This is a genomic window from Sporosarcina soli (assembly GCF_042655805.1).
In the GTDB taxonomy this organism is placed as follows: domain Bacteria; phylum Bacillota; class Bacilli; order Bacillales_A; family Planococcaceae; genus Sporosarcina; species Sporosarcina soli.
Genome location: NZ_JBHSNO010000022.1, coordinates 57,672 through 173,014 on the forward strand (window position 1 = coordinate 57,672; position 115,343 = coordinate 173,014).

Here is a 115,343-nt window from a genome sequence, read left to right on the forward strand (position 1 = left end):
TATTTGAGTGGCGTTCAGACCGGCAATTAGACCAACAACGATTCCCATAAAGATAAACAGACCTGCCATCTCTACCATGAACCAGCCAAGTCGAAGTACACCGTACACCAGTATCCCAAGGAAAAGAAGTGCCGCAATTGAAGCATATTTTTGTCTAGTATTCATGCTTTTCGCTTCAATTTTTTCTTTCTTCTTGTAAAGTGCTCTTTTTTCTTGGTCATCCTCATACACAAAACTATGTAATGGATTCTGCTGCACCTTTTTTGCATAGCGCATGATGAAATAGACGCCGATCGATACACAGACTACAAATAGAACTAGACGCAATCCCAATCCAGAAAAAACGGGGATCCCTACAATTTTTTGTGATAAACCGACGTTAATAGGGTTTAAAACTCCGGTCGTAAACCCGACAACCGTACCGATAAGAGCAATGGCTGCAGCAACGATGGAATCATACCCTAAGGCAATGATCAATGGCATAATTACAGGAATATAGACGAGCGAAAGTTCAGGAGTTCCGATTAAAGTTGCTCCAACTGCAAATACAGTAGTTAAAATTGGGATCAGCAAAATACTATTTTTCGCAAAACGATTGGCCAGCCTATCCACAACAACTTCAATGATTCCAGTTGTCTTCAGCACCATAAACATTCCACCGATAATAAACGTGAAAAATACTATTTCCCCAGCATCAATCAATCCCCGCGGAATAACAGTAAGGAAATCAGCTATACCGATGGGTGCGGATTCCACTTGTGTAAATGAATTCGGATCGATCGCTGTTCTTCCGTCAGGACCTGGTACACGTTCAAACTGACCTGCTGGAATAAAGTAAGTCGAAATGGCAGCGAGAGCACTGAATATAAATAAGATGACATAGATATGCGGAAGTTGAAACTTCTTCCTTTTAATATTTCTTTCTTTTTCCATTTGTTACCTCCAATCGCCAATTTTAAAACATTAGCCTGAATTGTTAACGCTTCCACTTCTTACAATGCTAATTATACAAACTTATTCCCCTTGAGTCGTTAGATCCTATAGCCAAAAAAAAATAGCTTGATTGTTAACGTTAGACAAGAGGTCTTCACAAATTGTTAACAACGAACAATCAACTATACACTGTTGCCATTAAATTATTTCAATTCAACATCTTCTAATAGATTGAATACTAAAAAATCAACAGTACAAGCGCTAAATTATCCATAAATCAGGGCTATCTATGTTTTTTTATAACAAAAAAGCCGACTCCTCCAGATCTTGTTATTGATCCAAGGGAGTCAGCCTTTTACATTATCTATTCATTACTTATTGGAAAGTGCAGCCTCTTTCTCTGCGTATACATCCAGTGCCGCTTGAAGTGCTTCACCTGCATGGACCTTTCCGCCGTGGCGACGGACAGATGCTTCCAATGCCGCCAATACATGTAAAATATTTTCTTTGCGGCAACTGAAGCCCATAGAACCGATACGCCAGATTTTTCCAGCGAGCGAGCCGAATGTGCTCGCGATTTCCACACCAAACTCTTTTGCCATTGTAAAACGGACTTCATCACCGTTGACACCTTCTGGGATATTGATACAAGTGACAACCGGCATTTTATAACGGGCATCACCGAATAATGTAAGCCCCATTGCTTCAAGACCGGCTACAAGTGCCTTCTCATGGTATTGATGTCTTTCAAATCGTTCTTGCAAACCTTCTTCTTGAATAATGCGTAACCCTTCCCTCAATGCATACAGCATTGAAGTCGCTTCTGTATGGTGGTTCAGGCGTTTCGGGCTCCAATACTCTTGAATCTGGCTTAAGTCAAAATAGTTGGTTTGAATTCTTCTCGGGTTTTCAGATGTACGATCCAAACCTTGTTCGATCTTTCTCCGCTCCAGGATAATCTTTTCAACTCGATCGTTATACGTGATTGGAGCCATGCCCGTCGGTACTCCTAGGCACTTTTGCGTACCGCTAATGACAGCGTCCACAAACCACTCATCCGTTTTAAATTCTGTTCCACCTAATGTGGCAACAGCATCTACTACAAATAAAACGTCATTTTCTCGACAGAACTTCCCGATTTTTTCAAACGGTTGCATAATGCCCGTTGACGTTTCACCATGGACAAGCGCAACAACTTTCGGATTCACTCGTTTAATCTCAGCGATAATCTCCTCTTGCTCAAAAGCTGTTCCCCATTCGCATTCCATCGTCGTTACATTTGCACCCGAACGATAAGCAATCTCCGCTAACAAGTGTCCAAACCGTCCGAATATAGGGACGAGAACGTTGTCACCAGGCTCAATAATCGCATTGAGCACCGCCTCCAACCCCGAGCGTGACGTACCATCAATCGGATATGCCCAATGGTTTTTCGTTTGAAATGTCTTTCTCAACAACTCCATCGTTTCGTCCATAATCGCTAAAAACTCCGGGTCGAATTGTCCGATGATCGGAATGCTCATCGCACGAAGTATCCGAGGTTCTGCCTCGACTGGTCCTGGTGTCATTAACGTTCGTATAGAAGGATTTAGTTCTCTTAGCATAATAAAACTCCCTTTCTTCATAGACTACAGAGAATTTCAAAAACGTACCCCATTGATCTCAATCTTCTCGTGATTGATTTTAATGAATATTCTATGTACTGTTGATTATAAGAAATTCAGCCCTAAAAGTCACTGTGCAAAATGTACAAATTAATCATATTTTTTTATTCAAATGGCACAGTAGATAGCAATTGTTCATACAATGAGATCTTCACTGATGTTATACCCTTTCTGCCCCATACTATTCCCGTCACTACAATTTTCCTTTGTTATAGCAAGAAATAAGTTTGACAATTTTGTGAACAAGGTGAATAATATAAGTAAAGGGGTGTTGACAAATGGAAACTAAGTTAAAAATGTTGAACGCGGTTAAAGTTGTCGGCCTGACGGTACTTGCCATCGGAATCTCCATTTTCTTATACGGATTCTTTGTAAGCGATTACAGTTCCGTTACAGGCATCGGGATCGGGACGGTTATGGGGGCTATCTTTATTTTCCTGATGGGGGTCTTCTTTGTGGCGACGGAAGAAATGCATGAAAAAGTGGATAAAGGAATGCGGATTGTTCAATAAAAAATACAGCTAACTGCTCAATTTCAAAAAAAGAAAGTAGGCAAAGTATAAAACTCGCCTACATGCTAAGGTACTCAAACAATTTAGTATCGTTTGGGTACCTCATATCTTGGAATTAATTTAGAAGTCTCTTTTGTCGTTAACTGTTCTCTCTTTATCAGAACTTGCTAAATGCCAAAAACGATCTAGAAGTTGAAAAAGCCAAGCTTTACTTAACTCTATGGATTGTTCATCTACCATTACAACAGGATCTTGAGCATAATGGTTAGCTGCATTCGTTTCACTTGTATTATTTAACGCATCCTGAATACTCTTCGCAGTAAATTCAGGATGGAATTGTACGCCTAATACACGGGAACCGACAGCAAACATTTGCCTTGCACATGTACGGCTGCTTGCCAATAACTGTGCTCCTGGCGGGATTTCAAACGTATCAAAATGAAATTCGTAAAATTGTGTCGGAGGTTGCAGCCCAGTCAGAAGTGGGTGATCATTAGCTTCCTCTTTAAAGTTTATTGGAAACCACCCAACTTCGGGATGGTCGTGGGGCCGTACGCTCCCACCTAAAGTATCTGAAATAATTTGAGCACCCAAGCAAATACCTAAGATATATTTATCTGCTTCAATCATAGCTTTGGTCCATTCTTTGACGTCTATAAGCCATGGATATTTATCTTCTTCGTAAGCCCCCATCCTCCCGCCTAATATGATTGCAAGATCAAATTCTTTCTGATCTGGCAATGCCTCCCCGTTATAAGTTCGGGTAATTTTAACATTGTGATTACGTGCGCGCGCCCACTCTTCGGCATTTGCAGGTAGAACGATTGGATCGTTTTGGATAAAGTAAATATTCATGTGAATTCCTCCAATACTTTAAATACTTATGTTCAGCTCCTCACCCAATCCCTTACAGCCCAAATGAAGAAAAAATCACCAATTCATTAGCTGTGCAATAACTAAGAATATCGCACCGACTGAATACCAAATAATCATGAGTGGCAAAATAAATTTGAGCCATTTATTATATGAAATTTTCGCGAGTGCCAATGTCGCCATAAAATACCCCGAAGTCGGATAAAAAATATGACTAAATCCATCTCCAATTTGGTAAGCCAATACAGCTGTTTGTCGTGTAATACCCGCAATATCTGCAAGTCCTCCCATAATCGGCATTGAAATAATCGCTTGTCCACTAGAAGAGGGAATAACAAAGTTCAATACAGCTTGCACGACCATCATAATAATTGGAGTGACTGAATGCGGGAGCATTGTCACGACTTGACCGAGACCATAGACAATCGTATCAAGTATTTGCCCTTCATTCAGAATAACCGAAATAGCCCGCGCAAGACCAACGACAGAAGCACCTAAGATGATGTTTTTAAATCCATCAATAAATGCATTAGCAATTGTATCCGTTTTCAATCCGACTATTAAGCCGACAAAAATTCCAAGAACCACGTACAAACCTGCCAACTCTTTAAAATACCAGCCCCAATTAATTAACCCGTAAATCATAATGATGATACCGATTAATAGGACAATAGACGCGAATCGTTGTCTTGTTGTAGCTTTAGCAACCTCAGTGAAATTCATTTTAAATTCATCATCGATATGTGACTCACCATAGACTAAACTCTGCTCAGGGTTTTTCTTTACTTTCACTGCATAACGCCAGAGAAAAACAATTCCAATAATCAATGTAACGGCTAGCAAAATGGAACGAAAGCCCATTCCAGAATAAAGTTCAACCCCCACTAAATTCTGAGCGATTCCAATTGTTGCGGGAGCGGTCAGAGCAATTGTAAATCCAGCAATCGTTGATATTAGTGCTAGTGCTGCTCCAGTAATGCGATCATACCCTAACTTTAACATTAAAGGGATAAGTACTGGTACGTATACAAGTACTAGCTCTACCGCGCCCGTAAAAGCTGTTAATAAAGCTAAAGGTATCATAAGAAAAGGAATAATAAGGATACCACGCTTGGAAAAGAGATTAGCTAGCTTGCTAATTCCCAATTCTACAATGCCAGTTTTTTCAAAAACAGCGAACATACCACCGATCATGAGAATTCCAAAGAAAATCTCCGCAGCTTGAATTAAACCTGTCGGAACCGAAAAAACCAAATCAGAAATGCTTAAATATACTTTCTGTGTTACTTCAAATGTACCTGGGATAAGTATATCTGCGCCAGTTGGACCTTTTTCACGAGCAAATTGCCCTGATGGAACAATTAAAGTTGCCACAAACGCAACTAGTAACATCGTCACTAAAATAACGTAAATATGTGGCATCACAAATTTCTTTTTTGTAACCTCTTTTCTTGGCTCTACCTCATTTTGTGAATGCGATTCATGATTGTTTGATTGTTTCATGGAATTCTCCCCTAACTTGGTTCACTTCATAGTGATTTCATCTAATGAGTTTAGAAATGTGAGCGCTGTCATTACATGCAATAAAGTTCCGTTCAGCAAGGCTTGTTCATCAAATGTAAACTTTGGATGATGAAGCGGATAAGTAATGCCTTCTTTCGAATTGCCCGAACCGATAAATAAAAAATTCCCCGGTATCTCTTTTAAATAAGAACCAAAATCTTCGCTAATCATATGAGGATTCAATGTTTGGATGGCCTCTTTGCCGAAATTGTTTTCAATCACCGTACGAACAGCATCTGTTACTTGAGTATGATTGATGACGGCAGTTGCCCCTTTTGTCCATTCAACGGTACCTGTTGCCCCGTAAAGCGCTGACAATGTTTCGACATTTTCTTGCATTTGGCGTTGAATAAATTCTCTTGTCGTATCGGAAAAAGTTCGTGTACAGCCACCAATTTGTACATGATCGGGAAGGACATTATATGCACTACCTGCATTAAACTTCGTCACCGATACAATGGCTTGATCGTGAGCATTCACTTGTCTTGCAATGAGCTGTGAGAAGGATTGAACAATTTCTGTTCCAATGTAAATCAAATCCTGTGCTTGATCCGGTTCTGCGGCATGTCCGCCTTTGCCCGAAATCGTAATATCAAAACTGTCCGAAGCAGACATCATCCGACCCGCTGCAAGACCAAATTGCCCGACTGGGATTTGATTGTAAAGATGTGCGCCAAGAATACAATCGACATCGGCAAGGGCACCTGTCTCTAGAATCTCATCTGCTCCGCTAGCGAGTTCTTCGGCATGTTGAAAAATAAATACCACTTCTCCGTGTAATTCAGCTTGGAGCTCTACTAGAATGCGCGCTGCCCCTAATAACATTGCTGTGTGACCATCATGACCGCAAGCATGCATGACGCCTTTGCGAGTGGATCGAAAAGTCAAGTCCGTTTGTTCTTCAATTGGTAAAGCATCTATATCAGCTCGTAACGCAAGAACCTTACCAGGTTTTCCTCCTTTTAAACGGGCGATCACACTTGTTGGAGTTGGTCGCTGCACGACTAAATTAGCACTAAATGATAATAACTTATCATGTATAAACTGAGCTGTTTCTGCCTCTTGCATTGAAAGCTCTGGATGCTCGTGAAGATATCGTCTCCAGGTAATAATATCTTCCTCGAATTTTTTACCTAACAATTTAATGTCCTGATTATTCATTTCTCCCACCCAATCTGTCGAAATAGTTTTGTAATCTTTTACGGCAAAAAGCTAGAGAACCTTATTTAAGGTTCATTTAAGGTTACGACCTTAATTATATAAAAAAAATTGAGTTTGTCAATTTGTTATTTTTTGAACTTTGCAGAAATAGGTCAACTACAAGTAGTGTAGAAGAGATTTGATAAGGGGAACCAAAACAAAAGGTGGAGATTGGCCTCCACCTTTTAAGTCGATCATGTTATTCATTTTTTAACAGCAACCGGTAAATTTTTCGAGGTCGCCCACGTGTATGCGGATGCTCTTCACCAACCACGTCGGCATAACCTTTTTTCTCTAAAGTCGTCAAAATACGTCTAGCACTTCGCGGCAAGATAGCTAGTTCACGGGCAAGTGTACTCGCCGATACATCGGAATTCTTTAACTGATCGGTTACAGCTAACAATTTTGCAAGTGTCACCACGCTTAATGATGTTTCACTACTTATTTTTTTTAGCGTTTCTGTTTCTGGTATATAATTTCGTCCATCCACTAAATTTAATGGACCATACAGCTGTTTATCATGAAAACAGACGAACCATGACCCTTTTCCATGTTCACGTGCTCGATACAATGCACGGAGCGCATGCATTTCCGCCTCATAGGCAGATTGTCCCATTCCAATCCCAACAATACTTTTATTGAGTTTAAATTGTTCTTCAAACTCAGTAGAGGGTAATGTTTTAAAATCCGCGGTTAACCTTTTTAGCATCCCTCGCGTGGTGAAAATGGCATAACGGCCTGGGCCAACTTGTTTTAATGATCCATTTATCTTTTGTGAATACCCTAAAAGCTGTGAAGCATATTTCACTTCTAAATGATACAATTCATCAGAAGAGGTAATGTAATTATCTTTCATTTCCAATATATCGATCTCAATCATTTGGACCGCTATTTGAGCATCACGATAACTTTCCAGTTCATAATAACGTAGCATAATATTGACAGTCGCTTTGATATCACTGATTGTCGGGATGATTCGATAAACCGGAATATCCCTCCTTTTTAATTCCCGTTGCACTGACCAAAGACAAGTTAAAGCAAATTTTGTCAAACCTGATTTGTAAAGATCTTCATGGTGCTTCACAACCGTCTCCACTTCGAGTATGTCTTCTTGTAGAAGGCGCTTGCTATAATCGGCATTTAATTCCCCAAAGATCGCTTCAAGTTCATGTGAATTGATTGTATCAAAACTTAAATGATTAACGGTTACGCCATGTTCCGCTTGGATCAAATAGAACGTCTTATATAAACCCGTTCCAGAATACGTCAAGTAAAAGGAAGGTCGAGCCGTCTTTGAATTTTCAAGCCCAATCATATAAGGTAGATAGCCGGAAAATAACCACATATCCACTTTATTTTCATAGTCATTCATTAGCTGTTCAATATCCGTAAGTTCTTCATGAATTAATGCGATGCATGTAACTCCTTTATGTTCTTCAATAACTGATGAAATTAAATCGATTGTATCTTTTACGCCAATTAGCCCAATTGTAATCGCCATAAAGTTCCCTTCTCCTTTCGAACAAATCGGCAACACTATTATGTAAAACATACAAAATACCTAGATATCTACCTTCCATATTATAGAATGATCGTTCCGATTAATCAAAAAATAATTATATTCACTAATGGCTAAGATAAATACAAAAAGGAGCACCTGAAGAGGCGCTCCTTTTCTTTAAAGTTTTTCCGTCTAGGCTCCGGGCGCCAGATGCTCTGGCCATAAGCCAACCCCGCTGCGAGGCAAAAAACGCCTCGTGGGCCTACAAGATGTAGGTCATGCAGTCATTGTCGCAGGACGCGGCGTTCTTTGACTGCCTTCCCTTATTCGTCTTATGCCAGCAGGCGCCCTACGCTTTTGTTCTTTTACATATCCCAAACCAAGATTAACAACGTTCCGAAGATGGTGACGAGGGCTATGGCAATTCCATAATAGATATTTGCGTAAATCGCCACTTTGTCTTCCGACTCACCAGCATGCATAAAGCCGACAAGCTGAACCGCCGCTTGTATGAACGCCGTGACCAAAAGAACGGTCATCCCTACTGCAAATGACAGATCTAAGAAATAAACAGTCAGCGCAGCTACCGTCAGAACCAATGAAAAGACGAAGCCCATCACTTGTTTACGCGGGAATAATTCGCTCATATTACATCATTCCTTTCAAGTAGATGAAGCTGAAAATGAAGATCCAAACAACATCTAGGAAATGCCAGTAAAGTGAGAAGATAAAGGACTTATTCGCCGTTGCAGGTGTCAAGCCGCGTTTTTTCACCTGCAGGATAATGAATAATCCCCAGAAGAGACCGAGTGTCACGTGCGCACCGTGCGTCCCTAATGTTGTCAAAAGAATACCTGTGAATGCACTCACTTGAAGACCTGCTCCAATATGGGCATAATGTGTGAACTCATAGATTTCCACACCCAAGAATGCCAGACCGAGAAGCAATGTGATCGCAAAGAATGTGATCATCGCATTTTTCCGTCCGATCCGCATGGCATGGATTGCAAGACCGATTGTGAAACTACTTGTTAACAGCAAAATCGTTTCAATCAGCACCGGCGTGATTTCAAAAATCTCCGCCCCCGCTGGTCCGTTCCCCGTACGATGTTCCAATGTGAAATAGGTTGCAAAAAGCGTTGCAAACAGCATCACTTCGGCTCCAAGGAAAATCCAGAAACCTAGTATGTTCAACTTATTTTGTTCAGTGCCATATTCGAGTGGAAGCGAGTTATCTACTTTCATCTGCTAACACCTCGCTATCTTTTTCTGTTGCTTCAATTTCTTTGACGGAAATGTAATGACCGTCGTCTTTTTCAAATGATCGATGAGCCATGCATGCAAAGATTGCAATCGTCGTAATGATTGCTGGAATCCACATGCTGAATACGAATGAGAAGCCCCAGACGAAGAAAATACAACTCATGATAAACGGCACTCCGCTGTTATTCGGCATATGAATCTTCTCGATTTCGCCTTTGAATAGCGGCTGACCTTTTTTCTTATGATCCCAGAAAGCTTCAATGGAATTCACATGAGGTGTCCGCGCAAAGTTATACGATTGTACCGGAGTCTGCGTTGCCCATTCTAGCGTACGGGCATTCCACGGATCGGAACCGATATCTCGTGAAGCATAGCGCGTACTGTAGTAAACATTATAGACGATGATCGCAAAGCCGATCGCCAGACCAACTGCTCCCACAAAGGAAAGCATGTTCAACGCACCAAACCCAGTCGCTTCAGAATACGTATACATCCGGCGTGCTTGCCCATCCAAGCCCGTGAAGAACATTGGGAAGAATGTGACGTTGAAGCCGATCATGATAAACCAGAATGCCCATTTCCCGATTCGTTCGTTTAACATGAAGCCGAACATTTTCGGCCACCAGTACGTAAGACCGGCCAGCATCGCGAAGACAACCCCCGGAATGATCGTGTAATGGAAATGCGCAACGAGGAACATCGTATTATGGTATTGATAATCGGCACTCGCCATACCTAGCATGACTCCTGTCACCCCACCAATTGTGAAAATCGGGATGAACCCTACTGAATAGAGCATCGGAACCGTAAATACAATTTTCCCTTTCCGCATCGTCAACAGCCAGTTAAAGATTTTGATCCCGGTTGGAATCGCAATCGCCATTGTCGTAATCGAGAAAATACTATTGGTTAATGGTCCTTGCCCCATCGTAAAGAAATGGTGCGTCCAAACCAAGAATGAGAAAAACGAAATGATCACAATCGAAGCGACCATCGATTTATAACCATAAAGGTTACGTTGAGAGAAGGTAGATACAACCTCACTATAAATACCGAATGCCGGCAAAATGAGGATATACACTTCCGGATGCCCCCAAACCCAGAATAGGTTCGCCCAGAGCATATCCATCCCGCCATTTGTCATCGAGAAGATATGGGTGCCAAACAGACGGTCCATTGTCCCTAACAAAAGTGTAACGGTCAGGACTGGGAATGCGAAAACTACAATCGCATTCGTGATAAGTGCTGTCCATGTGAACATTGGCATTTTCATCAATGTCATGCCAGGTGCTCTCATCTTAAAGATCGTCGTCATAAAGTTGATACCCGAGATTAGCGTACCAATACCTGCAATCTGAATTGATAATAGGTAATAGTTTGTTCCCACTGATTGACTGAAATCATTCCCTGCAAGCGGGAAATACGAAGTCCAACCAGCGTCAGGAGATCCGCCGATGACGAATGAGATATTGAATAACATCGCTCCCATGAAGAACAACCAGAAACTGAGCGCATTCAAACGAGGAAACGCTACATCTCTCGCACCGATTTGTAATGGTACAACAAGGTTCATCAGTGCATATATAAATGGCATCGCCATGAAGATGATCATGACAACCCCGTGCGTTGTAAATACTTCATTGTAATGCTGGGCATCCAGCAACGTATTGTCAGGTACAGCCGTTTGTGCCCGCATCATTAACGCATCTACCCCACCTCGGAAAAGCATGAGCAATGCGGAGATGAGATACATGATACCGATCCGTTTATGGTCAACTGTTGTCAACCATTCGCGCCATAAATAACCCCATTTTTTAAAATAAGTTAAGCCTATGAGTATCGCAATTACGGTAAGACCAATGGCAACCATTGATGCGTAAATTGCAGGACTTGGATGAGGTATGGCAAATCGATCAAAGTAGTCCATACTTTTTGTACTCCTTTCGGAAATTTAATTCGTGACAGTTAATGTCCGGTTATGGGTGCCAGGACTCTGTGGTAGCAGCTGGCACCGCTCAGTTTATTAATGATTCGAATGTTCGTCATGTGCACCCTGTGCGTCGTCGGAATCATGTTCATCCTCATCGGAATGACTTGATCCATGGTGATGACCTTCAGGCGGCGGCAAAAATTCCAAGTGCGTACCACTAAACGTTAGCTGGCCAAGATGACCCGGTTCTAGTAACTCATTAAATTTTTCTTCAGTAAGAGGTTCAGCCGTCGCTTTCACATCTGCTACCCACTTATCGAAATCCGCTTCCGGCATCGCTTCCACGTGGAAGATATTCTCCGCGAAACCTTTCCCACTGAAGTTCGCATTTCTTCCCATATATTCACCAGGAACCTCTGCGGCCAAGTGTAATGTGGTTACCATGTCTGACATCGCATACTTCTGTCCACCCAATTGCGGAATCCAGAAGCTTGTGATTGGGCCATATGAGTAAAGTCTAAATTCCAATGCCCGATCCGTCGGGATATATAAATAGTTTACCGTTTCTATATTTTCTTCCGGATAACTGAAATGCCATTTCCAATCAGAAGAAGAAGCATACACGACTAACGGTTTTTGATCTTCATATCCTTTCGGTGTCGCCTCGACTGCATAGTTGGATTTGACCGTGACAATGGAAAGGAAAATGATGATGATCACAGGAATCCCTACAATGATCGATTCAACAATATGATTCCCTTCGATATGTGGGGGTTCATAATCCTCGCTTTGTTTCGAAGCGCGGTATTTAAAAACGACGTATGCCATGAGGGCGAAAACAGCAATCACTACAATTGCCATCGTCGCAATCGATATCCAGATGACATTGGCTGTCGTCTCGGCTTGCGGTCCTTTCGGATCCAAAACCATTAGCGGTTCACACCCCGCCAACAATGCAATCATCGTTAAGATGGCAGCTAGAAAAGTCCATTTCATTCGCATGAAGAGACCCCTTTCTTTTATTTGATATACAGTAAAAATTTCTGAAAAAAAAGTATAGGGATGGGTGATTCCCCTAACATGAAATTCATCTTAATATAATAAAATCGCAAAAACAATATCAGAAAATCAATTTCACAAAAACTTCATGAGAAATACACAATATACGTCACAAAACGTTCATTTAACAATGTTTAATTGGACACAAAACGTTCAATAAATCGACGAACATTTTACATATTCATTAATTATACAAGAAAAATATGGCATCATTTCCGCTTTTCAGAAAACGGAAATACCCCGTATCTACAACAATAGCGTCAATTAAAACTGCTTATACAGCTTTATGGGGAATGGAATATCTTATAGAGAGAAAAAAATGAGCTAGATTAAAATAGAGCCTTCCATTGAATTTTCCACTGCATAAGGGAAGACCCTGACATCTGTTCATAGCTCCCTGTCAGGATCGTCAATTGTTTTAACTTGATTCAGCAGAAGTCCCCCACTTCCATAAGTGGCGGGATGAATGCCGGAAAGCATTTCAATCAGAGGGAGTCCAAACTCCCTGCTGATTAGAAGAACTCAGGATAAGGTCGCCGCGTCCTGCGGCAACGCCTGAGTGACCAACATCCTGTTGGCCCAAGCCTCCGGCGGATGTCACAGATTTTGAAAGGAGTTAATTGCGAATCGAACAGCGAAGGGTTCGATTTGCCGTATTTCTGCGTTTTTTGCAGAAATTAAGGCACCAGCCATTAAATAGCGCAATTCAAAATCTGGACGCAATTACGCCGAGGCGTAATTGATTCTAGGAATAAAAAAAGAGGAGGGGGATATGTTGTCATATAGGAGAAATAGAAGATTCCGGCTTTGTGTTTTTCCTGGTTATAATTGGTGCGGACCGGGCTGCAATGGACCCGGTGCGCCGATCAACGATGTGGACGCAGCGTGCAAAGCACATGATGAATGTTATCGTCAAGGTCGCCATCCATGCGAATGCGACCAGGAATTTCTAGACTGTCTTCGCCCAAAAATCGATCCGTGCACACAAAAAGGAAGACACGCCCGTGTCCTGTACAATTACATGCGCCTACAAAAATGGTTCACCAGTAGATTTTAACGTTTCAGAGGTGCCTTGATCAGGCACCCTTTTCATCACCACAACGGGTCATTGACCGGATCTTTCTTCTGAAGGTCTATGTAATAAGGATTCAAACTGATTTGGAGATAGGCGACACAAGAAATGTAAACCAATAACCCGATGAAGATATGCTCAAATAATTGGGGAATGATAACAAAAAACGGGATGAATAAGTTTAACATTCCACCTTTCAGTGCCGATTTTTTAGTTCGGTATTGTTTTTGACCACAGTGCGGACAGGTCATTTCTCTATTTTTCATACTCTGCTTCAACGCCTCTTTATGGGACCATTCTTCACAGCAACTTACACAAACCGGTAAACTTTCCCCCTTTTTTTGAAGTCGTCTTTGTAAAAACAACCGCAGTCCAAGAAAGAAGCCTATGATCAAAATCGCTTTCCCAAAATCACTATTTAGGATCGACCAGTTCATCACCGTTTCAGTTTCAGGGGTTGCCGCATTTGACGTTTTACTTGAGAAGTCGTCATGTTGCCAGAGCAAATAACCGAAGCCCAGTACAAAGACCGTGAACGTTGCGAGTACAAATCGATATTGCCAATGAAGACGACGTTTTTGATGATGTGCTTTCGATTTTGCCTTCATAACAATGCCCTGTTTTTGTTCTTTTGATAACGACATTGACTGGAGCTCATGATGTAAATCATTCTTGAATTGATTCATGACGCAGTTCCTCCCATTCATAATCCTTGATCCGATGTTCAAGTTGTTTGCGAGCACGCTGGAGCCTTGTTCTGACCGTGGCTTCCGGACAATCCACTAACTTGGAGATTTCCACCGTAGTCATTTCCTCAAAATAGTACAGAATGAGCACTTCACGATAGATTAGCGATAAGGTCAATAGGGCTTCTACCAATTCCCGCTTCTCCGCCTTTTCAAGCACGGCACGCTCCGGAGTATCGTTCGATTCTTTCCCCCTCACTTTTTCGAATAACATCAGCCGCTTCGCTTTCCAACTTCGCAGATGATCATGGCTTCGATTGACCGTCATCTTCACCAAATAAGTTCGAAGAGATGCCTCCGCTCTGAACTGCTCGTGTTTTTCATAAAAAGCAATGAACACATCCTGCACAATATCCTCTGCCGTCGCTCTATTTTTCACGTATAAATAAGCGACACGCAATAAATAATCACCATGCACCTCGATGATTTCTTCGATGTTCAATACGAATCCACCCACTTTCCCCCTACTGACGTATCCCGAGCCTATTCCGTTTCATTTTCCGCTTATTTTTTTCAGTATATATGGTTCGCCATATCCTTCTATACTTGAAATTCATTTCCATAAAATTCATAATGTTGTTTGAATCCTCTCCCAAGTCAGATTTTGTTGTGTATAATGAGACTATCAGTTTGTAGTGGGAAAGGGAGACGTTCAATTGGGGAAATTTTTTACGAAGTCTACACTATTACTGTTCTGCTTAATTTGCATGTGGGGAGTTAGTTGGCCGATTTATAAACAGGCTGTCCCTTATACGCCCCCTTTATTATTTGCTGGGCTCCGTGCCTTAATCGGTGGGCTTCTATTGTTGGCCGTCTTGTTGAAAACAAGAAGTGAAATTAGATGGCGAGAAAACTGGGCAAAGTACTGCATTTCAGCATTTTTTAATGTCATTCTTTTTTTCGGTTTACAAACGTTTGGCCTGATATATTTGCCAGGTGGATTGTTTTCAGTCCTCGTCTATTTTCAACCTGTTTTACTCGGTCTTTTTGCTTGGATGTGGCTAGGCGAACAAATGACCCCGCTTAAAATTATGGGACTTATTATTGGATTTGCTGGGATCATCATCGTCAGCGTGGATGGCTTGACCGTGCATATTTCAGCCATTGGGGTCATTTTAGGGTTGCTCACAGCACTTGGTTGGGCATTTGGGGTGATTTATGTAAAGAAAGTGAGTCGGGAAGTGAATGCCTATTGGATGGTCGGCATGCAATTTACGATTGGCGGGGCCTTTCTTGTCGGTACCGGTACCATCTTTGAAAGTTGGGCTGCTATCGAGTGGAACGGGATCTTAATTTTCGGTATCCTATTCGGAGCGACAATCGGCATTCCTGTTGCTTATAGCATCTATTATTCCCTTGTCAACGCTGGTGAGGCGAGCAAGGTCGGCTCTTTCACCTTCCTCGTCCCCATCATTTCAGTGCTGATCGGCACTATTTTTTTAGACGAACCGATGACCTATCTGCTTTTCGTTGGGCTTTTGTTAGTCGGCATCAGTATCTATTTTGTTAACTATAGAGGTAAAAGACTCCAAAACTTCTTATCCTATAGTCATAAAGTGAAAGAAAATAAGGAGATAGTATGACTACTAAAAACAAAACAGTTGTCCGTTCTTTAGATATTTTGAATTTATTTATCGACCATGAAGAACTAACTTTCCAAGAAATCATTGATTTGTCAGGCATTCCTAAAACTTCGGTTTACCGAATGCTAATGACTATCGAAGACATGGGCTTTGTCGAAAAAGGAGCCGATTCAAAATATCGGCTCGGTCTGCTTTTTCTGAAATTCGGTGATCTCGTATCAAGAAGGCTGGACATCCGGCAAGTGGCCTATCCCATTATGAAAGACTTGCATAACGATGTAGAAGAAGCGGTTAACTTGATCATCCAACAGGGAGACGAAGCCATCTATATCGAAAAAATCGATACATACCAAAAAGTCCGATTGTATACGGCAATCGGCAGAAGAAGTCCCTTATATGCAGGGGCTTGTTCCCGAGTCATTTTGTCCTATTTGCCAGATAACGAGATTGCCAAATATGTAGCATCCACTGAGCTCAAACCTTTTGCGCAGGGGACGATTACAGAGAAAGATCACTTGATGGAAACTATTCATCAAGCTAGAGAAAATGGCTACACGGTAAGCCATTCCGAATTGGAGAATCATACTTCTTCTATTGCTGCACCTATTTTTGACCACCAAGGTTACGTCATTGCTGGAATCAGTATCGCTGGAATTGAAGCCAATTATCAAAACGAACGCATTTCCTATCTTGCAGATAAGGTCATGAGGGCCGCACAGGAAATTTCAAAACGATTAGGCTATTAACACCAAAAACATCCTCTATACGCTTTTACATAAGCGGCTTGAGGATGTTTTTTTCATTCTAATAGGATCCATTAGTTCGCCATTCCCTTTAAATGGACTCCCGTCTTTATTTTTTGAATGATCCGTTCTTTGTTCATGTACTCGTTTTCGGCTTGTTCGAGCGATGCTTCTTTAAAGCGGATCTTTGCGCCAGGGCGCAATTGTGCCAAGCTTGGCAAATCGGCGGTCATCACTTGGCCGATTTTTGGATAGCCACCTGTTGTTTGACGATCTGCCATTAAAATAATCGGTTGTCCATTCGGCGGTATTTGAATGGTCCCATATGTCACTCCTTCAGAAAGCAACTCAAATGTCTCGCTCAAAGACAAGACCGGACCTTCCAACCGGGAACCCATCCGATCAGAACTTGACGTCAATGTGTACGTACCTTCAAATAGCGCTAGTTGACTGGCTCGATCAAAACGGTCAAATTCGGTTCCTTTCAGCACATGGATGGTTTGTGTTTGTTCGAGATTGACAAGCGCATTGTAATTGACAGTCCATGTCAAATGCTCCCTCAAATCTTCCCATTCACGATTCAATGAACGGCTCTGTTCTCCCATTTTCCCGCAGCTGAAAACATCCCCTTTTTGCAGCGCCCTCCCTTTGTATCCGCCAATGCCCGCGCGCATATATGTACTTTTGCTCCCCATCACTTCCGGTACATCAATGCCGCCTGCGAAAGCAATGTACGCCCTGCACCCTTGAACGGCATTCTTAAATTGTAAGACAGACCCTTTTTTCACAACAATCGGACGCCATAGAGGTACACGTTCGCCATTAATCGTCGCCTGTAAATTCCCGCCCGTAATGGCAATCAACTGATCCTGCTGAAACTGCATGGACGGCCCCATTAAGGTGATTTCAAGCGCGCCTTCTCCTTGGTCGTTACCGACAAGCAAATTGGCGATCCTCAAGGAATAAGGATCCATCGCGCCACTAACAATGACCCCAAATTGTTGCGATCCAAATCTTCCTAAATCCTGAACAGTCGTCAACAGACCAGGATGAAGTATTTTGACAGTCATTCCATCGCCTCCTCCATGTTTTGATATTCTTCTATAGTGATCGGTACAAACTTGATTTTATCCCCCGATCGCAACAATGACGGCGGCGATAAGTCAGGTAGAAACAGTTTCTTTGGTGTACGCCCGATAATTTGCCAGCCTCCAGGCGTTTCCATTGGATAGACGCCTGTTTGTTTTCCAGCTATTCCAACTGACCCAGAAGGGATCGATAGCCTTGGGGTTTCCCTTCGTGGCGTTGCAATGGCTTCGTTCATGCCGCCCATGAATGGAAAACCAGGTGCAAAACCGATCATATACACTAAATACTCATTTTCAGAGTGAATTCGGATCACTTCTTCAATGGACAAACCATTAGACTCAGCCACATATGCCAAATCTGGACCAAATTCGTCCCCATAATAGACGGGGATCGTAATTGTCCTGTCTTCAAAAGACTGTTCCCCACCGACTTGTTGAATTAGACTATCCATGTAAGCGCTCACTTTTTGAAATGAGGTAAGTCCTTCTTCTCCAAATTGGGCAAGACGGACAGTATATGGGTTGTAATGGATCGTAATATTATTGTAAGCAGGTACCGTTTCGATAAAACCCTCAAATGGCTGTGCTTGCAATAATGCCGATAAATTCTTTACCTTTGCATGAATCGAAGGATCCATCCCTTCCCCAAGGTGAACCATAAGGGCGGAATCCCCTAGCGGTTTCATCGTCACTTGCATCTTCATCACTCCTTAGTTCCGAAATTCGGAAATCAATTTCTACTAAACGGATTATATACTCATTATAAAGAGGGTAAAACAAAAAACAAGTTCGAATTCTTGGAAATGACAATATTAAAATTATAAGGTTTTCAAATAAATTAATCTATGCTAGAATAAATTAACGTTTTAAAACTAAAGTTCCGTATTTCGGAACCACACATTTGTAAACGCTTACGCACTTTTGCAATGATAATTGGAGGGATGAGAAATGTATCAAGTAGATTTAAATTGTGATTTAGGTGAAAGTTTTGGCCGTTATCAACTCGGGGAACAACAAGAGATATTAAAATATGTCACTTCCGCAAACATTGCTTGTGGATTTCATGCGGGCGATCCGACAGTCATGCGAGAAACCGTCAATCTCGCTATCGATCATGGTGTAAAAATTGGTGCTCATCCTGGTTTACCTGATCTCAACGGATTCGGACGACGCAATATGAGTATAACGCCACAAGAAGGGTATGATATGGTCGTCTACCAAATTGGGGCCCTTCAAGCATTTTTGACAATCCATAACGAAACAATGCAACATGTCAAACCTCACGGGGCATTGTATCAGATGGCCTCCAAAGATCGGGAACTGGCAGAAGCGATCGCCAAGGCGGTTTACGATGTTTCCCCTTCACTCGTCTTATTCGGGCTTTCCGGCAGTGAATTGACAAGAGCCGGGGAAAAAATAGGTTTACGTACAGCGCATGAAGTATTTGCCGATCGCACTTATCAAGCGGATGGCTCATTGACTTCACGTTCCCAAGCAGATGCATTGATTACCGATCAGGAACATTCCGTTTCACAAGTGGTCAAAATGGTGACGGAAGGAAAAGTGACTTCCCAACAACAGACGGAAGTTTCTTTGCAAGCAGATACAATTTGCATTCACGGGGACGGCGTTCATGCGGTTGATTTTGCCAAATATATTAACGAAACATTAACAAATAAAAATATTTCTGTAACAGCTATTTACAGCTAAGAAGGGGTTTTCACAATGGGAGAAAATAAATTAGGGGTGTCCGAAGTCAAACAGAAGACGACAAGAAGTGTCTTGCTAGGTGCAGCCTTCCTCATGGCAACTTCTTCAATCGGGCCAGGTTTTCTAACACAAACAACAGTATTTACACAACAATTGGCGGCAAGTTTTGGTTTTGTCATTTTAATTTCACTTCTATTGGATATTTTCGCACAAGTGAATGTGTGGCGGATTATTGCCGTTTCCGGATTGCGCGGGCAAGAAATCGCCAACAAAGTTGTTCCCGGTCTTGGTGTGGTGCTCGCCATCTTAATCGTTATGGGCGGCTTGGCGTTTAACATCGGAAACGTCGCAGGTGCGGGTCTCGGCTTAAACGCGATGCTCGGATTAGATCCGATCACGGGAGCCATCATCAGTGCATTATTTGCCATTTTTATTTTCGTCGTAAAAGAAGCGGGGAAAGCAATGGACCGGGTGGCTCAAATTGCCGGTTTTGTCATGATGCTTTTAATGATGTATGTCGCCATCAGCACTTCTCCACCTGTTGGTGAAGCGATTGTCAATACCTTTAAACCGGAACAGATCAGTATTTTCGCCATTGTGACACTCGTCGGCGGAACCGTTGGCGGCTATATCACTTTTGCCGGTGGTCACAGATTGTTGGATGCAGGGGTAAAAGGCGTCGAATCCTTACCGGAAGTCACCAAAAGTTCGGTAACAGGCATTTTAGTGACAGGCATCATGCGAGTCGCTTTATTTTTAGCAGTACTCGGGGTTGTTTCACAAGGTCTGGCCATCGATCCTGATAATCCGCCTGCATCTGTCTTTCAACTTGCTGCCGGCGATATCGGCTTTCGGATGTTCGGTGTCATCATGTGGGCAGCTGCCATTACATCTGTCGTAGGCGCTGCCTATACTTCCGTTTCGTTCATCCGAACCTTTAGTCCGATGATCGAAAAATATCATAACTGGATTATCATCCTATTTATTGTCATTTCAACATTAACATTTGCGCTTGTCGGACGTCCTGTCACGATCCTTGTGCTCGTCGGTGCTTTGAATGCGCTTATTTTACCACTTGCGTTAGGTACACTGCTCATCGCTGCGTATAAGAAAAATATCGTCGGCGATTATAAGCATCCGATCTGGTTAACGATCGGCGGTGGAATCGTCACCATTGTCATGGGTGTATTAGGAATTATGACGCTGATTGAGCAAATTCCATTGCTTTTTAAATAACACGAACGAAGTTGCTAAGGAGCTGGTTGAAGATGATATATTATGCTATGATTTCACCTGTTGAAATTAGGGAATTGATTCGAAAACAAGAAATTACTGGACCGACTGCCGGGATGTCCAAAGGTTTTGCCCAGGCCAATTTAGTCATTTTGAAAAAAGAGCATGCTTTTGATTTTCTTTTATTTTGCCAACGAAATCCAAAGCCTTGCCCATTGCTCGATGTCACGGAGCCAGGCTCTTTCCATCCAAGCAAAATTGCCAAGGACGCTGATATTCGAAAAGATATCCCGAAATATCGTATCTACAAAGATGGTGTCTATACAGAGGAAGTGACGGATATTACGGAGTACTGGGAAGACGATATGGTCGGCTTCTTACTCGGTTGTAGCTTCACCTTTGAAACACCGATGCTTGAAAACGGTATTCCGATCCGGCATATCGAGGAAAACTGCAATGTTCCGATGTATAAAACGAATATCCAATGTGAAAAAGCGGGGATGTTTGAAGGGCCGACCGTTGTCAGTATGAGGCCGATGACGCCTGAAGATGCGATCCGAGCCATCCAAATTACAACAAATTTGCCAGGCGTCCACGGAGCCCCGATCCATATCGGCGATCCGAGCCAGATTGGCATCCAAGACATTTCCAAACCCGATTTTGGTGATGCTGTAACGATTAAAGAAGGCGAAGTTCCTGTGTTTTGGGCTTGTGGCGTAACGCCTCAAGCGGTCGCCATGCAAAGCAAACCCTCCATTATGATTACCCATGCACCGGGCCATATGTTCATCAGCGACCTAAAAGACCGGGAATTGAGTATGCTATAATATCAATGAAAATGCCCCGATCCAGTGTAACTTGGAACGGGGCACTTCTTATAATACTTTTGATAAAAAACTTTGAGTTCGTTGTTCTTTCGGATTGCCGAAAATTTCAGCAGGCGTCCCTTCTTCCACAAGATAACCGCCATCTAGAAAAAGGACACGATTCCCGACCTCACGCGCGAAGCCCATTTCATGAGTGACGACGACCATCGTCATTCCCTCTTCTGCAAGATCTCGCATGACATTCAACACTTCACCGACCATTTCCGGATCTAATGCCGATGTCGGTTCGTCGAATAACATTACTTTCGGTTTCATCGCCAACGCACGTGCAATGGCGACGCGTTGTTGCTGACCTCCCGAAAGTTCATCCGGGTAATTCTTTTCCTTATCTTGCAGCCCTACTTTTTTTAACAATTCACGCGCTAACTGTTCACTTTCCTCTTTACTTTTCTTCAATACTTTCATTGGACCAATCGTAATATTATCCAGTATTGTTAAATGTTTAAACAGATTAAATTGTTGGAAACACATTCCGACATGCTGCCTTAACTGATAAATATTCGTTTTGGGCGAAGTCAATTCCATCCCGGCAATTTCAATTTTCCCACTCGTCGCATCTTCCAGTCCATTTAAACAGCGAAGAAAGGTACTTTTACCACTACCGGAAGGTCCAATCACGACCACGACTTCTTTGTTAGCGATTTGCGTGCTAATCCCTTTCAAAATTTCCAGCTCGCCGAATGACTTGTGTAAGTTTTCAACGTTTATCAAGTTGCATCTTCCTTTCGAGATAACCAGCAAATTGGGATACGCTAAAGATAATGATAAAATACAAAACACCGACGACGACCCAAATCGCAAATGGCTCAAAAGTGGATGAAATAATAATTTGACCTCTGTAAACTAATTCGATAATACCGATCGGTGCAAGTAGGGATGTATCTTTGATCGTTTGTGCCGACTGATTCACAAGCGGTGGAATCATTCTTTTAAAAGCTTGTGGCAAAACAATATAACGCATCATTTTAAATTCCGTCATTCCAATGCTGGCTGCCGCTTCTTTTTGTCCGCGATCGACCCCAAGTATACCAGCCCGGATAATTTCAGAAATGTATGCGCCTTCATGTAAGGCGAGCGTTAACGTTGCAGCTATAATCGGATAGGAGCGTTGCCCAAACCATTCGTTTACCGGCAACACGCCCGCCAATCCAAAGACGATAAAAAATAATTGCACTAATAAGGGCGTGGAACGAAAAACTTCAATGTATACTGTCGAAACACCGCGTAACATTTTCGATTTCGATAATTTCATCAAGGCACTGATCAAACCGAAAACAACAGCTAATAGTATCGCGGCAATCGAATAATAGATTGTTAACTTAAGACCTTCCAGTATTTGCGGAAGATTATCCAGAACAACTTGCAACTCCACCGCCCCCCTTCTTCGTATTCTATAATGATCAGCTTGTTAATAAGAGATTCCGGCGGTTGACCTTTATCTTCATTCGGCAGATATAACAACCTCTTCGGGCTTTACAACACCTTCAATAAGCCCATTCTTTTCGCCCCTTAAATATTCATCAAATAATTGTTCATACGTACCGTCTTCTTGGAGCTTAGCAAGTCCGTCATTTATTTTTTCAAGCAGTTCTTTTTTGTCTTTATTGACAGCAATTCCGTAAAATTCACCAGCTAAAATGTCACCGACAATTGTTGCGTCTGTTTCTTGTTCATTTAAATAATTGATATTGGACGGGTTATCATAGAGAATCGCGTCAACCCCGCCATTTTCCATCGTATTATAAGCTGTACTAATATCTGCGTATTGTTTAATATCCTGATCTTTAATGCCATTAGCTACCATATAGTTATAAGAAGAAGTACCTTTTTGAACACCGATCAACTTTCCTTGTAAATCATCGAAACTTGTAATCCCGGAGTCTGGCTTTGTAAGAATAGAAAGACCGGATTCATAATATGCGTTCGAGAAGTCAACACTTTCCATTCGTTTATCCGTAATTGAAAGCGCCCCCACGACGACGTCTAATTGACCGGATTTCAGTGCAGGAACCAATCCATCAAATTGCATCGTCGAAAATTCAACTTCAAAATCTTCCACTTCAGCAATTTTTTCAATCAATGCGATGTCAAATCCAACAAGTTCCCCTTGTTTCTCAGATTCAAATGGTGGATACGTAGGGCTTGTCCCCACCTGTACAACCAATTTCTCTCCATCAGAGTTCGAATCCGGCGTGGAAGAAGAATCGCCTTCTGTAGAAGGTTTTTCTGCTCCACATGCCGCCATAGCGAAAGCAAAACCAAAAACGAGTAGTATAAATAACATTGTCTTTTTCATACCAATTCCCCCTTGTCTGTTTAGTAAATATGTTTTCAGAATGCATATCAAGTTGACTTTACTAGTTATCTTGGTATTCCAGGATTCCTGATGATTTTCGCAATTCCAAATCGAACTATCCAGTTCTTTCAGACCATTCCGAAAAGCATGTTATTTAACAATACCATAATATAAAAAGAATGAAAAGCATTCTTTAAATCAACTAGACGAGGCTGGATTTGTATCCAAGCTCGGTTTTGTCCTATTTACACCAACAGCGTGTAGTCACTTGACTACACGCTGTTGGTGTATAGGCGCATTCCTTCAGCCTGTTGCTACAGGATGCCTCCCCATTTATGTACTTTCTATTACACTGCTTATTTCCCTACAGGATCAAGCGGGGCCTTCCCCGTTAAAACCGCTACGAGATTCTGCGCTGCCCGCATCGCCATCGCGATTTCCGTTTGCGCTGTCGCAGATCCGATATGCGGAACCGTGACGACATTCGACATGCTGAGCAACGGATTCTGTGGATCTATAGGTTCCTGCTCGAATACATCCAATCCTGCCGCATGGATGTCCCCGTTCTCCAACGCTCGGATAAGGGCGGCTTCATCCACAGTCTGTCCCCGGGATATATTGATAAAAACAGCTGATTTTTTCATCAGTTTAAATTGCTCTTCCCCGATTAAGTGATAGGTCTCAGGCGTAAGTGGTGTCATCAGTACGACGTAATCTGCTTGCGTTAATAAAGTTTCCAATTCGCAATACGTTGCACTGTATTTCGCTTCCGCCTCCGGTTTTCGATTCCGGTTATAGTAGAGGACATCCATATTGAAGCCGAATTTTGCGCGTCTTGCTATCGCTTCGCCGATTCTTCCCATTCCAATAATCCCAATTGTAGCCCCATTGACATCTTTACCAAACAACTCTCGGTAATCTGTCGTCCGTTCCCATTTTCCTTCTTTCACAAAGCGATCCAATTCAACCATGCGTCTCGCAGTCGATAAAATGAGACCAAACGCCAAATCGGCAACCGTTTCATCCAACACATGAGGGGTATTCGTACCAATGACTTGATGTTTTTCCATCGCTTCCACGTCAAAATTATTATAGCCGACCGATACATTGCTCACGACTTTTAACCGTGGTGCACGTGTAAGCAATTCTTCATCGATTTGACCGACGATCGTGCTACCGCCTGTATATAATCCTTCCACCTCAGCAACTTCTTTTAATAGCGTTTCTCTCGGCACCCGTCCATCGCCTTGCCATTGACGGATGTCACAATGCTCACGCAAAAACGCTTCTACCTCGGCTTGTATCGGATACGTCACATAAATTTGGGGTTTCATTTTCTCTTCACTTCCCTTTCCGCGAATACTCTCTCCATTATGCACTATTTCACAAAATCTGCCATCCCCACACGCAGATTGGATCATCGGATAGGCACAGGAATGGTACTGTAACAATTCCGCTCACATATAAATAGAACAAGTCATTCTATCCAATCTGTTAAGTCTTACAGGCTGGAATAGTCATTTTCTATTGCCGGAGTTGTTAGTACACTTGTATGAAATAGATGAGTTTAGTATGGAAAGGAGGGGAAGGAAATGAAAAGCAAAAGTGAAATTATGAAGATCATCCGCCAATTGGAAGATCATATTGCCGATGATTTTGAGGCACAAGATTTGGATTTCAAACAATGGAACGATAGATGTAGAGAAGAAAATGTAAAAAAAATGATCCGTTATGCAGTTTGTATGGCAAATGGCGGTGGAGGTAGTGTTGTTTTTGGAGTTGCTGACCGAATAAAAGGATTGGAAAATGTATTAAAGGGTGTCCCACTCGATGTGGACATCCCCGAGCTACAAAAAAGAATAGCTGAAAATACTGTACCTTCACTGACGCCTTCATTCGAAGAGATATTTTATAACAATCATTCGATAAGACTTTTAATCATGAACATTTCCCCTGACACATCGCCTTATACAATGTTGGACGGAACCGCGACGATCAGGAAAGGAAAAGAGTGTTTACCGTGCAAGCTTACAGATGAGGAGGAATGATCGTTGTCCCCAGTTAGATACCTGGTACGCATACACTTCAGCGTTGTATGCGTACCGAGGCATCCTTCTCGATTACTACATATTTTGTGCTTCCCACTGGGCAATTTCTGTTTTTACAAGCGGCGCCACTTCTGTTCCTAGCAGTTCAATTGCCCGCATGACTTCTTGATGTGGCATGGAGCCGACAGGTACGTGGAGCATGAAACGTTCAACACCGACATTTTTGCGCAGGAAAATGATTTTTTCGGCAACAGTTTCTGCATCGCCGACATACAAAGCGCCTTCCAAAGTGCTGGCCGACTCAAAAGTATTACGTGTATATGGTCCCCAACCACGTTCTCTTCCTAACACATTCACCGCTTGCGCGGTGGATGGGAAAAACTTGTCTTTTGCCTCGGCTGTCGTCTCCCCTACAAAACCGTGCGAATGGGAAGCCACCTTTAGTTTCGAAACATCATGTCCCGCCTGTTTTGCAGCTTGCTTATATAATTCGACGACTCGTGCAAACTGCAGCGGACTCCCTCCGATAATTGCGAGCACAAGTGGCAAGCCAAGAACCCCTGCACGCACAGCGGATTGAGGCGTTCCGCCACTCGCAATCCAAATCGGTAAGCGGTCTTGATCCGATCGAGGGTACACACCTAAATTATGAATCGAAGGGCGATAGGTACCATTCCATGTCACTTTTTCAGCTTCATTGATCTTCAGCAACAAATCAAGTTTTTCATCAAATAACGCATCATAATCTTGTAAATCATAGCCGAACAGCGGGAATGATTCGATAAACGAACCGCGGCCTGCCATAATTTCCGCACGGCCATTTGAAATGGCATCGACCGTTGCAAATTGTTGGTATAAGCGTACCGGATCATCTGATGAAAGGACAGATACAGCACTCGTCAGTTTAATATTTTTCGTCTGTGCCGCAGCCGCAGCAAGCAACACAGCCGGTGAAGAGCAGGCATAATCCACGCGATGATGCTCCCCTACCCCAAACACGTCCAATCCGACCTGATCCGCTAAGACGATTTCCTCCACCACTTCCCGTATCCGTTCCGCGTGACTCGTCACTTGCCCTGTTTCGACATCCGGTGTTGTTTCAACAAACGTCGTTACACCAATTTCCATTATGATTGCCTCCTTACTTTCGGTCATTACAATAACTATTCAAAGTATAATTGAAGCAGAATGGCTTGTATAGAAACTAGGTTCTGGGGTTGTCCAACAAATCAGTAGAACTTTCCAATCATCTACAAAAAGATGCCTCGTCCCAAACGATTTAAATTCGTTCGAGAACAAGGCATCCTTTCCAATTAGATAAACAAACTAAGAAGTAGAACAACACCAAGACCAACTAAAGAGGTGGTTAGTAGGAGCAAGCCCCACGTTTTGAAAGTATCCTTAATAGATAGATTGAAATACTCTTTAAATAGCCAGAACGAGGCATCGTTGACATGCGTAATCGTATTGCTTCCCGCGGCTGTCGCCAAAACCATCAGAACCGGATTGACATCGAACGTTTCAATCAACGGACCGACAATTCCAGCAGCGGTGATGGCAGATACAACACCTGTCCCTGTCGCTATTCGGATCAATGCCGTGATGAACCAAGCCATGATCAGCGGAGAAATACTCGTGTTTTCCATCATCCCCGCGATATAATCACCGATTCCCGTATCTAAAATAACCTGTTTGAATGCCCCACCCGAACCGACGATGAAGATGATCATAGCAATCCCTTCAATTGCTTTTGAAAACGAGCCCATCACTTCGGACATGGTTCGTCCAATTCGGATGCCGAACACATAGATGGCTACCAAAACGGCAAGAATCATACTGATTTCAGCGCTTCCAAAGAAGTTCACAATTTCATAGGCCGTTGTTTCTTTCTCTATGAACATATTGATAATCGTTGCAGCAGTAATCGTAATTGCCGGAATCAAAGGAACAATCAGACTTAAAGAGAAGCTTGGCATTTCTTCATCCGTAAATTCCTTCGTCTTTTTCAATAGCGGCGGAGTCGGAAGATCCAAGTTGCGTAATAATCTTGGCAAGATGATTCCCGCACAAATCACAGCTGGAACGACAACGACAATTCCAAGGATGTATACCATTCCCATATCCGCACCATACGCATCTACCAAGGCAACAGGTCCCGGTTGTGGAGGGAAAATACTATGCGCCATAGTAGCTGCTGCTACCATCGTCATACCTAGACGTAAATAAGGAATTTTCGCTTCGACAGCAATACTGATGACAAGTGGCGCCAAAATGATGAAAGCCACTTCATAGAAAACGGAAATCCCAAAAATCGCCCCGACAATTAAAATAGCCCACTCTACGTTTTTAACCCCGAATTTACGAAGTAACGTCGTCGCCACGCGCTGGGCAGCACCGGAATCGACCATCAGTTTTCCTAATACCGCCCCAAGGCCGATAATAATCGCCAAACTGCCAAGCGTACTGCCAAGACCAGTTTTGATCGTTGTAACAACAGCAGTCAATGGCATTCCGTTCATAACCCCAACAAAAATTGCAACAATTAGTAAAGCTAACACACTATTGATCTTCAGCTTGATATTCATAAATAGAAGCAATGCAACCCCAACTGCAACCCATATAATTGGCAATGAATCCATTATCCATTCCATAACTTTTCCCCCATTAGTTAAAATATAATTGTACTAAACCGATTTATCTTCATTGTGAATAGAATCTTGTAGAAAGATTCTATTAGCAGGACTCTCTTTTGATCAGTGTCGGCTGTAAACGATGTACCTGCGGTTTTCCCTTTTCTTCTTGGTCGATTTGTTGCATCAATAACGTTACAGCCAGATTAGCCATTTCAATCGTCGGTTGCGAAATAGTCGTTAGTGAAGGTGTATAAAAAACCGCAAATGGTACTTCGTCAATCCCAATTACTGCAAGATCTTCTGGGATTTTCAGCCCCTGTTTTTTAACGTACGTCAGCACTGCCATCAATACGATATCATTGGCAGCCAAGAGGGCTTCTGGCGGTTTCTCGTAGGAAAACAATTCTTCCAATGCCTGGCTGATCATACCCGCGTCTGTCGTTTTGATATAAGCTGGATTAATCGGTATTTGGTGATACTCCAGCGCATTTTTATACCCTTGGATCCGCTCTAAACGCGGACTGATATTTCGAATGATCGATGTTGTGACAATGGCGATATCCCTGTAACCGCTTTCCACGAACTCATCAATCGCCAATTTTGCGGCCTGCTCATTATCAAGCGCAACGGTTTCAATCTCACTGTCAGCAATGATCCTATCCATGAACACAATTGGAAATTTCGATTTTTTCATACGATTGTAGAGGTCCATATTCCCCCCTGTAGGAAAAATGATCATCCCGTCTACTTGTTTCGCCATCAACATCTCGATATAATCTTTTTCCTTATCAGGTTCATCATCCGCATTACAAACGATAATATGAAACCCATTTTCATGAAACTTATTTTCAATAGCGCGAATAATCTGGGTCGAAAATGAGTGTAAAATATTGGCCACAATCACGCCAATCGTAAATGTCGATTTTTGTTTTAAGCTACGGGCAACGATATTCGGACGGTAATCCAATTCTTCTATTGATACCGCTATCCGTTCACGTGTCCGCTCACTCATATATTCATATCTTTTATTCAAATACTGGGAAACAGTACTTTTTGATACATTCGCATGCTTGGCGACATCGCCTATTGTTATTTTTTTCATTCGATTCATCTCCATTTCAACTTCTTTCCCTATCATAATCAAGATAGGCATTCTTCACCAGTGCGATAGGGAAAAAAGCGAAATTCCGACTGATCGGGAATCATACCCCCGAGTAAGCCATAAATCCTCCATCTACAGGAATCGTTGTCCCTGTCACAAAGCCAGAACAAGTTTCATCGATCAGGAAAAGTAGTGTACCAAGCAAATCTTCCGGTTTTCCAAATCGCTTCATCGGTGTAGCCGTAATGATCTTGTTCGAACGGGCTGTTAAATTCCCCTCCTGATCCAAAAGCAGATCCCGATTTTGAGTAGTTAGGAAAAATCCTGGTGCAATCGCGTTCACCCGTAATCCAGTCTCTGCAAAATGGACCGCCATCCACATTGTGAAATTATTGATAGCTGCCTTGGCCGCACTATAAGCCGGCACCTTCGTCAAAGGTGTGTACGAGCTCATGGAAGACAGATTAATAATATTCGGCGCTTCAGCCTTCAGCAATTCTGTTCCGAATACTTGCGTTGCTAAAAAAGTGCCTGTGAAATTCGTTGAAAATACATTTTCAAAACCACTTTCGTCCAAATCGAAAAATGATTTTGTCGTTTCCTGTCCATTAAAAACTTCAGGATCCGTAATGGCATCCGGATGATTTCCTCCAGCGCCATTGATAAGTACATCTACTCGACCGAATTGTGCAACAATTTCATTTCTCGCCCGCTCTAAGGATATCCTGTCCAAAACGTCGGTGGTGATAGCGATTGCTGTCCCGCCATCTTCTTGAATTTGCTGGACAATTTGCTGCCCCTTTTCAGCAGTTCTGTTCAAGATTGCCACTTTGACGCCTTGGCGCGCCAATTCAAGCGCCATTGCCGAACAAAGCACACCGCTTCCACCCGTTATGACAGCAACACGTTCTTTTAAGTTTTCATGGATCGGTATCATAGGACACCATCCTTTTTCTTCGTCTCATAGCCATCCCATAATCCGAGTAAATACATGATCCCTAACGCCCGATCGTATAATCCGTAACCTGGTCGGCACACTTCTCCCCATAGATGACGGCCATGGTCTGGTCTGACATATCCATCGTAATTTTGTCGGTGTAATTCCTCGACAACACCTTTAATATCGATAGAACCATCCTGTGTATAATGGGAGGTTTCCACAAAATCCCCATTATCATAGATTCTCACATTACGTATGTGAGAGAATGGCGCGCGGGAAGCATATTTCCTTGCCACTTGAACCATATCATTATTCGGATTGGCCCCCATTGAACCTGTACACATCGTGAATGCATTGGAAGCTGAGTCCGAAATGGCAATGAGTTTCTCATAGCTTTCCTCGCCCGTAATAATGCGTGGTAGGCCGAATATGGACCAAGGTGGATCGTCCGGATGAATCGCCATTTTAATGCCACAAGCTTCAGCGACCGGAAGGATTTCTTTCAAAAATACTTCCAGATTCGTCCACAATTGTTCTTCGTCAACTTCCTTATACGCTTCAAAAAGTTCGGTGATGCGTTCCATTTTCTCTGGTTCCCAACCAGGCAACGTCAAATCGGATGCTTCACTGACCGTTCGGATCAATTCTTGTGGATCCAGCCCATGGACTTTCGCTTTCTCAAAAAATAACGCTGTTGAGCCATCTTCAAGCGGATGGAACATTTCCGTGCGCGTCCAGTCGAAAATTGGCATGAAGTTATAGCAGATGACTTTTACGCCAAATTCGGCTAAATTACGAATCGTCTCTTTGTAATTTTCAATATACCAATAACGGTCTTCGTTGCCCAATTTGATCGACTCATGGACGTTCACACTTTCAACGACATCCGTATGGAAACCAAATGATTGAATATAATCGATTTCTTTTTTAATTTCTTCTTTTCCCCAAACTTCACCGACCGGCTTCTGATGTAGCGCCCAGACAATTCCTTTTGTGCCCGGAATCTGTTTCACTTGTTCAAGCGTGACCGTATCATTGTCCCTGCCGTACCAACGAAATGTGATATTCATCATGCCACTCCTTTTCACGAAATTTTGTTCATATATTGCCGAGCCAACTCCACGACTACATCATAACCACCGGATTTGAATGCCTTATTCAAATCGCTCCCAATTCCAACGGCTACTGCTCCTGCAGCTAACCACTCGTTTATATTATCCAGATTGATACCGCCTGTCGGCATAATGCTCACTTGCGGCAACGGTCCATTCACAGAGCTGATGAAAGAGGGCGTAAAGTTATTTGCGGGGAACAGTTTCAGTACATCGCAACCCGCTTCAAGTGCTTCCACCATTTCACGGATCGTCATACATCCCGGAAAATAAGGAATGCCGTATCGGTTGCAAATACGTGCCGTCTCCGCATTGAAATGTGGACTGACAACAAACTTTGCACCGGCCAGAATGGCATGCCGTGCTGTTTCCGCATCAAGAACACTTCCCGCCCCCAATAGGGCATCTGTCTGTTGAAGTTCTTCAAAAACCTTTTGAATTTGTGGCGTTGTATAAGTCAATTCAATGACATGGATTCCTCCATCCACTGCTGCCTTGGATAGCTGAACGGCTTCTTCGGCATCGCGACCACGAATGACCGCCACGACTTTGGATTTTTCTATTAGTGCATGGACAACATACTTCGACATGATTCGATCTCCTCCTATTTGAATTGGTAACAGGTTTCATCTTTCAATGACAATTTCTTTATGGATAAACGGCAATACCTCATCCAAATAAGGCAGACCTTCATTGTCTCCGGAAACGGTCGTGACCAATGCGCCTACCCCGTTGGCCAACTCTAATCTTTCTTCCGGTAAATAACCATTCAAATAAGCATAAATATACCCGGCATCAAACCCGTCACCTGCCCCGACAGTATCAATCGGTTTGACGACAAACGCCTCTTTTTCGTACCAGTTTCCATCTATATATGCCCTCGCTCCATTGGCACCATCTTTTATAACAAACTGACCAATATTAAAACGCTCTGCACATTCCACTAACGCCTCTTCCGATGATTCCCCTAAAATCAGTTCAATCTCATCAAGACCTGTCAGTAAAATATTGACGTAAGGGAATACTTCTTCAAATGTGGTTCTGGCTTCTTCGATGGTCCACATCTTCAACCGCAGATTCGGATCAAACGAAACAGGAATGCTCATTTCTTTCGCCAGTTTCAACACACGTTCGATAATCTTTCTATTCCCCGGATCTATCGATAGGAAAACACCTGAGAGATGAAGCATATCAATACCTTCAAGCAACTCTTTTGTCATATCTTCCGGTTTCAATGTAAGAATCGGAGATTGCTGGCGATAATAAAATGTCTTCCCGGAACCGTCCTCCCGAATCTCTTTGAAGTTCAGCGAAGTAGGATACCCCTCTACAAACTCGACATTCGACACATCGATGCCTTCTCCACGTGCAAAATTATAGATAACACGGCCAAACTCGTCATTTCCTAATCGGCTTACCCATTTCGATTGAAGCCCTAAGCGTGCGCATCCAATCGCAAAATTCAGTTCCGCCCCTCCCACTTTACGGGAAAAGCCAGATACAAATCGAAGCGGGCCGTTTTCGTGTGGATTCAACGTAATAAGACCATCACCGATTGTTAAGACAGCAAATTGTGGTGACAACTTATTTCCTCCTTTTCTTGACGCTTTTTTACTCTAGTTGCAATCGGTTTCATAAACCGATTTAGTTAAAATCTATAAAAAAATAAACCGACTCTCTCATTAGCATTTCTTTTCTCTTTATTTCTCATTCTTCTAAGGACTAAATCGGTTTAGTTTATTGCTTCAGTGCCAGTATAAACGAACATTTCAGCAAATACAAGTAATTTTTCAAAAAATCAATTACCCCTCTACTTAACTGAGTTAGAGCCGATAGAAGGCGTCGTCATGGGAAGCTGAGGGCCAGTGGGCTCTAGTTAGAACCTTTCATTTTTCTATTCGTCATACTAACGCAGGATAATTAACGAAATTTACAAATGTAGTTGTGAATCTTTATACATTATTAAAAAATGAGGAGAATTAGCTAAACCATGAAACGAAAAAATATAGTAGCCTTCATACTATTGTTAGGTTGTGTAAGTTTACTAGTGATAAATCCATTTAAGAAAGACATATGGGATTCAAGTTTAGTGTTACTTAAAAATAAAATACTCTCGGAAAAAGAGATTGACGACAAAGTGGATCTGTCTACTTTTACACCATTTGAATGGGATTACGTCTACTCATTTGATCCCTATGTTCCAAAAGAATCCATCTATGAAACGATAGGATATAAGTGGGATAACATTAGCGAAACGGTCAGCGAGGGAATGAATCATATTGTTTTTATGAAAGATGGAAAAGTCGTTTGTTATCTTTATGGCTATCCTGAAAACAACAAGTTTGGCATCTACTTCGACGGTACAGATCACGCAGATAATGCATCAATTTTACTTGTAGAAGATCATGCTATTTTTGATGTGAAGAAGAACGGGGATGTTGTTTACTTAACGCATTATCAGTAGAATTTGATATCATTCATTTCAGGAACAAGGCACTCATACGCTTCTGCTGTGCCATTAAACAGAAGGAAGTTAACGCCAATAGGGATAATATCTTATTCACTTCGGCAACCCCATTTAGAAGAAAAGGTGAGCTAAAGAAACTTCAAATAATTCTGTTAGTAGTTTACAACTGAAATGGAGGATGATTATGACCGCTAACGTCAATCATTTTATGAAAGAACATTTTAACAATCTGATCCTAAGGCCGCCTCTATTTTATTCTTGGAAATATGGCATTCGTTTTGAAATTTCCATGCCTGGGGCCGAACACGAAGACAACAGCAATCTTCAACAAATCAAAGATAGAAGCATTGGAATTTTTAATCATGTCTTTCAAGATGCAGATGAGATATTGCTCATAACAGACATCTATTGTGATAAATACAATACCTTTTTGCAAAACAGGCCAATAAACGTCTATCGGAAATATGTGAAGAACAAAGACTTACTAAAGAAATTACAACATAGCATATTGCCGCATCTATTCGAGGAAGAAGACGATGGTGATTACGATGAATTAGCCACACATCGATTCCTTCTCCCCTGCAAAAAAAGCGACATACGGTACCTCCAACTATTAGTAGCTATCAGCTATGAGGACTTTCCGCATCCAACACAAATATTGAGGCGAAATATGGCCGCGGGGTACGACATCTATTTTGTCAATGTAACGAGGAAAATGATTTATCACCTTTATGACGACCGGGGTTGCGATGTCATTGCAGCAAATAAGGAAGATTTACGTACATTATATACTGAATGCGATGAGTGGATATTGGATTATGACCGAGAACAGATTGACTTGTTGTTTTGAATGTAAGCTACCTGATCCTCAGCCAATTCAGATTGATATTAAAATCAGGTAGTTTTTTTTCATTTTCGAAAACTTAATCCTTCTTCCTCCAAGGCAGCCCTCAGTTTGGGCAAAGAAGCAGGTCCCATACCGTGAAATGTCAAAATTTCTTTTTCACTGTAATTGGATAGTTGTTCCAAAGTCGTGATTCCATTACTCTCCAACGCGCGTCGGGCTGGCGCGGATAGGTTTGATAGAAATCCATCAGCGGGTTTCCGTTCTTGCTCACAAATCGGGCATGTCGGACAATCACTGCTTTTATAGTATTCATGCCCGTTGTCGCAAACTCTTAATGTTTTCTCTGATTTCGTCATGCTGCACTATCCCCTTTCTCCTTTCAATTATCTTTCAATCGTAGCTGTAATCTCAATGCCCTTCAATGCCTGCGTAGCGAGCCGATCCGCTTCTGTATTCGCTTTTCGCGACACGAGCTCATATTCCGGATCAATGCCAAGGGTTTTCATTTTTGCTTCGATCCGGTCTGCCCAGTTGGATAAAGTCTGTTCAATCACCGGCCATTCTTCGCTCAGATGATGGATGACGACTCGGGAATCACCGAAAAACTTGACCGGCAAATGGTGGGCTTCCAACATTTCAAGCTCTTGCAAGCATAGATGAAGCGCCGCGTATTCCGCTTCATTATTCGATGTGAGTCCAGTAATCGAAGCGTTCCGCCTTAACCTATATGATTTTCCGCTTTGGTCATAATGGATGACACATCCCAACCCCGCTGCTTTTGTCATCTGGTCGAAACCACCGTCAAAATATACCGTGATATTATGCGGCTCCGTTTCGATTCCTTTCAAATAACTTTTCAGTTCTTTAACCGTCCACGAACTGTCAAACCGATCAACGAACTGCACGTTTTTTGCACGACCGGTCTTCTCCAAATCCTCGGCAATCACTAAAGCTTGTGCCGCCGCCATTTCCTCCGATCGAAACGCGGTCTCCAATCCCTTCGGTGATCTGTATAGCCATTCAATTAATACATTCATCGCAATTCCTCCATCACTGTCAGTCTTTATATTCATTCCCCTTCTCTTCCGAAATGCATCCTTTTCATTTATTAATTTTATGATTTTCTAGGTTCGCCCTATGTCCCCATGACAAACCGTCTGTATGAAAACTAGGCATTTTTGGAACTCCATAACACAGAAACCAAGCCTTTTGAATAAAAAAGGTTGCTAAAAAGTACTTGCATGTTTTATATTGGGGCTTATAACTTTTTTGGAGATGTTTCAAAACCTATCAATCACACCTCGGTGTAATGGCGTCTGGATTTTGAAGGGTTCGATTAACCTTATTTTCTGGACGCGGCCCCTTCGCCTCAAAACACTCACTGAATTGACTGCATTTCTGGCATTCCTCCCGCCGCTTATAGAAGTGGAGACTTCTGTAGCTGAATCTAATTAAATGATGTTTGAAAATGCCTTGTCCGGGAACTTAACATGGATAAGGTATTTTTTCTATTCCCACTCATCTGACTCTTTGTATAGACATTGACAATTATAGGTGAAAGCGTATACTAAACATGTGTTTACAAAGAAAACTATTGTCAAAAAATAAAGAAAGTTCATTTGTACTTTGTTCTAGGAGGCTCCCCTATCGAAAAGATATTTTTCATAACTCGACCGTCTAAAATTCGGTAACCCGTAAAGAATGTAAGCGCTGACGAAAAAGGAGGATTCACTTGAACATTCTTTTCTTACTCACTGGAGTCTTGCTCGTTTTTGGTATTGCCTTCCTAGTTAGTAATGATCGTAAAAAAATAAAATATAAACGTATTTTGCTCATGTTAGCCATCCAAATTGTATTAGTGTTTCTCATGATGAATACGAATATCGGTCTCATTGCGATTACCAAAATAGGCGTATTTTTTGAAAACTTAATGGCAATTGCAGATGCAGGTATTCAATTTGTTTTTGGCGGCATGGTCAATGAAGGGGCTACAACGTTTTTCTTTGTAGCACTATTACCTCTGGTGTTCATGGCAGTGTTGATCGGTATTTTGAATTACATTAAAGTACTGCCATTCATCATCAAATATTTAGGTTTGTTTTTAAGCAAAATTACAGGAATGGGTAAACTGGAAAGCTATTTTGCCGTTTCAACGTCTGTCCTTGGACAACCCGAAGTGTTCTTAACGATCACTAAACAAATTCCGCTTTTAACGCAAAAAAGACTGTACACCATTTGTACGTCCGCGATGAGCGCGATCAGTATGGCGATGGCTGGAGCTTATATGACGATGCTGGAGCCGAAATTTGTTGTGACGGCTGTTGTGCTCAATATCTTCAGTGCGCTAATTGTCGCAAATATTATTAACCCGTATGATCTAGATGAAAAAGAAGACCTTATGCAAATTGAAGAAACGAAACGAGTTCCTTTCTTCCAAATGATTGGCGATAGCGTCATGGACGGTTTTAAAGTCGTCATTGTCGTTGCGGCGATGCTCTTAGGATTTATAGCCCTAATGGAATTGGTGAATGTAATGTTTGAAGGAATCTTCCAAATTTCCTTCCAGACAATGATCGGCTATATTTTTGCACCGATCGCCTTCCTCATGGGGGTTCCTTGGGGTGAAGCGGTACAAGCAGGTGGCATTATGGCGACCAAGCTCATTACGAATGAATTCGTAGCGATGTTGAATTTCGGCGAGATTTCTTCGAATCTTTCCGACAAAACGATTGCTATCGTATCCGTTTACCTTGTGAGTTTCGCGAACTTCGGAACCGTGGGTATCGTTTCAGGCTCCATCAAATCAATCAGTGAAAAACAAGGAAATTATGTTTCAAAATTCGCATTAAAACTACTATTGGGAGCGACACTCGCTTCCGTCATTTCAGGAACAATGATCGGGCTAATTATGTAAGGGGGAATAACAATGACGACAAGAAAAATTATTATGGATTGTGATCCAGGACATGATGACGCGATTGCGATCATTTTAGCAGCAGCACAGCCTGAATTGGATATTCTAGCAATAACAACCGTATCAGGCAATGCCGAAATTGAAAAAACAACGGATAATGCATTAAAAATCTGTGACTTGGTTTCTTTAACGGACGTCATCGTCTCTAAAGGGGCAAGCGAGCCATTGGTTCGGTTACGTGAAACAGCACCGGGTATCCACGGGGATTCAGGTTTGGATGGTCCGGAACTGCCGGCACCATCCCGCAGTTGGAGTGAAGAACATGGAGCAGATACGATCATCCGATTGGTCAAAGAATCACACGAACCTGTGACGATTCTTCCGACAGGACCGTTGACAAACGTCGCCTTAGCGCTCACAAAAGCACCGGAAATTAAAGAAAACATCGAAGAAATCGTCTTGATGGGCGGCGGCACTTTCGGTAACTGGACACCATCTGCAGAGTTTAATATTTGGGCGGATCCAGAAGCAGCGAGAAAAGTGTTCGAAAGTGGCATTCCGACTGTTGTCATGGGACTTGATATTACACACCAAGCGTTGGCGACAAAAGAAGTGATCGAGCAAGTGAATCAAATCGACAATCGTGTTGCGAACATCGTCGGTGAGCTATTAGTCTTCTTTGCATCGACCTATAAAGAAATGTTCGATTTTGACGGCGCACCGGTCCATGATGTCCTCACTGTTGCCTATTTGGTCGCACCGGAATTACTTACGATGAAAGAAGTCAACATTGCGGTGGAAACAAAAGGTGAATTTACTGCGGGAACGACATTAGTGGATCTGCACGGAGTCACAGGCAGAGAAGTGAATGCGAAATTCGGTGTAGAACTTGATGTAGATGGTTTTTGGAAACTGATGATCGAGGCGCTTAAGAAGTACTCAAATTAAGGGCATTCGTATAACCTTTAAGTGAGGTGAGCATATGATTACCGTAATCGGAAGCATTAATATGGATTTGGTTGTTGAAACGGACTATGTACCTGAAAAAGGGGAAACGACGTTAGGCAATACGTTTTCAACGTTTTTCGGCGGAAAAGGTGCAAACCAAGTCGTCTCCATTGCGCGACTGGGAAAGGAAGCGCGAATGATCGGCGCTTGCGGCACCGATCAATACGGCGAGATGGCCTTGGCTTCCTTACAACAAGAAAACGTGAAAACGGATCATGTCTTTGCAATCCCTGACGAAACGACAGGCATCGCTTCCATCATTGTTTCAGAGGCCGATAACCGAATCATTGTCGTTCCCGGTGCAAATAACCGCCTGACACCTGGTCATATCGAACAAGTGAAACAGGAGATCATCGGCAGTGAACTCGTCGTCATCCAGCTGGAAATACCGACGGAGACTGTTCATACAGCGCTAGAAATCTGTCAGGAACATCAGATCCCTGTCGTCTTAAATCCGGCACCTGTCGACCATTTCAAACAAGAATTCATCGACTTGGCCACTTATTTGACGCCGAACGAATCGGAGTGCAGACATATTTTCGGTGATGACATCGAACAAGCATTGGAACAATATCCGAATAAACTCATCGTAACATTGGGGGACAAAGGTGCTCGTTTCTATGACGGAGAACAGCATCAATTCATCCGAGGATTCCAAACAACACCGGTCGATACAACCGGTGCCGGTGATACATTTAACGGTAGTTTCGCCGTTGCTATCGCGGAAGGAAAGAGAATAGAAGAAGCTATAAAATTTGCCAATGCGAGTGCTTCCCTCTCTGTGGAGAAAAAAGGAGCCCAGAATGGCATGCCTTCCTTGGAATCTGTATGGGAACGTTTGAGTTTAGAACAATAAATCGAAGGCGCCAACTTCCAATCCTAAACAGGATTAGAAGTTGGCGCCTATTTCATTAACCTTGCATTTCTTTTGTCGGACCCATGATAGGTGGGACAGTTAACCCCGCCTGGCGAAGAAGGACAGTCATTTGGCCACGATGATGTGTTTCGTGGCTGATGAGCATGCTTAATAATTTCCCGCGTTTAGTTGGCCCCGTGAAACCGGTAACTTCCCCGAGTAGGTCTTCATCGGTCAGTTTCGTTGCTTCTTCCTTAATCGCTTGTGCGAGTGTTTCATACCTCTTAACAATTTCTTGCGCACTTTGTGGTTGAGGATCTTGTTGACCTGGTCCCTGAACTTGGAAACCAGCAAAATGGCCGAAAGCCCCCGCTGCGCCAACCAAATGCCACGACAGCCAGCCAAGCGAGCTATGACCTTCTACAATCGCTTGATCAAGTTTTTCATCTGTCATTGCTCTCATCACATTAGCAGTTCCTTCAGATGACACTGTCCAATCCTCTAAAAAGTCTTCTACCTTACGATACATACTCAATCACTCCTTCATAGTGTTCCCACTCAATTGTAGTTATTGGTATTTTCCTTGTCCAATTTGCTGACTGTTAGCGTCCAAACATCTAAATCAGCTACGAACAAATCGTTATAAAAGGTGCCAAATACATTAACGCTTGTACTTGGCACCTTTTATGATACGTATGAAATTATTGTTGCTCCGCGTGCTTTTTAAAATTATTTAAAATCGCCTGCCATCCTTCTTGTTGCATTTCAATCGGATTCATCGTTTCGGGCTCAAATGTTTCAATCACTTTTGTGTCATTTCCTTGGGGGACAAAGGTGATTTCAACCTTTCTTCCATCCTCTAATGTATAGGAAATGAATGCATGAACACGTACTTCGTCATAAATGCCCCCAAAGTCAAAACCGAAGCTTCCATCTTTCGCTTCCATCCTGGAAACAAATTTCCCTCCGGCCCGTAAATCATTTTCAGCATATGGCGTATGCCAATCATCAGAGGCATTGCTCCACTTCGTAATATGATCAGGCACTGTCCAAAATTCCCATACTTTCTCCACTGGCGCATGCACAATTGCTTCAACTGTTATTCCCGAATGATTCGCATCCATCTTTTCCGCTCCTTTTTTCGAAGTTATTCTTTTTATAATTCGTCATCTCTAACAGCTATTCCTTTTTTAGTTTATCCGAAAACATGCGACTAAAAACAAACGGCGAGAGCCAAGTTTAGACATGCTTTACCATCGCATTAGAATCCATTATCTGTTATACGCCAATTTTCGACATTTTTCTAATTCAAACAACATTTTTTCTGAATACTGATTGACGAAGCTACTCAGATGCAGTATAGTATTTTACAACAGTATTATTGACATAACATATATCTCTCATGAAGAGAAGCTGAGGGACTGGCCCATTGAAGCTCGGCAACCAACCATACAATCTAGTATGGAAAGGTGCTAAATCCTGCAAAACGTAATTGTTTTGAAAAATGAGAGAGGACGTCAGCGTTTATTCCAATGCTTATGAACCTCTCATTTTGAGAGGTTTTTTGTTATTTTCTACTAAATTGTCAGTAATTCGCTGTTCAAGCTTTTTAGTTTACCAAGCATCAAGAAAAACAATAGATCGGAGAAGTGTTATGAAGAAGTTACTTTTTACAGCATTACTCATTTTAGTTTTAACAGCACTTGCTGCATGCGGTGGCAAGGACAAGTCCCAAGACGCAACAGAAAGCTTATTAAGTGATGGGGTTCTAACCATTGGTGTCACTGCTGGTCCACACGAAGAAATCGTTGAAAAAGTGAAAGAACTGGCGGCAAAAGATGGTCTTGAAATTAAAATACAACCATTTTCTGATTACGTAATGCCGAACGTTGCTTTAGCCGAGAGTGAGATTGATATGAATATCTTCCAAACGATTCCTTTCTTTGAACAAATGAAAAAAGACCGGAACTTGGATCTTGTTTCTGTAGGTGAAACAGTCACTTTCCCAATGGGTATTTACTCTAACGAAGTAAAAGATGTAAGCGAACTGCCTGAAGGTGCGAAAATCGGCTTACCAAATGATCCGACTCAAGGTGGACGCGCACTGATGCTTTTTGAAAGTGCGGGGATGATTACACTTCAAGAAGGTCTAGACTCCAACGCGACAGTCAATGACATTGTTGACAATCCAAAGAACTTCCAATTCATTGAACTTGATGCAGCACAAATCCCTCGTCAATTAATTGAACTTGACGCAGCAGCGATCAACACGAACTTCGCAATCGATGCGGGACTCTCTCCGGCAAATGATTCCATTTTCATTGAACCGAAGGATTCTCCGTTCGTGAACATTATCGCTGTTCGGGCCGAATCAAAAGATGATGAAGTGATTCAGCAATTTGTCGATTTATATCGTTCCGAAGAAGTGAAAAAATTTATCGAAGAACGATTTGATGGATCTCTCATTCCTTCTTGGTAATGAAAACGAATGTTTGAAGTCCCATCATTCCAAGCCGTGATGAATAATAGTTCAGGGAACGTTACCGCTTTAGGTAACGTTTTCTTTCAAAAGGAGATAAAACAGTGATTGTATTGGAAAATGTTTCGAAAGTTTTCCCTGCGAAAAACAATGAAGTAATAGCCGTCGACAAAGCAAATATTCATGTGAAAAAAGGCGAGATCCATGGCGTTATCGGCTACAGTGGTGCCGGAAAAAGTACGTTGATCCGTTGTGTGAACTTGCTGGAACGACCGACAAGTGGAAAAATTTATATCAACGGGGAAGAAATCACCTCCATCCCTCCTCACAAACTAGACAATGCGCGTCGCAAAATCGGGATGATTTTCCAAGGTTTTAACTTGCTAAAGACAGCAACGGTATACGACAACATCGCCATCCCTCTCAAATTGATCGGGATTGATAAGGCGGAAGTAAAAGCACGTACTGAAAAGTATTTGGAAATCGTCGGTTTAGCGGATAAACATCAAAGCTATCCTTCCCAATTGTCCGGGGGGCAAAAGCAGCGTGTCGCAATTGCTAGGGCATTGGCGCAAGAACCTGAAATTTTGCTAAGCGATGAGGCGACAAGTGCACTTGACCCCGAAACAACGGAATCCATCCTCGATCTCCTGTTGAAAATCAACGAAGAGTTCGGCATTACAATCTTACTGATCACACATGAAATGAACGTCATACAAAAAATTTGCGATTACGTCTACGTTTTGGAAAGCGGAAAAATCGTAGAACACGGGACAACGATTGACCTGTTTTCAAACCCTCAAAAACCAACGACTACCAAATTTTTGGGCACTATCGCTCAACGGAATTTATCTCCGTCTCTCATTTCACAATTAAATTTAACAGGTTCTGTTCAAAGATTGACTTTTACTGGCGATATTGCAGGAGAACCATTGTTAGCTGAAATGAGTAAACGATTTGCCGTTGTGCCTAACATTTTAGCAGCCAATATTATTGAACTGAAAAATGGCGTGATTGGGAATTTAGTTGTTCACGTTGCAGGTGAAAAAGAAGAAGTTGAAAATGCGTTGCTTTTCATACATGAGCAAGGCGTTGGCACGGAAGAATTGGAGGGTCAAAATTGAACGGATATGAAGATTTTATCCAAAAGTGGTTGCCCATCATTGGACAATCGACAATCGAGACATTCCAAATGGTCGGAATCGCTCTGTTATTTTCCATCATTATTGGGATTCCATTAGGGATTTTATTAGTCTTATCAAGGCCAGGGCAAGCGCTTGATAATAAATTGCTATACCATACGTTAAATTTAATCATCAACATTATTAGGTCCATACCATTCATCATATTGTTATTTTTCATTTTGCCGTTTACGAAGCTAATTGTCGGCACATCGATAGGCGTCAAAGGGGTTATCGTGCCGCTTGTACTTTACACGTCCCCCTATATTGCACGTCTAATGGAATCTGCACTTCTTGAGGTCGAGCAAGGGGTGGTAGAAGCCTACACCGCGATGGGTATCAAAACAAGACAAATTATTTGGCATGTCATGTTACGGGAAGCACGTCCCTCTATCATTTTGGGGTTAACGATTGCTACTGTCAGCCTAATCGGGGCGACGGCGATGGCTGGGCTTGTCGGCGCCGGTGGTTTAGGAGACTTGGCCTATCGTTTTGGACATTTGAGATACGAAGTCGACGTCATGTACGCAACGGTCTTGATCCTCATTATTATCGTCCAATTGATCCAATCGCTCGGCAATCGCCTTGCAGCTCGTATTAAAAAGGATTAAATGAAGTGTATATCGAAGATTGTGGCTATTATCACCGAGACGTACAGCATTTATAGAAGACAAATTTCATCTGATACGGAGTGAGCAACAATGATAACTACAAGAAATAACGACTTATTATTGCAAAATATTGACCCGTCCGAATCATTTCCAGTTTCATTTGAGCAGTTGGAACAAGCAGCGCAGGAAAAAATGGGGAAAGGCGCATTCGGTTATATCCACTCCGGTGCCGGCCGTGAAGAAACATTGCAAAAAAATGTTTCTTCCTTTTCCAAGTACGCTATCGTCCCTCGCTTTTTAAATGACGTAACAGAACTGGATACTTCCGTTCAACTTTTCGGACGTACATATGCCACACCATTATTCATCGCTCCGGTTGGCGTACAAAAAATTGCACATGAAGACGGGGAAATTGCCACTGCACAAGCAGCTGCTTCCCTCGGTATTCCTTTCATCCAAAGTACAGTATCCAGCTATTGCATAGAAGAGGTAACAGAAGCAACAGGTAATAGTCCGAAATGGTTCCAGCTCTATTGGTCAAGTCAAAATGAGGATATTTCCTATAGCATGGTACAAAGAGCGGAAGCTGCCGGCTATGAAGCGATTGTGCTAACGGTCGATACCGTCATGCTCGGCTGGCGTGAAGAAGATGTCAATAATCAATATTCCCCTTTGATGCAAGGGTTTGGAAAAGCGAATTATGTCAATGATCCTGTCTTCATGGCATCCCTTCCGAATGATGACGACGATTCAATCATTCAGGGCATCGTAGACAATATTTATCATCCTTCCCTTAGCTGGAAACAGGTAGTGGAGCTGAAGAAGAGAACTTCATTGCCAATCCTTTTGAAAGGCATCCTGCATCCAGAAGACGCTAAGCTGGCAATCGAAAACGGCATCGATGGCATTATCGTCTCCAACCATGGCGGCCGTCAACTCGATGGTGTCGTCGCAAGTATCGATGCGCTTCGTGCCGTTGTGGAAGCTGTCGATGGCAAAATTCCAGTGCTTTTCGATAGTGGGGTCCGTAGAGGCTCTGACGTTGTCAAAGCGCTCGCATTGGGGGCAGATGCTGTTTTAGTTGGTCGACCTTTCGTCTACGGCTTGGCAGTTGGCGGACAACAAGGCGTTGAAAAAGTATTATCCAATATCCTTCAGGAAATGAAAGTGACGATTTCATTATCCGGGATCACTTCCGTCCGCGACCTTCGTAACGTTACAATCGTAAAACGATAAAGTGAAACTTCAATCAGTGGGGGCAACACAAGCTAAAAGCGTCACGTCCTGTGACAACGCTTGTGTGACCAACATCGTGTTGGCCCGAATCAATCGGGCTTTTATCTTCCTTTAACGGATGTCCAAACTACCTGCTGAAGGAAGGCAATTTAAGTTCGCGGCGTCCTGTAAGTGCCTTAATTTCCGCAAAGAGCGCAGAAATACGGCAAATCGAACCCTTCGCTGTTCGATTGGCAGTTGATCTCCCACCTATTCTTATCGTTTTACTTAAGTCTTGAGGTGGGAGTATTACTGCCCGTTAATGCGGGATAAAATAGACCATGAACCATAACGCCAAGGGAAAGCCTATACTTCCCTTGGCGTTTTTATATTCCGATTAACGAGATGTTAGTTAAACGGATTTTTCCATTCCATTAAGAATCCATAATTCAACGATTCTTCATCCTCTAAATAATTTTCCACTACAGCAACGGGCGTTCTTCCGCATCGCAATAAAAAAGTAATGACAGGATCGTTGATATCCCCGCTCATCACCGCCTGCACATAGTCATCGACAGTCATTTCAGGCGCATGGAGATGGTAACCGGGCATTCTTCCACCGCCAAGCAAACGTTCCAATTTCAGTTCGATCACGACTTGATACATCGCCTGCAATAGCAACTTCCCCAGTCCCCATTTGCGATACTGTGGGCTCACAGCGATGTCGACAATATAGAGCGTATTCCCCTTCGGATTGTGATTTCGGATATAGCCGTTGTCCGTCATCTCCTCCCATCGATGGGAGGGATGGGCTGGATCAAATTGCACACACAAACCTGTCAAGGAACCGACTAGCCTGCCGTCCACCTCCACACAAAGGGCACCTTCTGGAAAAAGGGAGATATGGTTTGTCAGTTGCTCTTCATTCCACCATAAGGTAGACGGAAATGGCGGTGGAAAACATTCTGATTGGATGCGAAGTATATCTGCAAAATCGTCCTTTGTATAATTTCGAACAACAGCACGAACAGGTCTTCCTCCATCAAAGACAAATACTTCACTGCGGTAGGCCATTTCATCCCCCTTTGTCCATTGTATTATTCCCGATCAGAACACGTTTTTTTATTCTCTTATCGAACACTATGCAGAACATAACTGTAAGATTCATTTCATGGCTTCTCAGTTTCATCTATCAAAATGATACAAAATTCGGTATACTTCAATCAAAGAAAGAGAGGAAGGTAGCCAATTATGAAATTCGAAATGATTGAAAATGCATTTGAAACAGAGACGTCCTTTGGACAACTGACCATTTCAGGGAATGATGAATATGGATTTAGACCTTATCAGCTGCTCATCTCATCGATTGCAGTTTGCAGTGGCGGTGTGTTGCGTAATATTTTGGATAAAATGCGGATGCCAGCTGAACACATTTCAATTGAAGTGAAGGAAGTCAAACGGAATGCGGAAATCGCCAACCGTGTCGAAAAAGTACACCTTCATTTCACCATTAAAGGAGAAGCAATCGATGCATCCAAAATGGATAGAGTTTTTGAATTAACGAAGAAAAACTGTTCGATGGTACAATCCGTCATAGATTCCATCGAAGTTGTGGAGACTTATGAAGTACTAAATTGAATGTAGCGAATAGAAGTGCCTAGTCCGCAACTGTACTTGGACTGGGCGTTTTCTTTGCCCTCCCCCGCTCCCCTCCATGCTTCCATTCCAGCGTCCTTCTTTGTAGATTCACGCGATTTTAATTGACCTTTACTACTATTCTTGTTACATTTTATAAGTGATAATGATTATCACTATCATTTAAAAGGAATGAGGATATCAAATGTTCAAGAAAAAAGGATTTGCCATTTTCTTCGTACTCCTATTCATGTTTATTGTAAGTGGTTGTACGAGTAATACGCCTCCAGAAGCGGTGACGGACGAGCAGGGGCAAGAGCAAGAAGCTTCTGCAACAAGAACGTATGAAAGCGTCAAAGGTCCCGTTGAGCTACCGTTACACCCTGAACGCGTCGTCGTCATCGACCAAGATTATGTCGGGGATGTATTAGCAACCGGCATTACACCAATCGCTACAACAGGCTGGGCATTTGAAACACCATACTTTGAAGAACGATTAAAAGACGTCGAAAGCATCGGGGATAAATCATCTTTCTCAATTGAAAAAGTAATCGAGCTGGAACCAGATCTCATTCTCACTTATAACGAAGAACAATATGAGTCACTTTCCAAAATAGCACCGACTGTGATCATTCCATTCGGCATGTATGCAGATTATAAAGAACGACTCCTCGAAATTGCCAACGTGTTAAATCGAGAGAAAGAAGCGAAGCAATTCCTTGCTGATTTCGATAAAAAAGTGGAAGATCAAAAGAAAGAGTTGGAACCAATCCTTCAAAACGATCCAAGAATTGTCATTTTAGAAATGACCGATAAAGATTCGTACCTATTTGGGGACTCTTACGGTCGTGGGGGTCAAGTGATCTATAATGAGCTTCAGTTGAACGCCCCTCAAAAAGTAGTGGACATTGCTTTTAAAGACGGTTGGGCAAGCATCTCTCAAGAAACGATTCCTGAATATCTCGGGGAGGCAGATTTTATCTTATTAGGCGTTCGTGACAACGGCGTTGAAAACAGCAAGGAAATCATGAAAAGTAAGCTATGGCAAGACCTACCTGCCGTCAAGTCCGACCATATTTTTGAATATGAACTCAATACATTCTACTTCCAAGATCCGATCGCCTTGGAATACCAAATGAAAGAAATTGTCGATTTCATTAAAAGTAAATAATTAATTACGCCTCGGCGTAATTGCGTCCAGATTTTGAATTGCGCTTGCTAATCGCTGGTGCCTTAATTTCTGCAAAGAACGCAGAAATACGGCAAATCGAACCCTTCGCCGTTCGATTCGCAATTAACTCCTTTCAAAATCTGTGACATCCGCCGGAGGCTTAACTTGAATCAGCAGGGAGTTTGGACTTCCTCTGATTGAAATGCATTCAGGCATTCATCCCTCCAATTATGGAAGTAGGGGACTTCTGCTGAAGCAAGTTAAAAAGACCAGGTACCGGACAGGCGATCAGTCCATGGTACCTGGTTCTTTTCTTCATATTCCCAACTGTTCAATCGACGTTCACGTGTAACGGGTTGGCTTCTAAAATCTGTTCCACTTCTTCGTACCCTGTTGGAAATGCGAAGTTATAACGAGCGGGGAGTGCAAAAACATATTTTTCATTGCGATTCAGTTCTTGGGGTCCGATAGGAGCTGCACCTATATGGAATTTTTCCTGTTGCAGCGCATCCCATTGATCAATCGTGAGAATCAGGATCGGAATGTCTTGACGTGGATTTTCCGAAGTCCACTGTGGATGTCGGATCGAAAGCATCGGCCCCTCTTCCTTCCCCTCTCCCGTCACTGCTTCTCCCTTCCACTTTTCCATCACAATCGAATAATCCTTCCAAGTGGCAGGTAGCGTAAACTCAAATCCATATTCTTCATTCGTATAGACGAGTGAATCGCCCTGTTCTGCTTCACCAACTGTCACTTCATTGATCAACCAATGTTCGCCCATTTTTTCGACTACAAGATGGATCGGTGTCTCATTTACAGTTTGCTCTACATTTGTTCTTTCAACGATTTTTCCTTCTATTGCATAGACATGGTCAGACTCTTTCTCTTTCGTTTCGATGTCAATTCGATCTGGCCAAGGACTTGAAGTCAGTCTGCCTGGTGCTTTGAGCGGATCTGTCAGCCATTGTTCGATAAGCTGAGGCGAAACTGTTTCCCCATAATGCTCCTGCATACTTTTTTCCACTTCTTCTTGCGATCCCATTAATGAAACGTTTTGAAGGTTATGACCAAATTTTTCGACGATGTCGACTACCACTTTTTCTTCATCCCCACTCGGATTCGTTACTTCTGTCTCATCATCACCTTGCGTTTGGCCTGTACTTTCTCCATTCGTACAGCCAAACAATGGAATGCTCAATAGTAAGATTACACTAAGCAATTTCTTCATTTTGTTCCCCCTCCCGAAAAATTTGTATAAATCTAGACATTTTCAACACGCTTTTTGTTACAAATCACATGCCAATTCGCGGAAAAATAAATTCAATGAGTACTTTTATGAAGGCACAAAAGGACCTGAGGAAATCATTTTCCTCCCGGTCCTTTTCACTTTCGCGTATTAAGCAAGCAATTGTTGCATTCGATCCGATACATTAGATTCGAGTTGTTGCAACTGTTGTGCCTCTAGTTTATGGCAAGGTTGTGGATTGAACCAGTTGATGTCCCCTTCATAGTAAAGCCCTTGAAATTCATTTCCTTGAATATAGACCGAAAATGAAAACCGTTCATGTGTTTGATTTTGGAATAATGCTTTTTTAATTTGAACTTCAGTTAACATAGCAATCGCCTCCATCATTATGTTCTGTGTCGATGTCGTTCTGTATTAATAGAATACCTTTCACACATTATAGCGACATGAGAGGCAAATGAAAGTTTAATGAGAGAAAACGAGTCATTGTAACTAGAGAACCCTGAGACCTAATTCTCACCGTCTTGTTTTTATACAACGTCAATACCCGTTTTTCTACCGAAACAAACCTATTTTCGTATCATTTCAATGTTCAACCTTCAAACTTATTTGTACCCCATTTTATGGATCAGCTGGCTGATATACCAATTATCAATAAGGGTTCGATTCGCTCAAAACAGGACATCTTAAAGGAGATTCAAATCGACTTGTCAGATTCTCATCCATTTCTCCCTGAAACCAGCACAAAATTGGAAGGAGTGTGCTTAATGGAAACAGCTTATAAAGGAACAAATAAAATGATTACAGGTATCGTCTTCGGTGTATTAACGTTTTGGTTATTTGCCCAAGCAATGGTCAACATCGTGCCTACTGTGCAGGAGGATTTAGGTGTTTCTGCAGGAACACTCAATATCGCCATCAGTTTAACAGCGCTATTTTCGGGAATATTTATCGTAGCTGCTGGCGGACTTGCCGATAAAATCGGACGTAAAAAAATAACAAATCTCGGCCTCATTTTAAGCATTATCGGCTCACTTTGCTTAGTGTTGGCAAACGGTGCGTTATTACTCGTTCTGGGCCGAGTGATCCAAGGTCTATCGGCAGCCTGTATTATGCCTGCAACGATTGCATTGGTCAAAGCCTATTTTGAGGGCGAAGAACGGCAACGTGCGTTAAGTTACTGGTCGATCGGCTCTTGGGGTGGATCGGGTGTTTGTTCGTTTTTGGGAGGCGCCATTGCCACTTATATGGGATGGAAATGGATTTTTATCTTTTCCATTATCTTCGCTCTCCTTGCGTTATGGTTGATCAAAGATACGCCTGAAAGCAAAGCGGCGAATACCGGAAATTCTAAATTTGATAGTAGCGGTTTGCTCGTGTTTATTATTACGATGCTGGCCTTGAATATTGTCATTACGCAAGGTGCTGAATTGGGTTGGACAAGCTGGATTACACTCGTACTGGCAGCCATTACGATTATAGGTGCATTTGTCTTCGTAAAAGTGGAGAGTGGCAAATCAAATGCTTTGATCGATTTCGGGTTATTTAAAAATGCCCCGTATACAGGTGCAACCATCTCTAATTTCTTACTGAACGCTGTTGCTGGAACATTGGTCGTTGCGAATACGTATGTGCAAGAAGGCAGAGGGTTTACTTCATTCCAATCCGGTATGCTGTCCATCGGCTATTTAATTGCCGTCCTGGCCATGATTCGTGTCGGTGAAAAGATTCTACAAAAAGTCGGTGCGAAAAAACCGATGCTCTGGGGCACAACTTTAACGCTCATCGGTGTGGGTGTCATGGGGTTAACGTTTTTACCCGATCTCGCTTACACCATCGTCGTCTTTATCGGCTTTGCTCTTTTCGGCTTAGGACTGGGCATTTACGCCACACCCTCTACAGATACAGCCGTATCGAATGCACCTGACGATAAAATTGGCGCAGCCTCCGGAATTTACAAAATGGCCAGTTCCCTCGGTTCAGCATTCGGGGTTGCCATATCCGCAACGGTTTACGCAACGATTTCGCATACAAGTGGCGTTGGCGTAGCAGCTACGGGAGGTATTATCGCAAACGTTATCTTCGCAGGCATCGCATTATTATCGATCTTGTTTATGGTCCCAAACAATACCGGGAAAAAAGAAGCTTAATCAATTAAGCCTCGGCGTAATTGCATCCAGATTTTGAATCGAGCTTGGGGCCCACACGATGTGGGTCCTGCAAGCGTTGCGAATCGAACAGCGAAGGGTTCGATTTGCCGTATTTATGCGATCTTTGCAGAAATTAAGGCACTTTCTTTTTAGGACGTCGCGTATTTAGCTTGCCTTCATCAAACTCCCTTCAAAATCTGTGACATCCGCGGGCCTACAGGATGTAGATAATGCAGCCGTTGCGAATCGAACAGCGGAGGGTTCGATTTGCCGTATTTCTGCGATCTTTGCAGAAATTAAGGCACTTTTCTTTTCAGGACGTCGCGCACTTAGACTGCCTTCCATTATTCGTTCAGCGGGCGTTTGAACACCCGCTGGACAAGAAACAAAACCGCAATCACTCGCTACCTATAGAGGTGGGAGTATGCTGAATGAAGATAAAAGGAGTCAGGGCATATGAAAGAAAAACTCATGAAGATGTTAGAAGAACGCGAAGAGGAAATCATTCAAATTCGACGCTATTTGCACGAAAATCCAGAGCTATCGTTCGAAGAAGAAAAAACGGCTCAATATATTATCGATTTTTATAAAGACAAAGATGTCGATATCCAAACCAATGTTGGGAATGGCTATGGGATCATCGTCACGATCAAAGGCGCTAAACCAGGGAAGACCATTGCACTTCGCGCAGATTTTGACGCCCTTCCTATTGTGGAAGAAACACCTGTACCGTTCAAATCAAAAAACGAGGGTGTAATGCATGCTTGCGGTCACGATGGACATACAGCTTACTTATTAGTATTGGCGGATTGTTTAATCCAATTGAAAGATGAGCTTTCCGGTACCATTATAATTATCCACCAGCATGCTGAAGAGGTCCCACCTGGTGGAGCGAAAAGTATTGTCGAGTCTGGCGTCCTTGACGATGTCGATGAAGTGTACGGCATTCACTTACTCCCTATGGGGCCGGCAGGTTTGGTTGGCTATCACGCAGGATTTTCTTTTAACGGCAGGGCGTATATGAAATTGATTATCCAAGGCCGGGGCGGGCATGGATCTTCCCCACATTTAGCAAATGATGCCATCGTTGCAGGCGCCCATTTTGTCACGGCCGTCCAAACGGTGATTAGTCGCCGATTAAATCCATTCGAAATCGGCGTCATTACCATTGGTTCGTTTGATGGGAAAGGCACCTTCAATGTCATTAAAGACAGCGTGGAACTGGAAGGCGATATTCGTTATATGGCTATGGAAACTAAAGTAACCATTGAAAAAGAAATAAAACGTCTTGTCAAAGGGCTTGAAGAAGAGTTTGGCGTCACATGTGCACTAACGTACACACCCGATTATCCACCGCTCTACAACAATCCTGAATTGACAGCGAAAGTGGCAGAAACACTCAAAAACGCCAACGATCCCGATATAAAAGAAGTGAAAGAATTCCCAGCTCTGCCCCCATCTGAGGACTTTGCTTATTATGCTGAGAAGTTCCCGGCATGCTTCTTCTATATCGCCTGTTCACCAGCGGGCGTTGAAAAGCCTTATTTCAACCATCATCCCAAATTCGATATCGATGAAGCGGCATTGCTCGTCGCTGCAAAAGCCGTAGGACAAGTTGTCTGTAGTACCCAGCAATAAAATCAATGAATGGTACCTCGACGATTCCACTCTTCACGAGGTACCATTCATGATTCCTTCTCCAAACGGATGATGCCAGAAAAATCTCCCGTTAAGACTTCCTTGGCATGTTGATTCGTACACGAAAAAGTAGCAGCAATTGCCATCCGATTCTTTTCTTGCTTGTCGTATTTTTCGATGGTCACTTCACAATTAATCGTATCCCACGTAAACACAGGCCTTAAAAACTCAAAATGCATCGTACGGGCGAGTACATTATGGTCTCCACCTACTTTTGTAGGAAGTGTTGCCGTTAATAACCCTTGAACGACAAGTCTCCCCTGTTCATCCGGGGTCATATGATGAATTCCTTCATCCCCCGAGATCTCCGTAAATAATTCAACATCCCTCGCTGTAAAAGTCCGTTCAAACTTAATGGAATCTCCTACTTGTAATGACATTTTAATCCCCCTAAAGGTTTTCACTGCGGATTATTGATTAGTGTACCAGCATGCTACACCAGAGCGAATCATTGCATTGATTCCTCTGGCGTCAGCTGGAAAGAGTAACGTGCAGCGATTATTCAACTTCTACAAGGATGTCTCCTTCATTTACAAAGTCGCCCTCATTCACTTTTACGTCTTTCACTGTCCCACTCGATTCGGCTGTAATCGGAATTTCCATTTTCATAGATTCCAAAATCACAACATCCTGACCTTCTTCTACTGGATCACCCGTTTTCACAAGCACTTTCCACACGCTTCCTGCCATATTTGCTACGATTTCACTCATTGTGAATTCCCCCTATTTATGTTGTTTGTTTTTTCGTTATCAAATGTTTTGTAATGAAATCCGTTGTCGTATCCCCTGCATGAAATGCCGGATGGGTAATAATCTCTTCCAAAATAGGTATATTCGTTTTAATGCCTTCAATGTAATAATTTGCCAATGCTTCTTGCATTCGATTGATCGCCTCATCGCGATCATTCCCTTTGACAATCAGCTTGGCAATCATCGGATCATAAAAAGGCGTTACGACAGATTGATCATGAACGGCTAATTCATGGCGAATGCCAGGTCCTTTTGGCAATTCCAATTTGGTGATTTTTCCTGGAGAAGGGAAGAACGTTTTAGGGTCTTCCGCATAGATTCTCACTTCAATTGCATGCCCCTCACGTTTAACCTCTTCTTGCGTAATCGTCAGTGCTTCACCTGCCGCAATGTTCAATTGCTGTTCAACTAAGTCCAACCCTGTAATTTCTTCTGTCACCGGGTGTTCCACTTGCAAACGAGTATTCATTTCAAGAAAATAAAAGTTTTGCTCTGCATCGACTAAAAACTCGATCGTTCCTGCATTTTTATAGCCAATGGAAGTGGCTGCTTTTACTGCCGCCTCCCCCATTTTGCTGCGGGTCGCTTCAGAAAGAAAAGATGACGGCGCTTCCTCGACGACTTTTTGATGGCGACGCTGAACCGAACATTCACGTTCCCATAAATAAACGGTATTGCCTAAGCCATCTGCCAAAATTTGAATCTCGATATGCCGAGGGTTTTCCACAAACTTTTCAATGTACATGGCACCATCGCCGAAGAAATCAGTCGCCCGCTTTTGGTTCCCTGCAAAGGCTTTGCGGATTTCATCTCCGTTATGGACAACTTGCATGCCGATTCCGCCTCCGCCAGCAGAAGCTTTTAACATGACAGGATAGCCAATACGATCCGCCACCTCCACCGCTTCCTCCGCATCAGCCAATGGATGTGTAATTCCAGGAACTACCGGGACGCCTGCTTCTTCCATCGCTTTCCGTGATTCAATCTTGCTACCCATTTTGGAAATCACATCTGGAGAAGGTCCGATGAATACCAACCCATCCGCCTCACAGCGTCGAGCAAATTCGGCATTTTCGGAAAGCAGTCCATAGCCAGGGTGAATCGCCTCCACTTTTGTTAAACGGGCGACTTCCAAAATTTTATCGATGTTGACATAACTTTCTGTAACACGAGGCCCTCCAATTAAATGCGCTTCATCCGCCAATTTGACATGAGGAGCATCCGCATCCGCTTCTGAATAGACAGCAACGGTCGAAATCCCTAAGTCTTTGCATGTCCGGATGACCCGAACAGCAATCTCTCCACGATTGGCAATCAACACTTTCTTGAACATGCTTACCACCCTTTCTATTCATTCATTAAGAAAGCTTTATAGAACATGAATACTGCGAAAATGGTGCAAGGGGGCCAGCCATTCGCTTAGCAGATAGCTGGTCCGTATATTTCTCTATTTCGTTACTAATCCATCACCAACAATATTTTGTATATCTTCAACCGTTGATGGATCTTCAAGTCCTGTAATATCCCCCGCTACCTTGCCTGTCGCCACAATTTCTTTCAATAAACGGCGCATAATTTTTCCACTGACGGTTTTCGGTAACGTATTTGTAATGATCACTTCTTTTGGACTGGCAATCTTTCCAATTTGTTGGACAATATTATCGTTAATTCGTTGGATTATCTCTTCGCCACCTTCAAACCCATCTGCCAGACGGACAAATACGACAGGCACTTCCCCTTTAATTTCATCGGGAACCCCTATGACCGCGCATTCGGCAACCCCTTTACATTCAAGTACAGCACTTTCCATTTCTAGTGTACTTAACCGATGCCCCGCCACATTAAAGGCGTCATCCGAACGGCCGACTACCCAGATATAGCCGTCTTCATCGATCAATGCTAGATCGCTGGCATAATAACTGCCATCGACTTGACTGAAATACGAGGCGTAATAGCGTTCCGGCTCTTTCCAAAGCGTACGGCACAGCATCGGAAACGGTTTGTTAATCACTAAATTCCCTAATTGACCAGGTTGAACCGGATTGCCTTCCTCATCCACCACATCAAAAACGGCTCCTAAAAACGCAGTGCCCGAGGAACCCGGTTTCATCGGCGTTAGCCAAGCTGCCCCTGCGATCGGAGAACCCGCTGTTTCCGTTTGGCCCCAAGTATTATTGATATAGATCTTTTTCTTTCCTAACACATCATACGTCCAATGCCATGTTTCCGTATCAAACGGTTCTCCCACCAGTGAGATGACATCCAGACAAGACAAATCGAATTGCGCTAACGGTTTTTCTCCCATGCTTTTTAACATGCGGAGTGCGGTCGGGGCAGTAAATAATTTATTCACCCGGTACTTTTCAATGATTTGATAAAAACGGTCCTTTTCTGGATAATCCACTGCGCCTTCATAGACAACGGTCGTTACCCCATTCGCTAAAGCACCTGTAATCCCCCAAATATGCATCGTTAACCAGCCGATATCAGCGGTACACCAGAAAACATCATCATCGTGATGATCCAAATGATATTTGGCATAGATGTAATTTTGAATAACGAAAGCCATACCGGAATGGACGACCCCTTTAGGTTTTCCTGTCGTGCCACTTGTATAGAACACAAGCCCGCTTTCATTCGCTTCCATCCGCTCAGGTTCACATACGATGCTCGCCTTCTTTGTCAGCTCGTGCCACCAGTAATCACGTCCCTCTTTCATTTCCACCTCTAACCCTAAACGATCGACAACAACGACCGCTTCAACGGATGGAATTGTCGGGACAACGTGATCGACTTTTTCTTTTAATTGAATTACTTTCCCGCGCCGTTCTGTTGCATCTGCCGTCACGACCACTTTAGGCTCGAAGCTAATGAGTCGATCTGCCAATGATTTTTCGGAATAACCCGAGAACACCGCATTGTAAATCGCACCAATGCGAAAACATGCGAGTATGGCAATAAATGCTTCTGCCAGATTAGGCAGGAAAACAGCGACACCATCCCCTTTTTTCACACCAAGTGATCGGAGAACATTTGCAAAACGATTCACTTCTGCAAGAAGCATATTGTAGGTGTAAAATTTGGAGTCCCCATTCTCCCCTTCCCAAATAAGCGCTGTCCGGTTGCCTGCTCCATTCTCGACATGCCGGTCCAGCAAATTGATGCTCGGGTTGCTAATGCCGTTCACAAAAAAACGAAAATCAGGGAGTTGTCCACTAATGGTTTCAGTCCACGGTTCATACCATTCAAGGTCGCGGGCTGCATTGTCCCAAAAGGTAGCAGGATCTTCTTGGGATTGTCGAAGAAGTTTTTGAAAAGCTTCTGTGCTTCCAATGGAGGTAGAACGCACTTTTTCTTCATTCGGAAAAATAAGCTTGCTATTTGAAACAACTTGAAAAATTCCATTAATATCCATGTTATAACCCCTTTATCAATTTTTCGAAAAACGTATTTAGCAGCCGATTTGTTTTGCAATAACCATCCGTTGCACTTCAGATGTTCCTTCCCCAATTTCCAAAAGCTTGGCATCACGGAAGAACCGCTCCACTTGATATTCCTTCATGTATCCATAGCCGCCATGGATTTGAATCGCTTGATCACATACGCGCATGCATATTTCGGAAGCAAATAATTTTGCGTAGGCCGCCTCTTTTTTAAATGGACGACCTTGGTCTTTTAGCCAAGACGCTTTGAAAACCATATTCCGGGCAAGTTCGATATTCATTGCCATATCGGCCAATTTAAATTGGATTGCCTGGAAGTTTGATAGACTTTTTCCAAACTGTTTTCTTTCCTTTGCATACTGCAGTGATTTTTCATAAGCACCTTGTGCGATTCCGACGGCCATAGCTCCGATGCCAATTCTTCCACCATCCAAAGTCGCTAAAAACTGCTTGTATCCATTGCCCTCTATACCTAACAAAGCTTTTTTGGAAACCCTTACATTTTCCAAGATGAGTTCAGTTGTATCGGAAGCGTGAAGCCCCATTTTTTCATAATTATTGATCACCGTAAATCCTGGTGCGTCTGTTGGAACGATAAATGCGCTAATGCCATTGATGCCTTTTGAACGGTCTGTCACAGCCGTCACAGCAAGATGTTTCGCATAGCTCGCATTGGTAATAAAACATTTGGCTCCATTAATGACCCACTCATCTCCATCCAGAACGGCGGTTGTTTGGGTTCCTCCTGCATCGGAGCCCGCATTGGGTTCCGTCAAACCAAATGCCCCAAATGACTCTCCAGTACAAATCGGCGTTAAATATTTCTCTTTTTGCTCATCGGTGCCAAACAAATGAAGAGGTGCTCCTCCTAACGAAATATGAGCGGAGTAGGTGATGCCTGTAGATGCACAAACACGGCTTAACTCTTCAACAACAATGGCAAAGCTGATTGTATCCGCATCACCACCGCTGTATTGTTCAGGGAATGGAAGACCCATGATCCCCAACTCTGCCAATTTTGCAAAAATCTCTTTCGGGAATTCCCCAGTCCGATCCCGTTCATCTGCTCCAGGGGCAACTTCCGCCTCAGAAAATTCACGAATTAACCTACGTATCATCTCTTGTTCTTTCGTTAAATCAAAATTCATTTCTTGGCGACCTCCATTCATAATAGCAATACTTTGAACAAACTTACATTTCTACCTTCCTTCAGAAGGATGCATACTGGAAAAACAATACTAAAACTGTATGCCTCGCCTAACAGACTTTCATTATTTTTCTAACTACACTATAATTATAAATATTGGGAAATATAAATCTATGTTTAATTCTATGAAAAAACTTGTGTATTTTACACAAATGCACAAGTTCAAATGATAAAACTTCGAAGAGGAAGGATGATGAAGGATGCAAGATACATTGACGCACCGTCAGTTAAAATCATTAATCCATGTTTCAAACGTCATTAATTCCACATTGGATCTTGATACAATCTTCGATTCGATTTTAAATGAAGCGATTTCTGTCGTAGATGCAGCGGGAGGAGGATCTATTTGGATCTTCAACGACAAACAAAACCGTTTAATTGCCAAATCAGCTCAAGGGTTATTTTATCCACACATCTTCAAATCCATTAAACTAAAAAAGGGTGAATCCATGACTGGCATGGCTTTTGCCGCAAATCATTGCCTTGTTTTTTGGAATGAGGAAGAAATTAAACAGGCATTGGATACATTGACGCCATACAATCGAGACTTATTAAATAGATCGATTTCAAATAACTTTCATTTTACATCGGTCATTTCTTCACCCATTTTACAAAATGGAAAATGTATCGGCGTTATCACTTTGGATTCTTTCGATAAATCCTTACATTTCAAGCAGGAAGATATTCATCTGCTGGAAGCAATCAGTTATCAAGCTGCTATCGCCTTAGGCAAATCGAGCCTTTACTACGAGAAGGAAAAAATGGTGAAAAAGCTCTCTCGATACCTTGAAACGCACCGGAACATCGCCAACCTTGTCGTCAATGAAGAAGGAATCCAATCCATTTTAGACTATATCCATCAAACGATCGGCCAACATATTTTTCTATTCGATGATTTAGGGGAACTACAGGCATCTGCCTGTCATTCATCGTTTACGGAGGACATGACGAATTATCTCATCCAATACACAAAACAAATCATCCTATCGCTTGAGAATTCCTATACAGTTGCCGATATTAAGTTGAATGACGAGGCGTATCAATTAATCGTCCTATCTCTGGGCTCTAAACTAAAATCTCTCGGAGCGCTTATTATCCTTTCCAAAACTAAAGTGAGTGAAGTGGATATTGCGGCGCTTGAACATGCTTGTACAGTCATTTCCCTTGAGTTGGTCAAAGAACAAGCCATTTTTGACACACAGCAGCGCTTAAGGGGTGAGTTTGTTACAAAACTGTTTTCCGGACAAGTCGATGAAACAATCATGCAACGGGCTAAAAATTTAAATTTTGACCCGAACAGGAACTATATTTCCATTATCATTCATGTGGAAGATAAAAATAATGCACAAAAAGATGTTATTAGTGAAAGCGCTATCAATAATTTACTCTATTTAACAAACAAAATATTCCTGAAGAGAAATTCGCAAGGCATGGCCGTACGAAACGGCAATCAAATCGTTGTGCTACTCTCCTGTCATTCAACGTCATTGTCGGCTAACGTCATTGCAGAAATGAAAGAGCTGGCAGCAAATCTACAGCGGGAAATTAAAAGGTTGTATAGTGAGATGAAGGTATCGATCGGTATTGGCAGAATGAAGCCCAAACTTACTTCTGTACACGAGTCCTTTAAGGAAGCCACGAAATGCATAAAGTTCCTGCAAAACTATCATTTCGATCAACATGTCCTTTGCTTTACAGATTTGGGCGTTCAACGATTCATCTTACAAAATTCCGAGGAAGAGTTAACCGATTTTGTGCAAGAAGTATTGGGCCCACTCATTCAATACGAACAAGCGCGGAAAGGCGACCTTCTCCATACGCTGATTGCTTATTTGAATCAAAATCAAAACACCAAGAAAACAGCGGCTTTTTTACATATTCATAGCAACACGTTAAACTACCGTTTAAAACGAATTGAAGAGATTCTCCTAACAGATTTGTCGGATAGCCAACAACTATTCAATATTCAATTAGCAGGAAACATTTATCAATTTATCAAAAAATAAATAGGCGCAAGGCACCCATACCGTTCTAAATCTCCCATCCCATCATAAAATGAAGGGACTCCACCTGTCAGATGAAAACAAAGGAGATAGGGATATGTATGCCATCCATTATTATGAAAACAAAACCTATGTACTGACGCTAGCGCGGGGAAGTGTCCCTTCTGTCGGTGAAGAGGTGAAAATCAAAGGCCGTAAAGGAAAAGTGATCAGTGTACTGGAGATAAAGGAAAACGTTTATCATGTGTTCGTGGAGTTTGAAAAAATTGTAGATAAAAGCAAATCGGCTGCCCATGATTTCGGGAAGAGGAAAAGAAGATGATTGTATGAAGAGTGCCAGTTCCTGAACTGGCACCTCAGCCTGTTGACAAACGCTCGCATCCGTTGTTGAGGCCTACAGGATGTAGGTTCATGCATCCGTTGCCAATCGAACAGCGAAGGGTTCGATTTGCCATATTTCTGCGTTCTTTGCAGAAATTAAGGCACTTTTCAGGACGCGGCGCCCTTAGGATGCCTTCCTTAGTCGCTCGTCCGCTCATGAACCCTAGTTCATGAGCGTCTTCGCTCGACTTCGCGCGGGCTCACAGGAAGCGAGTCATGCAGGTGTTGCGAATCGAACAGCGAAGGGTTCGATTTGCCGTATTTCTGTGCTCTTTGCAGAAATTAAGGCACTTTTTTTGGGACGTCGCGCTCTTAGCCTGCCTTCCACGTGACAAGCGTTTTCAATCAGGCTGAAGGAATTCCTACTTTTGACCATATCCCTCAAAAACTTACTGATTGGTCAATTCTTTTGTCATTAAAATATGAGGAATTCCATCCTCCATAAACATCTCCGAGGCGGTCTCATAACCGAGCTTTTTATAAAAATTCTCCGCATGTGTTTGCCCATGCAATTTGACACGGGCAATGTCTTTCTCTGCTGCAATCTCCTCCAATGATTGGATAATTCGTTTGCCAAGTCCATATTGACGATAGGGCTTGAGGATACAGATTCTTTCCAACTTACCCGATCCATCGGTAACTCGTAACCTGCCTGTACCGACAGCCTCCTCATCATGATAAACGAGAACATGCTCGCATCGCCCATCGAGTGTGTCGAATTCATCAAATTCATCCTCCAATGGGACGCCTTGTTCCTCTACAAACACTTCTTTTCGAATATGAAAAGCCCTTTCTAAATCGCTGTTTGTTGTGATTCTTTTTGCATTCAATGTTTCTCAACTCTTTTCGAATTTATTTGATCAAGTCATTATTATACCTTTTATCCCGCATTAACGGGCAGTAAGACTCCCACCTCAAGACTTAAGTAAAACAATAAGGATAGATGGGAGATCAACTGCCCGTAAAAGCCCGATTGGTTCAACTAACAATCAGTGGGGATGGGGAACCCCCCCACTGATTGAAGTTTCACTTTATTCATCCAACCACGCTTTCACATATTCAATAAATTTTCGGGCAGCTGGCGAGATCGTGCGGAAGGACGAAGCTGCGATACCGATGGAGCGGTAATGCTCCCCTTCCAAACTCAGGATACGAACGTTCTGCGGAACGCGATGCAAAACCATTTCAGGTAACATGCTAATTCCCATCCCATTTTGAACCATGGAAATGATCGCTTGATCGTCAGCCAGTTCAAATTTAATGTGGGGAGTTACTTGATTTTCCTGAAACACGCGCTTCAAATCATTATCGCTCCCTTTCTTCGTCATAATGAACATCTCGTCTTGAATGTCCGCAAAACTCACTTTCTGTTCGTTTGCGAGGGGATGCTCTTCAGGAAGAATACATAGGATGCGGTCTTTTTTTAATTGTATCACTTCAAACGTTTTTGAAGTTGGTAACGAAACAAATCCAAAATCCACCGCACCCGTTGCGATCCAATGCTCAACGGTATCATAATCCCCCTCCAACAACTTGATGTCAATCGCAGGTAGATCTGCATTAAAACTTTTCAAGATTTCCGGCAGCCATTGAATGGAAACACTCGAAAAAGTGCCAATGCGTACGGTACCGATTTCAAGCCCTTTAATATTTGCGATTTCTTGTATCATTTGTTCATTCCACTTTAACATTTCATGAATATGCCGCAATACGCGTTCCCCATTACTCGTCAACTGAATCCCTGCTCGTCCTCTTATCAAAATTGTAAAGCCCCATTCCGCCTCCAAGCTAGCAATAGCATGACTCACGGCTGATTGCGTTAAGCTAAGTGATTCTGCCGCTTGTTTGAGACTCCCTAATTCGACAACCGTACTAAATATTTCAAACTTCGCAAGTGACAACTTTTTCACTTCCTTTACTTGAATTTTATTCAACTAACGGCTTAAAAACATTCAATTTTATTATCTAAACTTTACCTGTATACTAACAACAAATCAATTATTTTCGTTGTTCTATAGCACAATGAATGGAGCTGGAGGATGAGAAATGGACAATTCAATTATGAGAAGCACTCAACTAAAAGGGGATTTGATGATGGTCATGGTGACCATGTTCTGGGGTGCATCCTATTTGTTTATGAAGATGGGCCTCCAGTCGATTCAAGAGTATAATTTAATCGCCTTGCGTTTTGGATTTGCTTTTCTTGTCGCTGCATTCGTCTTTTATCGACGCTTTCCCAAAATGGATCGCAAAACGATTCTCTACGGATTTCTACTCGGATCATTATTATTTTTGAGCACTTCCGTTGTCGTAATTGGATTAAAAACGACTTCCGTTTCCAATGCCGGATTTTTATTCAGTCTAGCGGTCATCTTTGTTCCTTTATTAATCGCACTGCTTTCCCGAAAAAAACCTGAAAAAAGAGTGATGATCAGCGTTTGCGTCTCGATGACAGGCATTGGTCTGTTAACGTTAAACGAGACATTAAGCATCAATACCGGTGATTTCTTATGCATCTTGGGCGCTTTGTTTTATGCCCTTCACATCATCATTACAGGAAAAGTAACGCAAAACGCGGATGCTATCTCGCTCGGAGTTCTACAGCTTGGCTTTGCGGGAGCGTGGGGACTTCTCTTCTCATCCATTTTTGAAAAACCACAACTTCCCAATGACACCGAGTCGTGGATGGCGATTTTAGCCTTAAGCATCCTGTGCAGTGCCGTCGGTTTTATCGGTCAAACGGTAGCTCAAAAATATACATCTCCGACACGGACAGGTCTGATTTTTTCCTTGGAGCCGGTATTTGCAGCACTCTTCGCATTTATTTTCATCGGGGAGGTTCTGACAAATAAAGGATACATAGGGGCCGTCCTTGTGTTACTTGGCGTACTGGCCGCGGAAATCAATGTAAAAAAGCCGATGTGGAGAAGAAACTTCGTAAAAACAATAAGCCGGTCCAGAGCGAGCGGATGAAAAATGCCAGGTACCCAAACACTAATTCCGTATTAAGTATGGGCACACCTCGATACGAAGCCCATCAAAAAAACCATTTCAGTGTGAGGCATTCCACTGAAATGGTTTTTAAAAGTAATTATTGATAAAGTCCCCTCAAAGTAATGATATCCGATTCCTGTTCAATGAACGAATGGACAGGTACTACTTATAGTAATCGTTGTAAGAAGACCGAGAAATGTTGCCTTGTCACCGGATCGTTTGGCATGAATTTGCCGTTTGATCCTAATGTGATCCCATTGCTTGCTAGAATTTGAATGTATTCATAAAAGCTGTTTTCTGGATTCACGTCACTAAACATAATCCCCTCGCCATCCATTTTTAAATCAAACGTATTCACTAAAATTTTTGCTAGTTGTGCACGTGTCAAGTTCGACCCGGGGTTCATGTACAATCCGCTGCCGTCAATAATCCCAGCTTCATAAAATGCTTTCATTTCTGGGTAATTTGGATGCTTAGCAGTTAAATCCTTAAAGGTTTTCATTGTACGTATTTTCGGTAATTCCAGTCCCTCAATCCGATTTAATAAAGCAAAAACATGTTTTCGTAGAATCGCTTCATTCGGATGGAACGTGCCATCCATATAACCTCTATTAATGCCCATTTGTGCAAGTGCTTCAATTGGTTCGTAATACAGATGTGTCGCCGGAACGTCAGAAAAGCTTTCGATGCGTATGGTGAGATTATACCCTTCATACCCTTTCCTTCCTCCGTGGCGCGAGTAATAAATCAAATAATATGTCCCGGCTTCCAACTCTTTTGTCGTCATGATTTTACTAGTGTCACTGTTTGCGTAACCGAGATATGGCAACTGCACACCATTTTCATCTAAAAAAGTCAATTCACCTAAAGTTCCCGGTGAATCAGCAATAAACGTCACTTTTGCATCCTTCGCCAATGTATATTTATAGTAATCGTGCGTCTGCGAATGAGCATAGGGCGAACTGTACCAAAAGCCATTATATGTTTTGTTATTTTCGAGCACATCGGCTCTGGCTATACTCGTATTGCGTCCACTTTCCCAATCCTGCTCGTTTAGCGGTTCAAAATTAGTTGAGAACGTGTAATTCGCAATGGCTTGTTTTGTGTTTCCTAAACGAATATTGAAATAGTAGGTGCCTGGTTGCAGTAATACCTCGATATCATTAGGATTACCGTAAAAACTTGTTAATGAGAATCTATTAACATCTTTCTCAACGACAATAATCATATCAAAATAGGCGTTTCCGACTGACGTATCCTCTGTCTTTTGCAGCTGAACCTTCATTTTCCCGAACGTCGGGATTTCTACTTTGTATAGGTCATAATCATTCGAAAAAACGGAACCGTTTAAATCCCCTTGGTATGTTTCACCGAGATTGTACGAGTTAGCCGTTGATTTTTCGTTGTTTGGCTCCGCATCATTTCCTTCAATCGGACCCGTTATATAGCTCACGGCATAATCACCTTGAGAACCAACCCCCGTACCAGCAACCTTTACACGATATGTGCCTTTCTTTAAATTCACAGGCAACACCGTTTTTTCTTGATCGTCATCGGCACGATACGTGGATATAAATGCAATTCTCTGCTCCGTGCTATCAAACAACATAACGTTATAATCTGTAAGGAAACTATACTCATGTTCATCTACATTATCTTTCAATGTAAACGTCACACGTGCATCTTCTTCAATTGTAATCGTGTATGTATCGACCACTTTTTCCATAAAAGTACCTGTAATAACGTCGCCTTCTTGCCAACTGGCAGCTCGCGCGTTTGACATTGACATCATAAAAGCAAACAAACCAAATGCTAAAATTGCACAATTCTTCACCATAACACCTCTTGCCTTCTTGATTTCTATATTCTAATAGATACGTTGATGAATGGATAGAGGTATATAATGGCTAGTTTCAAATTATCGGATACTTTGTTCTGTATAAAAAAGTACCAGTCATCAAGACATTTCTGGATTGTCCCGATGCCTGGTACACTTAATCATACCGTAAATCGATCCACAGTCCGGTTCAACACTTCACTTAACGCAGTCAATCCTTCTGCCGCTTTCGTGACGGATTGGATGGCGTGTAATTGTTCGTCGGTTGAGGCGCTGACTTCTTCACAGGCCGCGGCTGTTTCTTGTGAAGTGGCTGTCATCGTCTGTATCGTTTCGGAAACGTCTTCTTTTAATGCGGCGACGGCACCAATTTCATTGGCAACCGCATCGATGGACTCCATCATTTCGACCATCAATGCCGAAATATCATTGAATGTCCGATCTGTTGCATGAATGACGGCTGCTTGATTTCCGAAAATTTCACTTGCACTTGTCATTTCCTCTGAAACTTGTCGTGATTCCGCTTGTATCTCACGGATGGTCTCTTGTACTTCATCTGTAGAGCGGGCTGATTGTTCGGCGAGTTTCCGGACTTCCTCTGCAACAACTGCAAACCCTTTCCCGTGTTCGCCAGCTCTTGCGGCTTCAATGCTGGCATTCAATGCAAGTAAGTTCGTTTGAGCAGAAATCCCTGTAATGGCATCCATGACACTTCCAATCTCACCGATTTTTTCTTCTAGGGCAGCGAACACCTTCACCATCTCTTGTATATTGTTAACGGAGTCGACAAAAGAGGTCAGCAAGGTTTGCATTTGCTGTTGGCCGCTTTGATTCATTTCTTCCGCTTTTTTCGCAATATCGGTCATGACAAACGCTTTTTCGTTAATATCGCCGATTTGCCGCCCGAGAAGTTCGGAACGTTCTGTTACTGTTTCGGCATCCTCCGCAGAACGCGCTGAAACTTGTGCGATTTCGTTCACGGCATGCGCCACTTCTTCACTCGACGCATTCGTCTCTTCCGCTACAGCATTCAAGCTTTCTGAACTGTTTCGCACATCCGCTGCGGACTCTTTGACGACACCGATCAGATTGTTCATGCTTTCGATCATTGTATTGAAATTGGCTGAAAGTGCCCCGATTTCGTCTTTTGAATGGATGTCGGAACGCACCGTTAGATCCCCTTTGGCGACAGCATCCATATGGCCATTTAATAGGTGCAATGGTCGGATGATTCGGCTAATGCTCACATACAGAACGATGAAGAAAAGGACAAGGGTAATGAACGCGACCAGGTACATCGAATTCTGTAAAGCTGTCGCCGTTTCGATAATATTATTTTCATCGTAAACCGTGCTAATTTTCCAGCCAAGCTCCGGAATGGTCGTAAAGATGTTCACTCGATTGAACCCTTCATGCGCATAATGGATGACGCCCTCTTCACTCCCGCTGTACATGTTCTCGATAAAAGCAAAGGCCTTCATATTTTCACCAGGTGAAGTAGGATGTACAATGGCGATTCCATCTGCATCCAAAATCATCGGATAACCGCCATGGCTAAGTTTCGTTTGCGAAACATTGTTCATAAGGGTAGAAAGTTCAATATCAATGGCGATGACGCCGTCAAACTTCCCTTCATTATGAACGACTTTAGAGGCAGTAATGACCAGCTGACCATTTCCTGCGTTTATGTAAGGGCTTGTCCAATGCACTTTATCTGGATTTTCCAATGCGTTTTGATACCAAGGACGTTGTGTCGGATCATAATCAGCTCCAAGATCATTATAAGGCATATTCACATGGCGATCAGGATGAGAATAATAGACCGTTAAGGCATCATCATACAATTCCAACGCATTTCCAAGCTCGGCATCTAGTGCTTCCCGTAACTGTTTCGCCTCATCCGCGTCTACCTCGTTCCCTTCTATAACGAAGTCTGTGACAGGACGAGAAGTAGACAATTGCATAAGACCTTTCTCATATTGACTAAAAAAATACTGAATGGAATGTCTAATCTCATTGACCAATACAACGCTTTGATCAATCAAGCTGTCTTCGGTTTCCTGTTTCACTTTGGTACCGCTAATACTTGTCATGGCAGCCACTCCCACTAAAAAGAGCAACGTGACCGTCACGATTATTTTGGTCTTAATGGACTTAAACATAGCATAACTTCTCCTATTCATATAATCATCGTCACTAAGAACTTCGACTCATTTGAACAATTGTTTAGTAAATCCTAATTTGATGTAAAATTCCGATTCCATTGTAAATGAATAGGATTACTCAGAAAAATCCAGGGTACTTGAAACATACGAACTTCAGAAGGGGAATTGAAGCCAAGGTATATAGAAGAGCAATATAATCGGATGACTAGTAACTTACATAAAAAAGCCAGGTATCCGAATGGAAATGATACCTGGCTTTTTTATAAGTCCGCTCGAGACGACAAACGTCAAACCTTTAATGAATATCTCGTTTCTTAAAGTTGCCGCCCTTCACTTCTGCCACATCATACACCGCCACAAAGGCTTGTGGATCGATTTCGTAAATGATTTCTTTCATTTTGCTATCTTCTAAACGGTTGATGATACACGTAATTTCTTTGAACGTGGCGCTTGAATACCCGCCTTCAATGACGTTATACGTTGCACTGCGTCCTAAGCGATCCCGTATCGTTTCCACCATCAATTCCGGTTCACTTGTGATGATTTTAAATGTCTTAGACCCACTTAAACCTTCCTCGACGGTATGTATCACTTTCGAAGCGATAAAATAGGCGATTCCTGACATGAAAGCTCCTTGCAGACCGAAGACGAAAGAGACAACAATAAAAACAAATAAGTTTAAAAATAAAATAAGGTCACTCGTGCCAAATGGTAATTTTCGGGCAAGTAGGACAGCTAACATATCAATCCCATCCAACGCACCGCCGTTTCGCAATGCGAGCCCCATCCCAAAACCGATAATAATACCGCCGACCACTGTTACTAACAATGTATCCCCTTCAATAATGGTCGGGATGTGATGCATGACGCTCGTCCCGTAGGCAAGTGACGCGATACCGAGCACAGAATAGAACGCAAAGCTTTTTCCTATTTGTTTATACCCTAAAAATACGAACGGTATATTCAGAATAGCAATTAAAACACCTAGCGGCAATCCGAATAATTGTGAACCAACGATGCTCAGCCCCGTTACACCACCGTCTGACACGTTGTTTGGGATTAAGATCGCCTCGAGTCCATAGGCAGTAGTAAACGCCCCAAGGATCACTGCGATTGCACGTGACACTCTTCTAAAATTCTTAGTTCTTTTAGGCCTTGTCATTTCAGCCATGTCATTTCCTCCAGCCTTGATTTAAATTGATTTCGTAACCTTTATTACAGTTAGATTAAGATCTTCCCCAAAGGTGTGAAATGTCTACGGTGTCTATACGATTGAAAGGGGTATGAGGTTGCAAAAAATTACAGAAAGTGAATCGACTGTTATATCGCAGGACTCCCTTTATCCGAAAGTCTGTCCGAATTCACATTCTTCCGATTAGGATGCGATTTTTAAATTTTATCATGCAATCGAAACTCGTTTCCATAGCCATTTCAAGAAAACAAAAAATCTGCCGCAGAAAGACCCTGTGACAGATTTTTTTGGTTTTCGCTATTTAGGAGCTATTGTTTTGCAATTGCAGAAATTTTCTCTGCCATATCTTCCGCTTGATGCAATACAGAAAGTGCATCTGAAGAGAAATAATAGTTCACTGGTATTTCAATCGCCCGACCATTTTTTACAGCTTCTAAGTTTCTCCAAGTGATTTGTTCATCTACTTTTTCTTCCGATTTGATATAAAAAATATAGTCTCCTTCAAAATCACCGACTGTTTCCCAAGATATTTGATAGCTGCCGTGTGAAAAATCACCCGTATCTATTAATTCTTTCACTTTTGGCGCAGGTTCCATACCTAGAACCGTGAATAATGCTCGTCCTCCATTCACACTATTATCGGATACAAGATAGACATCTTTCGACGAAAGTGTATAAATTGTAAAGGTCGAGCCTTCGGGTATCGCGTCCGCTATTTTCTTTTGAGCTTCTTTTATACGTTTTTCAAAGTCCTTGTTAAAGGCTTCCGCTTCTTTTTCACGTCCTAATAATTTTCCCACGGCAGTAATCTCATCTGGAATAGAAGCATAATCCGTTTCAGAAAATACAATGGACGGTGCGATTTTTTCGTATTTCTCCGCATGCTCTTCACTCCATGTAACGATGAGATCTGGATTTAGATCTAACACTTTTTCGATTGACGTAATATCACCTATATCTTCAATTTCTCCTTCCTTATAATGCTGTTTGAGAAATTCCGCATAGTCCAAATTATGCAGGACGCCTCCTACCGGTTGAATGCCTACTGCTAAGATTTGTCCAAGATACCAGTCTGTCACCACTCGCTGCGGATTCGTTGGAACTTCGACTTCACGACCGGCATCATCGATAACGATGCGTGTGTCGCTCGTTTTCACTTCCTCTTTTTCCTTCTCTGTGCTGTCATTCGTTGAACAAGCGCCCAATAACAGTAATGCGGACAAAATGAATACAATTCGTTTTTTCATTTGCTATTATCCTCTTTTCCTATCCTATTTCCTTCTCCTTTAACAAGCCTTATACATATTGGGCTTGGTGCAATCGACTATACGTCCCGCCACTTCCCAGTAGTTGCTCATGCGTCCCCTGCTCTTCCACTCCCTCTTTGGAAATGACTAAAATGCGGTCCGCATTTCGAATCGTCGCGAGTCTGTGGGCAATGACAAGTGTTGTTCGCCCTACGGATAACTCCGTTAAAGCCTGCTGGATAGCCGCTTCTGTTTCCATATCTAACGCGGAAGTCGCTTCGTCTAAAATCAAAATCGGCGGATTTTTTAAGAACATGCGTGCAATGGACAGACGTTGTTTTTGTCCACCAGACAATTTCACACCGCGTTCACCAATGAATGTATCTAAGCCATCCGGCATTTCTAAAATAAAGTTTTCCATCTGTGCTTGACGCGCCGCATGCCAAATTTCTTCTTCTGTTGCGTCGAGCTTGCCATAAGCAATATTTTCGCGAATAGTCCCATCAAATAAAAATACATCTTGTTGGACGATGCCGATATGTTGGCGCAGTGATTGGAGTGTCATATCTCGAATATCCATACCGTCGATCGTTATACTGCCGGCTGTGACATCATAAAAGCGGGGAAGCAAATTACAGATCGTCGTTTTCCCGCCACCCGATGGACCGACTAATGCGATGGTTTCTCCCTGTGCTACTGAGAAATTGATATCCGTCAGCAATGCTTCATTGCCCTCATAAGCGAAATGGACATCGTTATAGCAGATAGTCCCTTCCACGCTGTCAATCGCTTGCGCGTTATCGCGATCTTCTACATCAGGCGGCGTATTCAATAGCTCCTGATAACGTTTAAAGCCTGCCACACCTTTGGGATACGTTTCGATAACCGAGTTAATTTGACGGATTGGACTTAAGAAAATATTCGATAATAACACGAATGCCATGAACTCACCGAATGTCATCGATTGATTGATCACAAACCATGTCCCGCAAGCTAATACGAAAATCGATACACCTTTCATTAAAATATGACTGATCGAAGCATTCCAAGCCATCACACGGTATGTCTTCAATTTTGTTTGACGGAACCGTTCGTTATTTTCAGCATAACGATTGATTTCATGGTCTTCATTGGCAAAAGCTTGAACGACGCGTATGCCGCTGACATTATTTTCAACACGCGCATTGAAATCTGCGATATCTTTAAACATTTGGGTGAATGCAACGGACATTTTTTGACTGAAGTAAATGGACAAGCAGATCAAAAACGGGATAACGATGAATGTTAAAATCGCCAACTGCCAGTTAATCGATAGCATTAAGCCGAATGCGCCCACCAATGTCATAACGGCGATAAATAAATCCTCGGGGCCATGGTGAGCAATTTCACCAATATCCATTAAATCATTCGTCATACGCGATACGAGATGACCGGTTTTATTGTTATCAAAAAAACGAAATGAGAGCTTTTGCACGTGATCAAATGATTCTTTTCGCATATCCGATTCAATATTAATGCCTAATTTATGGCCGTGATAGGTGACGACAAAATGGAAAATCCCGCTCAATACATAAATCGCGAATAATCCAATACAAGCGAGCAGAATGGCCCGCCAATTCCCCGTTGGCAATAAATCATCAATGACGCGATTCAATGCTAACGGAAAAGCTAACTCCAATAATGCCGCAATGATGGCACATGAGAAATCGGCAATAAACAGCCATTTGTACGGCTTATAATAAGCAAAAAATTGCCTGACCATTGTTGTGACCTCCTCTTTTTATATAACGGACGCTTCACTTCCAGTACAGAAACATTGACCGCATGAAAAAACTACGCCAAATTTTTCAGCGTAGTTTTGTACGTTTCTATCACCGAAATTGAGAATCATTATCAGTTAAATGATAGCAAGCACTCTATTCAATTTCTATAGATAAATCTCATTACTTCTTTATAGAAAAATATCAGATTTTCGATTTCCAAGTAAATAGTCCAACTGAATCCCAAGCTGTACTTCCAAAGCGACACCTTCACTGGACCAAAAATCTTCAAGTCTTAAGAGATGAACTTTTTGCCGTTTCATCGCAGGAAGGCTTTGCCAGACCTCGTTAAAAAATCGATGATGCTGTTCCTTGCTATGTACGACAACAAACATTTCATCGGCTGCATAATGCGGCAGCTCACTTTCTTCAATCAGTTTCCCCTGATTGGGGATGAGTACTTCCTTTTCGATTGCGCTATTCGGTTGAAGCCTTAACATTTCATAAATGTTATAAGCACCTCTTGAACTAGATCGCCAAATTCCAACGCGGCCATGATTTCGTAATTCATAGACACCGACAGTCGTTCCGGGAGAGAAAATGGAGCGTAAAGCGTATTGTGCCTCTATTATTTTGTTTTCATATTGTTGAATCCATGCCTCGGCTTGTTCCTCGCGTCTCACTAATTTCCCGAGCATTCGTACTTCTTCCAAACGATCATACGTATCCCACTCGAAAGCGACAACTGGCGCCACCTCTTCTAATCGACGAACATACGACTTATCTGGATATTTAAAAACGGATGCGATGATTAAATCCGGTTTCTGCTCGCCCCAACCGATGTCTTCTTTCAACCAATTGTTCGAAAGCTGAATCGCAGTCTCCACTTGAGGTCGAATTACTTCCGGCACATTGTAATAAGCCGCCAAAACTGCACTTGGCTTTAAGCCGGTTGCCAATAATGCTCCTGTAAACTGCAGCGTTGCCACATTTTCGATTCGGGCATGGTCACGAAATTTGCTTGGGGCCAATCCGACTTGCTGACGGAATTTCCGGCTTAAATACAAACTATCTTGATAGCCGACATTTCTAGCAATTTCCTGAATCGTTTGCGGGGAGCTTAACAATTCAATCTTCGCTTTTTCCAATCGAAGATGTGATAAAAATTCGTTAAATCTCCAGCCTGTCTCTTTTTTAAAACTTTCCGAGAAATAATTTGCATTATAACCAAATCGTTTGGCTACGAGCTCACGCGTCAAAGAATGATGGGCATACATTTTCATGTAGCGGATTACGTCCTCAAACGCATGCTGTTTCACCGTGTGCTCATACGTTTCGTATGCATGGTGAATATGGACAAGCAATGTTTGAAAATCATAGACGTCTTCACTTTTCTGTAGAGCTGTAAAAGCATCGACAACAGCTTGCGTCACACCTTCATACCGAATAAATTCATGGATGAATCGCAAAGGGTTCTCCTCGTAAACCAATCGAACTCCTTCATTGACTAAATGATAATTGCGGAAACGGACAAGCTGATATTCACCTTGCAGCACCTTAATTTGGATCGGATTACGGCCTTGAATAACGAGTAAAGAATCACTCACTACAAGAAATGTACGGCGATCGACAATCACCTCCACTTCCCCATCCGCTACATAGAGAATCATCGCTTGGTCTTGTGGAATCATGATATGCTGATTACTCACTTCTACGCTGACTACAGCATAGAGATGTTGTGGATAATTCATAGTGCTCTCCTCTTATGGATTCTCAATACCGTATTTACGATATTTTACTCAAATGCTTATTTTCAATTGTATACAGGTGTATACTTCATTTTTTCCTTAATACTTTGTACATCATTCAATTCACCTGTGTATGAAAGGAATGCTTTCCGATCTAGTTCGTCAAGCGCTTCATTTACTTTACTATTCAAGTAATTAATTTTCAGCTCCAAGTCCAAAATGGAACAAATAATGCCTTTACGATAGAGATTTTCAATATCTTCCACATGGATATAAAACTGGTACTCATTATTGAAAGCAATTAAAAAATACCATCCTAGACAATCAATATACTTGCGCTCTTTTGTGAGACACCAAATATCCCCTTGCTTAAACTCAACCGTATATTCATGTCCTTGTCCCGGGCAGCAACATCTTACCGAATGCTGAAACGTTTCTAGTATTATAAAATGTTCGTTCATCTGTACGCCTCCTCCATACACTAAAAAATCTCGGTCTCATCGATAATGAGAATCATTTTCATTACGACGCTTTATAGACTATAATAACCCTGTTTTCTGAAAAAAGATATTAATAACTTAGAATGGATTGCAAAAAGGCAGATGAATCGTATAAGAGATCATCTGCCCTGCATTCATTTATAATATACGTTTTGGTACTTAGGCGTTAAAATGGATTGTGGCTAAGCATTTTTTCCATATCCTTAGCCGGGATAGGTGGACTGACTAAATAACCTTGCATCTCATCGCATTGTAAACGTTGTAAGAGCAAAAGTTGTTCCTCTTTCTCGACACCTTCAGCGATGACTTGCAGCTGTAGACTCTGTGCCATCGAGATAATTGCTTTTACAATTGCAACGTCTTCCGGACTATTGTCAATATTATGTATAAAAGATCGATCAATCTTCAGATAATCGATTGGCATTTTTCTCAATGAACCAAGTGAACTATATCCGGTTCCAAAATCATCCATACTAATTTTTACACCAATTTCTTTTAAACCCTCTAATACTTTATTGGAGTACTCGACATTCATTGCCATACTTTCCGTGATTTCAAGATTTAGTAAGGAAGGCTCAAAATTCTCGTCCTCCAGCGTCTCTGAAACCCATTTTATAATATCAAGTTGTTTGAACTGCAAAGGAGACAGGTTAACAGACATTTTAATAGGAACTAACTGTTCACACCATTTTTTCCCCTGTCTAACGGCTGTTTGCAACACCCAATTTCCAATAGGGACAATTAACCCCGATTCTTCCGCCTGCGGAATAAAATCGTTTGGCTGAATGAGGCCTCTTTCCGGGTGATTCCAACGAACCAATGCCTCTACACCAATGATTATTCGAGTTTCAATATCGATCCTAGGCTGATAGTAAACAACAAATTCGTTACGCTCCAATGCCATTCGCAACTCATTCTCTACTTGTAAACGCTGCGAGTTTTTCAAATCATTTCCCGGTTTGAAAAATGCAAAGCCATTTCTCCCATGCTCTTTGGCTTCATACATCGCTGTGTCCGCATTTTTGATGAGCGTTTCTTGATCTGCCCCATCCCTCGGGTACATCGATAATCCGATACTTGTCGTAATGAAAACTTCGTGCTCCTCTAGATAAAAAGGGCGGGTCAAGGAATGGATGATTGTTTTAGCGGCATACTCTGCTTCTGTTTCAGTTACATTTTTCAAAATAACGGTAAACTCATCTCCACCGTTTCGAGAAACGACATTGTCGTTTTGCAAGCACTTTTGTAATCTTTCCGCCACATTGCATAACAGTAAATCGCCGAATGTATGCCCCATGGAATCATTAATCACTTTAAAATGATCCAAATCTAAAAAAATGATAGCCACCTTTTCCAGTTGTTTTTCCGCATCTTTCAATGTCGCTGAAAGTTGCTCATTAAAAAATCGCCGATTGGGTAAACCCGTCAAGGGGTCTTGGTAAGCCAGTTCTCTAATGGTTTCTTCCGTCTTTTTATGTTCCGTTATATCACGCGCATAGACAGTAAAGACAGATGCCCCTTCTTTTTTGATTTTAGTGATCGTTATCTCAACTGGAAATTCCTCTCCATTTCGCCGTACACCACTAATCTCAATTCGTTCATCCATGCGTACTTGTCCATCGTTTAGGGTGAGCAGTCTAGCAATAGTATCCGATGTATGTAGAAAGAGCGTCCTTTCCATATTCTTTCCGATTAAATCATTCCGGGAAAAACCAAATGTACGGATCACCGCCGGATTGCATTCCATAATTGTTCCATCTTGATCGATGATAATGACACAATCTAACACCGATTCAAGAATGGCCCCTTTAAAGGCAATTTCTTCACTTAATCGTTGATCTAAAACAAATGAAGTAATCAAAACAAAACCGAGGATGACAACCGCACTGATTGCGACAGAGATGACCAGTGCATTCGTATCGATCAGGGCGGCTTCTCCAATACCTTGATCATCAGCCGTAAACGTTGAGGCAGCCATTCCCGTATAATGCATGCCTGTAATTGCCACACCCATGATGATCCCACTAATCATTTTTGCTTTGTTGCCGATGCCTGTTTGATTTTCACGAAATTGGAATGCCAACATAAGCGCAATTGTGGATGCCCCGATTGCGATCAAAATGGAAAGTATAAAGAGGAATGGCTGGTAGTGGATATGGAAGCCTTTCATCGCAGCCATTCCGATATAGTGCATCCCGCTGATGCCTAATCCCATAAATGTACCACCAATGATTAATTTCTTAGTGCTCACATTCGGTTGACAAATGAAATACAGTCCATTCAAAGAAGCGACAATCGCAACAATGATGGAAAGAATCACAATGGTTACATCATAGGTAATCGGAAGGGGCAATTGAAAAGCCAACATTCCAATAAAGTGCATCGACCAAATGCCGATACCCATTGCAGCTGACCCGCTTAACAGCCATAATTTTCTTTGCCACCCTTCCGAAAAGTTCACTCTTCTCGCTATATCAAGCGCTGTCAGAGCAGCCATAAATGCAATGACAAATGAGAGCACTACTAAAGAAATGTCATGAGTTCCATGCATATGCTGCACGAATCATCCCTCCCCCTCTGTAAGGGCTCCATAAGCCCATTGAGTTGGCTGTGTATCAAAAGCCGTAATACATCAAAAAGAAAATGCATCACACATAGCTCTCTCACAACCAATACTATTGAACCAACTTCTCCTCTTCACTATTAATAGTCAAATTGTACCATCAAACTTCTGTTATTTCCATATTTTTTAAAAATTTAAACTCCTAATAGTGTTGGTTGTGTTTTGCCTTCTCTATTAATGGAATAATCATGCAAAATACCAGGGGGCAATACAATTCAAAATTGCTTTGCCCCCTGGAACTTTTATAAAAGTATGAGTTCTTCTTAGCACTATAGCATTTCCCACCGTTTTCTTTTTAGTGCAATCCAACCAACGTAAATGATTGGCAATATCGAGGTAAAGAGAACGATTCCATTCCAACCGCTCACCTCCCAGAGTGGACTTAGCAATGTACTTCCTGCTGCCACACCTACATAATAAGATACAAGATATAAACTTGAAGCACTCCCTTTGTGATGCTGCGCTTCACTACTCACTGAAGCAGCCGTCAGCGAATGTGCAGTAAAAAAGCCTAAACAAGTGAAACAAAGTCCAATAATCACGACCACAATCGACTCACCCATCGTTAACAAAATCCCAAGCGCTAAAACAAAGATACCGGTCACTCTGACTTTTGAAAGTCCGAATTTACCTGCAAGCCAACCTGCTAGCGGTGAACCAACGACTCCAAAACCATATGCATAGAAAGTATAAGAAACTGTTTCAAGAGAGAGTAAAAACGGAGGCGTAGTTAAATAAAACGGTAAATATGTCCAAATTCCAGTAAAAGACAATTGCAAAACGATACCCAGACCAAAAGCGACCATTAAAGAAGGATTTCTCAAATGGAATAAAAACCCTTCGATATCCTTCCTAAAACTTGTATTGGAAGGTTTGAAATTTCGAGATGATGGCAATGTAAGTAATAGCAAGAAAAAAACGATTGCCCCGCCGGCTGCTAGAACATAAAAGGCAGATTCCCATGAAGATTGTTCAGTGATATAGCCCGTCAACACACGTCCGATCATTCCACCCAAGGCATTACTTGAAATATAAAGAGCTGTCGCAATACTCGCAAATTGCTTATGTATTTCCTCACTTATGTACGCCAGGGCTGCTGCCGGGACGCCAGCAAGCGCAAATCCTTGGATAAACCTCAAGATAATGATCAAAAGAAAATAATCGGTGAGCGTCATCAATAAGAATGGAATCAGAGAACCGATCAAAGACAGTTTGATATAAAGTGAACGGCCGTTCCGATCTGAGAAGAAACCAAGCACAATAAGTCCAATAATAAGCCCGATTGTCGTCATTGACAAAGATAAACTCGCATACGCAACAGGAATATCAAACTCCTCCGTAAAAACAGGGAGTAACGGTTGCACAGCGTACATCGAAGCAAAAATAAAAATCGAACCCAAGCCAAGAGAAATAATGATTTTCCAAAATTGTAAATCCTTTATTTTATAACCTTCATGAGCCAAGATACCACGTCCAGTCGTTAATCGTTTTTCAAAAACATTCTCTTTTCATTAACATTCAACGTTCCCTTATTTATTATTTGTCCATCATTTCCTTACTTTTACGTTAAATAATAGTGTGTATGAAACCTTTTACACAGTATACCGTTTTCGTATTATTCGCTATTTTGTATTTATTACAGAATCTATTGCCTTTATTATCCTTTCTAGTACAATACTAGGAGCGAGTTAATATTACAACTTTTTCAATATGAGGTAATATTCTTTCATATTTAATATTACCCCATATTGAGGGTTTGGAGGGAAATTAAATGTTTTCATCAACGTGGAACCGGTTGTGGGAATTGCATGATCAAGTAAAAGACTTATTCCGTTTTTTCATCAACCCGAGTTCTTCTAAAATGGCAACAAAAGGGGAGAATGGGCAATCCGCTAAAGAAGAAAAGGGAGGCGGTGGACAAAATCCCCGCAGTTATACAACTGCTCAATTGATAGGCCTTTTCTTAGGACCGGTCTTATTCATTTTAACATTACTTTTCTTTAATCCAGACGGACTCTCCCCTGAAGCAAAGGGCGTATTAGCTAGTACAATTTGGGTAGCAACTTGGTGGATTACGGAAGCCATTCCGATTCCGGTCACTTCATTACTACCGCTTGTATTGTTTCCCTTATCGAATGGTCTTGATATAAAAACCGCAGCATCTTCGTATGGTGACGAGACAATTTTCCTTTTCATGGGCGGATTTATCATCGCCCTAGCGATGGAAAAATGGAATTTACATCGACGGATTGCGCTCTCCATCATCTCCGCTGTCGGCACGAACATGGATCGGATCATCCTCGGTTTTATGATTGCAACAGGCTTTCTTTCGATGTGGATTTCCAATACCGCAACAGCCATGATGATGATACCAATTGGACTAGCCATCATTACACAAGTAGCTGATGGATTAAAAGGGGATCCGAGTATCGATACATCTCCTAAAGGCTTTGCGTTTGGAAAAGCCCTTATGCTCGGAATCGCTTACTCCGCTTCACTCGGAGGGATTGCAACGTTAATCGGAACACCACCAAATACATTACTTGCTGGTGCCATTAATAAAATGTATGGAATTGAATTGTCATTCGCCAAATGGATGCTATTCGGTGTACCGTTTGCTTGGGTATTCATCTTCTTTACGTGGTTCTACCTCGTCAAGTTTGCATTCCCGTCAAAATTGAAAACGCTGCCAGGTGGACGTGCAGTGATTGATCATCAAAAAGCGGAGTTAGGATCTGCGTCAACAGAAGAAAAGCTTGTTTTTATAGTCTTCCTTTTAGCAGCGTTTTCATGGATCACCCGCTCATTTTTACTAGAGAAATTTATCGATGGACTGAGCGATGGTCTGATTGCAATGGTTTTCGCAATCGTACTATTTATCATTCCTTCTTCCAATCAAACAGGAACACGATTGATGGATTGGAATACTGCAGTGAAATTGCCATGGGGAATCCTACTTCTATTTGGTGGGGGGCTTGCCATCGCTTCCGGTTTCGTAAGTACAGGACTTTCCGAATGGGTCGGTTCACGACTGATGGGACTGCAGGGCGTCAGCGTTATCGTTATGATTCTCCTCGTTTCGGCACTTGTTCTAGTCTTGACGGAAATCACGTCTAATACTGCGACTGCATCGATGATGTATCCAATCATGGCGTCACTCGCTGTTGCACTTGGCATTCATCCATATGCGCTCATGATCGCTGCTGGCGTTTCTGCATCATGTGCGTTCATGCTGCCCGTTGCAACACCTCCGAATGCTGTTGTCTTCGGATCAGGTTATTTACGCATTACCGATATGATGAAAGCCGGTTTCGCCCTGAATGTCTTTGGAATCATATTGGTAACATTGTCCATTTACTATTTGCTTCCACTTTTCTGGGGCATCGATTTGAACATCGTTCCAGACGTTTTCAAATAACAACAGTAAAAGAGCCAGGTACCCCATTCGAAATTCGATGGGACCTGGCCTATTTCAATCTTTTTCTGCCATGGCAATTTCTTTCGTTGCATGAACAGTTCCAAATGGATGATGAGGCGGTGCATAGATTGCGTAAAGCTTGAGCGGAACATTCCCTGTGTTGATCACATTGTGCCATGTCCCGGCTGGCACCATAATGGCAAAATCATCCGTGACTTGTCTTTCATAAGTTAACTGATCCTTACGCGGCCCCATTTGAACGACTCCCTGCCCTTGTTCGATTCGTAGAAATTGATCATTATCAGGGTGTACTTCCAATCCGATATCATCGCCTACATTGATGCTCATCAAGGTCACTTGCAAATGAGGACCCGTCCATAAAGCGGTTCGATACGTATTGTTTTGCTTTGCGGCTTCATTAATATTCACTGCAAACGGTTGTGGACCGTAATCTTTTATCGAAATCGGATCAGTCGACCCGAAATTATAACGAGGGGCTGTGTTCATCCCATTCATCCCTTGCGAAAAAGCCCCATAAGCTGGCGGTCTTGCAAATTCATGTCTTGGCATATCCATATAATGAGGACAGTGAACCGGGTACATACAAGGCACAAAATACATCATTTCAATCCCTTCACCGAGTTATACAAATATCCTATGCGTTCAGCTCTTGAAATGTACGTTCATCCAAGTTCTCTTAATGAACGGGACTAGGTACCTAGACAAAAATGAGGTGAAATCCTTCAGGAATGAATGGATTTCACCTCTATGAAATGGTTATTGATTCAAATCATAAATCTGCCCTTTTATCAAATAAGCTGCGCTTTCGGCAATGTTGGTAATGTGGTCGGCGGTACGTTCAAGGTAACGATTAATGAATAATAATTGGACGAGTTGTGTTGTGTCTTCTGGATGTGTCCGTAAAAACTCAGTGATCTTTTTATAGGTTTCCGCATAGAGATTATCGACTTGATCGTCCAAATCCGCAACTTCCTTAGCAAGTACCATGTTGCCATTAATAAATGCAGATACCGCCTTTTTAAGCATATTCAGGGAAATCTCTTTCATTTGCTCAAGATCTGTAATATTAATCAGCGATTCGGTTATTCCGATTTTAGCCGTTGATTTCGCAATATTGACTGCAAAATCAGCAATCCGTTCGATATCGGAAGTAATTTTTAAGGATGCAATGATTCTTCGTAGATCTGTTGCAAATGGTTGCTCTTTTGCGATCAGCCACACAGCAAATTGGTTAATTTCCTGATCAAGATTATCGATTACGGAGTCTTCATCAATGACTCTTAAAGCCAATTCAACATCTTGTGTTTTGAAAGCCGTGAAAGCTTTCTCAAATGCAGCTACGGTCAGTTCGTTCATCTCGTTCATTTTGTTCTGCAATTCTTGCAAGTTCTTGTCAAAGTTTTTCCTAACGTTCACCAAAGTCACCCCTTCATTTAAATCTGCAACATCTGTGGGCCTACAGGATGTAGGTCATGCAACCGTTGCCAATCGAACAGCGGAGGGTTCGATTTGTCGTATTTCTGCGTCCTTTGCAGAAATTAAGGCATTTTCTAGGACGCGGCGCATTTAGGTTGCCTTCCTTTAACAAGGAGGAATTGAACTTCATTCCTCCTTGTTAACCGAATCGGCCCGTAACATAATCTTCCGTTCTTTGGTCTTTCGGATTTGAAAAGACGTTATTTGTCACATCATATTCAATAATCTCACCATTTAGAAAGAAAGCTGTTTTATCGGACACGCGGGCAGCCTGCTGCATATTGTGTGTTACGATTACAATTGTATAGTCTTTTTTCAATTGTGCAATCAATTCTTCCACTTTTAATGTGGAAATTGGATCCAGTGCCGAAGTCGGCTCATCCATCAGAATCACGTCCGGCTTCATCGCAATGGCACGGGCAATACAAACCCTTTGTTGCTGACCGCCTGATAGACCGAGTGCTGATGATTTGAGACGGTCTTTCACTTCATCCCAAATTGCCGCACCACGCAAGCTTTCCTCCACAACTTCATTCAAGATTTTCTTGTTTTTAATGCCTTGAGCCCGAGGTCCATATGCTACATTATCGTAGATGCTCATCGGGAATAAATTCGGCTTTTGGAATACCATTCCAACTCTTGTACGAAGTTTAATGACATCAGTCGATTTGTAAATATCTTCGTTATCGATGACAATATTCCCATTGATTTTGACGCCATCGATCAGATCGTTCATCCGATTTAGCGTTCGTAGAAAAGTCGACTTTCCGCAACCCGACGGCCCGATCAACGCCGTCACTCCCTTTTCTTGAATATCTAGTGACACATCAAATAATGCCTGTTTATCTCCATAAAATAGACTCAGATCTTTTACACGAATCTTTGCTGTTTGCTCTAACTGTTTCATAAGTGACAAATACTCCTCCTTCGCTTCTATGTCTTACTCCATTTGTAAAAATTAATAGTCCGCTTTATTCAATTTCTTGGATAGATACGTTGCGGAGAAGTTTAAAAGTAAAATAATGATGATCAACACGATACCGATCGCCGCTGCCAGTTCAATATCCCCTGCCTCCTGTGTCACTAAATAGGAATGGACCGTTAATGTCCGCGCAGAAGAGAAAATGCTTGAAGGCATCGCGGCAACCGTTCCGGCCGTTAAAAATATTGCAGCCGATTCACCGACAATTCGTCCCATGGAAAGAATGATGCCGGATAATATGCCAGGCATCGAGCTTGGCAAAATGACTTTCAGCAATGTTTGAAGCTTCGTTGTCCCTAAAGCTAAAGAGCCTTCACGATACGCCTGAGGCACCGTCTTCAATGCCTCTTCTGTAGTTCGGATAACGACAGGTAAAACAATAATAGTCAACGTTAATGAGGCAGCGATGATGGACATACCAAGCTTTAACGTCGTTACAAAGAATACCGCACCGAATAACCCATAGATGATCGACGGAATGCCTGTTAAGCTTTCTGTCGCAAAACGGATTGTCCGTACAAGCCGGCCTTGCTTCGCATACTCTTGCAGATAGACAGCAGCCAAAATGCCGATTGGTGTGGCAATTACCAATGAAATGATGATTGTATAGATGGTCGTCACAATCATCGGCCAAATGCCCCCGCCGCCTGTCGGTGAATAATCGCCAAAGATGAACTCGAAATTAATAAGACGGAATCCCTTATAGAAAATATAGCCTACAATTAGCAAAAGAATCGCAACCGTTACGAAAGCGGAAAACCATAACAGTCCGCGCAACAAGTTATCCTTAAAACTTCTCATCTTATTTAGCACCTCCAGCACTGATCTTTGCCAACACAAAATTCAAAATCAAGATAAAGGAGAACAACACAATACCTGTTGCAAATAACATTTCTTGATGCACTCCTGCCGCATAGCCCATTTCCAAAGCGATATTGGTTGTTAGTGGACGGACACTGTCTGTCAGACTTGTAGGCGTGATCAAACTGTTTCCTGCCACCAAAATGACCGCCATCGTTTCCCCAATCGCTCTCCCTAAACCTAAAACAATAGCAGCCATAATACCGGACTTCGCTGCCGGTACAATCACTTTAAAAATGGTGCCGATTTCAGAAGCACCGAGTGCCAAAGAACCTTCGCGATACGTTTTCGGAACCGCACGGATCGCCGTTTCAGCTACCGTCACAATGGTCGGAAGCATCATAATTGCCAAAACCAAAATGACTGCCAATAAGCTTTGCCCTTTCACTAGGCCGAGATTGTCTTGCAAAAACGGCACGATAATCGCCAGTCCAAAAACCCCATACAGAACAGACGGAATCCCCGCAAGCAACTGCACAGCCGGCGAAATGAATTTTGCAACCCGTTTCGGTGCAATTTCAGATAAGAAGATGGCTGTAAATAACCCAATCGGCACTCCGATAATCAATGCTCCAATTGTCGCGTACAGAGAAGCGACAATCATCGGGAAGATCCCGAATTTATCCTCACTCGGTACCCAATCCACTCCGAAGATGAAGTCGAAAAAGCTATATCCCTCTGCGATAAATGGATGGGAACCTCTATAAAATACAAAACCGACGATCAACAACAAACTGAACACAGATAGCAGTGCACAGAATAAGAAAAGCTTGGATGATAAACTTTCCAATAAATATTTTCGTTTATTCGATTTACCGTTACCTAGGTTGTGCTTTTCAATAGGTGGACTTGTCATGGCTACATTCCTCCAAGATTGCTTTTACAAGATAGACGTTAGACTCGATCAATTAACGGGAATCGCACCCGTTTCAGAAACAACTACTTGCCCTTCTGGACTTAAGATGTAGTCGATGAATTGTTGTCCGGCCTCCGTTAGGTTTTCTTCTTTATTCACGAACAAGAACGGACGTGACAGTTTATATTTTTGCTGCAGCACATGCTCTGCTGTCGCCTTGACTCCATCAATGTCAATCGTTGAAATGGAATCATCGATATATTCAAAGGAAATGAAACCGACTGCATGCTTGTTCATGGCAACCGTCGTTTTAATATTTCCGTTTCCACTTGCGATAATGGCACTTCTCACGAGCTCACCGGATGAGTAGTCCACGATTTCTTGGAAGGCATCACGCGAACCAGAGCCATCCTCCCGAGAAACAACTACAATCTCCAGATCTTCACCGCCAAGCTCTTTCCAGTTGGTCACCTCGCCGGTGAATATTTTCTTCACTTGTTCCAATGTGAGATCTTTCACTTTGTTCGTCGGATGCGTGACGACTACAATACCGTCGTAAGCGATGATCACTTCATTCAATCCGCTATCGATCTCTTCCTGTTTCAAATCACGAGAAGACATCCCGATTTCAGATACACCATTTATGGCATTTGTGATTCCAGCGGAAGATCCGATCTGGTTAATCTCTATTTTGACATCGTTGTTCTCTTCATAGTTAAATGCTAATTTTTCAGCTAAAGGTCCTACGGAAGTAGACCCGGAAATCGCGATGGTAGCAACATGATCACTTGAGGTTCCGCTACCTCCTTCGGCATTGTTGCCGCATGCAGTGAGTATGACGGCTAAGGAAATCATCAATAATCCTTTCGCTACATTCCTTTTAAATTTCATAGCTTTACCTCCAACATGATTTATTGGCTCTTTGTAAAGAATAATGTCGAATTGTAAATTTTGATAAGCTTTATTGTAAAGGTTTTGTAAATTCTATTTACAGAATCTGAATTATACGATATAAGTATCTTTTGAATATTCGAAAATTATGTCCAAACAGCTATCTGAAGCCTTTTTGCGCTAACGTAAAAAATTGAGATCACTTTATTCAATTTCCCCTTTTTAAAGACTCTGTAAACGAATTAGGAAAAGATAAAAAATAAAAACGCACAGAGAAATGATCTTATCTTCTCCGTGCGTTTATTTTGGATGATTCATCAACTGGAACAAGTATGATTAAGACTTATTCGACAGCCCTAATTCCTTAAGTACTCTGCTATTTCGATAGGGCGATTTTTATATGGGCTAAGTGATGCTCTTCATGCCATGCTAATTTTGCAATCTTTGTGGCAACAGTAATTTCCCCATTTTCCTGATGGACAAAAGTCCGATCCAATTGCTCTTCCGTTAAACTCTGACCTAAATATACGATGCGCTCATTTAAACCTTCCAATAATTTTATAGAAATTTCAACGGGCAGCTCTGTATCCGGTTGAATGGCCCACTTTTCTTCGTCAAAAGCTGGTACTCTAGGATTCTCATCTGTTAAAGCCAGCTTCAAACGTTGATACATGTTCAACTGGGAGTCAGCGATATGATGAACGAGTTGGCGAACTGTCCAGCTACCCTCACGATAAGTTTTGCTTAATTCTTCCTCACTTAATGAGCCGACAGTTTCTCTTAATCGACTAGTGTAAGTTTCGATTTGCTTTAACCATTCTTGTACACTTTCCAAGGTTACTTTTTCCGGAACTTGTAATTTACCTATTGGGTATCTGACATCCATTTTCCATCCTCTTTTCCCTATTTTTATTTTGTTCTATTTTGGTATCAACATTAAATATACAGAATTATTCAGTTATTGTAAAACTTCGGCATCAGACACTGCCTAACGCTTCTATTTCTGCCGTAATGGCTTTACTGCCTACCCTTAGCTTTGTGACACACTCTCTCATGTTGCCGCGTGAAATTTGAGCTGCTGGTGCTCCAATTGCTAATGCAGCAATCACTTCCGCATTGCAGAAAACTGGTACAGCTACACAACGGATGCCGATGCTTAGTTCTTCATCATCAAACGCATAGCCATCTTCTTGAATAGCCTTTAAATGATAACGAAAGAGTTGTGAATCTTGGAACGTATTTTGGGTTGCAGGCTCCATCGACATTTTATCCAATATCGAAGCTGTCTTTCCTTCATCAAAATGAGCCAAAATTACTTTCCCTAAAGCAGTTTGATGCAACTTGGTACGATTGCCTACTTCTTCGTCTGCCGTATGCTGGAAAGGAGCATGTAACACTTGCGTCATAACAAGATTGGTACCATCCACTTTTCCCAAATAGGTACTCATTTGCAAATGTTGTGCCGCTTGATAGATGGATTGTAAGGATGCCCAATCCCTGATTGAACGCCTTTCCGCTATTTCAATAAAATTCTTCGGATTGAAGAAATATTGCGTTTGAATTTTATAAATGTAATTCATATCTTCTAATGTCGTTAACAGTCAAAAAGCTGTAGATTTACTTAACTGAAATTCCTTCATCACTTCCGCTAAAGTGATCCCTCGACTTTGTTTGATAAATTCCAGCACAAGAAGCCCTCTTTTTAATGTAGATACTTGATTTTGGGACATTTGATCACCCACTTTTCTGACTAGTGTACGTGCTCTATCCTTTTTATACACAATAATCCGGCTGAGTTCCATTAAATGAAACTTTACTCAAGAAACTTGGATTTCCAATGTTTAGAAATTATGCTTAAGTTAATCAATCTTTAGGAGGAGAGAATATGAATTATACAAAGTTAAAGAAATCCAATTTTGAAGTCTCTACAATTGGCTTAGGGACAAATACGGTTGGCGGCCATAATTTATTCCAAAACGTAAATGAGCGGGATGGGAAGGACTTCGTTAGAGAAGCTTTGAATCTTGGGGTAACATTTATTGATACAGCTGACATTTATGGTCTTGGCCGTTCCGAGGAGTTAGTTGGAGAAGTATTAAAAGAATTTAATCGTGATGATCTTGTCATTGCCACGAAGGGATCACAAAACTTTACGAATTTAGACGATGTGAAAACAGATAATCGTCCGGAATATTTAAGAGAAGCAGTGGAAAAGAGTTTACAAAGGCTACAACTGGACTATGTTGACTTGTATTATTTACACTTCCCTGATAACGTCACGCCATTTGCCGAATCCATTGGTGAATTAGCGCGTTTAAAAGAGGAAGGTAAAATCCGTTCGATTGGGATTTCGAATGTATCTCTCGAACAATTGAAGGAAGCGAATGTTCATGGTGACATTTCAGTCCTGCAATCTCCTTATAGCATGTTGGATCGATCAGCCGAAGAGGCATTATTGCCCTATACAATTGAAAATGAAATTTCCTTTATTCCATATGGACCATTGGCATTTGGATTACTCGGCGGAGGATTCACCAAAGAATCTAAATTGGAGGCAGGAGATTGGCGTCAGTCCGTTCCATTATTCCAAGGTGAACAATTTATCCAAACGCTTGATAAAGTAGAGCAATTAAAGGAATTTGCCGTAAGTAAAGAGACGACTTTACCTAATTTAGCATTGGCATGGTTGCTTGCTCAAAAAGGTGTAGATGCAGTCATCCCAGGTGGAAAACGAAAAGAACGCATCCGTGAAAATGTGCAAGCGAGCGACATTCGATTTACTAGAGAAGAATTGAGTCTAATCGATGATATTCTGAATAAATAATAAAACGTGAGAGGGTTGTCCCATTAATGGGACCGCCCTTCATCACCGTCAGGATTACTGTTAACGTCACTATTCGCATGGTAGATTATTTGCACAACACCGGAAGAGAATGTTTTTGTGTTAACCATTTTTAAGTTTAACCGCTGTTTTATATCTTTAAATAACGGTTTTCCTTCTCCTAAAACAACAGGGTGTACTGATAATCTAAATTCATCTACAAGCCCTAAATTTATAAAAGTTGTAATAAGATCTGCTCCACCGTATAACCAGATATCCTTACCGGGTTTGTTCTTTAATTTATTTACTTCTTCAGAAATATTTTCATTTATAAATATTGCTGTATGATCAGTTCTTTTTTGCGTTCTAGAAAATACATATTTCTCTTTACTATGAACTAATTCCCACAACTCTTTTTCATCATCAGTATCTTCCATTTTTGGCGTATATTGTCCCCATAAATCATAGCTTTTTCTTCCATACAAAATAGTATCAATTTGATTTAGGAAATGAGTAAATCCCATCTCGGAGTCCATGACGCACCAATCAATTTCTCCATTTTCACCTTCAATAAAACCATCTAAAGTAACTGCTAAATCCAAAATTATTTTTCTTGGTCTTACGTTATTGGACATAATTTCGCCTCCTTAGTCGTTTCACCATATGGTCCGACTGCTGAACAAAATTAAAATTCTTTTAATCAAGGAATGTCATGAAATTTTTTTATATGTTACTCTTCCTGAAATATTTCCGGGTATCTTCACGTATTTGTTTGGGCAAGGTACGCTCAAGCTCTTCATTTAACCATGCAAGTGTTTGACCCCTTAAATAATTACGCATTTTTTCTTCCGCTTCGAGCATAACTAAATTGATGGTGCAAAAGGAGGGAGCTGAACAGCAGCCTTCTCGATACAAATAACCATTATCTTTTATATTTTTACATTGAAAAATAGGTTTTGGACCTTCAACGGCTTCCACTACATCCCAAAAGGAAATATCTTCTGGAGATTTAGCAAGTTTATAACCACCCTTAACTCCTGGAATGGAACTTACAATACCAGCCTTAGATAATTTACCGAAAACTTTTGAAAGAAATGTCTCGGAAAGTCCTTGGAATTCTGCCAAATCTTTGATCCCGACACTTTCCTCTGAAGGTGCATCAATTAAATAAACCAGACAATGTAAAGCATATTCAACTCCGACACTATATTGCATAAAACTCACCTGCCTTTTTTAAAGATTTTCAAATTGTATCTTAGGTGTATTTAGAGTCTTAGTCAAATAAAAGATTTTTGGTAAACCATATTTTCTTGACAAAAATAATTATAATTTATATCATAGACAATGTTAATCGTCGATTGAATTAGTCCCCAATCGGAACCTGTTTAGGAGGAAATAAGTCGGAACAATGAATGGAACTACAAAATAATCAAACTAATAGAGGTGGAACAATGAATATTTTACAGTTAATGGCTCATCCTGATTGCAACAATCAAAAAAGAACAGCAAACCGTTTAGCAGATGTTGGATTAAAAACTTTACAAGAAAAATTAAATGGTCAAGGAACAATCGAAGTATTAAATGTTTACGATCCCAATAATTTTATCCCGCAAGTTACTGCTGACACTTTAAATTTTACTGATCCTAAAGAAATGTCTGCTGAACGATTAAAAAATCATGAAGCACAATATAAATTAATTAAACAATGGAAGTCAGCAAATTATATTTATATTTACATGCCTTTGCATAATTGGAATGTGCCTGCAAAGTTTAAAGACTATCTGGATAATATTCTAACGGCAAGAGAAACATTCAAATACACTGAAACTGGTTCAGTTGGATTAATGTCAGACGAAACTACCAAGGTCACATTTATCCTCACGAGTGGAAGTGAATACGATACTAATTACCGATATGTAAATTTAGATTTTGCGCCACAATATATGCGCGGAGTACTGCACATGATGGGAATTAACCAAATGAAATTAATACGTGCTCAAGGCCTAGACATGCTTACTAACGACAAAGAAGAAATCATAAAATCAACTGAAAAAGAATTAGTAGGTTATATTAACTCACAATCTTTCTAAACTAGAAATTCAGCGACCTTTTGAATTAAAGGGAAAGGTATAAAAATACAGAGTTAACTAAGATTTTTAAGGAGGTAATTAAAGATGAAACAAAGAATTGATTATTATAACGTTGCACCAGAAGCACTTAACATTATGATGGAAATGGAAAAGTATGCAAAAACTACAGGTATAGACCGCAAGCTTCGAGAACTGATTAAAATTCGGGCATCTCAAATCAATGGCTGTGCATATTGTATTGACATGCATACAGCTGATGCTAGAAAGATGAAAGAAACGGAACAGCGCCTATATTGTATTAGTGCTTGGAAAGAGTGTACATTTTACACGGATGCTGAAAAGGTAGCTCTTGAGTTGACGGAGTACGTAACTCTTATCCCGACAAAACGTGTGCCAGACGAACTTTATCAACGTGTACGTGAACATTATGACGAGAGACAATATGTTGACCTCGTTCTAATCATTAATCAAATCAACAGTTGGAATAGAATTTCGATCGCAATGGGAAATACAGCCACTGAAAGGTGATGTATAAGGTTCCTATAACGAATGTAAATTTCACCATGAAAAAAGCCGATGTTTCCTAAGCAAAGGAATCATCGGCATATTATATTTTCTTATGTTGTTGTAATAGACCGCCCAGTGTCTACTTTTTATATTCCTTTTTCCTCTACCGTATGTTGTTTTCTCCAAAAGAAAGTTAACACAACCCCGACAAAGAGTACGACAGTGGCAAAATAGTAAGGAAAATTTATATCGATATCAAATAAGATTCCACCGAGAATAGGTCCGCTAATGTTCGCTAAACTTGTAAACATCGAGTTCATGCCACCTGCGAACCCTTGCTCATTTCCCGCAACATTCGAAAGATACGACGTAACAGCTGGCCGGAATAAATCGAACCCGACAAAAACGATAAACGTAACAAGTAAAATCGTGAAATAGGAATGTACAACCGTCATAAGAAAAACAAGTATTCCCGATAAAATCAAGCTGTAGCGAATAAGCTTAATTTCACCCCAAATTCTAGTTAGCCTATCAAAAAGCAACACTTGTGCAGCTGCACCAAAAATGGCACCTCCTGTAATCACAATGGCAATATCGGTTGGGGTAAATTGAAATTTATGATCCACAAATAGGCTAAAAAACGATTCAAAAGCCGCCAAACCAAATGAAGCAATAAAAATCAACATAAACGCGATGAAATATTTCGGTTCAAAAACACGTCTGAACCCTTTCTGCGTTTCTGAAGTTTGCTCATTCGACTGTGCTACACGTTCTGGCTCTGTTATAAAAATAATTGTCAGGATTGCGGCTACTGTACCAAGCACCCCCGCAAAGTAGAAGGGCATGCGCGTACCAAATTCCGCTAAAAATCCACCGATCCCCGGCCCAATGATAAAGCCTGTACTAATGGCAGCTGACATATAGCCGAGGGCTTTGGGACGATTTTTTGAAGTTGTAATATCCGCAATATAAGCCGTTACAGCTGGCATAATGAACGCCGCACTGACTCCGCCTAATGTACGCGAAATGAATAACACCCATAGCTCTTTACCCATCCCAAATAAAAATTCCGAAAACCCGAAAATAAATAGGCCGATGACCAACATCACTTTTCTGCCTATCTTATCGACCGCTTTTCCTGCAAATGGTGAAAAAATCAATTGTGCAATTGCGAATGCCGCTGTTAAATATCCAATCGTCTTTCCATCGATCCCTAGTTCATTCATCAACGTTGGTAAGACTGGAATGACGAGACCAATGCCCAAGAACGCTATAAATAAATTGAATAATAATAATCCTAACGTCAGATTATAAGATCGCATTTTTACGTACTCCTTAAACACAAAAGTGTATTCGTTTAATTACTTTACAGATACTATCGTAGTGTATATAGTAACTATATAGTCAAGGGGCTGATGTGAAAAGTGCATGAAAAAAATGTTAAATATTTAACGACAGGTGAATTTGCAAAGCTTTGCAAAGTGAATAAACAGACCCTTTTTTATTATGACCAAATTGGTCTGTTATCTCCTCTATTTAAAAACGAAAAAGGCTACCGTTTTTATTCCATCAACCAAATCGATCTGTTCTATGTCATCGACCTATTAAAAACGCTTGGAATGTCCCTACATGACATTCAACAATACACACAAAATAAATCGCCAGAAAGTTTTCTAACGTTAATGTATCAGCAAAAGGACGAGATTATAAAAATGCGTCAGGAAATTGAAATGAAGGAAAAACTGATTGACACAAAAATTGCGTTAGTCGAAGAATCCCTACAAATAGACTTTGACCAAATCACGCTCCAACATTTACCGGAAGCTATGCTTTACCTAAGCAGAAACATTGAAAATATGTCCGATGACGAATTTGTAGAGGTCGTTTCGGAATTTATTGGTGAAATAAACGAAGCAAAGTTGGATACAGGTTACCCGATTGGTGGAATAACGAAACGTGAACAAGTCTTAAAGGGGGAGTATTCCAACTACAGCTTTTTATATATCGAGCAACCACAACCAAAGGAAGGTTATCCGTACTTTCAGGCAGTAAAGGGGGATTTTCTCATTGGGTATCATATCGGAGAAGATCAAACCATACACCATACATACGAGAGGCTTTTTGCAGAGCTGGAACGTTTGGATTTAACCTTAGGGAATTATGTCTTTGAAGAATATATCTATGATACGGTCGTAAAAAATGACAATGAACAATATGTTACTAAAATTATGATGCAGGTTGTTAGAAATGATTAACAATAGCATAAATGAGCCTGGGCGTTCAACCAGGCTTTTTGTTCAGACAAGAACTTAATGGATCTGCGTTCCTTATCCGCTACTTAGCTACCGAATTAACTGCCTTAACTCTTCAGTCATTTCCTCAACTAACTCGGGTCTCCCATGAAACTGAGCAGGGGTGTTTTGAAATAACTCAATACGCCAGCCATGATCCTTTTTCACTGCAACTAGTGTTTGATGGGCATTTACGGCGGGCTCAATATCTGATTTTCCAGGTGGAATCATTCCCGCTATTGCGTGTAAAATTGCAGCATCATTTCCTAGAGGTCGTATATCCTTCACTTTTGTTACAAAAGGGGCAGTAGGATGTTCTTCAAAGATGGGCTTAACGTGCAAAAAAATTTCTTCTTGCCCAATTACCTTACTGCCATCAAATCCAATTTGGACTCCGTGTTCTGCAAATTGTTCTGACATTCCCTTTGCGTCACGTCTATTCCACGCATCAATTAGTTGTTGATAAAGATTTTGAACTTCATTCTGAAATGGAGCAGTCATATTCTATTCCTCCTCGTAAATTGTGATTAGCCCTTGTATAAACTGCTGCTTTTGCACCTTATGAGTATTCATTCAAAAAACACACTTGGATATTCCACAATTCCTGAAATCTTCTCAAGTGCATTTTCACGTAATTCCATTGCCATCAATGCCTCATCTGGTACTTCGAAAGATGCTTTTATTCCCCATATAGATGCTTTTTTGAACCCGAACTTTGGATAATATTCCGGATGTCCTAGGACAATAACCGATTTGTATCCAAGCTCTGTTGCTTTTCGCAATGCTTCCGTAATTAACAGTCTTCCTATACCCTTATTTTGATACTCCGGCAAAACAGATACAGGCGCAAGGGCAATTGACCCTACAATTTGATCTTTATTAGAAATTTTTATCTTGGATAAAAGAATGTGTCCCAATACCCTCTTGCTTTCTTTATCTATCGCTACTAACGATAATTCTGGAATGAATGAGTCGGAATCTCTAATTCGAGATACCAAAATATGTTCTTTTTTATCACTCTGTTCCGCATTAGCGAATGCCCACTTTACTACTTTTTCTGTTACTTCATAATCCTCGACTTCCTCTTGTCTAATCATCAAGTCCATTAATAACAACCTTCCCTTCCTGTAACACTTACAATTTAAAAATAGTAGAACATGATTCAGTGGTTTACCATTTTTCCCTTCCATAAATTCACTATCAAGGTTCCTGTTATTACTTTTTTCTGTGTAAATAAATTTTCATGCATTGGGGTGAGAGCAGGAGCTCGACCAGTTTCGCCTTTTCTCCTTTGGACGGAACCTGTATGGCTTTCATCATATACCGTCACCTCGTATAATTAACGATTACCAAAACCGCCTGTTCCGCTGCCTGAAGTGCCCCTTCAAGATGACCTCCAAATTGCGAACTCGTCTCCGTACTGGCTAAAATAATTTTCTTTTCCCAATCGCCTACTATTGGTAGTTGGCCATAGCTTGGATAATGGGTAAGCGGATCTAAGTCTTCTTCTACCGCAGTTTCAAAATCTTCGGACCAATCTTTGTAGAGGAGAGCATTGACATTTTCAGCCGCGGGGCCAAAGAGCCTCACCAATTGATCCATAACTAATTTTAGAAGCTGATCCTCACCCAGTTCTTGGCGCGAATTTGCCGGAACCCCAAAGAAACCAAATAAGGCACCCGTACCTGTGTCAGAAGAAGCATCATGGATTTCCTGCATAGGCCCAACCCGGCTCGATACGAATCCAGAAAGCCCTGATTCTCTCCAAAAGGGACGATCATAGACTGCAACTGCCTTGGCTTGTCCCGCCATCCACGTAGGTTTGTTTACAAGATTGGTCATAAGATTCGGAGGAAGTGAAGGAGAAAAATGAATATGACGTGCTACAATTCGAGGTGGCAATGCAAGGATAACAGCATCTGCCGAAAAAGATTTTCTTTTTCCATCAGCTTGATTCGTCTCAATCGTGATAGCGTCATCTTTTTCAAGTCGAATTGCCGTAACGCTTGTATTTAGCTCGACAACCCCTGAAGGAATCGTATCTGCTAGCGCATCGATAAGGGACTGCACACCTCCCCTAAAACGCACCGAGATTGCATCGGAGTTTTCTGGATGCCTATAACGCTCCGGCGGTTCATTTTGAAAACGTTCAAAAAGCATTGCCCCTTTGGTGTACTGGTCGAAAGTCCCTACATTCAAGTCTTTCACCAGATTCGTAATCGTGCTCTCATACTGTGGCCAAAACCATGAAGGCCCGAGGTCAAATTTGCCTAGATCAGGTCTGTTTGGAACAGAAGTGCTCAAGACCCTACCGCCAATTCGATCCCTTGCTTCTAGCACCTTACATGTAATCCCCTGTGCAGTCAGTAAAGATGCAGCCCGAAGACCACTTAAACCAGCTCCAACAATGACGATCGTTTTTTTCATGTTCCTTCCTCTTTTCAGCCATTCTTTTATCATTAATGTTTTAGCTCTAAATATTTCTGCCATTCATACATGCTTTCCGCCATATGGTAAGCCATAAACCCTTCATTCTTTAGCTTTTGAGCAGCGATAGCTGAAAAGGCACAATACTTCCCTCTACAATAGGCTATGATTTCTTTATCTTTAGGTAATTGTTGAAGATATAAATCCAACTCTTCCAACGGAACAGAGAGCGCCCCTTCTATATGCCCCGCCTCATACTCCTCTGTCGGTCGCATGTCCATAAGCACAATATTTCCGCCCTTTACCTTTTCATATACTTCCTCTTTCGTTAGTGTATATAACCCTTCCATGTCCTCATAGAAGTCTTCTTTGATCCGGGTCATGTCTGTGAGTCGGCTTTCACCGATATTCCATAAAGTATACAAAAAATCAGCAACTGATGGATCCGCGATTGAATAAATGACATATGTTCCTTTTTTAGTATACTTGACCAGTCTCGAGTCATTGAGAACTTGCAGATGGCGAGAAACATTCGCCATACTCATACCAGTATCCTGCGCCAGTCTTTCAACTGTTTTTGGCCCCTGAGAGAGTATATTTAATAGCTCAAGGCGTTTGTCACTGGATAAACATTTTCCGATTCTGGACAATTGCTTAAACAACTCATCTTTATAATTCTTTGCTGAAGGTGAAAATTCTTCCATACTTATCATCCTCAATATTCAATTAATTAATTGCATAGTTGATGCTACTACAGTTGATGTGAAAGTAACAAGAGACTGATCTCCAGCTCATTAGTTAACAAAGTTTGGTTCCCTTATAGCTTTAAATAGGTAGAAGAGGAGGAAATGACTCCCTCCTCTTTTCCAACTTCACTTAACGAGTTGCATAATTCTATCTGGATCAAATCCCAATACCCATTGGCCGTTTACCTCAGTTTGAGGAACTCCCATTTGACCAGTTTTATTCGCCAAATAGTTCGCAGCAAGTGGTTCCTGTTGGACGTTTACTTCTTTAAACGGAAGTCCATTCTCCGTCAAGAAGTTTGTCATCATCGTACAATACGGACAAGTATTCGTAGTATAAACTGTAATTTGATTCATAAAAAACTCTCCTATTCTGAATAAAGTTTTTGTAACCAAATCCAAAGATATAAAAACACAATTAAACTATTCAATTGGTTAATTGAATAGTTTAATTGTAAATTCTTTTTCTTCAAAAGTCAATGAGTTACTCTTTACCTTGCTACTACTTCTAGTTATCCGTTTATCAATGCCGGTTCTTTTTCCAATTCACGATGCAAGACTTCTCCCATTCGCTGAATCCCGACTCTGATTGTTTCTTTGGACATATTTGAGAAATTCAAACGCAAAGCATTGTTTCGGGTACCATTCGGAAAAAATGGCGCACCTGTTACACAAGCGACATTGTTTTTCAAGCATTCTGTAAATATATGTGATGCATCCATATCCTCCAGAAGTTCCACCCAAATGAATAATCCACCTTCGGGTTTACTATAAGACAACTTCTTCGGGAAAAATTCTTCAATACATGCTAACATCGTTGTGCATCTTTCTTTATAAACCGTTTTGATTTTATCGATATGCGCTTCGATATCGTAAAGTTCCAAATATTTCGCTGTGATTCTTTGAGCAAAACTGTCGGTATGTAAATCGGCTATTTGTTTAAAAGCAACGTACTTGTCTATGAAAGCTTTCTCTGCCACGATCCAGCCAAGACGAAGACCCGGAGTGAAAATTTTAGAGAACGTGCTTAAATAAATCACTCTTCCCTCTATGTCAAAATGCTTAACAGGCGGTAGTTCCTCTCCGGCAAATCGAACCGCTCCGTAAGGATTATCCTCCAAAATGAGCACATCGTATTGATTCGCCAACTCAATCATTCTTTTTCGTCTTTCCAGTTTCAATGTGCGACCTGTGGGATTCTGGAAATCCGGAATCGTATAGATCAATTTTGTGTTCGGATGCGCTTGTAACTTTTTCTCCAACTCTTCCATGACCATGCCATCGTCATCCATCACAACTTCGACGAAATTTGCATCATAGGATTTGAATGCATTAATGGCTGCCAGATAGGTTGGACTTTCACAAATAATCGTATCGCCTGCATCGATCAGTAATCTTCCCGTAAGGTCGATCGCTTGCTGGGACCCTGATGTAATCAGCACATTTTCACTCATTGTGTTAATCCCAACAGCTTTCATTCTTTGACAAATTGCTTCACGTAAAGGTCTATAACCCTCGGTCGTGCTATATTGCAGTGCGGCTGCACCCTCTTCATTCAATACAACATTACAGACATCCCGGAGCGCCTCAATCGGAAACAACTCCGGAGCCGGTAATCCACCTGCAAAAGAGATGATTTCTGGTCTCTCTGTTACTTTCAGTATTTCTCTCGTTTCGGAAGATTTTACCGAACCCGCTCTCGCTGCAAATCTATACTCCATCTAAAAAGCATCTCCTCTTGATAAATAAGTGATCATGCATAAAAATTATTATAAAGGTGCTATCATGACTTGAATAGCACCTTTAATCTTTAATTACTTTCAGCAGGCTTCCATTGTTTATGGATACCAGCCCACATCACAATTGGAATCAGTACCAATGAAAGCATAGCACCGGCAATTGAAAGAGTGGAAAAACTGGATTGGGCTACGATGATTCCGGATAGACCTCCACCAATCGCCCCTGACAAAGCAATTCCGACATCCACAGACCCCTGCGTCTTAGCGCGAGTAGTTGGTAGCGTTGCATCGACCAGGATGGCAGTCCCGCTGATCAATCCAAAATTCCATCCAAGTCCAAGTAAAACTAGTGCTGTAACAAGCACTGCCATCGAATCAGCTGGCCCCAAAGCTGCTAAAAAGCCTGCAGCAAGTAGCGTAATGGCAGAAGCAATCACCATTGCGGAACGGCCGATTTTATCAACTAGCATCCCTGTTACCAATGAAGGCAAGAACATCGCACCGATATGAAATCCAATGACAATTCCAACTGCATTCAAACCAAACCCATGATGTCCCATATGGATGGGGGTCATCGTCATAATGGAAGTCATCACAAATTGAGTAATCACCATAACGGAAGCGCCTGCAAAAATACCTCGTCGCTTATCGATCATTGACAAATCAGCGTTTTCCTCTAAAGGTAAACGACCGGATGATCGCTGAGCATCCGCGATTGCTTTTGCCACAATAAATGGATCTGGCCTAAGCAAAAAGAAGAGAATCAAACCAGCAAGTGTATAAGCAGCAGCAGCCAATATAAAAGGTCCCGCTAAAGCCGGAATGCCTAAGGACATTGCAAAGTTGCCCATTACATCCACTAAGTTCGGACCCGCAACCGCACCGAATGTAGTGGATACCATCGCTATACTGACAGCCTTTGCCCTTTGTTTGGAGCTGGCCAAGTCTGTTCCTGCATAGCGTGCTTGCAAGTTTGTCGCAGTTCCAGCCCCATAGATTAATAGCGAAAGGAATAACAGCAAAATGCTATTGGTCACTGCCGCAATGATGACGCCAATGGCACCAAGCCCTCCAGCCAAAAATCCAGTCGTCAGTCCGGTACGACGTCCAAACCGCTGAGATAGCCGCCCCACAAGTAATGCAGCCCCTGCCGACCCCAAAGTAAACAATGCGGTTGGAAGCCCCGTTACACTATCCGTACCCAGCATATCCCGGGCAAGAAGCGCCCCCACTGTGATGCCTGCTGCCAGTCCAGCCCCTCCAAAAATTTGGGAGATGACAACAACGAGTAACGTCCTCTTATAAAGTTGTTGCTGTTTTTCCGGAGAGTTAATGAAGGATTGAGTATCTGCCTTACGTCCACGATGTTGTGACACGATTAAAACGACCTTTCTAGCATGTTGATTTTATTTTCTATATCTTCTAACTAGATTCAAAATATCTTAACATATACAAAAAAGCCATACAACATTATATTTGTATGGCAAACAATTTTTTATCTTCTATAATCTATTTACTACAACTTCTAGCTCATTTACTATGCCACACTATAAATTTTCACTTCAGGATCAGCACTTAATAATGGTTTAAGACTCACAAAAACATCCTGATTAAACAATTCACTATTTAGATAAGCTTCTACATCCTCAACCCGATAGAATCCATGAAGGACTTGTACATCTTCATCTCTAATCAGAAGTTCCTTGGATACGGCACCTTGAATTTGCGTCAGAAATGGTTCGCGATAATCTGCGTATACCTTGGCTGCTGCTGGACGGTTTGCTTCATTAATCACCATAGTAATTTCTAAATATGCTTTTGCATTCATTTAATGAGCCTCCTTTTAATTAATCTTCTGAATCTACAATCAATAGTAGCATGTATAACAAAGCCAAACAATCACTAAATTGTATGGCAAACGTTTTAATTTGCAAATAGTAGAATAGACACTCTACATCCATTATAATTTTTGGGTTGCTAAAATTCCTGAAAATACCGCACCTAGTAGAACAATACCCATTAAAAGATATAAGGCACTGTTAAAATTACCTGTCAAATTAATAGAAACACCTATCAATACAGGAGCAAGGGCCCCAAATAGTACTGCAATCCCATTTAAAGTTCCCGTTGCAGAAGATATTGTATTTCTAGGAACCAAACTTTGTAACAATGTAAAAATCGCGGGAATTTGCATGGATAAAACACCCACAGCAAAAGCGATTAATAGCGCTGCAAGTAGATTATTTTCAGCATTTATGCCAAAAAATACTGCCGCCCCACAGAGTAAAGCCGAGATTGTAATAACAGGTGCATTTCTTCCCATCCGATCAATAATATATCCGGAGAGCAGTTTAAAGAGGATCCCCAATACAAATGGAAGGGTCGCTAACCAGCCCATTGCTGTCCAAGAAAATCCACGCTCTTGATTTAAATAAGTTGGTAACCATGTGACTAATCCCCAAGAGATTATTGAATTTGTCGCGAGCGTGAGCATGAGCAACCAGAAACGATAGTTTAAAGCAAATGTCTTTGTCCTTTCCCAGAAAGACGCTTGGGTCAGGGTAGTTTCATTATTGGCAATTTTTTCTTTCTCAAGTTCATCTTCAATATATTTTCGTTCTAATTCATTAACTTTTTTATGCTTACGGGGTGTATCAGCTGTAAAAAACCAAAGTAACAACAATGGGATTATGCTCAAAACAAGCGCGAACAAGAAAGTCGATCTCCAAGAGAACGCTATAACAAGGTAAGCAAAAATTGGCATAGCAATCGCTTGTGACAATGATTGACCAATAATCCAAGCAGTATTAGCCCGGCCACGCTCCTTAGGTGGAAACCAATTTTTAACGAATGTGTTTTGCATTGGATAATATAGACCTTCTCCTACTCCCAATAGAAGTCTGGCAGCGATTAGCATTGTAAAAGTGCCTGCAATCCCTCCCATGAGTAAAGAAATACATACGATCAAATAAGCCAATACCATTGCTTTACGAGGTCCTAAATAATCTCCGAGTGGACTTAATATGACATTTGAAATTGCATAGGCTACCAAAAAAGAAGTCATCATTAAACCAATTTTCACTGGATCTCCGGCAATCCCCATATCCGCAAGAAACTTTCCATTCGCCGCTATAACTGCAACATTCACACGGTCTACATAAGCGACTGTAATCCCTATAAATAATATGAATACTAGAAAAACTCTTTGCCTAGTTGGTCTATCTTTCAGCTCAGTAATATTGGTTTGTACTGCAGGATCTATTTTAATCACAAGCTCCACCACCATTTTTATAGATTTTAATTGTTAATAATTGAGGTTCTTAAACAGGAAACATTTCTCCCTACTGAATGTCCATTCCAGAAAACGCTTACAAATTGTTAAGTATTTAAATAATGATTGAACATCGTCTAAAGCTTCAGTCTCCAGTACCAACAGCTCGCCTCGTTATCAGCGAGAGTTGGCAACTAAATCTTCAGGTTTTTTTAGTTCAGGGCTAAACTTGATTTCTTGATTACTATTTAAAAAGTCGATCGTGTATTGAACCGTAGTAGCCACCCCTAACTTTAATACATCTTCATCAAGATCAAAGTAGGCATTATGATGTTCCGCTCCAATCCCTTTCTCTTCGTTTTCAATCCCCAAAAATGCAAATACTCCCGGGAAATATTTTTGATAATAAGCAAACGTTTCTGAGGCCATCCATGCTGGGTACTGATAAACGGCATCTTCCCCTATCGAATTTTTAACCGCTTCTAACGCAATGGAGGCACAGTCTTCTTGATTGTAAACAAATAGATCGACTGCCTTTGGTTCTTTTATAAATTCATATGTGCATTGATGAAGCTCACATGTTTTTTCCAAAATCCGCTTAAACTCACGTTCAGCATGAAGTCCTTGTTCATAGTTTAAATATCGGACTGTCCCACTGAATTGAAGTGTTTCTGGGATGACGTTCGGAGCTGATCCGGAGGATATGCTTCCAACAGAGTAAGTGATCGGTTTAAATGGATCTAATGCACTTAACCTCATCGCTCTTAAATTCATATAAAAATCCGTAAAGCAATCCAATGGTGAAATAGATAGATCCGGTCTTGATCCATGTCCACTTTTTCCTATTATGCTTACATGAAAAGAAAAAGCACCTGCCATTCTCGGACCCGCGTCTACTGAAATTTTCCCTGATGGTACATCTGATTTCAGATGAATTCCCCAAATACCATCCGCACCAATGTCGATCAATCGATTTAAAATATTATAGATGCCTGTCCCGTTCTCTTCTCCTTGTTCAAAGGCAAGAATGACTTTCCCTTTTAACTTGTCTTTGTTTTGAGTAAGGATTTTTGCCGCACCTAGCAACATAGCTGTGTGTCCATCGTGACCGCATGTATGGGCGGCTCCATCGTTTGTCGATACAACAACCTTGCGCTCTTTTAAATTCCATTCTTCCTCTTTCATAGGCAACGCATCCAGATCCGCTCGTAAAACTAAGGATTTCCCCGCTTGTTCTCCATGGATGATGCCAATAATTCCACCGTCCGGCACGATTTCAACTTCTATATCCATTCTTTTTAATTCTTCAGTGACTACCTTGATCGTCCGTTCTTCTTGTAAACTGATCTCAGGATGTAGATGCAAGTCCCTTCTTACATCGATTACAAAGTCTTCTACTTCTTTAGCACTTTTTAATGCATCATTGAATTGCACTCCATTAGCAGTTGCATTCGTCATTCCCATTCAACCTATCCCTTTCTCTATAGCTTTCTATCAACACTTATGGAATTAAGGCAATCGCTTCTATTTCACAACGAACGCCTGCCTGATTGGCAAAAACACATCAAACTCTCCCATCCATGCAACCCCTTACATTATCATGCAAATTACCTGTGTACTTTACACTTCATTTCCAACTTCGGAACCCAACTTCACAGTTTCTTTCTGCTTTGTCTGGATTGCCCCGCAGATTCGTTTAAGACCTTCAGCTAATACAGATCTCGGAATGGCCAGATTCAGTCTGATGTAGGAGTCTGAATTCTGAACAAACATATCTCCACCCTCTAATAGAACCCCTGCTTCACGGGCAAAAAACATAGGAAGTTCCACGTCCTTATCGAAGTAAGCACTTACATCCACCCACGCAAGGTATGTTGACTCGGCAATCTCAAAACCGGCTTCCGGTAAGTTTTCCGCTAAATATTCTTTCGTAAAGGTAAAGTTATCATCCAAGTAAACCGTAAGCGCCTCCAACCAATGCTCTCCCTTTTCATAAGCGGCTTGGGCACCGGCAACGCTTACAGGATTATCAAAGTTATAATGTCTTGAAAGCCAGGTTTCTCTTAACGCGTCATTCGGAATAATCACATTCGAAATCATCAGTCCGGCCATATTGAATGTCTTACTCGGAGCCATAGCCGTGACCAGTTTGTCATATTCAGGGAATAATTTAGCTAACGGAATATGTTGTTGACCCACCCGCAAAAGATCACAATGAATCTCATCTGAGATAATCCACACACCGTGTTTGATGCAAATCTCGCCCATTTTTCTCAACTCTTCTTCAGTCCAAACGCGTCCTGTCGGGTTATGCGGATTACATAGGATGAAGAGTTTTGTTGTTTCATCGGCTGCTTTACGCTCAAAATCATCAAAATCAATCGTATAATACCCCTCATCATTTACGAGATCTGCGCAAACACTTTCACGCTGATGATAATCTGCCGCTTTTTTAAAATAAGCATAGGATGGCGTTAAAAAAAAGACCTTTTCATCTGGTTTAGTAATATAATCAACCAGTTCAAATAATGCAGGGATAATTCCATTCGACATGACAAGGTGTTCTCTTTCAAAACTCCATCCATATCTTTTCTGAGTCCAATTCACAAAAGCTTTGTAATAGGAATCAGATAAAATCCGGGTATAGCCGAATATCCTCTTGTCCAAACGTTCTTTCATCGCATCGATAATGACTTGTGGTGTGGCAAAATCCATATCAGCCACCCACATTCTAATAAACTCCTCATCCTTGTAAGGAAATTCCGTCGTATCATCAGCACCGAATATATAAGCTCGGAAACCATCCGTGTTCATGGCATTTGTATTTCTTCTGTCAATAATTTCGTCAAAATTATACATTGATTTACCACCCTTTTGAATTTTTAGTTAAATCAATTTAATTGAATTTCTATGGACAGCATAGCACAATAAAAAAAGCCATACAACGCGATAATTGTATGGCAAACACTATATGAATTGTACCCTTATCAGATAAGATTACTAAGCAAACGCTTAAGAATGACTACTCCTTTCTCAAGCTCTTCAAGCGTATCCGGTGCACAGACAGAAATCCTGACTGCACGCTCCGGAGAACTATTTCCAACGACAAAACGTTCGGCCGCATAAACTTGTACACCATACTGTGCAGCTAAGCTTTCAAATTCAGCACCTGTCATTCTGCTCGGCAATAGCAACCAACGAAAGATGCTTGTTTCACAGCCTAAACTCATATAGTCCGCCAAATATCGATCGAAGACTTGGTTTCTGCGGATCGTTTGTTTCCGATGTCCTTCAATTAAGGCTTCAAACTGATTTGACACAATCATCCGTGCTGACAATTCTGCTAATAGTGGCGAAACGGATATATTTAAATTATAAAGCGCCTTTGAAATGGGTTCCTTGAATCGGTTCGGCACCGCCATATAAGCGAGTCGTAACCCCGGTGCCATTGATTTCGACAAACTCGCAATATAAATGACCTGTTCGGGTGCAAATGATGCAATTGGTGGAAATGGTTTTTCGATAAGAAGTTGGTACGATGCATCTTCGATAATGAACTGATTATACTTTTTGCCAATGGCTGCAATTTTTTTACGATTCTCCACGGACATACAGGATGCTGTCGGATTATGACAATCCGGAATCAAGTAAATTCCTTTAATATTGTCATTTTTACATGCATTTTCAAAAGCGGCCGGACTCATGACATAGTTTTCTGACTGGATCGGTACGATTTGTACATTAAGCATCGCAGCAACCGTTTTTAAACCCGGGTATGTATGATGGTCAACACCAATACGATCGCCTGGCTTGCAAAGACTAGCCAATGTGGCAGCAATGGCGTTTTGCGCCCCGTTCGCAAATAGTATATGATCCACAGTCGTTTCAAACCCGCCTCTTCGTATCAGCTGTACGGCAGCATCCTTCTGCCAAAGGCTTTCGCCTCCTCGACCATAACTAAACCACTTTTCATAATCGGTTTCTTGGACCATGCTTTTCAATTGGGCGAGAAGCGGCTCATAAGAATCATTGTCTGGTAATGTAGCTCCCATTTCAATCAGATGTTTCGGCTTCGAATCTTCAAGTAAATAGGCATTCGAAAGTGCATCATACGAAACAAAAGTTCCACTTCCAACAGCCGAACTTAACAACCCCTCTAACCCGCACACTTTAAACGCTTTGGAAATGGTGCTCAAATTCAAATCTAAATAATCCGCCAATTCTCGTTGTGGAGGAAGTTTTGTACCAGGCAATAAAACGCCGTTCACAATATCCTGTTTTAATTGTTCGGCGAGAGCTTGATAGATCGGCTTTTTCGTTTTATCAATGGACGGCTTCCAACTCATCGGATAGTTTTCAAAACAATTAACCGGCATGATCCTCATCCTTTTTTTCATACAATTATATGATTGTATGGCTTAGAATGCAATCTAGTTTTATTACATGAAAAGAAAAACGTACAGAGGAATCTCTGTACGTTAGATGGCTATCATTAAAGATCGGTGAACTTTTCTTACGTCGTACTTAGCACTGTACTTGCAGGTTCTTGCGGTTGCGACTCCTGTTCTGATTTCTCCAATTCTAGTTCAATTAACAAATCGCCTGTAGAAATCGCTTCGCCATTTTGAACATGGATATCGGTAACGATACCCGAAAAAGGAGCCTGGACAGTTGTTTCCATCTTCATCGCTTCTGTGATCACTAAATGATCTCCTTGAGTGACTTTCTCCCCTTTTTCGACGAGCACCTTGATCACCGTTCCAGGCATCGTCGCCGCCAAGTGACTTTCATTTTTCGGATTAGCTTTCAATTTTGAAGCAACGGAAGATTTGATGCTTTCATCTTTTATAATCACTTCGCGTTGCTGCCCATTTAATTCAAAGTAGACGACACGTGTACCATCTGTTTGTGCCTGTCCGACGGAAACAAGTTTTACAATCAATGTCTTTCCTGTTTCGATTTCAATTTCAATTTCCTCATTAAGCCTCATGCCGTACAAGAACGTCGGTGTATCCAACGTGGAAACATCGCCAAACTGTTCAATTGTTTTCATATAATCCAAGAATACTTTCGGATACAAGGCATAAGCGATCGTATCATGGTCCGTGACTTGGTCGTCCATTTCCTTGAACAATTCTTCTCGGAGCGCGTTAAAGTCTACTTCTTTCAACAACTCTCCTGGACGGACTGTAAGCGGCTCTTTTCCTTTTAAGATCACTTGTTGCAACTGTTTTGGGAACCCGCCATACGGCTGGCCTAAATACCCTTCGAATAGCTCAATGACAGAATCCGGAAAATCAATTTTGTCGCCTCTTTCCAGTAACTCTTCTTCCGTCAGATCGTTTTGGACCATGAAGAGTGCCATATCACCAACGACTTTTGAAGAAGGCGTCACTTTCACAATGTCGCCAAACATCATATTCACGCGGCTATACATATCCTTTACTTCTTCCCAGCGCTTGCCAAGTCCGACGGCTTTTGCCTGCTGTTGCAGATTGCTATATTGCCCGCCAGGCATTTCATGTTTATAAATCTCGGTATTCGGAGCGACCATGCCACTTTCGAAATCCTGGTAATATTTTCTGACGCCTTCCCAGTAATGGGACAGCTCTTCCAAGGCATCGCTACTGACAGAAGGCTCGCGCTCCGTTCCATTTAAAGCATGGCAAAGCGTATTGGCACTCGGCTGTGAAGTCAATCCCGCCATTGAGCTTACAGCTACATCGACAATATCCACGCCCGCTTCAATTGCTTTGGCATACATGTAAATGCCACTGCCGCTCGTATCATGGGTGTGTAAATGAATAGGTAGATCCACAGTCTCTTTCAACTCGGAAATTAACCGGTAAGCCGATTGCGGCTTTAACAAACCGGCCATGTCTTTAATACCGAGAATATGCGCTCCTTGGTTCTCTAACTCCTTGGCCATCTCTTTATAGTATTGGATGTTGTATTTTGTACGGGTCGGATCATCAATGTCCCCTGTATAACAAATGGAGGCCTCCGCAATCTTGCCGGTCTGGCGGACTGCATCAATCGCTGTTTCCATACCCTTGATCCAGTTTAAACTGTCAAAAATACGGAATACATCAATACCGGTAGCAGCTGATTGATCCACAAACTCACGAATAACATTATCTGGATAATTCGTGTAGCCAACTGCATTTGATGCACGAAGAAGCATTTGGAATAACACATTCGGCACTTGCTCCCGTAACGAAATCAGGCGCTTCCACGGATCTTCCTTCAAGAAGCGGTAAGAAGCATCAAATGTCGCACCGCCCCACATTTCAAGAGAAAAAAGATCTGGCAGCAGTTTCGCTGTCGGCTCGGCAATACGAAGCAAGTCATGGGTCCGGACGCGGGTCGCAAGCAAAGACTGATGCGCATCGCGGAAAGTCGTATCTGTCAGCAACACTTCGTTCCGGGATTTCACCCATTCAACGAGTCCATCCGCCCCTTTTTCATCTAGAATCTGTTTCGTACCGGATGCAGCCGCTCCCAACCCGCTAACTTTCGGAATAGGCGGTTGGTCAAACAATGGCTTTTTCTTTTTCTCAATACCTGGAAAGCCGTTGATCGTGACATTGCCGATATAATTAAGCATTTTTGTCCCACGGTCTTTACTTTTTGGAGAAATGAATAATTCCGGCGTCGTGTCAATAAACGATGTGTCGTAATTTCCTGTAATGAAATTCTCATGGCGCATGACATTTTCCAAGAAAGGGATGTTTGTTTTGATGCCGCGAATCCGGAATTCTTGAAGGTTTCTCAACATCTTGGATGCCGCTTTTTCAAAGGTGAGAGCCTGCGTCGACACTTTAACGAGCAGCGAATCATAATAAGGTGTAATAACAGATCCTTGGTAGCCATTCCCGGCATCTAACCGGACACCGAAACCGCCGCCGGATCGATAAGCCATTATTTTCCCCGTATCCGGCATGAAGTCATTCTGCGGATCCTCGGTTGTGACGCGTGATTGAATGGCAAAACCGTTGACGATGATATCCTCCTGAGCAGGGATCCCCACTGTTTCACTGTGCAAAGTGTAACCTTCCGCAATTAAAATCTGGGATTGCACAATATCAATGCCGGTCACCATTTCCGTAATTGTATGTTCGACCTGAACGCGCGGGTTCACCTCAATGAAATAAAATTGATTGTCCGCCACAAGGAATTCCACAGTTCCCGCATTTAAATAATCAACGTTTTTCATCAGCTTGACTGCTGCGTTGCAAATAGCTGTCCGCGAATCTTCAGGTAATGAGACGCTTGGAGCTACCTCTACTACTTTTTGATGGCGACGCTGTACCGAACAATCACGCTCATATAAATGAACGATATTTCCATAAGCATCCCCCAGAATTTGTACTTCGATATGTTTTGGATTTTGGATAAACTTTTCTACATACATTTCACTGTTACCAAAAGCCGCTTTCGCTTCTGACCTTGCCCGCTCAAAGGCTTCTCTTACTTCCTCGACGCTGTTGACAATCCTCATGCCGCGTCCGCCACCGCCAAGTGCGGCTTTAATCATAATCGGAAAACCATGTTCCTTACCAAAAGCCACTACCTCTTCAAGACCGGAGACAGGACCGTCTGTGCCTGGAATAACCGGTATTTCTGCTTGCTGGGCCTGTACTCTCGCCTTTACTTTATCGCCAAACATATCTAAATGCCGAGATGTAGGACCTATGAAAATGAGGTTTTCCTCCTCACAGCGTTTAGCAAACTCTATATTTTCTGACAAAAAACCGTATCCTGGATGAATTGCATCCACCTCTGTCTGTTTGGCAATTTCGATAATGTTTTCAATATCGAGATAAGCATCAATTGGTTTTTTGCCTTTTCCGACTAGATAAGCTTCATCTGCTTTGTAACGGTGATAAGCCCCTGAATCTTCCTTAGAGTAAATGGCCACTGTACGGATGTCGAGTTCTGTACAAGCTCGAAACACGCGAATAGCGATTTCTCCTCGATTGGCTACAAGCACTTTATGAATCCTTTTGTCCTTACTTTGCATATTGGATTACCCCCACTCGTTTACCTATCCAGCAAACTATAAATATTCCAATAATTCCATTGTTCGTTGAATAGTTTTAATAATCATATACTAGTACTCCAAAATAGTTTAGTCAATACATTTTATTTCATTAATGATGATTTATTTTACTCACTATCTTATTTTTTAGTCCTTCAACTCAAAAAACTCTAGATTATCAAATCTAGAGTTTTCCCGACTTCTTTATATTAAAATTATATTTCCAACTTTTTGTATAAAAACTAACTATTTTGATCTAGATGAATTAATGGCTCTTAAATGCATGTATACCGTGTTTTTTGAAATCCCTAAAATTTCCGCGATCTTAACGACAGCATCTTTAAACTGAAAAACACCTTGATTATAGAGCATCGTCACAATGACCTTGTTTTTCAATAAGTGCGGAACACTTTCATCCATCTCCACCTCTTTTTGGACCTGGTTAACCGCTTGGTAAATCAATTCGTCTACATCCTCCACAAAAGTTTCAGAAGCATATGCTGCCCCATTTGAGCTACTTAGATTTGCAAGCACTTCGGACAGTGGCGTATTTAAATAAAAGTTTATACATAAAACCCCGATAATTTTACTATTTTCGCCTTTTATCACAATAGTTGTTGCTTTTAATGGCTCGCCTTTTTTATTTTTCACATTATATGAAATGTATCCTTTTTCGTCTTCCTGCTGTAATTTTGACAGCATGGATAAGGCTAAATCTGTAATCGGAGCACCGACTTGTCTACCTGTATGATGTCCATTGATGATTTTGACAACAGACTCATTCAGATTCTCAAGACTGTGTAAGACAAATTCATAACCACTGCCCAAGTAATCAGCCATACCTTCAATCATCGTTTTATAGGACTCTAATATAAGTCTGTCATTTTCTGTTAAGGTTATACTCGAGTTTTTCACACTATCACCCGGTTCATATTTTCTAATGAAATATATTTCACTCCGCTAAGTGTAACAATCAAGCATTTTTTTGTCGAGCCTTCGTCTGTATCCGCAACAACGAACTAAACTAAATTCCTTTATTATAAAATTATCAAAACTAGAATAAACGCTATGGCTTTATCCCTTTTCCGTTTTTCGTATACATGAATAGGATTTTGTAGAGAATAAGGTTATAGTACGCCCTCCACCTTAGCTTGGTAAAGATGCAAAAGAATACCTATCTGGATCGATTCAGCTTTTAAATGTGAAATAAAGGGGAAAATGAGATGAAGCTTCGGTTAGGCTATGTAGCAAATGCATTAGGATTATGGGATGCAAGTCCATCAAAAACGTTGACTTTTACGCGGTATTCTACGCTTCCTAAGAGCGAAAGAATGGATAAACTGAAATTGATAACAGCACAAAACTTACAACACACAAAAAGAATTTTGTATTATAATATCGCGCACGAAATAGAATTATATCGTTTTTCAAGCTCCCTTGTCCCTTTAGCAACTCATCCGGAGGTGATGTGGGACTACATAACTCCATTCAAAAGAGAATGGGCAGAAATTGGAGACATCATCCAACACTTCAAGCTTAGAGTAAGCTTCCATCCAAATCAATTTACACTTTTCACAAGCCCGAAAGAAGAGGTGACTTTGAATGCCATCAAAGATATGGACTATCATTTCAGCATGCTCAAAGCAATGAATGCCCTTGATACGGGTCTCATTAATCTTCACGTGGGTGGTGCCTATGGGGATAAAAATAGTTCTTTAAACCGTTTCCATCGAAATCTCAAAAAGTTGCCAAAGGAAATTAAAAAGCAAATGACGTTAGAAAATGATGATAAAACGTATAACGTTCCGGAAACACTTATGACCTGTGAAAAGGAAAACATTCCAATGGTTCTCGATTATCATCACTATATGGCAAATAAAGGGGAGAGTGATCTGACACTTTACCTCCCTCGAATATTTCAGACTTGGAATAACTTTAATATTGTACCGAAAGTCCATATTTCTTCTCCAAAATCCGATCAAGCCTATCGTTCCCATGCCGATTTTGTTTCTCTAGATTTTGTCCTCCCCTTCTTAAAGATGGCGAAGGAGCTTAATCAGGACTTTGACATCATGGTGGAAGCAAAACAAAAGAACCTAGCTATGCAAAAACTTGTAGAGGAAATTGCTTCAATTCGGGGAGTCAAACGTATTTCGGGTTCATCTGTGGAATGGTAGACAATGTGAATGAATTAATAATGACTTAATAGATTCAATTCCACACATTTTTTCCCAATCCTCGTTAAACCTTCTACCTCTGATAAATCGTTAACTACAGATACTAAGTTCACCAGTCAAGCTTTTCCGAATATAATACTCTAAGAAAATTAATAAACACAAAAGGAGTATTTTATAGTGCAACTTAAGATTAGCAGGTCTTTATTTTCCCTCACGGAAGTAAGAACCGTTGAAGTTCAGGCAGATATGGGAAGGTATATTGACTTAAGTCAACTGGCGTTTCAATTTGGCGGAAAGAGTCTCTCTGAGTGGAAAAAATGGACAACCGGGTCAAATTTTAACGGAGATCCCTTTATTACAATCGTCGAAAAACCTCACTTTGTAGGAGATACCGGGGTTGTCAAAGCGACCTTAAAGTTTGATCTTCTATTTAATAGAGAGAGTCTTGCCGAGAGATCCATTCGAACACAATATCAACAGTTCATTGGAAGTTATGAGCTAGCCATGACCGATCCGCAAACAAAAATGAAGGCTTCTGCTACTGTCCAGCTAAATGTCTATGATGAATTCCTTTTTTATGATGAACTAAAGCCAACAATTGACCAAATCTTTAAACAAGCCCACCAAAAAAATAATCGTTACCTTAAATATCAAAGTCTTGGAAAGTCCATAGAAGGTAGAGATCTTCATTTTGTTATTTTGGCGAAGAGTAAAGCGGTAGTTGACAGATATTTAAATATTACACTTCCGACGGCATTGGAACAGCCTGAAAAATTGATACATCAACTGGATAACGGCTTAATCGGTGAATATCAGGTTCCTATTTGGTTTAATAATATTCATCCCGATGAAATTGAAGGACCCGATGCCCAAGTTGAATTATTGAGAAAGTTCGCCTTGGAGGATAAGCTCACGGTTCCTATAGTTAGAAATGGCCAAAAGGAAACAGTAAGCCTTGACGTTAATGAAATGCTTGACCATGTCATTTTTCTCTTCATGTTTACAAATAATCCTGATGGAAGAGCTGCGAATAGTAGAAGAAACGCAAATGGCTTTGACTTAAATCGTGACAACCATCTTCAAACTCAACCCGAAACAATTGTTGTCACTCAGGAAATTGCCAATTGGACTCCCCTCTCCTTCCTAGATATGCATGGTTATATTAGTAGATTCTTAATTGAACCAACCACTCCTCCCCACAACCCAAACTATGAATACGATTTGCTTTACAATAATATGATCAGGCAGGCTCGTGCTATGGGGGAAGCGGGATTAGGTAACTCTGACTTTAAGTCCTATGTCATTCCAGCATTAGATTATAAAGACGGCTGGGACGATATGTCTGTCGGCTACACACCGATGTATGCGATGCTGCATGGTTCACTAGGTCACACAATTGAAATTCCAGCATTAAGTCAAGATGGTTTTCATGCAATGGTAGGCATTGGGCTGGGAGCCGCCCTTTTTGTACAAGAAAAAAAAGATCAACTGTATAAAAATCAGCTTGAAATCTTTAAGCGCGGCGTAAATGGTGAGGATAATCGTTCAGTCGATCCGTATTTAGTGAATGCTTCAAGAAAATCGATTGGAAGAATAAGAGGTGAGCATACAAACTTCTTCCCCGATTACTATGTGATTCCCATTGGTTCAAAACAGCAAGTAAATAAATTAGAAGCTTATAAAATGGTCCAATATTTATTGCGTAATGGCGTAAAGGTCGAAAAACTAATAGATAATACTGTGGTAAACGGCATCACTTATTCAAAGGGTACTTTTGTGATTCCTATGAAACAGGCAAAACGTGGAGTAGCCAATGCCATGCTCTATAAAGGTGATGATGTGTCGGACTGGAAAGCGATGTATGATTCAACCATCGTAAATTTCCCTGATTTAAGAGGTTTTACGGTACATGAAATTCGGAATACGGATGCTTTTAATCAAAATACGATTAGAATTAGGAGTACAGGGCTTCCGAAAGGTAATATTTACACAGCAGCAACCTTCCACGTGTTGGCAAATACAAATAATGACACCATTAAACTTGTAAACATTCTTCTAAAGAATGGGGCTGTCGTGGAAAAGGCACTTGAAACAAGAGGATTAATCAATAAGGGCGATTTTATTGTCAGAACAAATGATTTACAACATTTCGGAAAAAACTATTATTTCATTGCCAGATATTTATATACCTCCATTCCTGTAAAGACAATGCAATTAAAGCAGACGAAAGTATCTGTCATTGGGTCCACTCAATTGAAGTTTGCAGTTTCGGAGCTTGGTTTTGACATGGTCAAACAAGCAGACGCGGACGTAATTGTTAGCGATAGCAGCAGTATCATCGTATCGTATTTAACTGGAAAAACATTTGTGGGGATTGGGTTCGAACCATTAAAAGCTGTGAAAAGTAGAGGATTATTGCCTGGTTTTAATATAGACCAAACAAAAAATGGTCATGAAGGCTTAGTCAAAGCAAAAATTAAGAACCATCTGCTCACCTCTGGCTATCAGACCGATGAAGTTCTTTATACTACCTCTGGAATGTGGATTACTTCAGTACCCGCGGGAGCCGAAGTACTTGCTTCCTTGAGTAATAGTAATGATTTCTTTATAGCCGGATGGTGGCCTGGACACGAAAATGCAAAAGGACAAATCCTTGCCTTTACCCATTCCTTTAACAATACAACTTTTACCCTTTTCGCCAATGACCTAGCCTTCAGAGCACATACCCATAACAGCTACCGCTTCATCGCCAATTGCATCTATGATTCATAGGATAAAAATTTGAGCGGGAAATGAATCATTGAAAAAAATGTCTTGTCCCCCCGGTGTTAGAAAGCATTACTTTAGTGGGGGACAGACATCATATTTCAGCAAACTCATCTGTTAGTCAACTTGAATCCAACCTGGAATATAATGAAGCTATTCGAACTTCCACATGCCCTGATCGCGGCACAGTCGGCTTTCGTATCGCGCGCCAAAGAGTGGAGCATCTAGCGTTTCTCTATACGTTTTTGATATTACATTGTCAACGAATATGGGTGCATGTTAGCTACCAGATTCCGGAACAATAAGGAATTGCATGAGTACCTGGTTCCTTACTTTTAATACTTGAGGAGTAAATTCAATTCATAGCCTCTCTTAATTTGACCAAGTTATACCAGGTCACTCCGCCATGTTGGGACTCAGACATACCATGGTTCACAAATCCAAGTTTCTCATAAATAGAAACCAATTCCTCTTTGCAAGTTAAGGTAATCCCTTCCCTTTTATTTTCCACCACAAGTGCTTCCATCTTCTCCATTAACAGCTTGGCAATTCCTTGGTTTCTAGCCTTTGAGGACACCGCTAACCCTAAAATACTCTGATAACCGCCTCTTTTCGGATTCTCTTGAATTTCCTCGAATAGATCATCCGTTATATAAGGTTGATGAATAATAGGGCCGTTAATGTAACCAAGTATCTCGACTTCCCTTGTAGCCGCTTCTTCTTTTGAAAATCCTTCATTCTCAATATCTAATAGCTGTTCTAAATCTGTCGCTTGCACATTTCTTAAAGTTATCATTTCATTTGTAACCCTTTCCTAACTTGTTCAACTTAGTCATTCATCCTAAATTTATTTTGTCTCACTGCCTTTTAGCTATGGCAATAAATATACAGTATTAGCTTTTATTATAACAGGCACCAGGTACTCGCATACTTCAGAATTGTG

Annotated in this window: 105 protein-coding genes, 1 pseudogene and 1 riboswitch (1 of these 107 only partly in view); of the genes and pseudogenes, 31 read left to right on the top strand and 75 right to left on the bottom strand. The window is 41.6% G+C overall.

From position 1 onward, the window contains the following. Both ACFPRA_RS24035 and ACFPRA_RS24040 read right to left on the bottom strand, forming a co-directional pair. A protein-coding gene (locus tag ACFPRA_RS24035) for a YfcC family protein (RefSeq protein ID WP_381440431.1) crosses the window boundary here: on the bottom strand, nucleotides 1-933 show its 5' portion. Its footprint begins 483 nt before the window's first position; only the first 933 of its 1,416 coding nucleotides appear in the window; it begins with the start codon at nucleotides 931-933; the stop codon falls past the left edge of the window. 371 nt (nucleotides 934-1,304) lie between these two features. Continuing rightward, nucleotides 1,305-2,537, bottom strand: coding sequence for a pyridoxal-phosphate-dependent aminotransferase family protein (locus ACFPRA_RS24040; protein WP_381440434.1), 1,233 nt, complete (start codon nucleotides 2,535-2,537; stop codon nucleotides 1,305-1,307). A 338-nt stretch (nucleotides 2,538-2,875) separates the two neighbouring features. Between ACFPRA_RS24040 and ACFPRA_RS24045 the strand changes: the two genes are divergently transcribed. Then, nucleotides 2,876-3,109, top strand: coding sequence for a hypothetical protein (locus tag ACFPRA_RS24045; RefSeq protein WP_381440437.1), 234 nt, complete (start codon nucleotides 2,876-2,878; stop codon nucleotides 3,107-3,109). Nucleotides 3,110-3,229: 120 nt separating this feature from the next. Here the strand turns inward: ACFPRA_RS24045 and ACFPRA_RS24050 are convergent, their stop codons facing one another. The 8 genes from ACFPRA_RS24050 to qoxA form a co-directional block, all read right to left on the bottom strand. After that, complete coding sequence (locus ACFPRA_RS24050) at nucleotides 3,230-3,964, bottom strand: type 1 glutamine amidotransferase (RefSeq protein ID WP_381440440.1); 735 nt, start codon at nucleotides 3,962-3,964, stop codon at nucleotides 3,230-3,232. 75 nt (nucleotides 3,965-4,039) lie between these two features. Then, a complete protein-coding gene (locus ACFPRA_RS24055; RefSeq protein ID WP_381440442.1) occupies nucleotides 4,040-5,485 on the bottom strand; it encodes a YfcC family protein in 1,446 nt (481 codons plus the stop codon). Between the two features lie 21 nt (nucleotides 5,486-5,506). Then, a complete protein-coding gene (locus ACFPRA_RS24060; protein WP_381440445.1) occupies nucleotides 5,507-6,706 on the bottom strand; it encodes a M20 metallopeptidase family protein in 1,200 nt (399 codons plus the stop codon). 238 nt (nucleotides 6,707-6,944) lie between these two features. Further along, nucleotides 6,945-8,246, bottom strand: coding sequence for a helix-turn-helix domain-containing protein (locus tag ACFPRA_RS24065; RefSeq protein ID WP_381440447.1), 1,302 nt, complete (start codon nucleotides 8,244-8,246; stop codon nucleotides 6,945-6,947). A 365-nt stretch (nucleotides 8,247-8,611) separates the two neighbouring features. Then, complete coding sequence (qoxD, locus tag ACFPRA_RS24070) at nucleotides 8,612-8,893, bottom strand: cytochrome aa3 quinol oxidase subunit IV (protein WP_381440449.1); 282 nt, start codon at nucleotides 8,891-8,893, stop codon at nucleotides 8,612-8,614. A 1-nt stretch (nucleotide 8,894) separates the two neighbouring features. After that, the gene (gene qoxC, locus ACFPRA_RS24075; RefSeq protein WP_381440452.1) at nucleotides 8,895-9,491 is read right to left on the bottom strand and encodes a cytochrome aa3 quinol oxidase subunit III; all 597 of its coding nucleotides are present in this window, start codon (nucleotides 9,489-9,491) and stop codon (nucleotides 8,895-8,897) included. Beyond that, nucleotides 9,478-11,436 (bottom strand): cytochrome aa3 quinol oxidase subunit I, encoded by a 1,959-nt coding sequence (qoxB, locus tag ACFPRA_RS24080; protein WP_381440454.1) that lies wholly within the window; start codon nucleotides 11,434-11,436, stop codon nucleotides 9,478-9,480. Before qoxB ends, qoxC begins: the two co-directional genes overlap by 14 nt. Nucleotides 11,437-11,532: 96 nt before the next feature. After that, entirely contained in the window at nucleotides 11,533-12,441 is a 909-nt protein-coding gene (gene qoxA / locus ACFPRA_RS24085) for a cytochrome aa3 quinol oxidase subunit II (protein WP_381440456.1), read from the bottom strand. 829 nt (nucleotides 12,442-13,270) lie between these two features. Between qoxA and ACFPRA_RS24090 the strand changes: the two genes are divergently transcribed. After that, nucleotides 13,271-13,555 carry a phospholipase gene (locus ACFPRA_RS24090; protein WP_239391879.1) on the top strand — a complete coding sequence of 95 codons (285 nt, stop codon included), beginning with the start codon at nucleotides 13,271-13,273 and terminating at the stop codon, nucleotides 13,553-13,555. 35 nt (nucleotides 13,556-13,590) lie between these two features. Here the strand turns inward: ACFPRA_RS24090 and ACFPRA_RS24095 are convergent, their stop codons facing one another. After that, a complete protein-coding gene (locus ACFPRA_RS24095) occupies nucleotides 13,591-14,256 on the bottom strand; it encodes a TIGR04104 family putative zinc finger protein (protein ID WP_381440460.1) in 666 nt (221 codons plus the stop codon). Beyond that, the gene (locus ACFPRA_RS24100) at nucleotides 14,237-14,758 is read right to left on the bottom strand and encodes a sigma-70 family RNA polymerase sigma factor (protein WP_381440462.1); all 522 of its coding nucleotides are present in this window, start codon (nucleotides 14,756-14,758) and stop codon (nucleotides 14,237-14,239) included. The genes ACFPRA_RS24095 and ACFPRA_RS24100 overlap by 20 nt, the downstream gene beginning before the upstream one ends. Nucleotides 14,759-14,972: 214 nt before the next feature. Here ACFPRA_RS24100 and ACFPRA_RS24105 point away from each other — a divergent pair, with 214 nt between their 5' ends. Further along, on the top strand, nucleotides 14,973-15,899 hold the full coding sequence (locus ACFPRA_RS24105) for a DMT family transporter (protein ID WP_381440465.1): 927 nt from the start codon (nucleotides 14,973-14,975) through the stop codon (nucleotides 15,897-15,899). Further along, entirely contained in the window at nucleotides 15,896-16,645 is a 750-nt protein-coding gene (locus ACFPRA_RS24110; protein WP_381440467.1) for an IclR family transcriptional regulator, read from the top strand. The genes ACFPRA_RS24105 and ACFPRA_RS24110 overlap by 4 nt, the downstream gene beginning before the upstream one ends. 71 nt (nucleotides 16,646-16,716) lie before the next feature. Here ACFPRA_RS24110 and ACFPRA_RS24115 read toward each other — a convergent pair whose 3' ends face one another. Both ACFPRA_RS24115 and pxpB read right to left on the bottom strand, forming a co-directional pair. After that, nucleotides 16,717-17,712, bottom strand: a complete 996-nt coding sequence (locus ACFPRA_RS24115) for a 5-oxoprolinase subunit C family protein (protein WP_381440470.1) — start codon at nucleotides 17,710-17,712, stop codon at nucleotides 16,717-16,719. Next, a complete protein-coding gene (gene pxpB / locus ACFPRA_RS24120) occupies nucleotides 17,709-18,428 on the bottom strand; it encodes a 5-oxoprolinase subunit PxpB (protein WP_381440473.1) in 720 nt (239 codons plus the stop codon). The genes ACFPRA_RS24115 and pxpB overlap by 4 nt, the downstream gene beginning before the upstream one ends. A 250-nt stretch (nucleotides 18,429-18,678) precedes the next feature. Here pxpB and ACFPRA_RS24125 point away from each other — a divergent pair, with 250 nt between their 5' ends. Genes ACFPRA_RS24125 through ACFPRA_RS24135 form a run of 3 tightly spaced genes read left to right on the top strand, consistent with a single transcriptional unit; the run spans nucleotide 18,679 to nucleotide 21,500 of the window. After that, nucleotides 18,679-19,440: a LamB/YcsF family protein gene (locus tag ACFPRA_RS24125; RefSeq protein WP_381440475.1), complete on the top strand. Its 762-nt coding sequence runs from the start codon at nucleotides 18,679-18,681 to the stop codon at nucleotides 19,438-19,440. Between the two features lie 15 nt (nucleotides 19,441-19,455). Continuing rightward, the gene (locus tag ACFPRA_RS24130) at nucleotides 19,456-20,676 is read left to right on the top strand and encodes an NRAMP family divalent metal transporter (protein ID WP_381440477.1); all 1,221 of its coding nucleotides are present in this window, start codon (nucleotides 19,456-19,458) and stop codon (nucleotides 20,674-20,676) included. A 32-nt stretch (nucleotides 20,677-20,708) separates the two neighbouring features. Then, nucleotides 20,709-21,500, top strand: coding sequence for a putative hydro-lyase (locus ACFPRA_RS24135; protein ID WP_381440479.1), 792 nt, complete (start codon nucleotides 20,709-20,711; stop codon nucleotides 21,498-21,500). Nucleotides 21,501-21,548: 48 nt separating this feature from the next. Here ACFPRA_RS24135 and ACFPRA_RS24140 read toward each other — a convergent pair whose 3' ends face one another. The 4 genes from ACFPRA_RS24140 to ACFPRA_RS24155 all read right to left on the bottom strand — a co-directional run bounded on the left by ACFPRA_RS24140 (nucleotide 21,549) and on the right by ACFPRA_RS24155 (nucleotide 25,190). Beyond that, nucleotides 21,549-22,271, bottom strand: coding sequence for an amino acid ABC transporter ATP-binding protein (locus tag ACFPRA_RS24140; RefSeq protein WP_381440482.1), 723 nt, complete (start codon nucleotides 22,269-22,271; stop codon nucleotides 21,549-21,551). Beyond that, nucleotides 22,258-22,926 carry an amino acid ABC transporter permease gene (locus ACFPRA_RS24145; protein ID WP_381440484.1) on the bottom strand — a complete coding sequence of 223 codons (669 nt, stop codon included), beginning with the start codon at nucleotides 22,924-22,926 and terminating at the stop codon, nucleotides 22,258-22,260. The genes ACFPRA_RS24140 and ACFPRA_RS24145 overlap by 14 nt, the downstream gene beginning before the upstream one ends. Nucleotides 22,927-23,001: 75 nt before the next feature. Next, complete coding sequence (locus tag ACFPRA_RS24150; protein WP_381440487.1) at nucleotides 23,002-23,856, bottom strand: basic amino acid ABC transporter substrate-binding protein; 855 nt, start codon at nucleotides 23,854-23,856, stop codon at nucleotides 23,002-23,004. 356 nt (nucleotides 23,857-24,212) lie between these two features. After that, nucleotides 24,213-25,190: a 2-hydroxyacid dehydrogenase gene (locus tag ACFPRA_RS24155; protein ID WP_381440489.1), complete on the bottom strand. Its 978-nt coding sequence runs from the start codon at nucleotides 25,188-25,190 to the stop codon at nucleotides 24,213-24,215. A gap of 258 nt (nucleotides 25,191-25,448) precedes the next feature. On the opposite strand from ACFPRA_RS24155, the gene ACFPRA_RS24160 reads away from it, so the two are divergent. After that, nucleotides 25,449-25,904: an RNA-binding domain-containing protein gene (locus ACFPRA_RS24160; protein WP_381440491.1), complete on the top strand. Its 456-nt coding sequence runs from the start codon at nucleotides 25,449-25,451 to the stop codon at nucleotides 25,902-25,904. Nucleotides 25,905-25,979: 75 nt separating this feature from the next. On the opposite strand, the gene ACFPRA_RS24165 is transcribed toward ACFPRA_RS24160, so the two are convergent. From ACFPRA_RS24165 to ACFPRA_RS24195, 7 genes are all read right to left on the bottom strand, one after another. Further along, nucleotides 25,980-27,032: an LLM class flavin-dependent oxidoreductase gene (locus ACFPRA_RS24165; RefSeq protein ID WP_381440494.1), complete on the bottom strand. Its 1,053-nt coding sequence runs from the start codon at nucleotides 27,030-27,032 to the stop codon at nucleotides 25,980-25,982. A gap of 185 nt (nucleotides 27,033-27,217) precedes the next feature. Further along, complete coding sequence (locus ACFPRA_RS24170; RefSeq protein WP_381440496.1) at nucleotides 27,218-28,555, bottom strand: gluconate:H+ symporter; 1,338 nt, start codon at nucleotides 28,553-28,555, stop codon at nucleotides 27,218-27,220. Between the two features lie 82 nt (nucleotides 28,556-28,637). Continuing rightward, nucleotides 28,638-29,639, bottom strand: coding sequence for a LacI family DNA-binding transcriptional regulator (locus tag ACFPRA_RS24175; protein WP_381440499.1), 1,002 nt, complete (start codon nucleotides 29,637-29,639; stop codon nucleotides 28,638-28,640). A gap of 100 nt (nucleotides 29,640-29,739) precedes the next feature. Next, nucleotides 29,740-30,576, bottom strand: coding sequence for an SDR family oxidoreductase (locus ACFPRA_RS24180; protein ID WP_381440503.1), 837 nt, complete (start codon nucleotides 30,574-30,576; stop codon nucleotides 29,740-29,742). Continuing rightward, nucleotides 30,573-31,649, bottom strand: coding sequence for a mannonate dehydratase (gene uxuA, locus ACFPRA_RS24185; RefSeq protein WP_381440505.1), 1,077 nt, complete (start codon nucleotides 31,647-31,649; stop codon nucleotides 30,573-30,575). The genes ACFPRA_RS24180 and uxuA overlap by 4 nt, the downstream gene beginning before the upstream one ends. Nucleotides 31,650-31,663: 14 nt before the next feature. Further along, nucleotides 31,664-32,281, bottom strand: a complete 618-nt coding sequence (locus ACFPRA_RS24190; protein WP_381440508.1) for a bifunctional 2-keto-4-hydroxyglutarate aldolase/2-keto-3-deoxy-6-phosphogluconate aldolase — start codon at nucleotides 32,279-32,281, stop codon at nucleotides 31,664-31,666. 36 nt (nucleotides 32,282-32,317) lie between these two features. Beyond that, entirely contained in the window at nucleotides 32,318-33,274 is a 957-nt protein-coding gene (locus tag ACFPRA_RS24195; RefSeq protein WP_381440510.1) for a sugar kinase, read from the bottom strand. Between the two features lie 506 nt (nucleotides 33,275-33,780). Between ACFPRA_RS24195 and ACFPRA_RS24200 the strand changes: the two genes are divergently transcribed. Further along, complete coding sequence (locus ACFPRA_RS24200; protein ID WP_381440513.1) at nucleotides 33,781-34,155, top strand: hypothetical protein; 375 nt, start codon at nucleotides 33,781-33,783, stop codon at nucleotides 34,153-34,155. A 187-nt stretch (nucleotides 34,156-34,342) separates the two neighbouring features. Then, nucleotides 34,343-35,008: a DUF3885 domain-containing protein gene (locus tag ACFPRA_RS24205; protein ID WP_381440515.1), complete on the top strand. Its 666-nt coding sequence runs from the start codon at nucleotides 34,343-34,345 to the stop codon at nucleotides 35,006-35,008. A gap of 59 nt (nucleotides 35,009-35,067) precedes the next feature. Here the strand turns inward: ACFPRA_RS24205 and ACFPRA_RS24210 are convergent, their stop codons facing one another. Then, nucleotides 35,068-35,361: an RNA polymerase alpha subunit C-terminal domain-containing protein gene (locus ACFPRA_RS24210; RefSeq protein ID WP_381440517.1), complete on the bottom strand. Its 294-nt coding sequence runs from the start codon at nucleotides 35,359-35,361 to the stop codon at nucleotides 35,068-35,070. Nucleotides 35,362-35,388: 27 nt separating this feature from the next. Continuing rightward, nucleotides 35,389-36,042 (bottom strand): ribonuclease H family protein, encoded by a 654-nt coding sequence (locus tag ACFPRA_RS24215; RefSeq protein WP_381440519.1) that lies wholly within the window; start codon nucleotides 36,040-36,042, stop codon nucleotides 35,389-35,391. A 695-nt stretch (nucleotides 36,043-36,737) separates the two neighbouring features. Here ACFPRA_RS24215 and ACFPRA_RS24220 point away from each other — a divergent pair. The 3 genes from ACFPRA_RS24220 to rbsK are packed head-to-tail and all read left to right on the top strand — an operon-like array spanning nucleotide 36,738 to nucleotide 39,783. Continuing rightward, a complete protein-coding gene (locus tag ACFPRA_RS24220; RefSeq protein ID WP_239391909.1) occupies nucleotides 36,738-37,919 on the top strand; it encodes a NupC/NupG family nucleoside CNT transporter in 1,182 nt (393 codons plus the stop codon). 12 nt (nucleotides 37,920-37,931) lie between these two features. Beyond that, the gene (locus ACFPRA_RS24225) at nucleotides 37,932-38,867 is read left to right on the top strand and encodes a nucleoside hydrolase (RefSeq protein WP_381440521.1); all 936 of its coding nucleotides are present in this window, start codon (nucleotides 37,932-37,934) and stop codon (nucleotides 38,865-38,867) included. A gap of 34 nt (nucleotides 38,868-38,901) precedes the next feature. Then, the gene (gene rbsK / locus ACFPRA_RS24230; protein WP_381440523.1) at nucleotides 38,902-39,783 is read left to right on the top strand and encodes a ribokinase; all 882 of its coding nucleotides are present in this window, start codon (nucleotides 38,902-38,904) and stop codon (nucleotides 39,781-39,783) included. A gap of 55 nt (nucleotides 39,784-39,838) precedes the next feature. On the opposite strand, the gene ACFPRA_RS24235 is transcribed toward rbsK, so the two are convergent. Together ACFPRA_RS24235 and ACFPRA_RS24240 are read right to left on the bottom strand one after the other, a co-directional pair. Continuing rightward, a complete protein-coding gene (locus tag ACFPRA_RS24235) occupies nucleotides 39,839-40,312 on the bottom strand; it encodes a DinB family protein (RefSeq protein WP_381440525.1) in 474 nt (157 codons plus the stop codon). Nucleotides 40,313-40,484: 172 nt separating this feature from the next. Continuing rightward, nucleotides 40,485-40,907 (bottom strand): SRPBCC family protein, encoded by a 423-nt coding sequence (locus tag ACFPRA_RS24240; protein ID WP_381440527.1) that lies wholly within the window; start codon nucleotides 40,905-40,907, stop codon nucleotides 40,485-40,487. Between the two features lie 273 nt (nucleotides 40,908-41,180). Further along, nucleotides 41,181-41,294: riboswitch (SAM riboswitch) on the top strand. A 143-nt stretch (nucleotides 41,295-41,437) separates the two neighbouring features. Here ACFPRA_RS24240 and ACFPRA_RS24245 point away from each other — a divergent pair. The 4 genes from ACFPRA_RS24245 (at nucleotide 41,438) to ACFPRA_RS24260 (ending at nucleotide 45,290) form a co-directional block, all read left to right on the top strand. After that, the gene (locus ACFPRA_RS24245; protein WP_381440529.1) at nucleotides 41,438-42,262 is read left to right on the top strand and encodes a MetQ/NlpA family ABC transporter substrate-binding protein; all 825 of its coding nucleotides are present in this window, start codon (nucleotides 41,438-41,440) and stop codon (nucleotides 42,260-42,262) included. 104 nt (nucleotides 42,263-42,366) lie between these two features. Continuing rightward, nucleotides 42,367-43,386, top strand: a complete 1,020-nt coding sequence (locus tag ACFPRA_RS24250) for a methionine ABC transporter ATP-binding protein (RefSeq protein WP_381440531.1) — start codon at nucleotides 42,367-42,369, stop codon at nucleotides 43,384-43,386. Further along, on the top strand, nucleotides 43,383-44,054 hold the full coding sequence (locus ACFPRA_RS24255) for a methionine ABC transporter permease (RefSeq protein WP_381440533.1): 672 nt from the start codon (nucleotides 43,383-43,385) through the stop codon (nucleotides 44,052-44,054). Before ACFPRA_RS24250 ends, ACFPRA_RS24255 begins: the two co-directional genes overlap by 4 nt. A gap of 90 nt (nucleotides 44,055-44,144) precedes the next feature. Then, nucleotides 44,145-45,290 (top strand): alpha-hydroxy-acid oxidizing protein, encoded by a 1,146-nt coding sequence (locus tag ACFPRA_RS24260; RefSeq protein WP_381440536.1) that lies wholly within the window; start codon nucleotides 44,145-44,147, stop codon nucleotides 45,288-45,290. Nucleotides 45,291-45,677: 387 nt separating this feature from the next. Here the strand turns inward: ACFPRA_RS24260 and ACFPRA_RS24265 are convergent, their stop codons facing one another. Continuing rightward, nucleotides 45,678-46,343: a GNAT family N-acetyltransferase gene (locus tag ACFPRA_RS24265; RefSeq protein ID WP_381440538.1), complete on the bottom strand. Its 666-nt coding sequence runs from the start codon at nucleotides 46,341-46,343 to the stop codon at nucleotides 45,678-45,680. A gap of 177 nt (nucleotides 46,344-46,520) precedes the next feature. Here ACFPRA_RS24265 and ACFPRA_RS24270 point away from each other — a divergent pair, with 177 nt between their 5' ends. Beyond that, the gene (locus ACFPRA_RS24270) at nucleotides 46,521-46,907 is read left to right on the top strand and encodes an OsmC family protein (RefSeq protein WP_239391919.1); all 387 of its coding nucleotides are present in this window, start codon (nucleotides 46,521-46,523) and stop codon (nucleotides 46,905-46,907) included. Nucleotides 46,908-47,109: 202 nt separating this feature from the next. Beyond that, on the top strand, nucleotides 47,110-48,075 hold the full coding sequence (locus ACFPRA_RS24275) for an ABC transporter substrate-binding protein (protein ID WP_381440540.1): 966 nt from the start codon (nucleotides 47,110-47,112) through the stop codon (nucleotides 48,073-48,075). 331 nt (nucleotides 48,076-48,406) lie between these two features. On the opposite strand, the gene ACFPRA_RS24280 is transcribed toward ACFPRA_RS24275, so the two are convergent. Both ACFPRA_RS24280 and ACFPRA_RS24285 read right to left on the bottom strand, forming a co-directional pair. Beyond that, nucleotides 48,407-49,303, bottom strand: a complete 897-nt coding sequence (locus tag ACFPRA_RS24280; protein ID WP_381440542.1) for a hypothetical protein — start codon at nucleotides 49,301-49,303, stop codon at nucleotides 48,407-48,409. A 168-nt stretch (nucleotides 49,304-49,471) separates the two neighbouring features. Beyond that, nucleotides 49,472-49,690: a DUF5342 family protein gene (locus ACFPRA_RS24285; RefSeq protein ID WP_381440544.1), complete on the bottom strand. Its 219-nt coding sequence runs from the start codon at nucleotides 49,688-49,690 to the stop codon at nucleotides 49,472-49,474. A gap of 398 nt (nucleotides 49,691-50,088) precedes the next feature. On the opposite strand from ACFPRA_RS24285, the gene ACFPRA_RS24290 reads away from it, so the two are divergent. Together ACFPRA_RS24290 and ACFPRA_RS24295 are read left to right on the top strand one after the other, a co-directional pair. Next, on the top strand, nucleotides 50,089-51,471 hold the full coding sequence (locus ACFPRA_RS24290) for an MFS transporter (RefSeq protein WP_381440546.1): 1,383 nt from the start codon (nucleotides 50,089-50,091) through the stop codon (nucleotides 51,469-51,471). 456 nt (nucleotides 51,472-51,927) lie between these two features. After that, nucleotides 51,928-53,109, top strand: coding sequence for an amidohydrolase (locus ACFPRA_RS24295; protein ID WP_381440548.1), 1,182 nt, complete (start codon nucleotides 51,928-51,930; stop codon nucleotides 53,107-53,109). Between the two features lie 47 nt (nucleotides 53,110-53,156). Here the strand turns inward: ACFPRA_RS24295 and ACFPRA_RS24300 are convergent, their stop codons facing one another. The 5 genes from ACFPRA_RS24300 to ACFPRA_RS24320 all read right to left on the bottom strand — a co-directional run bounded on the left by ACFPRA_RS24300 (nucleotide 53,157) and on the right by ACFPRA_RS24320 (nucleotide 58,510). Next, nucleotides 53,157-53,549, bottom strand: a complete 393-nt coding sequence (locus tag ACFPRA_RS24300; protein WP_381440550.1) for a hotdog family protein — start codon at nucleotides 53,547-53,549, stop codon at nucleotides 53,157-53,159. 118 nt (nucleotides 53,550-53,667) lie between these two features. After that, a complete protein-coding gene (locus ACFPRA_RS24305) occupies nucleotides 53,668-53,880 on the bottom strand; it encodes an acetyl-CoA carboxylase biotin carboxyl carrier protein subunit (RefSeq protein ID WP_381440552.1) in 213 nt (70 codons plus the stop codon). Between the two features lie 16 nt (nucleotides 53,881-53,896). After that, a complete protein-coding gene (locus tag ACFPRA_RS24310; RefSeq protein ID WP_381440554.1) occupies nucleotides 53,897-55,252 on the bottom strand; it encodes an acetyl-CoA carboxylase biotin carboxylase subunit in 1,356 nt (451 codons plus the stop codon). Between the two features lie 114 nt (nucleotides 55,253-55,366). Further along, the gene (locus ACFPRA_RS24315; protein ID WP_381440556.1) at nucleotides 55,367-57,334 is read right to left on the bottom strand and encodes an acetate--CoA ligase; all 1,968 of its coding nucleotides are present in this window, start codon (nucleotides 57,332-57,334) and stop codon (nucleotides 55,367-55,369) included. 36 nt (nucleotides 57,335-57,370) lie between these two features. Next, a complete protein-coding gene (locus ACFPRA_RS24320) occupies nucleotides 57,371-58,510 on the bottom strand; it encodes an acyl-CoA dehydrogenase (RefSeq protein ID WP_381440558.1) in 1,140 nt (379 codons plus the stop codon). 259 nt (nucleotides 58,511-58,769) lie between these two features. On the opposite strand from ACFPRA_RS24320, the gene ACFPRA_RS24325 reads away from it, so the two are divergent. Together ACFPRA_RS24325 and ACFPRA_RS24330 are read left to right on the top strand one after the other, a co-directional pair. Further along, the gene (locus ACFPRA_RS24325; protein ID WP_381440561.1) at nucleotides 58,770-60,575 is read left to right on the top strand and encodes a helix-turn-helix domain-containing protein; all 1,806 of its coding nucleotides are present in this window, start codon (nucleotides 58,770-58,772) and stop codon (nucleotides 60,573-60,575) included. Nucleotides 60,576-60,669: 94 nt separating this feature from the next. Continuing rightward, on the top strand, nucleotides 60,670-60,894 hold the full coding sequence (locus tag ACFPRA_RS24330) for a hypothetical protein (RefSeq protein WP_381440563.1): 225 nt from the start codon (nucleotides 60,670-60,672) through the stop codon (nucleotides 60,892-60,894). Between the two features lie 448 nt (nucleotides 60,895-61,342). Here the strand turns inward: ACFPRA_RS24330 and ACFPRA_RS24335 are convergent, their stop codons facing one another. Beyond that, complete coding sequence (locus tag ACFPRA_RS24335; protein WP_381440565.1) at nucleotides 61,343-61,783, bottom strand: GNAT family N-acetyltransferase; 441 nt, start codon at nucleotides 61,781-61,783, stop codon at nucleotides 61,343-61,345. 201 nt (nucleotides 61,784-61,984) lie between these two features. After that, the gene (locus tag ACFPRA_RS24340) at nucleotides 61,985-62,854 is read right to left on the bottom strand and encodes a LysR family transcriptional regulator (protein WP_381440567.1); all 870 of its coding nucleotides are present in this window, start codon (nucleotides 62,852-62,854) and stop codon (nucleotides 61,985-61,987) included. Nucleotides 62,855-62,999: 145 nt separating this feature from the next. Between ACFPRA_RS24340 and ACFPRA_RS24345 the strand changes: the two genes are divergently transcribed. Next, nucleotides 63,000-63,926 carry a DMT family transporter gene (locus ACFPRA_RS24345; RefSeq protein ID WP_381440569.1) on the top strand — a complete coding sequence of 309 codons (927 nt, stop codon included), beginning with the start codon at nucleotides 63,000-63,002 and terminating at the stop codon, nucleotides 63,924-63,926. Between the two features lie 187 nt (nucleotides 63,927-64,113). Here the strand turns inward: ACFPRA_RS24345 and ACFPRA_RS24350 are convergent, their stop codons facing one another. The 9 genes from ACFPRA_RS24350 to ACFPRA_RS24390 all read right to left on the bottom strand — a co-directional run bounded on the left by ACFPRA_RS24350 (nucleotide 64,114) and on the right by ACFPRA_RS24390 (nucleotide 78,482). Then, nucleotides 64,114-65,781, bottom strand: coding sequence for an S-layer homology domain-containing protein (locus ACFPRA_RS24350; protein ID WP_381440571.1), 1,668 nt, complete (start codon nucleotides 65,779-65,781; stop codon nucleotides 64,114-64,116). 164 nt (nucleotides 65,782-65,945) lie between these two features. Continuing rightward, nucleotides 65,946-67,946 (bottom strand): methyl-accepting chemotaxis protein, encoded by a 2,001-nt coding sequence (locus ACFPRA_RS24355; protein ID WP_381440574.1) that lies wholly within the window; start codon nucleotides 67,944-67,946, stop codon nucleotides 65,946-65,948. Between the two features lie 298 nt (nucleotides 67,947-68,244). Continuing rightward, a complete protein-coding gene (locus tag ACFPRA_RS24360) occupies nucleotides 68,245-69,111 on the bottom strand; it encodes a YitT family protein (protein WP_381440774.1) in 867 nt (288 codons plus the stop codon). 338 nt (nucleotides 69,112-69,449) lie between these two features. Then, a complete protein-coding gene (locus ACFPRA_RS24365; protein ID WP_381440576.1) occupies nucleotides 69,450-70,388 on the bottom strand; it encodes an ABC transporter substrate-binding protein in 939 nt (312 codons plus the stop codon). Between the two features lie 49 nt (nucleotides 70,389-70,437). Next, nucleotides 70,438-72,150 carry an ABC transporter ATP-binding protein gene (locus ACFPRA_RS24370; RefSeq protein ID WP_381440579.1) on the bottom strand — a complete coding sequence of 571 codons (1,713 nt, stop codon included), beginning with the start codon at nucleotides 72,148-72,150 and terminating at the stop codon, nucleotides 70,438-70,440. Nucleotides 72,151-72,339: 189 nt separating this feature from the next. Further along, nucleotides 72,340-73,899 carry a helix-turn-helix domain-containing protein gene (locus tag ACFPRA_RS24375; RefSeq protein ID WP_381440581.1) on the bottom strand — a complete coding sequence of 520 codons (1,560 nt, stop codon included), beginning with the start codon at nucleotides 73,897-73,899 and terminating at the stop codon, nucleotides 72,340-72,342. A 62-nt stretch (nucleotides 73,900-73,961) separates the two neighbouring features. Beyond that, a complete protein-coding gene (locus ACFPRA_RS24380; RefSeq protein WP_381440583.1) occupies nucleotides 73,962-74,357 on the bottom strand; it encodes a hypothetical protein in 396 nt (131 codons plus the stop codon). A 205-nt stretch (nucleotides 74,358-74,562) separates the two neighbouring features. Next, nucleotides 74,563-76,947 carry an EAL domain-containing protein gene (locus ACFPRA_RS24385; RefSeq protein ID WP_381440776.1) on the bottom strand — a complete coding sequence of 795 codons (2,385 nt, stop codon included), beginning with the start codon at nucleotides 76,945-76,947 and terminating at the stop codon, nucleotides 74,563-74,565. Between the two features lie 341 nt (nucleotides 76,948-77,288). Then, nucleotides 77,289-78,482, bottom strand: a complete 1,194-nt coding sequence (locus ACFPRA_RS24390; protein WP_381440586.1) for an MFS transporter — start codon at nucleotides 78,480-78,482, stop codon at nucleotides 77,289-77,291. A 308-nt stretch (nucleotides 78,483-78,790) separates the two neighbouring features. Here ACFPRA_RS24390 and ACFPRA_RS24395 point away from each other — a divergent pair, with 308 nt between their 5' ends. Then, nucleotides 78,791-80,437, top strand: a complete 1,647-nt coding sequence (locus ACFPRA_RS24395; RefSeq protein ID WP_381440589.1) for an SLC13 family permease — start codon at nucleotides 78,791-78,793, stop codon at nucleotides 80,435-80,437. Nucleotides 80,438-80,491: 54 nt separating this feature from the next. On the opposite strand, the gene ACFPRA_RS24400 is transcribed toward ACFPRA_RS24395, so the two are convergent. The 9 genes from ACFPRA_RS24400 to ACFPRA_RS24440 form a co-directional block, all read right to left on the bottom strand. Further along, nucleotides 80,492-81,058: a cupin domain-containing protein gene (locus tag ACFPRA_RS24400; RefSeq protein WP_381440778.1), complete on the bottom strand. Its 567-nt coding sequence runs from the start codon at nucleotides 81,056-81,058 to the stop codon at nucleotides 80,492-80,494. Nucleotides 81,059-81,214: 156 nt separating this feature from the next. Beyond that, nucleotides 81,215-81,874 carry a phosphate signaling complex protein PhoU gene (phoU, locus tag ACFPRA_RS24405; protein WP_381440591.1) on the bottom strand — a complete coding sequence of 220 codons (660 nt, stop codon included), beginning with the start codon at nucleotides 81,872-81,874 and terminating at the stop codon, nucleotides 81,215-81,217. Between the two features lie 199 nt (nucleotides 81,875-82,073). After that, a complete protein-coding gene (gene pstB, locus ACFPRA_RS24410; RefSeq protein WP_381440594.1) occupies nucleotides 82,074-82,841 on the bottom strand; it encodes a phosphate ABC transporter ATP-binding protein PstB in 768 nt (255 codons plus the stop codon). A 51-nt stretch (nucleotides 82,842-82,892) separates the two neighbouring features. Next, nucleotides 82,893-83,717, bottom strand: a complete 825-nt coding sequence (gene pstA, locus ACFPRA_RS24415) for a phosphate ABC transporter permease PstA (protein WP_381440596.1) — start codon at nucleotides 83,715-83,717, stop codon at nucleotides 82,893-82,895. Nucleotide 83,718: 1 nt separating this feature from the next. Then, nucleotides 83,719-84,633, bottom strand: a complete 915-nt coding sequence (pstC, locus tag ACFPRA_RS24420; protein WP_381440599.1) for a phosphate ABC transporter permease subunit PstC — start codon at nucleotides 84,631-84,633, stop codon at nucleotides 83,719-83,721. A 48-nt stretch (nucleotides 84,634-84,681) separates the two neighbouring features. Next, complete coding sequence (locus tag ACFPRA_RS24425) at nucleotides 84,682-85,524, bottom strand: phosphate ABC transporter substrate-binding protein (protein ID WP_381440602.1); 843 nt, start codon at nucleotides 85,522-85,524, stop codon at nucleotides 84,682-84,684. A gap of 376 nt (nucleotides 85,525-85,900) precedes the next feature. Further along, nucleotides 85,901-86,410 carry a YfiT family bacillithiol transferase gene (locus tag ACFPRA_RS24430; protein ID WP_381440605.1) on the bottom strand — a complete coding sequence of 170 codons (510 nt, stop codon included), beginning with the start codon at nucleotides 86,408-86,410 and terminating at the stop codon, nucleotides 85,901-85,903. Nucleotides 86,411-86,501: 91 nt separating this feature from the next. After that, nucleotides 86,502-87,104, bottom strand: coding sequence for an IclR family transcriptional regulator domain-containing protein (locus ACFPRA_RS24435; protein WP_381440607.1), 603 nt, complete (start codon nucleotides 87,102-87,104; stop codon nucleotides 86,502-86,504). A gap of 21 nt (nucleotides 87,105-87,125) precedes the next feature. After that, entirely contained in the window at nucleotides 87,126-87,254 is a 129-nt protein-coding gene (locus ACFPRA_RS24440) for a helix-turn-helix domain-containing protein (protein ID WP_381440609.1), read from the bottom strand. A gap of 155 nt (nucleotides 87,255-87,409) precedes the next feature. Between ACFPRA_RS24440 and ACFPRA_RS24445 the strand changes: the two genes are divergently transcribed. Next, a complete protein-coding gene (locus ACFPRA_RS24445) occupies nucleotides 87,410-88,348 on the top strand; it encodes an aldo/keto reductase (RefSeq protein WP_381440612.1) in 939 nt (312 codons plus the stop codon). Between the two features lie 23 nt (nucleotides 88,349-88,371). Here ACFPRA_RS24445 and ACFPRA_RS24450 read toward each other — a convergent pair whose 3' ends face one another. Then, nucleotides 88,372-88,980 carry a dihydrofolate reductase family protein gene (locus ACFPRA_RS24450; RefSeq protein WP_381440614.1) on the bottom strand — a complete coding sequence of 203 codons (609 nt, stop codon included), beginning with the start codon at nucleotides 88,978-88,980 and terminating at the stop codon, nucleotides 88,372-88,374. Between the two features lie 88 nt (nucleotides 88,981-89,068). Next, entirely contained in the window at nucleotides 89,069-89,560 is a 492-nt protein-coding gene (locus tag ACFPRA_RS24455) for an RrF2 family transcriptional regulator (protein ID WP_381440616.1), read from the bottom strand. A gap of 236 nt (nucleotides 89,561-89,796) precedes the next feature. Between ACFPRA_RS24455 and ACFPRA_RS24460 the strand changes: the two genes are divergently transcribed. Next, nucleotides 89,797-90,435: an NAD(P)H-dependent oxidoreductase gene (locus ACFPRA_RS24460; protein WP_381440619.1), complete on the top strand. Its 639-nt coding sequence runs from the start codon at nucleotides 89,797-89,799 to the stop codon at nucleotides 90,433-90,435. 84 nt (nucleotides 90,436-90,519) lie between these two features. Continuing rightward, entirely contained in the window at nucleotides 90,520-90,963 is a 444-nt protein-coding gene (locus ACFPRA_RS24465) for a carboxymuconolactone decarboxylase family protein (RefSeq protein WP_381440622.1), read from the top strand. Between the two features lie 125 nt (nucleotides 90,964-91,088). Here the strand turns inward: ACFPRA_RS24465 and norA are convergent, their stop codons facing one another. Then, on the bottom strand, nucleotides 91,089-92,264 hold the full coding sequence (norA, locus tag ACFPRA_RS24470; RefSeq protein ID WP_381440624.1) for a multidrug efflux MFS transporter NorA: 1,176 nt from the start codon (nucleotides 92,262-92,264) through the stop codon (nucleotides 91,089-91,091). Nucleotides 92,265-92,366: 102 nt separating this feature from the next. Between norA and ACFPRA_RS24475 the strand changes: the two genes are divergently transcribed. After that, on the top strand, nucleotides 92,367-93,197 hold the full coding sequence (locus ACFPRA_RS24475) for a MerR family transcriptional regulator (protein WP_381440626.1): 831 nt from the start codon (nucleotides 92,367-92,369) through the stop codon (nucleotides 93,195-93,197). An 87-nt stretch (nucleotides 93,198-93,284) separates the two neighbouring features. On the opposite strand, the gene ACFPRA_RS24480 is transcribed toward ACFPRA_RS24475, so the two are convergent. The 14 genes and pseudogenes from ACFPRA_RS24480 to ACFPRA_RS24545 form a co-directional block, all read right to left on the bottom strand. Beyond that, nucleotides 93,285-93,734 carry an SgcJ/EcaC family oxidoreductase gene (locus ACFPRA_RS24480; RefSeq protein WP_381440629.1) on the bottom strand — a complete coding sequence of 150 codons (450 nt, stop codon included), beginning with the start codon at nucleotides 93,732-93,734 and terminating at the stop codon, nucleotides 93,285-93,287. A 68-nt stretch (nucleotides 93,735-93,802) separates the two neighbouring features. Further along, a complete protein-coding gene (locus ACFPRA_RS24485) occupies nucleotides 93,803-94,339 on the bottom strand; it encodes a GNAT family N-acetyltransferase (RefSeq protein WP_381440631.1) in 537 nt (178 codons plus the stop codon). A 220-nt stretch (nucleotides 94,340-94,559) separates the two neighbouring features. Further along, nucleotides 94,560-95,660, bottom strand: coding sequence for a flavin monoamine oxidase family protein (locus ACFPRA_RS24490; protein WP_381440634.1), 1,101 nt, complete (start codon nucleotides 95,658-95,660; stop codon nucleotides 94,560-94,562). A gap of 32 nt (nucleotides 95,661-95,692) precedes the next feature. Then, nucleotides 95,693-96,364 (bottom strand): ArsR/SmtB family transcription factor, encoded by a 672-nt coding sequence (locus ACFPRA_RS24495; RefSeq protein ID WP_381440636.1) that lies wholly within the window; start codon nucleotides 96,362-96,364, stop codon nucleotides 95,693-95,695. 168 nt (nucleotides 96,365-96,532) lie between these two features. After that, on the bottom strand, nucleotides 96,533-96,763 hold the full coding sequence (locus ACFPRA_RS24500; protein WP_381440639.1) for a glutaredoxin family protein: 231 nt from the start codon (nucleotides 96,761-96,763) through the stop codon (nucleotides 96,533-96,535). 155 nt (nucleotides 96,764-96,918) lie between these two features. Further along, nucleotides 96,919-98,127 carry an aminotransferase-like domain-containing protein gene (locus tag ACFPRA_RS24505; protein WP_381440641.1) on the bottom strand — a complete coding sequence of 403 codons (1,209 nt, stop codon included), beginning with the start codon at nucleotides 98,125-98,127 and terminating at the stop codon, nucleotides 96,919-96,921. 89 nt (nucleotides 98,128-98,216) lie between these two features. Then, nucleotides 98,217-99,521: an MFS transporter gene (locus tag ACFPRA_RS24510; protein ID WP_381440643.1), complete on the bottom strand. Its 1,305-nt coding sequence runs from the start codon at nucleotides 99,519-99,521 to the stop codon at nucleotides 98,217-98,219. Between the two features lie 161 nt (nucleotides 99,522-99,682). Next, a complete protein-coding gene (locus tag ACFPRA_RS24515) occupies nucleotides 99,683-99,973 on the bottom strand; it encodes a hypothetical protein (RefSeq protein WP_381440646.1) in 291 nt (96 codons plus the stop codon). A gap of 132 nt (nucleotides 99,974-100,105) precedes the next feature. Then, the gene (locus ACFPRA_RS24520; RefSeq protein ID WP_381440648.1) at nucleotides 100,106-101,416 is read right to left on the bottom strand and encodes an MFS transporter; all 1,311 of its coding nucleotides are present in this window, start codon (nucleotides 101,414-101,416) and stop codon (nucleotides 100,106-100,108) included. 177 nt (nucleotides 101,417-101,593) lie between these two features. After that, on the bottom strand, nucleotides 101,594-102,874 hold the full coding sequence (locus ACFPRA_RS24525) for an amidohydrolase (RefSeq protein ID WP_381440651.1): 1,281 nt from the start codon (nucleotides 102,872-102,874) through the stop codon (nucleotides 101,594-101,596). Between the two features lie 162 nt (nucleotides 102,875-103,036). Next, entirely contained in the window at nucleotides 103,037-104,275 is a 1,239-nt protein-coding gene (locus ACFPRA_RS24530) for a MalY/PatB family protein (RefSeq protein WP_381440654.1), read from the bottom strand. Between the two features lie 128 nt (nucleotides 104,276-104,403). Then, nucleotides 104,404-105,792: an aminotransferase-like domain-containing protein gene (locus tag ACFPRA_RS24535; protein WP_381440657.1), complete on the bottom strand. Its 1,389-nt coding sequence runs from the start codon at nucleotides 105,790-105,792 to the stop codon at nucleotides 104,404-104,406. A 206-nt stretch (nucleotides 105,793-105,998) separates the two neighbouring features. After that, nucleotides 105,999-109,439: pseudogene (pyc, locus tag ACFPRA_RS24540) on the bottom strand (pyruvate carboxylase); the annotation flags it as partial. Nucleotides 109,440-109,703: 264 nt separating this feature from the next. Beyond that, nucleotides 109,704-110,372, bottom strand: coding sequence for a helix-turn-helix transcriptional regulator (locus tag ACFPRA_RS24545; RefSeq protein ID WP_370643118.1), 669 nt, complete (start codon nucleotides 110,370-110,372; stop codon nucleotides 109,704-109,706). A 308-nt stretch (nucleotides 110,373-110,680) separates the two neighbouring features. Between ACFPRA_RS24545 and uvsE the strand changes: the two genes are divergently transcribed. Next, nucleotides 110,681-111,634, top strand: a complete 954-nt coding sequence (gene uvsE, locus ACFPRA_RS24550; RefSeq protein ID WP_381440661.1) for a UV DNA damage repair endonuclease UvsE — start codon at nucleotides 110,681-110,683, stop codon at nucleotides 111,632-111,634. A gap of 177 nt (nucleotides 111,635-111,811) precedes the next feature. Further along, nucleotides 111,812-114,406, top strand: coding sequence for a M14 family metallopeptidase (locus tag ACFPRA_RS24555; RefSeq protein WP_381440663.1), 2,595 nt, complete (start codon nucleotides 111,812-111,814; stop codon nucleotides 114,404-114,406). A 349-nt stretch (nucleotides 114,407-114,755) separates the two neighbouring features. Here ACFPRA_RS24555 and ACFPRA_RS24560 read toward each other — a convergent pair whose 3' ends face one another. Continuing rightward, nucleotides 114,756-115,196: a GNAT family N-acetyltransferase gene (locus ACFPRA_RS24560; protein ID WP_381440665.1), complete on the bottom strand. Its 441-nt coding sequence runs from the start codon at nucleotides 115,194-115,196 to the stop codon at nucleotides 114,756-114,758. Nucleotides 115,197-115,343 lie beyond the last annotated feature (147 nt).

Coding starts and splice junctions, on each gene's coding strand:
- norA (WP_381440624.1), bottom strand. CDS start 92,264: ATGCGATCTTATAATCTGACGTTAGGATTATTATTATTCAATTTATTT.
- ACFPRA_RS24095 (WP_381440460.1), bottom strand. CDS start 14,256: ATGAATCAATTCAAGAATGATTTACATCATGAGCTCCAGTCAATGTCG.
- ACFPRA_RS24310 (WP_381440554.1), bottom strand. CDS start 55,252: ATGTTCAAGAAAGTGTTGATTGCCAATCGTGGAGAGATTGCTGTTCGG.
- ACFPRA_RS24110 (WP_381440467.1), top strand. CDS start 15,896: ATGACTACTAAAAACAAAACAGTTGTCCGTTCTTTAGATATTTTGAAT.
- ACFPRA_RS24265 (WP_381440538.1), bottom strand. CDS start 46,343: ATGGCCTACCGCAGTGAAGTATTTGTCTTTGATGGAGGAAGACCTGTT.
- ACFPRA_RS24500 (WP_381440639.1), bottom strand. CDS start 96,763: ATGAATCAAATTACAGTTTATACTACGAATACTTGTCCGTATTGTACG.
- ACFPRA_RS24155 (WP_381440489.1), bottom strand. CDS start 25,190: ATGAAACCCCAAATTTATGTGACGTATCCGATACAAGCCGAGGTAGAA.
- ACFPRA_RS24270 (WP_239391919.1), top strand. CDS start 46,521: ATGAAATTCGAAATGATTGAAAATGCATTTGAAACAGAGACGTCCTTT.
- ACFPRA_RS24275 (WP_381440540.1), top strand. CDS start 47,110: ATGTTCAAGAAAAAAGGATTTGCCATTTTCTTCGTACTCCTATTCATG.
- ACFPRA_RS24150 (WP_381440487.1), bottom strand. CDS start 23,856: ATGAAAAAGACAATGTTATTTATACTACTCGTTTTTGGTTTTGCTTTC.
- ACFPRA_RS24065 (WP_381440447.1), bottom strand. CDS start 8,246: ATGGCGATTACAATTGGGCTAATTGGCGTAAAAGATACAATCGATTTA.
- ACFPRA_RS24380 (WP_381440583.1), bottom strand. CDS start 74,357: ATGAACGAACATTTTATAATACTAGAAACGTTTCAGCATTCGGTAAGA.
- ACFPRA_RS24375 (WP_381440581.1), bottom strand. CDS start 73,899: ATGAATTATCCACAACATCTCTATGCTGTAGTCAGCGTAGAAGTGAGT.
- ACFPRA_RS24090 (WP_239391879.1), top strand. CDS start 13,271: ATGTTGTCATATAGGAGAAATAGAAGATTCCGGCTTTGTGTTTTTCCT.
- ACFPRA_RS24045 (WP_381440437.1), top strand. CDS start 2,876: ATGGAAACTAAGTTAAAAATGTTGAACGCGGTTAAAGTTGTCGGCCTG.
- ACFPRA_RS24315 (WP_381440556.1), bottom strand. CDS start 57,334: ATGGATATTAATGGAATTTTTCAAGTTGTTTCAAATAGCAAGCTTATT.
- ACFPRA_RS24365 (WP_381440576.1), bottom strand. CDS start 70,388: ATGAAAAAACGAATTGTATTCATTTTGTCCGCATTACTGTTATTGGGC.
- ACFPRA_RS24490 (WP_381440634.1), bottom strand. CDS start 95,660: ATGAAAAAAACGATCGTCATTGTTGGAGCTGGTTTAAGTGGTCTTCGG.
- ACFPRA_RS24345 (WP_381440569.1), top strand. CDS start 63,000: ATGGACAATTCAATTATGAGAAGCACTCAACTAAAAGGGGATTTGATG.
- ACFPRA_RS24320 (WP_381440558.1), bottom strand. CDS start 58,510: ATGAATTTTGATTTAACGAAAGAACAAGAGATGATACGTAGGTTAATT.
- ACFPRA_RS24530 (WP_381440654.1), bottom strand. CDS start 104,275: ATGTATAATTTTGACGAAATTATTGACAGAAGAAATACAAATGCCATG.
- ACFPRA_RS24460 (WP_381440619.1), top strand. CDS start 89,797: ATGAATATTTTACAGTTAATGGCTCATCCTGATTGCAACAATCAAAAA.
- ACFPRA_RS24050 (WP_381440440.1), bottom strand. CDS start 3,964: ATGAATATTTACTTTATCCAAAACGATCCAATCGTTCTACCTGCAAAT.
- ACFPRA_RS24445 (WP_381440612.1), top strand. CDS start 87,410: ATGAATTATACAAAGTTAAAGAAATCCAATTTTGAAGTCTCTACAATT.
- ACFPRA_RS24215 (WP_381440519.1), bottom strand. CDS start 36,042: ATGAATGTATTAATTGAATGGCTATACAGATCACCGAAGGGATTGGAG.
- ACFPRA_RS24480 (WP_381440629.1), bottom strand. CDS start 93,734: ATGACTGCTCCATTTCAGAATGAAGTTCAAAATCTTTATCAACAACTA.
- ACFPRA_RS24395 (WP_381440589.1), top strand. CDS start 78,791: ATGTTTTCATCAACGTGGAACCGGTTGTGGGAATTGCATGATCAAGTA.
- ACFPRA_RS24515 (WP_381440646.1), bottom strand. CDS start 99,973: ATGAATGCAAAAGCATATTTAGAAATTACTATGGTGATTAATGAAGCA.
- rbsK (WP_381440523.1), top strand. CDS start 38,902: ATGATTACCGTAATCGGAAGCATTAATATGGATTTGGTTGTTGAAACG.
- ACFPRA_RS24165 (WP_381440494.1), bottom strand. CDS start 27,032: ATGGAAATTGGTGTAACGACGTTTGTTGAAACAACACCGGATGTCGAA.
- ACFPRA_RS24370 (WP_381440579.1), bottom strand. CDS start 72,150: ATGGTCAGGCAATTTTTTGCTTATTATAAGCCGTACAAATGGCTGTTT.
- ACFPRA_RS24190 (WP_381440508.1), bottom strand. CDS start 32,281: ATGTCGAAGTATGTTGTCCATGCACTAATAGAAAAATCCAAAGTCGTG.
- ACFPRA_RS24465 (WP_381440622.1), top strand. CDS start 90,520: ATGAAACAAAGAATTGATTATTATAACGTTGCACCAGAAGCACTTAAC.
- ACFPRA_RS24400 (WP_381440778.1), bottom strand. CDS start 81,058: ATGTATTTTGTGCCTTGTATGTACCCGGTTCACTGTCCTCATTATATG.
- ACFPRA_RS24435 (WP_381440607.1), bottom strand. CDS start 87,104: ATGAATTACATTTATAAAATTCAAACGCAATATTTCTTCAATCCGAAG.
- ACFPRA_RS24300 (WP_381440550.1), bottom strand. CDS start 53,549: ATGTCATTACAAGTAGGAGATTCCATTAAGTTTGAACGGACTTTTACA.
- ACFPRA_RS24125 (WP_381440475.1), top strand. CDS start 18,679: ATGTATCAAGTAGATTTAAATTGTGATTTAGGTGAAAGTTTTGGCCGT.
- ACFPRA_RS24485 (WP_381440631.1), bottom strand. CDS start 94,339: ATGGACTTGATGATTAGACAAGAGGAAGTCGAGGATTATGAAGTAACA.
- ACFPRA_RS24430 (WP_381440605.1), bottom strand. CDS start 86,410: ATGGATGTCAGATACCCAATAGGTAAATTACAAGTTCCGGAAAAAGTA.
- pstB (WP_381440594.1), bottom strand. CDS start 82,841: ATGAAACAGTTAGAGCAAACAGCAAAGATTCGTGTAAAAGATCTGAGT.
- ACFPRA_RS24260 (WP_381440536.1), top strand. CDS start 44,145: ATGATAACTACAAGAAATAACGACTTATTATTGCAAAATATTGACCCG.
- ACFPRA_RS24180 (WP_381440503.1), bottom strand. CDS start 30,576: ATGATACCGATCCATGAAAACTTAAAAGAACGTGTTGCTGTCATAACG.
- ACFPRA_RS24290 (WP_381440546.1), top strand. CDS start 50,089: ATGGAAACAGCTTATAAAGGAACAAATAAAATGATTACAGGTATCGTC.
- ACFPRA_RS24175 (WP_381440499.1), bottom strand. CDS start 29,639: ATGAAAAAAATAACAATAGGCGATGTCGCCAAGCATGCGAATGTATCA.
- ACFPRA_RS24245 (WP_381440529.1), top strand. CDS start 41,438: ATGAAGAAGTTACTTTTTACAGCATTACTCATTTTAGTTTTAACAGCA.
- ACFPRA_RS24235 (WP_381440525.1), bottom strand. CDS start 40,312: ATGTATCGTAAGGTAGAAGACTTTTTAGAGGATTGGACAGTGTCATCT.
- ACFPRA_RS24055 (WP_381440442.1), bottom strand. CDS start 5,485: ATGAAACAATCAAACAATCATGAATCGCATTCACAAAATGAGGTAGAG.
- ACFPRA_RS24425 (WP_381440602.1), bottom strand. CDS start 85,524: ATGAAATTTAAAAGGAATGTAGCGAAAGGATTATTGATGATTTCCTTA.
- ACFPRA_RS24450 (WP_381440614.1), bottom strand. CDS start 88,980: ATGTCCAATAACGTAAGACCAAGAAAAATAATTTTGGATTTAGCAGTT.
- ACFPRA_RS24525 (WP_381440651.1), bottom strand. CDS start 102,874: ATGACGAATGCAACTGCTAATGGAGTGCAATTCAATGATGCATTAAAA.
- pstC (WP_381440599.1), bottom strand. CDS start 84,633: ATGACAAGTCCACCTATTGAAAAGCACAACCTAGGTAACGGTAAATCG.
- ACFPRA_RS24295 (WP_381440548.1), top strand. CDS start 51,928: ATGAAAGAAAAACTCATGAAGATGTTAGAAGAACGCGAAGAGGAAATC.
- ACFPRA_RS24040 (WP_381440434.1), bottom strand. CDS start 2,537: ATGCTAAGAGAACTAAATCCTTCTATACGAACGTTAATGACACCAGGA.
- ACFPRA_RS24360 (WP_381440774.1), bottom strand. CDS start 69,111: ATGACAAGGCCTAAAAGAACTAAGAATTTTAGAAGAGTGTCACGTGCA.
- uxuA (WP_381440505.1), bottom strand. CDS start 31,649: ATGAATATCACATTTCGTTGGTACGGCAGGGACAATGATACGGTCACG.
- ACFPRA_RS24280 (WP_381440542.1), bottom strand. CDS start 49,303: ATGAAGAAATTGCTTAGTGTAATCTTACTATTGAGCATTCCATTGTTT.
- ACFPRA_RS24205 (WP_381440515.1), top strand. CDS start 34,343: ATGACCGCTAACGTCAATCATTTTATGAAAGAACATTTTAACAATCTG.
- qoxC (WP_381440452.1), bottom strand. CDS start 9,491: ATGAAAGTAGATAACTCGCTTCCACTCGAATATGGCACTGAACAAAAT.
- ACFPRA_RS24115 (WP_381440470.1), bottom strand. CDS start 17,712: ATGACTGTCAAAATACTTCATCCTGGTCTGTTGACGACTGTTCAGGAT.
- qoxA (WP_381440456.1), bottom strand. CDS start 12,441: ATGCGAATGAAATGGACTTTTCTAGCTGCCATCTTAACGATGATTGCA.
- ACFPRA_RS24160 (WP_381440491.1), top strand. CDS start 25,449: ATGAAAAGCAAAAGTGAAATTATGAAGATCATCCGCCAATTGGAAGAT.
- ACFPRA_RS24305 (WP_381440552.1), bottom strand. CDS start 53,880: ATGAGTGAAATCGTAGCAAATATGGCAGGAAGCGTGTGGAAAGTGCTT.
- ACFPRA_RS24135 (WP_381440479.1), top strand. CDS start 20,709: ATGATATATTATGCTATGATTTCACCTGTTGAAATTAGGGAATTGATT.
- ACFPRA_RS24330 (WP_381440563.1), top strand. CDS start 60,670: ATGTATGCCATCCATTATTATGAAAACAAAACCTATGTACTGACGCTA.
- ACFPRA_RS24505 (WP_381440641.1), bottom strand. CDS start 98,127: ATGGAGTATAGATTTGCAGCGAGAGCGGGTTCGGTAAAATCTTCCGAA.
- ACFPRA_RS24560 (WP_381440665.1), bottom strand. CDS start 115,196: ATGATAACTTTAAGAAATGTGCAAGCGACAGATTTAGAACAGCTATTA.
- uvsE (WP_381440661.1), top strand. CDS start 110,681: ATGAAGCTTCGGTTAGGCTATGTAGCAAATGCATTAGGATTATGGGAT.
- ACFPRA_RS24225 (WP_381440521.1), top strand. CDS start 37,932: ATGACGACAAGAAAAATTATTATGGATTGTGATCCAGGACATGATGAC.
- qoxB (WP_381440454.1), bottom strand. CDS start 11,436: ATGGACTACTTTGATCGATTTGCCATACCTCATCCAAGTCCTGCAATT.
- ACFPRA_RS24325 (WP_381440561.1), top strand. CDS start 58,770: ATGCAAGATACATTGACGCACCGTCAGTTAAAATCATTAATCCATGTT.
- qoxD (WP_381440449.1), bottom strand. CDS start 8,893: ATGAGCGAATTATTCCCGCGTAAACAAGTGATGGGCTTCGTCTTTTCA.
- ACFPRA_RS24535 (WP_381440657.1), bottom strand. CDS start 105,792: ATGCCGGTTAATTGTTTTGAAAACTATCCGATGAGTTGGAAGCCGTCC.
- ACFPRA_RS24495 (WP_381440636.1), bottom strand. CDS start 96,364: ATGGAAGAATTTTCACCTTCAGCAAAGAATTATAAAGATGAGTTGTTT.
- ACFPRA_RS24455 (WP_381440616.1), bottom strand. CDS start 89,560: ATGCAATATAGTGTCGGAGTTGAATATGCTTTACATTGTCTGGTTTAT.
- ACFPRA_RS24060 (WP_381440445.1), bottom strand. CDS start 6,706: ATGAATAATCAGGACATTAAATTGTTAGGTAAAAAATTCGAGGAAGAT.
- ACFPRA_RS24210 (WP_381440517.1), bottom strand. CDS start 35,361: ATGACGAAATCAGAGAAAACATTAAGAGTTTGCGACAACGGGCATGAA.
- ACFPRA_RS24355 (WP_381440574.1), bottom strand. CDS start 67,946: ATGTTTAAGTCCATTAAGACCAAAATAATCGTGACGGTCACGTTGCTC.
- pstA (WP_381440596.1), bottom strand. CDS start 83,717: ATGAGAAGTTTTAAGGATAACTTGTTGCGCGGACTGTTATGGTTTTCC.
- ACFPRA_RS24170 (WP_381440496.1), bottom strand. CDS start 28,555: ATGGAATGGATAATGGATTCATTGCCAATTATATGGGTTGCAGTTGGG.
- ACFPRA_RS24385 (WP_381440776.1), bottom strand. CDS start 76,947: ATGCATGGAACTCATGACATTTCTTTAGTAGTGCTCTCATTTGTCATT.
- pxpB (WP_381440473.1), bottom strand. CDS start 18,428: ATGCAAGTGACGATGAAACCGCTAGGGGATTCCGCCCTTATGGTTCAC.
- ACFPRA_RS24240 (WP_381440527.1), bottom strand. CDS start 40,907: ATGGATGCGAATCATTCGGGAATAACAGTTGAAGCAATTGTGCATGCG.
- ACFPRA_RS24285 (WP_381440544.1), bottom strand. CDS start 49,690: ATGTTAACTGAAGTTCAAATTAAAAAAGCATTATTCCAAAATCAAACA.
- ACFPRA_RS24440 (WP_381440609.1), bottom strand. CDS start 87,254: ATGTCCCAAAATCAAGTATCTACATTAAAAAGAGGGCTTCTTGTGCTG.
- ACFPRA_RS24130 (WP_381440477.1), top strand. CDS start 19,456: ATGGGAGAAAATAAATTAGGGGTGTCCGAAGTCAAACAGAAGACGACA.